Genomic DNA, 109,682 nt, shown 5'->3' with positions numbered 1-109,682 from the left:
GTGAGTATGCCCACGTCAGTTGTTCGACTGACCGGGCGCGCTTTCTGACCGCTCCGGAGGGAGCCCAGCGGAGCCGGTGTCGTCGGCCGGACGGGAGGCCCGGACCTCCTGCGGGGTCACCATGCTGACGGTCCTTCGGCCGCCCACCCCGATCGCGATCAGGCCGAGGCCGTCGAAGAGCAGCGCGAGCGAGAAGAAGACCCCGAGAACGTACAGGCTGCTGTGCGGCCGGTCGAACAGGACCAGCAGACCCAGCAGCAGCCGACGGGGTCCGGTTCCCCGTGCCGCTCGCGGGCGTCCTCGGGACGGCCCCTTCCTGACCGTACGTTCGGGTCCGCCGGATAGCATCCGGCCCATGGAGCCGCAGCTGAAGGCCAGCGTCACGGACGGGATCGCCACCGTCGTCATAGCCAACCCCGCCAAGCGCAACGCGATGAGCGCCGGCATGTGGCGCGCCCTGCCCGGCCTCCTCGACCGGCTCGCCGCCGACCCGGCCGTCCGGGTCCTGGTCCTGACCGGCGAGGGCGACACCTTCTGCGCCGGGGCGGACATCGCGGCGCTCCGGGAGCCCGGGGATGAGCAGCAGGCGCTCGCGGTACGTGCTGAGGAGGCGCTCGCCGCCTTTCCCCGGCCGACCCTGGCGGCCGTCCGGGGCTTCTGCGTCGGCGGCGGCAGCCAGCTCGCCGCCGCCTGCGACCTGCGCTTCGCCGAGGAGGGCGCCCGCTTCGGGATCACCCCGTCGAAGCTGGGGATCGTCTACCCGTCCTCGTCCACCCGCAGGCTCGCCGCCCTCGTGGGCCCGTCGACCGCCAAGTACCTGCTGTTCTCCGGTGAGCTGATCGACGCGGACCGGGCGCTGCGGACCCGGTTCGTGGACGAACTCCACCCGGCCGGCGAGCTGGACAAGCGGGTGGCCGAGTTCACGCGGGTGCTCGCCTCCCGCTCGCTGCTGACGCAGGCGGCGGCCAAGGAGTTCGCCGACGGGCGGCTCGACCGGGACGCCCACTGGGCCGAGCAGGCGCGCGGGAGCGGCGACACCGCGGAGGGCGTCGCCGCCTTCCTGGAGCGCCGCGCGCCCCGGTTCACGTACGGCGGCTGAGGGTCAGTCCCTCCCGGCCGCCTCGCCCCGCCAGTGCGCCACGATCGCGGCCGGGGCCTTCTCCGGCGAACCCGCGTCGTACGGCGGCTGGGGGTCGTACTCGGTGAGCAGCTGGATGGTCTGGGCGGTCTCGTCCCCGGCGATCCGGCCGAGCAGGTGCAGGGCCATGTCGATGCCGGAGGAGACGCCGGCGGCGGTGACGTACTTGCCGTCGAAGACGACCCGCTCGCCGGTGGGTTCGACGCCCAGCGCCCTGAGCTCCTCGTAGGCGAGCCAGTGGGTGGTGGCTCGGCGGCCGTCGAGCACTCCGGCGGCGGCCAGGATCAGCGCGCCGGTGCAGACCGAGGTGGTCCAGGTGCTGGTCTCGTCGGCGGTACGGAGCCAGGCCCGGATCTCCGGGTCGTCCATGGCCTCCCGCGCGTCGGGGCCGCCGGGGACGAGGACGATGTCGGGGCTCGGCACCTCGGCGAGGGTCCGGTCGGCGACCAGGGCCAGGCTGCCCTGGTCGTTGCGGACGGGGCCGGTCTCCTTGGCCACGAAGACGGTCTCGGCGCCGGGAAGGCGGGCGAGGAGCTCGTACGGGCCGACGGCGTCGAGCGTGGTGAAGCCCGGGTAGAGGAGGACGGCGATCTGCATGCTGATCCCTTTCGCTGCGATGGGCGTTCGTACGGCGGGGTGCGCGGATGTCCGACGGGGTGTGTACGTACGGCGGGGTGTGCGTTCAGGTGCCGGTGGCGTGGAAGCGGCGGCGGTACTCGGCCGGGGGAGTTCCCAGTGCCTTGGTGAAGGCGCGGCGCATCCCCTCCGGAGTGCCGTAGCCCGAGGCGCGGGCGACCTCCTCGACCCCGCGCGAGGTCTCCTCCAGGAGGCGCCGGGCGTGTTCGAGGCGTACCCGGTCGACGTACCGGCCGGGAGTCGCCCCGGTCTCCGCGTGGAAGGCACGCGCGAAGTGACGCGGCGAGAGACGGGCGCGGGCGGCGAGAGCCTCCACGGAGAGGTCCCCGTCGGGGTGCTCGGTGATCCAGTGCTGGAGGTCGCGCAGCGGCTCCCGGCGGGCGGTCTGGGCGGCGAGCTGGACACTGAACTGGGCCTGGTTGCCGGGGCGGCGCAGAAAGACGACCAGATGGCGCGCGACGGTGAGGGCCACGTCCCGGCCGAGGTCCTCCTCGACGAGGGCGAGCGCCAGGTCGATGCCGGCCGTGACCCCGGCGGAGGTGGCGAGGCGCCCGTCCCGTACGAAGATGGGGTCGGGGTCCACCTCGACCTCGGGGTAGTGGCGGGCGAGGTGGTCGCAGGCCGTCCAGTGGGTCGTCGCCCGGTGCCCGTCGAGGAGCCCGGCCTCGGCGAGGAGCAGCGCCCCGGTGCAGACCGAGACGAGACGGTGGGCGTCCGGGGCATGGGTGCGCAGCCACTCGATCAGGGCCGGGTCCGGTGCGCGGGTGCCCTCGCCGCCGGGGACGACGAGGGTGTGCGGGGCGCCGTCGGCGACCGCCTCAGCGAGCGTCGTGTCGGGGAGCAGCCGCAGCCCGCTGTGCGTACGGACCGGTCCGCCGTCCAGGGAGGCGGTGCGAATCGGGTACGCGGACGGGTCCCCGGCGGCCCGGGCGGCACCGGCGAACACCTCGAAGGGCCCGGTGACGTCGAGGCTCTGGACGCCGTCGAAGAGGACGACGAGGACGGGTCGCTGCGTCATGGCTCCATCCTCGGAGCGGGGCGGGGGTGGCCGCAATGACGCCGATCCCACCTTTTCTGCCATCCGTCTTTCCAGCCGTCCCTCTTTCCTGCCGTCCCCGATTCCTGCCGTCCTCCGGGTATGGCGGCCTCGGACGGTTCCCGTCGTACCGACCAGTCGGTAACCTTCGGGGGCATGACGACGACTGCCCTGCCGCCGCGCGCCGGACGCCGCTGCCACAACGCCCTCAACCCGCTCCACTCCACGCTCTACTTCTCGCCCGACCTGGACCGCGAGTTCGGTGCGCTCGGCTTCACCGACCGGAGCGCGATGCGGCTCGCCGCGCGCAGCGCCGCCCTCGGCGCGGTGGGCCCCGGAACCGTCGCCGCGACCTTCTACAACTACGACCACGCCTTCCTCGCCCGGCACCTCCCGGACGTCTGGGAGACCGCCTCCCCCGCCGAGGTGCTGGACGCCCGGCTGCGGACCGCCGACGCGACCCTGCGCCGGCTGCTCGGCGAGGAGACCGTCGCCTCCCCGGAGATGGCCGAGGCCGCCGGACTCGCCCTGCGCGCCACCGAGGCCTGCACCCGGCACGCCCGGCCGCTGTACTCGGCCAACGCCGACCTTCCCGTACCGGAGGAGCCCCACCTCGCGTACTGGCACGCCACCACCCTGCTGCGCGAGCACCGGGGCGACGGGCACCTCGCGGCCCTGCTGTCCGCCGGGCTCGACCCCGTCGAGGCGCTCGTCTCCCACACCGCCACCGGCAAGGGCATGTCCCCGCGCTGGGTGCTCGGCTCCCGGGGCTGGCGGCGCGCCGACTGGGAGGCGGCGACGGAGCGGCTGCGCGGGCGGGGACTCCTCGACGCCGAGGGCGAGCTGACGGATTCGGGGACCGCGCTGCGGGACGATCTCGAGGAGCACACCGACCGGCTGGACTCCGCCCCGTACGAGCACCTCGGCGCGGCCGGCGTCGAGCGGCTCACCGAGCTGGGGCGCGGCTTCCTGGTCACGGCGGCCGTCGCGGGCGCCTTCCCGGCGGATCTCGTCGGCAAGGAGTGACCCCCGGGCGCCGGAAAGGCGCCCGGGACGCGCGCGGGAAGGGTCGGTTACCGCGTACGGGTGACCGACCCGGCACAATGCACTCGCAAGCTTGAGGCACGAGAAGGCGAGTCGGGACACCGTGACGACGTCCATCGAAGCAAGGATCGCCGAGGAGCTCGGCGTACGCGAGCGACAGGTGAAGGCAGCCGTCGAGCTGCTCGACGGCGGTTCGACCGTGCCGTTCATCGCGCGCTACCGCAAGGAAGCGACCGAGATGCTCGACGACGCGCAGCTGCGCACCCTGGAGGAGCGGCTGCGTTATCTGCGCGAACTGGAGGACCGCCGGTCGGCGGTCCTCGACTCGGTACGCGAGCAGGGCAAGCTGACCGAGGAGCTGGAGGCCCGCATCCGGGCCGCCGACACCAAGGCCCGGCTGGAGGACATCTACCTGCCCTTCAAGCCCAAGCGCCGGACGAAGGCCCAGATCGCCCGCGAGGCCGGTCTCGAACCGCTGGCGGAGGGGCTGCTCGCCGATCCGTCGGTGGAGCCCGCGGCAGCCGCCGCGGCCTTCGTGGACGGCGACAAGGGCGTCGCGGACGCCGCCGCGGCCCTGGAGGGCGCACGGGCGATCCTCGCGGAGAAGTTCTCCGAGGACGCCGACCTCATCGGCGAGCTGCGCGAGCGCATGTGGGGCCGGGGCCGGCTGGTGGCGAAGGTGCGGGACGGCCAGGAGGAGGCGGGGTCGAAGTTCGCCGACTACTTCGACTTCACCGAGCCGTTCACGGCCCTCCCCTCGCACCGGGTGCTCGCCATGCTGCGCGGCGAGAAGGAGGACGTGCTCAGCCTGGACCTGGAGCCGGAGGAGCCCTCCGAGACCCCCGGGCCCTCCTCGTACGAGGGAATGGTCGCGGGCCGCTTCGGTGTGGCCGACCGGGGGCGCCCCGGTGACAAGTGGCTCCAGGACACGGTCCGTTGGGCCTGGCGGACCCGGATCCTCGTCCACCTGGGCATCGATCTGCGGCTGCGGCTGCGGACCGCCGCCGAGGACGAGGCGGTCCGGGTCTTCGCGGCGAACCTGCGCGATCTGCTGCTCGCCGCGCCGGCCGGCACCCGGGCGACGCTCGGCCTCGACCCCGGCTTCCGTACCGGCGTGAAGGTCGCCGTCGTCGACGCGACCGGCAAGGTCGTGGCCACCGACACGATCTACCCGCACGTGCCCGCCAACAAGTGGGACCAGGCCCTGGAGAGGCTGGCGCGGCTCGCGAAGGAGCACGCGGTCGAGCTGGTCGCGATCGGCAACGGCACCGCCTCCCGTGAGACCGACAAGCTGGCGGCCGAACTCCTCGCCAAGCACCCCGAGTTGAACCTGACCAAGGTGATGGTCTCGGAGGCGGGCGCCTCGGTCTACTCGGCCTCCGCCTTCGCCTCGCAGGAACTCCCCGGCATGGACGTGTCGTTGCGCGGGGCCGTCTCCATCGCCCGGCGGCTCCAGGACCCGCTGGCCGAGCTGGTGAAGATCGACCCGAAGTCCATCGGCGTGGGCCAGTACCAGCACGACCTGGCCGAGGTGAAGCTCTCGCGCTCCCTCGACGCGGTCGTGGAGGACTGTGTGAACGGCGTCGGCGTGGACGTCAACACCGCCTCCGCGCCGCTGCTTTCACGGGTCTCGGGGATCAGCGGCGGTCTCGCGGAGAACATCGTCGCGCACCGGGACGCCAACGGCCCCTTCCGCTCCCGGCGGGCCCTGAAGGACGTCGCCCGGCTCGGCCCGAAGGCGTACGAGCAGTGCGCGGGCTTCCTGCGCATCCGGGGCGGCGACGACCCGCTCGACTCCTCCTCGGTGCACCCGGAGGCGTACCCGGTGGTGCGCCGGATGGTGAAGGCGACGGGCGGCGAGGTCGCGTCGCTCATCGGTGACACGGGCCGGCTGCGCACGCTGCGGGCGGACGACTTCGTCGACGAGACCTTCGGTCTGCCGACGGTGACGGACATCCTGCGCGAGCTGGAGAAGCCGGGGCGCGACCCGCGCCCGGCGTTCAGGACGGCGACCTTCAAGGACGGCGTCGAGAAGATCGGCGACCTGGCGTCCGGGATGGTCCTCGAGGGCGTGGTCACCAACGTGGCCGCGTTCGGTGCCTTCGTGGACGTCGGCGTGCACCAGGACGGCCTGGTGCACGTGTCGGCGATGTCGAAGAACTTCGTCAAGGACCCGCGCGAGGTCGTGAAGCCCGGCGACGTGGTCAAGGTGAAGGTCCTGGACGTGGACATCCCGCGCAAGCGGATCTCGCTGACGCTGCGGCTCGACGACCAGGCGGGCGACGGGGCATCCGAGGGCGCGCCCCGTCGGGAGCGGGGCGAGCGCGGCGAGCGCTCCGGCCGGCCGCCGCAGCAGCGGCAGGGCGGGGGCGGAGCGGCCGGCGGCGGTGGCGGTGGCGGTGGCCGCCGGACCGAGCGCGGCGGGCAGAACGAGCGCGGTGGCCGGGGCGGCCAGGGCGGCCAGGGCGGCCAGGGCGAGCGTTCCGGACGCGGTGGGCAGGGCGGCCGGGACCGGTCCTCCGCGCCCGCGCCCGCGCCCGCGCCCGCGAACAGCGCGATGGCCGACGCTCTGCGCAAGGCGGGCCTCCTGGGCGAGGGCGGCGGCAAGCGCCGCTGACCGTCCGCCCCGCGCTCCCACACGCACGTGAAGAAGGCCACGGCCCATCGGGCCGTGGCCTTCTCGCGTGAGGCGCCGTTACGGAAGGAAGCGCAGAGCCCATTCGGCGCGGTTGGCGACGGCGAGGTCGTCGTCCTCCGCCAGGGGCCGCAGCAGGCTCCCGGCCGTCTTCGGGTCGGCCTGCACCAGGTCGACGATCTCGGCGGCCAGCCCGTCCTGGTCGTCGCCCAGGTCGACGGCCGAGGCGCGGATCAGCGCCGGAAGGGCCTCCGGTCCGCCGATGACGGCCAGGACACCGCCGAGGAGCTCACGGGCGTAGGCGTTCCGCTCGGTGAGCGCACGGTCCAGCTCCGCCTGGAGGCGCGGCAGGAGACCGGCGTCGCCCGAGGCCGCGACCTCGTCGGCGAGGTCGATCGTCTCGTCGACGTCCGCGTCCAGATCGTCCAGCATCTCGGTCAGCCGGGTCAGTAGGTCGGTCATGGTGCTGCCTCCTGGAATGCGCCGTCCACGAGGACCGGAACGGTCGTCGAGCTGTCGGTCTCGGCGGCCACGGCCACGTCCTGCGGAAAGCCGTACTCGTACAGTTCACGGCCCGAGTCGCAGCCGTGCAAGGCGGCGACCGGGTCCTCGGTCGCCGACCACAGCGTGGCCGCCGCGGTCGCCTCCGGGGTCGGGGTGTGCGGGCCCGCGAGGGCGGCGAGCACCGCTCCCGCGCCCAGCAGGTCTTCGAGCGCGGGGCGCAGCGAGCCGTCGGGCCACCGCTCGCCCGACGCGATGACCGCGAGCGGGCGGTCCGCCGTGCCGTAGCCCCGGTCGGTGAGCCAGCGGGCGACGGCCGTGCGGTTGCGCAGGGAGGCGGCGACGACCGCCGCGCCGCCCGAGGCGGACTCCGCCGCGATGGTGGAGCCGTTCGGGGACGGCAGGACCAGACGGGGCGGTCCCGGGGCTGCGCGCAGGGCGGCCGGGGAGAGCGTCCACGGGTGGGCCTGGGTGGCCTCGCTCCGGCCGACGGCGAGCAGGGCGTCGTTCTCCCGCGCGTACGCCGCGGCGGTGGCGTCCCGCCGGCGGTACGGAAGGACGGCGGTGCCGCCCTCGACGGCGACGCCCACGGAGGTGGTGAAGGACAGCACGTCGACGACGACCACACAGGCTGCCGCCGGGGCGAGGACCCGCGCCGCGACGGGCCCCCAGCCGAAGGAGACCGTCATCGCCGGCCCCGCCCGAAGGAGACCGTCATCGCGGACCCGATCCGCGCCGCAGCACCATCAGAGCTCGGTCACCTTGCCGTCGGCGACCTCGATGCGCCGGGTGGTACGGACGGCGTCGAGCATCCGCCGGTCGTGGGTGACGAGGAGGAGCGTGCCGGTGTACGAGTCGAGCGCGGACTCCAGCTGCTCGATGGCCGGCAGGTCCAGGTGGTTGGTCGGCTCGTCGAGGACGAGGAGGTTCACGCCCCGGCCCTGGAGCAGGGCCAGCGCGGCGCGGGTCCGCTCGCCCGGGGAGAGTGTGGTGGCGGGCCGCATCACATGGACGGCCTTGAGACCGAACTTGGCGAGCAGGGTACGGACCTCGGCGGGCTCGGTCTCCGGGACGGCCGCGCAGAACGCCTCGAGGAGCGTCTCCGTACCGTGGAAGAGCTTGCGGGCCTGGTCGACCTCGCCGACCACGACGCCCGAGCCGAGGACCGCGTCGCCGGAGTCCAGCGGCAGCCGGCCGAGCAGGGCGGCGAGCAGGGTGGACTTGCCCGCGCCGTTGGCGCCGGTGACGGCGATCCGGTCGGCCCAGTCGATCTGGAGGGTGACGGGGCCGAAGGAGAAGTCGCCCCGGCGCACCTCGGCCTCGCGCAGGGTCGCGACGACCGAGCCGGAGCGGGGCGCGGCGGCGATCTCCATCCGCAGCTCCCACTCCTTGCGGGGCTCGTCGACGACGTCGAGTCGTTCGATCATGCGCTGGGTCTGGCGGGCCTTCGCGGCCTGCTTCTCGCTGGCCTCGCTGCGCGCGTTGCGGCCGAGCTTGTCGCCGTCGGTGGCCTTGCGGCGGGCGTTCTTGACGCCCTTGTCCATCCAGGACCGCTGCATGTGGCCGCGCGCTTCGAGGGCGGCCTTCTTGCCGGCGTACTCCTCGAAGTCCTCGCGGGCGTGCCGCCTGGCGGTGTCCCGCTCCTCCAGGTAGGCCTCGTAGCCGCCGCCGTAGAGGGTGATCTGCTGCTGGGCGAGATCGAGTTCGAGGACCTTGGTGACGGTACGGGTGAGGAACTCGCGGTCGTGGCTGATGACGACCGTCCCCGCGCGCAGCCCCTTCACGAAGCCCTCCAGGCGCTCCAGACCGTCGAGGTCCAGGTCGTTGGTGGGCTCGTCGAGCAGGAAGACGTCGTAGCGGGAGAGCAGCAGGGAGGCGAGGCCGGCGCGGGCGGCCTGGCCGCCGGAGAGGGCGGTCATCGGCTGGTCGAGGCCGACGGTGAGGCCGAGGGAGTCCGCCACCTCCTCGGCGCGCTCGTCGAGGTCGGCGCCGCCGAGGTTCAGCCAGCGCTCCAGGGTGACGGAGTACGCGTCGTCGGCGCCGGGCGTGCCGTCGACGAGGCCCTGGGTGGCCTCGTCCATCGCGGTCTGGGCGGCGGCGACGCCGGTGCGCCGGGCGAGGAACTCGCGCACGGTCTCGCCCGGGCGCCGCTCGGGCTCCTGCGGGAGGTGGCCGACGGCGGCGGTGGGCGGGGAGAGCCTCAGCTCGCCCTCCTCCGGCGCGTCGATCCCGGCGAGCAGCCGCAGCAGGGTCGACTTGCCGGCGCCGTTGACGCCGACGAGGCCGATCACGTCGCCGGGGGCGACGACGAGGTCGAGCGAGGCGAAGAGGGTGCGTTCGCCGTGGCCGGCGGCGAGGTCCTTGGCGACGAGGGTTGCAGTCATCAGGGTATGAATCCTAGGCGACGGATCGACACGCCGAGGAGCCGAGGAGCCGCAGCAGTACGGAGCGGTAGGTGGCGCCGTGGAAGCGGTACGGGCCGACGCCCGGGTAGCCGTCGCGGACCGGGTCGACGGTGGGGCCGGTCTGCCAGGCGAAGTCGCGCCAGACGACGACGTCCCCGTCGCCCTCGCCTTCGCCGCTGTGACCTTCGCCGCTGTGGCCTTCGCCGCTGTCGTGTGCGCCGCCTCCGCGTTCGACGACGGCCGTGACGGCTCCGCAGCCGGGGTCGTCGCAGTCGGGGCAGGAGTAGATCACCTGGCGGCCGTCGGCGGAGGCGGGCACGGGGTCGAGGAGCCGGCGGAGGTGCTCGACGCGGAGGACCGGCGGGAGGTCGGACGCGAGGGGCGGGACCGCGTCGATGCCCTCGGCCTCGTCGAGCAGCCGGAGCAGCGGCCTGCCGTCGACCACGAGGTCCACGGGGTGGGGACGGGGGCCGGTGAAGCCACCGGCGGGGACACCGCCCGCGGGGGCGACGAGCGCGGGGGTGTGGTCGGTGTCGAGGTCGAGAGTCGTGTAAGCGCCGGGCATGCCTTCGAGTCTTCCGCGCTTCCGTGGCCGGGCCGTCCCGGAAATGTCCCGGTCCCGGAACGGTCCCCTCTGTGACGCGTGAGGTGATCGTCGCGGGCGGCGGAGTGCGGGGGCGGGGCCGTTTCGGTCCGCGAACGGCAGTGCGGGAGCGACTGCGGGACGGGAACGGCCGCGGGGCGGGTGCGGCCCTTTCGGACCGCACCCGCCCCGCGTACCCGTCCGGTTACTTCCAGAGCGGCGGCTTGCTGTTGTTGTCCGCGTCGGCGCACTGGCGGGCGCGCTTCTCCAGGGCCGCGGCCTTGGCGAGGGCCTTGCGGGCCTCCGTCGTGGCGCCGAGGCGCTTGAGCTGCGCGGCGCGGTCGCGCTCCTTGCGGGCGTCCGCCCGCAGCTTGTTGACGTCGCAGGTGATGACGCCGGCCGAGGCGGGCGCGGCGGTCACCGTCTGGCCGAGCAGCACGCCCCCGGCGAGCAGCGTCGTGGCGAGCAGAGCCGGCAGGAGCCGGCGTGCGGTCGTGGTGTGACTCATGGCGTGTCTCCAACTTCCAGGCCGTGGGGACCTGTTCGAGGTATGGTCAGTACCAGTTGGTAACTTTACCTCGGCAAACGTTGCAGTCACGTCAGGGAACGTCGAAGGCACCCGATCGTCAACACTCCTCCACAGGACTCCCACTGACGAGGTGATAGGTGGCGCGGCCGTCGAGCAGCAGGGGGACGAGCGCGCGCCGGGACTGCCGCAGCGGGACGAAGGCACTGGCGCCCTCGGTCCGTACGGTGACGCCGTGCAGGGCGAGTTCGTCGCCGACCTCCGCGTACTGCGCGGCGTCGAGCCGGTAGCCGCACGGCGGGTCGGCGAGGACCTCCGAGGGCTCCGGCGGGTCGTTGTCGGCGCCGCCGAGGTAGACCGGGCCCCGGTCGGCGAGTCCGGCGCGGCGGGCGGTCGCGGTGGCGATGGCCAGGGGGACGCGCCGCTCCTCCACGTAGGCGAAGGCGCCCTCCAGGGCGGCCAGATGGGTGGCGACGCGGCGCCGGTGGTGGCGCGCCGGGTCGTCCCGCTCGGCCTCGTCGAGCGCGTCCACCCGGGTCTCGACGAGCAGCCCGGCGGAGTTCTTGATGCCGACGGTGTTCCGCAGGATCCGCTCCTGCCCGTCTCCCGCGACCTGCTTGAGGGGCTTGCCGGTGAGGGGGTCGGTCCAGATGCCGTAGATGCCGCTGCTGTACCCGGCGGTCCCGGCGGCCGGCCGGACGTAGGACTCGGAGAGGGTCCGTGACTCGTCGTGCACATGCGGATCGGCGTCGAGGCTGCGCGGCCAGAGGGCGAGCAGGTCCTTGTCGTAGTAGCGGGGGGTGGCCCCGTACTCGTGCAGGTCGTAGACGAGTTCGGGTCGGCGGTCGCGGATGACGGCGGCGACCGCCCGTGCCTCGGCGGTCCGCAGGGCGATGTGGTCCCGGTTGACGTCGACCCCGTCACTGTTGCCCCGGGTGTCGGCCTCGCGTCCGTCGGGGTTCGCGGTCGGGACGACGAGGACGGTGGTACGGGCGAGGAGGCGGCGGGTCTCCGGGTCCCTGGCGAAGGCCAGGTCCCGGACGGTGCTCAGACACGCCTCACGGCCCGCCGGCTCGTCGCCGTGCTGGCTGCAGACCAGCAGGACGGTGGTGCGGCCCGTACCGAGGCCGACGAGGCGAAGCGGGCGGCCCTGCGCGGTGGTGCCGATCACCCGCGCCGACACCCGCTCGCCCCGGCGGGCGACGGCCGCGAGGAAGTCCCGCTCCTCGGTCTCGGTGGTCCACCGGGCGCCCCGGCTCTCCTCGAATCCGGTGCGCGGCAGCGGCTGCACGGACGCGCTGTCCGCCGCCTTCACGGGGACGGTGACGAGGGGCAGCGCGAGGGCGGCGGCCCCCGCCACCAGGGCGAGGGTGCGGCGCGAACTCCGTTGGGCGGTACGGAGGTTCATCGGGCGGCTCCGGTTCCGGGCAGGCGCGGGCCGGTGACGCCCGCCGGCGGCACGGCGCCGCTCAGGGACGGTACGGCGGCGGGCGGCGGCGTCACGGCCGGGTACGGTCCCGAGGTGGCACGGCCGAAGGCCTCGGCGCCGCCGACCAGCGGCACCTTCGCCCAGGTGCGGGCGAGGTCGAGCGTCAGGGTCGGGGTGGTCGACGGGGGGTCGAGCAGGTCCTTGTCCGTGCCGCCGACGATCAGGGCGAGCCGGTGGCCGGCCGGGACGACATGGTCGGTGGCGGCGAGGTCCAGGGTCATCGTGTACGCCCTGCCGGGGATCAGCGGGCGCTCCTTGCCCGGATCGGCCCAGGTCCCGAGGTCGGCCCAGCCCCGGCTGACGACGGTGTACCCGACGTCCGCCGTGCGGGCCTCGGTCTCCTTGAAGCAGGCGCTGTCACCGGGGGTGCTCGCACCCCAGCAGGTGCGGTCGGTGAGGGTGGTGATGCCCTCGCCGGGGGCGCCGTAGTCGCGGATCGTGTCGGGTCCGAGGTCGACGAGGACGGCGGAGAGGTGCGCCGTGGCGGTGGTCGGGGTGGCGGTGACCGCCACCTTCGAGGAGCCGGAGATCCGCAGGTCACGGGAGAGGGGACGGGTGACGAACCCGGCCTTCTCAGGGGTGGCGCGGTCGATCCCGGCGGCCCAGTCCAGCTCGCCGAGGCCGGGGTCGTCGGTGAAGGCCGCGGTGGAGCCGGGGGCGGCGGGCGCGCGGCCGAGGACGCCGGGGCCGGCCGCGGTGCCGGGGGCGGGGCGCAGGGTGGTGGTGCCGGTGGTGCGCGGCGGCCACTGCCGGTCGGTGGTCCAGCGGTCCGGGGCGCGCTCGATGTCGGCGACCGGTTCGCGGTCGATGCCGTTGTCGTAGCCGAGGAGGTAGTGGTCGAACCAGCGGTGCAGGGTGCGGACCCAGTCGGCGCGCCGGTAGTCGAAGGGGTCGACGTGGCCGGTCTGGGAGAGCCAGATCTTCCGTTCGACGCCGTGGGCCGCGAGCGCGTCCCACCACTGGCCGAACTGCTTGGCGCGCACGTTGAGGTCCTGCTGCCCGTGGACGACGAAGACGCTGGCCTTGACCTTGCCCGCGTTCCGCACGTGGTCGCGCTCGGCCCAGGCCGCGGTCCGGTCGCCGCTGTACGGGGTGCCGGCCGCGACCCGGTCCTGGACGGCGCCGCAACGGGCCTGCGCCTCGGGGCTGTTCACGTACTCGGAGAGCCAGCTCGGGTTGGCGTTGTAGAGCGGGGCGCCCTGGGAGTGGAAGTAGTCGTACCAGGAGGAGATCGCGCCGATCGGCACGATCGTCTTCAGCCCTTCGACGCCGGTGGCGGCGACGCCGTTGGCGATGGTGCCGTCCCAGCTCTTGCCGATCATGCCGACGTTCCCGGTGGACCAGGTGGTGGCGCGGGCCGCGGTCTCCCCCGTACGGGAGGTGTAGCCGCGGGCGCGGCCGTTCAGCCAGTCGACGACGGCCTTGGCCGACTGGACGTCGGAGCGTCCGCCGACGTCGTCGCAGCCGTCGGAGCGGCTGGTGCCCGCCAGGTCGACGGCGACGAAGGCGTAGCCGCGCGGGACGAAGAAGTTGTCGTAGAAGAGCGGGAACCGGACGGGGTTGCCCTCGGCGTCGTAGGTCTTCGTCTGCCCTTCGTTGCCGCGCCCGCAGCAGGCGTAGTACGGGCTGGCGTCCATGATGACCGGGACCTTCCGGCCGGCCGCGGCGGGCTCCCCGGGGCGGACGATGTCGACGGCGACCCGGTCGGTCCGGCCGTCGGCGTCGCCGTCGAGTCCGGTGTCGACCCAGACGGACTCGCGGATCGCGTCGGCGTACGAGTGGACGGGCCGGGACTCGCGCGGGGCGGGCCCCGGCCGCGCGTCGGCGGGGGTCACCAGGGTCGCGAGCAGGGCGGCGGTGGCCGCGACCACGAGGGTTCCGTACGGCAGTCGGGCTCCGCGGGTTCTCCGCTTTCGCATCGGCATGGGCGGGAACGTACCCCGGCCAACTCCCGCGCAAAAGAGGGCCGGAGAGACCCGTATGGCGACGGTGCCCCGTTCCCGCCGAGTCGCCGGCCACCGGATCCGGTACGGACGGCCGTGACGGAGGGTTCGTGTCGGCCGAATGGCGATCATGTGACAGGAGGTGCTCTGGACGTGACGGTGCGTCGAGGGGCTGAATAGTGTCCGCACCAAGGACCGACGACCACCCGCGCGTCTTACGTTTCTTATGACTTGGGGAGCACCTGTGCACCGCAGAATCATCGTTCCGAGCGCCCTCGCGGCCTCCCTGCTGCTGGCGATCCCGGCATCGGCGGCCGACTTCAGTCCTGGGGCCCCGGGCATCGGCGACTCCTACTACCCCACCAGCGGCAACGGCGGCTACGACGTCTCCCACTACGACCTGCGCCTGAAGTACCAGCCCGCCACGGACCTGCTGGAGGGCACGGCGACGATCCTCGCCACCACCACCCAGAACCTGTCCCGGTTCAACCTGGACATCGGCCTGGCCGTCAGCGAGGTACGGGTCAACGGCCGTCTCGCGAAGTTCGCCGCCTCGGGCGCCCACGAGCTGGAGGTCACCCCGGCGGCCCCGCTGGAGAAGAACAAGTCGGTCACGGTCGTCGTCCGCTACGCGGGCAAGCCCTCCGAGGTGAAGATCGACGGCTGGTCGGCCTGGGCCCGTACTCCGGACGGCGGTGTGGCGGCGCAGGAGCCGGATTCGGCCGTCTGGTGGTTCCCCTCCAACGACCACCCGCTGGACAAGGCCACCTTCGACGTCTCCGTCCAGGTGCCGGACGGCACCCAGGCCATCAGCAACGGTGTGCTCCAGTCGCAGTCCTCGTTCCTCGGCTGGACCCGCTTCAACTGGCGCTCCAACAAGCCGCAGGCGACCTATCTCGCCACTCTCGCCGTCGGGAAGTTCGACATCACGACGGACAGGACGGCGAACGGGCTGCCGGTCCTCAACGCGTACAGCAAGGACCTCGGTGACAACGGCGGCGCCGCGCGCGCCTCGATCGAGCGGACGACCGAGGTCGCGGAGTGGCTCGAAGGGATCTTCGGCCCGTACCCCTTCAACTCGCTCGGCGGTTACGTGCCCAATGTGACCAGCGGATTCGCCCTGGAGACGCAGACCCGCCCGTTCTACAGCCCGCGGCAGTTCGCCAACGGCGCGAACGTGTCGGTGGTCGTCCACGAGCTGGCGCACCAGTGGTACGGCGACAGCGTGTCCGTCCGCGGCTGGAAGGACATCTGGGTCAACGAGGGCTTCGCCCGCTACAGCCAGTGGCTGTGGTCGGAGAAGCAGGGCGAGGGCACGGCCCAGGAGCTGGCGGACTACGTGTACGCCACGCGGACGGCCGACGACCCGTTCTGGACGGTGAAGCCGGGTGACCCGGGTGCGGACAACCAGTTCCACATCGCCGTCTACGACCGGGGCGCGCTGGCCCTCCAGGCGCTGCGCAACGAGATCGGCGACGAGGACTTCTTCGCGATTCTGAAGGGCTGGCCGCAGCAGTTCGCCTACGGGAACGCGCGCGTGGCCGATTTCGTACGGTACGCGGAGCAGGTCTCCGGCAAGCCGCTGGCCGAGCTGTTCGACACCTGGCTGTACCAGCCCTCGAAGCCGTCCGCGTCGACGGCGGCGGCCGTCGGTCTGTCCGCCCCGGCGGCGGCGCCGGCGTCCGGTGGTCCGGCCGCGCGGACGACGGCCCCGAAGCCGGTGCAGCCGAAGTCCTGGAAGAAGATCGCGGCGACGAACACGGTCCACGAGACCGGGGAGCACGGCGGGCACTGAGCCGCCGCACCCGTGGGGCCGTCCGTCAGCGCCCGGCGCGACGGGCGGCCCCACGGGCCTTCCGGGCGAGCGGCAGATAGCGCAGCCGCTCCGGCAGGACGGGGACCACGGCGCGGACGACCCGGGCGAACCGGCGCAGCGCCCGTTCCTGGGCGTCCGTCCACTCCAGGCCGATGGCCGCCCGGGCGTCCGGCGGCATCAGGCCGACGGTGAGGAAGGCCCGCAGGCGCAGGAAGGGCCGGCGCAGCACGGGCCAGAGCAGCCGGAGGGCGAGCCGGATCGGCAGCGGGCCCCGGTCGGGGGCGGGCACCGGCTGGTCGGGGTCGAGCAGCTCCCGGACGACGACGGTCGCCTCCAGCTCCTCGGCGAGGACCTTGCGGTAGTACGGCCAGAACGCCTCGATCGTCTGCGGCATGTCCCGGTCGTGGATGCCGAGGATCCGGCCGACCTGGAGCCACTCGGCGTACAGCTGCCGCTCCTGCGCCGCGGTGAGGGGGCGGGCGAGGAGGCTGAGCCCCCAGGTGTAGACGGGGAAGCCGGTGGCGTGCACCCAGGAGTAGTAGGCGGGGGTGAGGGCGTGGTAGCGGCGTCCGTGGGCGTCGGTGCCCTGGATGGTCCGGTGCAGTTCCCGGAGGCGGCGCCCTTCCTCGGTGGCCTCCTCGCCGCCGTAGATCCACAGCTGGAGCGAGCTCAGGGAGCGCTCGCCGCGGCCCCAGGGGTCGGTACGGAAGACCGAGTGGGCGTCGACGCCGGCGCCGATCGCGGGGTGGGCGACCTGCATGGTGAGGGCGGCGGGCAGCATGAGCAGCGCGCGGACGTCACCCGCGACGCTCCACAGCACTCCGCCGACGGGCGGCGGCTCCGGGTCGCCCGCGCGGCCGTCCGTCGGGGCGCGGTCGGCGCGCTTCGCTCGTTCCACGGGGCTTCTCCTCATGTGTTCCAGGCTGCACCCATGACGAAGGGGCCGTCACCCGGGCGCTGCGGCCCCTGGTGACGGCCCCTTGCGGGCATGGCGGGTCAGGCGCGGTCGGCGCCGACCGGCTCGCCGACGATACGGGCGGCGAGGGCGTGCGCCCAGGCGTCGACGTCCGCGGTGAGCTCGCGCTCGGCGGCGGCGCGCTCGGCGGCGATCTTCGCGGCACCGGCGGCGAGGATGGTGTCGCGCTCGGCGTTGCCCTCGGCGCGGGCGGCGGCGATGGCCTCCGAGCCCTCCTCGACGGCCTTGGAGCGGATGCGGGCGGCCTCGTGGCGGGCCTCGGCCAGCTCGGCCTCGTACTGCTCACGGATCTGCGTGGCCTCGGAGCGCAGGTCGTCGGCGCGCTCGGTGCCGCCGTCGATGGCGTCTTCGCGCTCCTCAAGGGTGCGCTTGATCTTCGGCAGGATGCCCTTCGCCAGGACGAGGAAGGTGAATCCGAACACCACCAGGCCGAGGATGAGCTCTGCCCAGACAGGGTTGAGCGGACCGAGGTCCATCTTGAAGATCGTCGAGTTCGCGAGGGTCATGGGCGCATTCTACCTGGTTCAAAACAGTACAAATCAGACACTGGCGTGAGAGTTGGCGAGTTCGTGCGAGCGCGTCCAGATTCCCGGCACCCAAAGGCTACCGGAAGGTAACCACGGCTGATTGTATGTGCGACGCCAGCTCAACCCCCCACACCCTTATGGGAGTTCACGTGTCGTTCGCCGCGCTCCGCCGCGCCCCCGGCGCCGCTCTTTCCCTTGCGCTCGCCGCCGCCGCCCTGGCCGCGACCGCACCGGGCGCGACCGCAGCCTCCGCCACGACGGCCGCCGAGGCGCCGCGGCTGAAGGTGCTCACGTACAACACGTTCATTTTCAGCAAGACCCTCTACCCGAACTGGGGCCAGGACCACCGGGCAGCCGCGATCCCCGCCGCCCCCTTCTTCCAGGGCCAGGACGTCGTCGTGCTCCAGGAGGCCTTCGACAACTCCGCCTCGGACGCGCTCAAGGCGAACGCCGCCCCCCGGTACCCGTACCAGACCCCGGTCGTCGGCCGCAGCAAGAGCGGCTGGGACGCCACCGGCGGGTCCTACTCCGCCACCACCCCGGAGGACGGCGGGGTGACGATCCTCAGCAAGTGGCCGATCGTCCGCAAGGAGCAGTACGTCTACAAGGACGCCTGCGGCGCCGACTGGTGGTCGAACAAGGGCTTCGCGTACACCGTCCTCGATGTGAACGGCAGCCGCGTCCACGTCGTCGGCACCCACGCCCAGTCCACCGACCCGGGCTGCTCGGCCGGCGAGGCGGCGCAGATGCGCAGCCGCCAGTTCAAGACGATCGACGCCTTCCTCGACGCCAAGAACATCCCGGCGAACGAGCAGGTCATCGTCGCCGGTGACATGAACGTCGACTCGCACACCCCGGAGTACGACACCATGCTCGCCGACGCCGGTCTGGTGGGCGCGGACGCCCGCACCGGCCACCCGTACTCCTTCGACACCGAGCTGAACTCGATCGCCTCCGAGCGCTACCCGGACGACCCGCGCGAGGACCTCGACTACATCCTCTACCGCGCCGGGAACGCCCGCCCCGCCGGCTGGACCAACAACGTGGTGCTGGAGAAGAGCGCCCCGTGGACCGTATCCAGCTGGGGCACCCAGTACACGTACAGCAACCTCTCCGACCACTACCCGGTCACCGGGTTCTGATCCGGCCCGGCGGGCGGTACGCGGCGGGCGCGGCTCAGAACCCGGGGCCGTACCCGCCGAAGAGGCTGTAGAGCCACGCCCCCAGCACCCCGGCGACGCAGAGCAGCACGATCAGGGAACCCGGACCCGTGTGCCGCTCCTTACGGGGCCGGGCGGGCCGGGCGGCACGCGCCGCGCGACCCGGCTTCTCGCGCTTCGGCCTCTTCTCCCTGCCGGCCGTCCCGCCCGGGGCGGGTTCGGCAGCCGCGGCGACCTCGGCGAGCAGCCGCCGGCAGACCGCCGCCAGCTCCGCCGTCCCCGCCGTCAGGTCGACGACGATCTCGGTACGGGCCGGGGCCGTGGTCCCGCCGTCGAGGAGCCGGCCGGCGCGCAGCAGCGCCTGGTCCTTGCCCCCGGTCGGACCGAGACTGATCCAGCGGCCGACGTGCTCGCCCCGGATCACCACTCCACCGCCCCGCTCCCGGTAGACGGTGTGCTCCCGCCACAGGACTCCGGCCAATTCATGCGCCGTCTCCCTGAGTTGCGTGTACATGCGACTCCCCTGTTCCCGTTCCCCCAGTTCGAACAGGCGCCGACTCTAGCCCCCGGCACCGCGCACCCCCACCACCCCCCGCCCGAACACCCGTCCGCACCCCCGGGACCCGCCCGCTACGCGCCGAAGTCGTCCACGGTGACCGGTATCCCCCGGGTCGGCCAGGCGCCGACGCCGCTCGTGATGTCGTTCATGACGATCACGCTACGGGCCGCCTCTGACACTCCGTCCGTTCCGATCGGCTCGCGGGTTCGGCGCGCCTCTGGGGTGCGGGCGGGGGGCCGTGCAGGATCGGTGGTGGGGCGGTCCCGTGGCGGGTCGCCCGGAATCGCCCCACCCTGTGAAGAGGTCCGGCCATGAGCACGTTCGACGATGCCCCCGGGGACGTTCCGGGTGGCGGCCGGTACGGCGAGTCCGCCTTCCGGCCCGAGCAGGCGGGTGAGGGCAAGCGCATCGACTTCGGCGCCCTCGCCTACGACGACATCAGCTTCGCCCGGCTGACGGCGCTGGGCGCCGGGCCGGGGTGGGACTGCCTCGACGTGGGCGCCGGCACCGGCACCCTCTCCCGGCGCCTCCTCGAAGAGGCCGGGGTGGCGGGCGTCCTCGCCGTGGACCGCGACGTACGTTTCCTCGCCGCACGGCCCGTCCCCGGGCTCGGGCTGCTGGAGGCCGACATCACCGCCCCGGACTTCGCCCCCGGCCGGTTCCGGCTCGTCCACGCGCGTTTCGTCCTGATGCACCTGGCCGAGCGCGAGCGGCTGGTCGGCACCCTGGCCGGGCTCGTCGCGCCCGGCGGCGTGCTGGTCGTCAGCGACGCCGTCGACCTGACGAGCGACCGGACGCCCAGCACCCCGTACACCGTCGCCATGCGGGCCATGTGGCAGGGGCTGCGGGCCACCATCGGCACCGATGTCTCCGGGGTGGCCTCGTACCCGCGGCTGCTGCGGGCGGCCGGGCTCGCGCCCGTCGCCGCCGAGATCCACGTACCGCCGCTGGTGCCCGGGAGTCCCCTCAGCCTCTTCTGGGCGGACACCTGGGACCGCAGCCGCGAGGCGATGCGCGCCACCGGTCTGATCGACGACGCCGGAATCGACGCGGCGGTCCGCTACCTGGACTCCGACGCGTGCGCCGCGCTGTCCGCCGGCATGCTCACCGCCTGGGGACGGAAGCCCGACGGGGCGGCCCGCGCCTGAGCGGGCGGGGGGACCACCCCGTGTCTCAGGCCGCCCCCGGGCCGTAGACCTTGAACTCCCACAGCGAGTAGCCGTACGCCGTGGCCCGCCGGGTGCCGTACACCCGGACGTAGCGGGCCGTCCCGTTCACCGCGAGCTCGTCCGTGCCGCCGTCGCCGGCCGTCACCGAGGCGAGGTCCGTCCAGGTCGTCCCGTCGGTGGAACCCTGGATCCGGTACGCCGTGGCGTACGCGGCCTCCCAGTCGAGCCGGACCCGCGAGAGCGGGACGGGGGCGCCCAGGTCGACGCGGAGCCACTGCGGATCGACGCCCTCGGCGGAGGCCCAGCGGGTGCCGGTCTGTCCGTCCACCGCCTTTCCGGGTTCGTACCCCGCGGCCTCGGTGGAGGAGGCGGTGGCCGGCTTGCCCTGGGACAGCGGGACATCGGTTCCAGGGGTGCCGCCGGTGAGCTGGTACGCGCGCAGGTCGCGCAGCAGCAGATACGTGTCGCGCAGCGAGCCGGAGGTGTCGCCCAGGGAGCGGTAGATGCCCCACTTGGGCCGTACCCGGTCGGCGAGGAAGGTGTCGACGCCGGTCCTGGTCGCGTCGACGACCGTGGTGCCGCCGCTCTTCACGACCCAGCGCACGGAGCCGTCCGTCCCGTCGCCGATCCTGATCTCGTACTCGATGTCGATCCACTTGTTCTGCAGCGGCTCCAGGTTCGTCCGGCCGACCAGGACGTCCCCCTCGATGACCTTGTGCTCGATGGTCTGGACGCCGTTGACGCGGCGCAGCGAGGTGACGGTGATCGGTGAGGTGCCGGTGCCGGGCTGCTTGGTCTGCATGATGTGGGTGAAGCTCGTCGTGGCCATCAGCGAGCTGGGGATGTACATCGAGTACGTGACCCGCCAGGTCTCACCGAGCCGCCACTGGAGGTAGCCGGAGGGCGAGGTCCGGTTGCCGGTGACCTCCTGGCGCTGACGGTCGGTGGAGGTGTCCCGATCGACCATGTGCATGTCAAATCGATAGGCGTCCCCCGCGGCCTTGATGTGGGGCGCGCCCCCGGGATGCGAGTCGGCGCGGTCGTCCTCCACGGTCTCGAAGCCGCCGAGTCCGACGGCGGCGGGGTCGGGCGCCCAGCGGAGCGTCCACGTCGGAGCCGCCGCGGCGGAGCCGGAAGGGAGTGCGAGCCCGAGCACGGCCAGGACGAACGCGGCCAGCACGGCGGGAAAGGTGCGCCTGCGCTTCATGTGTCACCCCTGTCGGGAGGTTGCCAGGTGCGCATCATCGTGCCGGAGCCGGAACAGTAAGTAAAGGTTCCTAACCAACATGTCGGACGGTCCCCTTCCGACCTCTTCTACAGTACCGGTGAGACAGCAATACTGTTCAAGCGACCCGGACCGGCGGGTCGCCGGCACGGGAAGCGAGGCACCTCGGATGGGCGTCGGGACGGACCAGGAGGACGGGCCCAGCTACACCGTCGACGAGCTCGCCGCGCGGGCCGGGGTCACAGTGCGGACCGTACGGTTCTACGGGACCCGGGGGCTGCTCCCGCCGCCCGTCATCGGCGCCCGCAGGGTCGGCCACTACGGACAGGGCCACCTCTCCCGGCTCGCGCTGATCGAGGAGCTCCAGCGGCAGGGGATGACGCTGGCCGCGATCGAGCGGTACCTGGAGCAGCTGCCGGCCGACCTCAGCGCGCAGGACCTGGCGATCCACCGGGCGCTGGTCGCCTCCTGGGCGCCCGAGTCCGCGGAGACCATCACCCGGCGCGAGCTGGAGCGGCGCGCCGGGCGGGCGCTGACCGAGGAGGACGTGGACCGGCTGGCCGCGATGGGGGTGCTGGACCGGACCGCCGAGGACGACACCTTCCGGCTGGACGGCTCGCTGCTGCGGCTGGGCGTCGAGCTGCTCGACGTGCCGATCGAGCACGAGACGATCCTCGCCTCCCGCACCGTACTCCTGGAGCACGCGCGCGCCGCCGCCCAGGAGCTCTCCCGGCTGTTCCGGGACGAGGTGTGGAGCCCGTACCGGGAGAGCGGGGAGGACCCCGACCACCTGAGCGCGATGAAGTCGCTCTCGGCGCACATGCAGCCGATGGTGGTCCAGGCCCTTCTCACCGCGTTCCAGCGCTCACTGAGCGAGGAGCTGAGCACGGCTTTCAGGCGTCGGTGAAGACCTCGCCCCGCTCCGCCTTCTCGACCAGGAGGGCCGGCGGGGTGAACCGCTCGCCGTACGTCTCCGCCAGCTCGCGCGCGCGGGCCACGAAGCCGGCGACGCCGCCCTCGTAGCCGTTGACGTACTGGAGCACGCCGCCGGTCCAGGCCGGGAAGCCGATGCCCATGATGGAGCCGATGTTGGCGTCCGCGACCGAGGTCAGGACGCCCTCCTCAAGGAGCCGGACGGTGTCCAGGGCCTCCGAGAAGAGCATCCGCTCCTGCATGTCGCGGAAGGGGATCTCGTACCCGGGCCTGGTGAAGTGCTCGCGCAGGCCGGGCCAGAGGCGACCGCGCTTGCCGTCCTCGCCGTACTCGTAGAACCCCGCTCCGCCGCTCCGGCCGGGCCGCCCGAACTCGTCGACCATCCGGTCGATCACGGCCTCGCCCGGGTGGGTCGTCCAGGTGCCACCGGCCTCCTCGATCGCCCGCTTCGTCTCGTTGCGGATCTTGCGGGGCAGCGTCAGGGTCAGCTCGTCCATCAGGGAGAGGACCTTGGCCGGGTAGCCGGCCTGCGCGGCGGCCTGCTCGACGGAGGCGGGCTCGATGCCCTCGCCGACCATGGCGACACCCTCGTTGATGAAGTGGCCGATCACCCGGGAGGTGAAGAAGCCGCGCGAGTCGTTGACGACGATCGGCGTCTTGTTGATCTGCCGGACCAGGTCGAAGGCGCGGGCGAGCGCCTCGTCGCCGGTCCGCTCGCCCTTGATGATCTCGACCAGCGGCATCTTGTCGACGGGCGAGAAGAAGTGCAGGCCGATGAAGTCGGCCTGGCGCTCGACGCCCTCCGCGAGCTCGGAGATCGGCAGGGTCGAGGTGTTGGAGCAGAGCAGCGCGTCGGGCTCGACGACGGACTGGATCTCCTGGAAGACCTTGTGCTTGAGCGCCGTGTCCTCGAAGACCGCCTCGATCACGGCGTCGCAGCCCGCCAGGTCCCGGGCCTCGGCGGTCGGGGTGATCCGGGCGAGGAGGGCGTCCGCCTTCTCCTGGGTGGTGCGGCCACGGCTCACGGCCTTGGCGCAGAGCGCCTCCGAGTAGGCCTTGCCCTTGGCGGCGGACTCGGCGGAGACGTCCTTGAGGACGACCTCGATGCCGGCGCGGGCGCAGGAGTACGCGATGCCGGCGCCCATCATCCCGGCGCCGAGGACGGCGACCTTGCGGACCTGCCGCTTCTCCACGCCCTTCGGCCGGCTGGCGCCCGAGTTGACGGCCTGGAGGTCGAAGAAGAACGCCTGGATCATGTTCTTCGCCGTCTGGCCGACGACCAGCTCGGTGAAGTAGCGGCTCTCGATGGTCATCGCGGTCTCGAAGTCGACCTGGGAGCCCTCGACGGCGGCGGCCATGATCGCGGCGGGCGCCGGGTAGGGCGCGCCGGCCGTCTGCTTGCGCAGGTTCGCCGGGAAGGCGGGCAGGTTGGCGGCGAACTTCGGGTTCGACGGGGTGCCGCCGGGGATGCGGTACCCGGGGACGTCCCAGGGCTGGTGGGACTCGGGGTGCGCGTCGATGAAGGCGATGGCCTTGGCCATCATCTCCTCGGCGTCGGCCGCCACCTCGTGGACCAGACCGTTGTCGAGGGCGCGCTTCGGGGCGTACTGGGTGCCCTGGAGCAGCACCTTGAGCAGGGCGTCGGTGATGCCCATGAGGCGTACGGTACGGGCGACGCCGCCGCCGCCCGGCAGCAGACCGAGGGTGACCTCGGGCAGGCCGATCTTGGAGCCGGGGGCGTCGAGCGCGACGCGGTGGTGCGAGGCGAGGGCGATCTCGTAGCCGCCGCCGAGCGCGGCGCCGTTGATCGCGGCGACCACGGGCTTGCCGAGGGTCTCGATCCGGCGCAGCGCGTTCTTGATCTCGATGGCGGTGTCGAAGATGTCCTGGGCGTGCTCGGGGCCCGCCTGGACCATGTCCTTGAGATCGCCGCCGGCGAAGAAGGTCTTCTTCGCGGAGGTGTAGATGATGCCGCGGATGGAGTCCTTCTCGGCCTCGACCCGGTCGGCGGTCGCCTTGATGGAGGCCCGGAAGGCCTGGTTCATGGTGTTGGCGGACTGGTCGGGGTCGTCGAGGACGAGGGTGACGATCCCGGTCTCGTCCTGCTCCCAGCGGATGGTGGTGCTCTCGCTCATGACTCTGCTTCTCCGTTTGAGGGGTGCGGACGGGACGGTCAGACGCGCTCGACGACGGTGGCGATGCCCATGCCGCCGCCCACGCAGAGGGTGGCCAGGCCGTAGCGCTTGTCCTGCCGCTCCAGCTCGTCGACGAGGGTGCCGAGGATCATCGCGCCGGTGGCTCCGAGCGGGTGGCCGAGGGCGATGGCGCCACCGTTGACGTTGACCTTGTCCAGGGAGAGGCCCATGTCCTTGACGAAGCGCAGGACGACGGCCGCGAAGGCCTCGTTGATCTCGACGAGGTCGATGTCGTCGATGGTGAGGCCGGCCTTGGCGAGTGCCTTGCGGGTGGCCGGGGCGGGGCCGGTGAGCATGATGGTCGGCTCGGAGCCGGAGACGGCCGCGGACACGATCCGGGCGCGCGGGGTCAGGCCGTTGCGCTCGCCCGCCTCCTTGGAGCCGATGGCGACGAGGGAGGCGCCGTCGACGATGCCGGAGGAGTTGCCCGCGTGGTGGACGTGGTCGATCGCCTCGACCCAGTGGTACTTCTGCAGCGCGACCGCGTCGAAGCCGCCGAGTTCGCCGATGTCCGCGAAGGAGGGCTTGAGGCGGGCCAGGGAGTCGGCGGTGGTGCCGGGGCGCAGGAACTCGTCGTGGTCGAGGACGGTGAGTCCGGCGCGGTCCCTGACGGGGACGACCGAGCGGGCGAAGCGGCCGTCCTTGACGGCGGCGGCGGCGCGCTCCTGCGAGAGCGCGGCGTACTCGTCGACGTCGCGGCGGGTGAAGCCCTCGATGGTGGCGATGAGGTCGGCGCCGATGCCCTGGGGGACGAAGTTGGTCTCCAGGTTGGTCATCGGGTCGGAGAACCAGGCGCCGCCGTCGGAGGCCATCGGCACCCGGGACATGGACTCGACGCCGCCGGCGAGGACGAGGTCCTCCCAGCCGGAGCGGACCTTCATGGCGGCCATGTTGACCGCTTCGAGGCCGGAGGCACAAAAGCGGTTCTCCTGGACGCCGGCGACGGTGTCGGGGAGACCGGCCGCGATGGCGGCGATCCGGGCGATGTCGGAGCCCTGGTCACCGACGGGGCCGACGACGCCGAGGACGATGTCGTCGATCGTCGCGGGGTCGAGACCCGGGTTGCGGGTCTGGATCTCCCGGATGAGGCCGACGACCAGGTCGATGGGCTTGGTGCCGTGCAGGGAGCCGTTGGCCTTGCCGCGTCCGCGCGGGGTGCGGATCGCGTCGTACACGTACGCTTCGGTGCTCACGGAAAGCCTTTCGCGATGAGGGTGTGAGAAGTCGGGCGGCGGGAGGTCAGCCGAGGAGGGAACGGCCGATGATCTCCTTCATGATCTCGGTGGTGCCGCCGTAGATGGTCTGGATCCGGCCGTCGGTGTAGGCGCGGGCGACCGGGAATTCGCTCATGTAGCCGTATCCGCCGTGCAGTTGCAGACAGCGGTCGGCGACCCGCTTCTGGAGTTCGGTGGCCCACCACTTGGCCATGGAGGCGTGCACGGCGTCCAGCGTCCCCGCGGCGTGTTCCTCGATGCAGCGGTCCAGGAAGGACCGGGTGACGGCGCACTCGGTGGCCATCTCCGCGATCTCGAAGCGGATGTGCTGGAGCCGGGAGAGCGGGCGCCCGAAGGCCTCGCGCTCCTTGACGTACGTGGTGGTGATCTCCAGGAGGTGTTCGGCCGCGGCGATGCCGGCGACGGCGATGGCCATCCGCTCCTGGGCGAGGTTGGTCATCAGGTGGACGAAGGCGCCGTTCAGCTCGCCGAGCAGGTTCTCCTTGGGGACGCGGACGTCGTGGAAGAACAGTTCGGCGGTGTCCTGGGACTTCTGCCCGATCTTGTCGAGGTTCCGGCCGCGCTCGAAGCCCTCGGCTCCGCGCTCGACGACCAGCAGGGAGAGGCCGTGCGCGCCGCCCTCCGGGGTGGTACGGGCGACGACGACCACCAGGTCCGCGAGGATGCCGTTGGAGATGAAGGTCTTGGAGCCGTTGAGGATCCAGTGGTCCCCGTGGTCCTCGGCGGTGGTACGGATGCCCTGGAGGTCCGAGCCCGCGCCGGGTTCCGTCATGGCGATGGCGGTGATCGTCTCGCCGGAGCAGAAACCCGGCAGCCAGCGCCGCTTCTGCTCCTCGGTGCCGAGCGAGGTCAGATACGGGCCGATGATGTCGTTGTGCAGGCCGATGGCGAGCCCGGGGGCGCCGGCCCGGGTGAACTCCTCGGCCAGGACGGAGGCGTAGCGGAAGTCGGGGTTGCCGCCGCCGCCGTACTCCTCGTCGACGGCGATGCCGAGGAGGCCCTTCCGTCCGGCGGCGAGCCAGACCTCGCGGGAGACGATGCCGTCCTTCTCCCACTGCTCGTAGTGGGGCAGCACCTCCTTCTCCAGGAAGGTGCGGACGACTCCGCGGAAGGCCTCGTGGTCCTCGGTGTAGAGCTGGCGCTTCATGCTTCGGTCTCCTGGGTCCGGGCGGGGCTGGTTCCGGCAGGGCTGGCTCCGGCGGGGCTGGCTCCGGCGGGGCTGGTTCCGGTTCCGGCGGGGCTTTCGAGGGCGGGTACGGCCCAGTCGCGGGCGACGTCCGCCGTGTCGGCACCGGGCAGGGCGGGGCCCTTTCGGAGGGTGCCGGGGGTGGCGGAGAAGCGGGGCGCGGGGGCCGGCTGCGCGATGCCGTCCCGCTCGGTGAAGGTGCCCCGGGCGGCGAGGTGGGGGTGGGACGGCGCCTCGCGCAGGGAGAGGACGGGGGCGACACAGGCGTCGCTGCCGTCGAAGACGGCGGTCCACTCCTCGCGGGTACGGCTCCGGAAGCGCTCGGCGACGGCCTCGCGCAGTTCGGGCCAGCGCCCGAAGTCGCGGCGCGCGGGGGCGATCTCCTCGATGTCGAGCAGGCGGACGAACTCCGCGTAGAACTGCTCCTCCAGGGCCCCGACCGCCATGTGGCCGCCGTCGGAGGTCTCGTAGACGCCGTAGAAGGGGCAGCCGCCGTCGAGGAGGTTGACGCCCCGGCGGTCCTGCCAGCCGCCGGTCGCGAGCATGCCGTGGATCATGGTGGTGAGGTGGGCGGTGCCGTCGACGATGGCCGCGTCGACGACCTGGCCCTCGCCGTGCGCGCGGGCGTGCTGAAGGGCGGCGAGGACGCCGATGACGAGGTAGAGGGAGCCGCCCGCGTAGTCGCCGACGAGGTTGGCGGGGATGACGGGCGGGCCGTCGGGGTCGGGGCCGACCATGCCGAGCGCGCCGGTGATCGCGATGTAGCCGATGTCGTGTCCGGCGGTCGCGGCGAGCGGCCCGTCCTGGCCCCAGCCGGTCATCCGTCCGTAGACGAGTCGCGGGTTGCGGGCCAGGCAGGCGTCGGGGCCGACGCCGAGGCGCTCGGCGACTCCCGGCCGGTAGCCCTCGATGAGGACGTCGGCGCGTTCGACCAGGTCGAGGACGGTGGCGGGGCCGCTCTCCGCCTTGAGGTCGACGACCACGGAGCGCTTGTTGCGGTTGGTGAGGTCGCGGGCCGGGTCGATCCCGAGACCGGCGCCGCCGGGGCGGTCGACGCGGACGACGTCGGCGCCGAGGTCGGCGAGGAGCATCGCGGCGAAGGGACCGGGGCCGATGCCGGCGAGTTCGACCACCCGCACCCCGGTGAGCGGGCCGTTCCCGGCGGTGTGCGTCGTCCTCATCGAGCCCCCAGGCATGTGTGACACCAATGATGTAACACCGGAGATGCTAGGAACGTGTTCCACTCGGCACAAGCCCCCCGGCCGAGCAAGCGCTTGGAAATTGCCGCGCCGGGGGCGGTCGGAGTCGGGTCGGGGGTCCGCTATCCTCCGCCGACGAGCATCGCGCCGGGCGGCGCGGCACGGCCGAGACGAGGGGCTGGATGGACACAGGGGCGGGCGTGGACATGGGACGCGGGGCCGGAGCGAGGCCGTACGACGTGGTCCTCTTCGGGGCGACCGGATTCGTCGGCGAGCTCACCGCGGAGTACCTGGCCGGCCACGCCCCGGCGGAGTGCCGCTGGGCGCTGGCCGGGCGCAGCCTTGGCAAGCTGGAGGCCCTGCGGGACCGGCTCGCCGCGGGCCGGCCGCACCTCGCGGAGCTGCCGCTGCTCGTCGCGGACTCCGCCGACCCCGGCTCGCTGCGCGAACTCGCCGAGTCCACGCGGGTGGTGGCCACCACCGTCGGACCGTACGTCTGGTACGGCGACGGGCTCGTCGCCGCCTGCGCGGAGGCCGGCACGGACTGCGTGGACCTCACCGGCGAGGCCGAGTTCGTCGATCAGACGTACGTACGGCACGACGCCCGCGCCCGGGAGACCGGCGCCCGCATCGTGCACGCCTGCGGTTTCGACTCCGTCCCGCACGACCTGGGCGTCTACTTCACCGTGCGGCAGCTCCCGCAGGACGTACCGCTCCGCGTGGACGGCTTCGTCCGGGCCGGGGCCACCTTCTCCGGCGGCACCTTCGCCTCCGCCCTCACCGCGTTCGGCCGGGGCCGGGAGATCCTGCGGGCCGCGCGCGAACGGCACCTGCACGAACCGCGCCTGGTCGGGCGCCGGGCCCGTGCGCCGATCGGCGGGCCGCGCTTCAGCCGGGAGACCGGCACCTGGGCGCTGCCGCTGCCGACGCTCGACCCGCAGGTCGTGGCCCGCTCGGCCAGGGCCATCGACCGCTACGGACCGGACTTCCGCTACCGGCACTACGCCTCCGTGAAGACGCTCCCGGTCGCCATCGGAGGCTCCGCGGCCATCGGCACGGGCGTCCTCGCCGCCCAACTCCCGCCCGTACGCGAGTGGCTGATGAACCGTTACCAGGCGGGTCAGGGGCCGTCCGCCGAGCGTCGCGCGCGCAGCTGGTTCACCGTCCGGTTCGTCGGCGAGGGCGGCGGACGGCGGGTCTTCACCGAGGTCTCGGGCGGCGACCCGGGCTACGACGAGACGGCGAAGATGCTCGCCGAGTCGGCCCTCTGCCTGGCCTTCGACCCGCTGCCGAAGACGGCGGGCCAGGTGACCACGGCGGTCGCGATGGGCGACGCGCTGATCGACCGGCTCCGCGCGGCGGGCATCCGCTTCCGGGTGGCCCACCGGGGCTGACAGGCCGGCGGACGAGGGCGGCACGCGGGCGCGGCGGGGGGCCGCGCGGGCGGAGACGTACGCCCGCCGAGACCGGAGCCGCACGGGCGGAGACGTACGCCCGCCGAGGCCCGCGCCGTACGTCCGCCCATGCCTGCGCCCCCGAGGTCAGAGCCCTACCAGGCGGAAGGGGTGGCCCGCCGGGTCCGCGTAGACGCGTCGGGCCGGGTCGCCGCCCCCGCCGTCGAGCGGGACCGCCCCGAGCGCGAGGACGGACTCGTGGGCGGCGCCCAGGTCGTCGACCAGCACATCGAGGAGGAACTGCTGCTCGGGCGCGCCCCAGACGGGCGGCCGGTGATCGGCCACGCTCTGGAAGGCGAGTACCGGCCCGCCCTCGCCGCGCAGCACGACGGAGCCCTCGCCGACGGCCCACCGGGGATCGGGGCGGTCGATCCGGCCGCCGACCAACTGCCCGTAGAACCAGGCCAGTTCCTCGGCGTCTGGGCAGTCGAGCACGAGGCACCGAAGGCGCCCGATCACGCCGCGGCCCAGGCGAAGAGCACGTACACCATGGCGCAGGCCCACGCCGTGGCGACGAGGACCGCACCGGCGAGGACCAGGTTCAGGCCGCGCCCGACGGAACGCGGCGGAGCGGGAAGGGAAGTCGTCATGGCCCCCACTCTGCCGGGATCGGGTCACGGGCCGGTATCCGTACAGGTACTCAGTCGTACCAAGCGTTCCGCGCGATCGATCCCGCCAGGCGCCCGGAACCAGGCCCTCAAACCTCCCCGATCGCCTCTTTCAGGGCGCGGCGGCAGAGGGAGTCGGCGTGACGGGTGGTCTCCGGGATGCGGTAGCGCGGGGTGAGGTGGAGGGTGTGGGCGCAGGCGTTGGCGAGGGAGATCCGGTGGCCGACGGAGACGAACACGGGCTTCACGCCCGCCTGGCTGCGCAGGGCCCTGCCGACCTCCTCGCCGTCGGCCAGGAGCGGGGCGAACTCACCGCGCTCGGGGCCGGGTTGCTCGTACGTGAAGGTGAAGGGGTTCTTCGCGACACCGAGGGACGGCAGTCCGGTGAGCACCCCGAGGTGGCTGGCGAGACCGAAGCGGCGGGGGTGGGCGAGGCCGTAGCCGTCGCAGACGAGGAGGCCCGGGTCGGCCGCCAGCCGGTCGAGCGCGGCGAGCACGGTCGGGATCTCCCGGAAGGCGAGCAGCCCGGGGACGTAGGGAAAGGAGACCCGGCCGACGGCCGTGACCTCCTCGACGACCTCCAGGGTCCGCGCGTCGAGCACGACGGCCGCGGCGGCGACGAGGTCCCGCTCGTCGTCGTAGGCCACGTCGAGGCCGGTGACGTGGCCCTCGCCGACCGCGGGCCCCTCTTCCTCGCGCACGAGGCGCCCGCGCAGTTCCCGCTGGACGGCTCGGGCGGAGGTCTCGTCTGCGGGCCAGCCGGCCGGAATGTCGATGATCGTCATGGTGCGGGCCACCCTATGCCGGGGGCGCGCCCGGAGGGACTCCGAGGCGAGTCCGAGGGCTGGTACGGCCCGCTTCCGCGCCTACCGGGCCCGGTAGCCTGGCGCTCATGTTCGTACTGGAATTGACCTACACCGCGCCCGTCGAGCGGGTCGACGCGCTGCTCGACGCGCACATCGAGTGGCTCGACGAGCAGTACGCCGCAGGCCTGTTCATCGCGTCCGGGCGGAAGAATCCGCGCGACGGCGGGGTGATCCTGGCCGCCGGGGTCGACCGCGCGCAGATCGAGAAGATCGCGGCGGCCGACCCGTTCAGCGCCGAGGGCGTGTGCGCGTACCGCATCACGGAGTTCTACGCGACGAAGACGGCGGACGGGCTGGCGGCCTTCCGGGAACAGCTGCCTTCGTAGTTCCCGGAACAGCTGCCCGCGCAGTTCCGGGACGGCCGCCTTCGCAGTTCCGGGAACGGCCGCCTTCGTGGCGGAGTACAGGAAGCCCCGGCCGCGTACTAGCCCAGCGGCCCGCCCGGTCGGCCGGGGGTGAGCCGGGCGATGCGGCCCTTCTCGCCGGAGGCCCAGCACGTCCCGTCGCGCGTGCAGTCCACCGTGTCGTACGAGCCGGTGTCGACCGTGTGCCAGGTGCGGCCGCCGTCGGTCGTCAGGTCCGTGCCCGTCGGGCCGACGGCCAGCGCCGCCGACCTGCTGTGCGGGAGCCAGGCGACACCGGAGCGGTACGCGGGCGGAGGCGTGGCCGAGGCTCGCCAGGTGCGGCCGCCGTCCCCGGTCACCGCCGCGGCCTGCGGGGACGGCTGGTCCTTGCGGTAGTCGCCGCCGACGGCGATGCCGTGCGCGCGGTCGCGGAAGGCGAGCCCGAAGACTCCCCTGGCCGGGTCGCCCGCCGGGATCGGGGAGGCGGTGGCCCGCCAGGTCACCCCCCGGTCGGCGGAGTGCAGGACGCGCCCGGTGGCCCCGCCGCCCGTCGCGAGCCATACGTCCTCGGGGCCGGCCGAGACCAGGCACTGGCCGCTCGCCGCGAAGCCCGCCTCGCCGGGGAGCGCGTCCGGCATGCCGGCGCTCGGCAGCACCTGCCAGGAACGGCCGCCGTCGCGGGTGGAGAGGATGCGGTACTTCCCGTCGACAGGGTCGCTCATGGCGAGTCCGTGACGGGGGTCGAAGAAGGTCATGCAGTCGTAGAAGGCGCGTGGGTCGGTGTTGCGGAAGGACTCGGTCCAGGTCGTGCCGCCGTCCTCGGTGCGCAGGACGCGCGAGGCCTCGCCCTCGCCGATGGCCAGGACGACGGCCCTGCGGGCGTCGAAGGCCTCCACGTCACGGAACTCCAGCTCGCCCGCGCCCGGCGGCGAGACGTCTCGCCAGCTCCGGCCGCCGTCGGTGGTCCGCAGCACCGTGCCCTTGGAACCGGCGGCCCAGGCGGTCGCCCGGTCGACGGCCGCGAGGCCCCGGAAGCGGGCGTCGGTGCCGGTCGGCGTGAGCTGCCAGCCGGGCGCGGTGGCGCCGGCGCCGAAGCCGGCTCCGGGGCCGGGGGCACTCGCTCGCCCGTCGGCCGTGGCCGTGTCCGCACTCGCCCGGCTGTCGGCCGTGTCGGTGGCGGTCGCCGCCGTGGGGGTCTCCCCGGCCCGCGCCGGGCCCGCCAGGGTCAGCGCGAGCGCCGCCCCGGTCAGTCCCACCGACATCATTCGTCTCGTCTTCCCCATGGACGTCATGGCGCCGGAAGCTAGCGCCCCCGGCCGCTCCCCGTCCAGGGTGCGTCCCCCGCCGGGCGTTCCCGGGGCCTGTCGTCACACTCCCGTCGTCGCCCGAAGGGCGGCCGTGGGGCGTCCGGTGCGTGCTCTCGGCGCGCCGGGCGCCGTGGGGCAGGCGGGAGTGTGACGACAGGTCCTAGGCTGGGTGCCATGACCGACCGCACGAGCGAGCGCCCGCCCGACGAGCAGCCGAAGCTCAAGGAGTACGAGGGCGAGGGCATCACCGTCACGTTCGAGCCGCGCCGCTGTCTGCACGCGGCCGAATGCGTCCACGGGCTGCCCGAGGTCTTCGACCTCTCCCGGCGCCCCTGGGTGCTGCCCGACGCCGCCGAACCCGCCCTCGTCGCCGAGGTCGTCCGCCGCTGCCCCTCCGGAGCGCTCCAGTACCACCCGGCCGAGGGCCCCGCCGAGCACCCCGACTCCCCCACCACCGTGCACCGCACCCCCTCCGGCCAGCTCGTCGTGCGCGGCGACCTCCTCGTGAGCGGCACGACCGGCGAGCGGCACGAGACGCGGGTGATGCTGTGCGGCTGCGGGGCCTCGGGAAACCAGCCGTACTGCGACCACTCCGGACCCTGCGCCGAACCGGACGACGACGTCCCCGAGCAGCGCTGACCCTCCCCGGTGACGCAGCTCACGTGCGTCCGGAGTGCACGTTCCGGCCGTTCCGCTCGTCCTTTCTGGTGTCAGGTGCCCTGGTGTCGGGGAGACGCACAGGATCCGAAGCCCGTGTGAGAGGAGCCGGTCTTGTCCGCCGTCATCGAGCAGGCCGTCCAGGCCCGACTGGTCGCATCCGCTCCGCGCATGGAGACCGTCCCCGCCACGCTGCGGTACGACCGCGGTGATCCGTACGCCGTGAGCATGGCGTTCCCGCCCCCGGCGACCCTGGAGGGCGTCGAGGTGTCGTGGGCGTTCGCGCGTGAACTCCTGGTGCAGGGCGTCGAGCGCCCGGCCGGGGACGGGGACGTACGGCTGCGCCCGTACGGGTACGACCGCACGGTGGTCGAGTTCCACGCCCCCGAGGGGGTCGCGATGGTCCACGTGCGGACCTCGGAGCTGCGCCGCTTCCTGGAGCGCTCACAGCATCTGGTGCCGGAGGGGCGCGAGCACCAGTACCTGGACTGGGACCAGGATCTGGCGGAGCTGCTGCGCGAGCGCCCTTAGCGGGTGGCCGGGGGTCCCCCGCCGCTCGGGGACCGTAATTCATTTGCGGCTCTCCCGTGCCCCGGCGTACCGTCTTCCATGTCCTAGTCGTCACCTGATCGGAGAAGGACGTTGCTCGTCTGAGGTTGCGAGACACCGTGCCGCGCGTGCCCCCTGTGCCGCGTGTGCCGTTCTCGACCTCGGCGTACGAGCCGTTCTTTCGACAGCCCGCGCCCCGGTGTCTCCACGCGTCGCATCACATCACGCTCGCGCTCACGCACCCGGGAGACCCCTATGGCGCATCACCCCACGTTCATCACCTGTAACTCGCTCTCCTTCTCCTGGCCCGACGGCACCACGGTCCTCGACGACTTCCGGCTCGCGGTCGGACCCGGCCGCACCGGTCTCGTCGGACTGAACGGCTCCGGCAAGTCCACGCTCCTCAAGCTGATCGCCGGTGAGCTGGCCCCGGCCTCCGGCACCGTCCAGGTCACGGGCGAACTCGGCTACCTCCCGCAGAACCTCGTGCTCGACACGACTCGGCGGGTCGACGAGATCCTCGGCATCGACGCGAAGCGGGCCGCCCTGCACGCCATCGAGTCGGGCGACCCCGCGGAGGAGCACTTCACCGTGCTCGGCGACGACTGGGACGTGGAGGAGCGGGCCCGCGCCACCCTCGACCAGCTCGGGCTGGGGGCCGTCGGTCTCGACCGGACCGTCGGCGAGGTCTCGGGCGGCGAGTCCGTACTCCTCCGCCTGGCCGCGCTGCTGCTCGCCCGCCCCGACGTCCTGCTGCTCGACGAGCCGACGAACAACCTGGACCGACAGGCCCGGGCCCGGCTGTACGAGGCCGTGGAGAACTGGTCCGGCGTCCTGGTCGTGGTCAGTCACGACCGTGAGCTCCTGGAGCGCGTCGACCAGATCGCCGATCTGCGCGACGGAACCGTCGCCTGGTACGGCGGCGCCTGGTCCGACTACGAGGCGGCGCTCGCCGCCGAGCAGGACGCGGCGGAGCGGATGGTGCGGGTCGCCGAGGCCGACGTACAGCGCCAGAAGCGGGAACTCTCCGACGCCCAGATGAAGCTGGCCCGCCGGAAGCGCTTCGGGCAGAAGAGCTACGAGAACAACGTCGTCCCGAAGATCGTGGCGAACAACCGCAGGAGCGAGGCCCAGGTCTCGGCGGGCAAGCACCGCGCCCTGCACACGGAGCGTCTCTCCGAGGCGCGGGAGCGGCTCGACGCCGCGGTGGAGCTGGTGCGGGACGACGACGAGATCCGCGTCGAGCTGCCCCGCACCTCGGTGCCGCCGGGCCGTGAGGTGCTGCGCCTCAAGGACCTGGAGCTGCGGTACGGAGCCCGGGTGGACGGGGAGTTCGAGCTGCGCGGTCCGGAGCGGATCGCGTTGGTCGGCCGTAACGGCGCGGGGAAGACGACGCTGCTGCGGACGATCGCCGGGGAGCTCGAACCGGTGGCGGGCGAGACGGACGCACGGGTGCCGTTGCGCTTCCTGCCGCAGCGGCTCGACGTCCTCGACGACGGGCTGAGCATCGTGGAGAACGTGGCCCGGTTCGCGCCCACCGCGACGGGGAACACGATCCGGGCCCGGCTGGCGCGCTTCCTGTTCCGGGGTGCGCGGGCCGATCAGCCCGTGGGCACCCTGTCGGGCGGGGAGCGGTTCCGGGCGACGCTCGCGGCGCTGCTGCTCGCCGAGCCGGCTCCGCAGTTGCTGATGCTGGACGAGCCGACGAACAACCTGGACATGGCGTCGGTACGGAAGCTCACGGCGGCGCTCGACGCCTACGAGGGGGCGCTGATCGTGGCGAGCCACGACGTGACGTTCCTGGAGTCGCTCGGAATCACCCGCTGGCTGCTGCTCGACGGAGCACTGCGGCCGACGACGGCGGAGGAGGTCAGGGAGACGGCCCCGGCTCCCCGTCGTGGACCGGCCCTAACGGTGGAGTAAGGCCCAGGACTTGGTGCCGCCGCCCGGAGTGAGGACGGGGGCGAGTCCCCAGTCCCCTCCGTCCTCGTCGACCGCCGCGGCCAGCAGCCACATGCTGCTGCTGCGGCGGTCGCGGCACTCCTCGGCCGCGGCGGGTGTGCCGTGCGCCGGATGCTGGTCGTAGAGGACGATCCGCAGCGCCTCGAACTGCCATCGCACGCGCAGGATCATCTCGCGGTCGGGGGTGAACCGGTAGGCGGCGGAGACCAGTTCGGAGGCGGCGAGGGCGGCGGTGTCACAGAGTTCGGAGAGGCCGTGTCTGTCCAGGAGCGATTCGATCGACTGCCGGGCGAGTCCGGCGCAGTAGGCCCCTCCGGGAAGGAGCATCGAGTAGCTGAGGTTCTCCGTGGCGGGGGGTATGGGCCCGGCCGCGACAGCGGACGGGAGGCAACGCAGTGCGCCCTTCATCAGGTAGCTCACATTTCCTGTGCTGGGGGGGTTAGCTCCACACGGTCGGTAGCCCCGTGTGAGACTTGCGCTACCGACCGTAGCGCACCGCCGGAGCACAGTGCTACTACTTGCGGTCACTTATACCGTTCCGCCCACATCGGCGAAGGGGAGACCGAGCGTGCCACCCAGGAGCAGTCCGACCGCACGTCAACAGCGGCTCGGGAGCGAACTGCGCAAACTGCGCGAGCAGTCGGGGATGTCGGCCCAGCAGGCCGCCGCCCTGCTGGGCGTCGACCGCACCCGCATCCCGAACGTCGAGTCCGGCCGGTTCGGAATCAGCGCCGAGCGCGTCCGGACCCTCGCCTTCAACTACGGCTGCCCGGACGCCGTGCTCGTCGACCTGCTCGCCGCGATGGCCCAGGAACGGGACCGGGGATGGTGGGAGGAGCACCGCGGACTACTGCCGCCCGCACTGCTCGACATCGCCGAACTGGAGTACCACGCGGCGGAGTTGCAAACCGCTGTCACCACCCACATCCCCGGCCTGCTACAGACCGAGAAGCACGCGCGGGCCGTCTTCGACACCGCCGTCCCGCCGCTGCCCGGACCCGATCTGGAGGCCCGGCTCTCCCTGCGCCTGCGCCGCCAGCAGGTACTGGAACGCGAACGGCCGGTCCACTACGAGGCCGTGATCCACGAGGCGGCGCTGCGCATGCAGTTCGGCGGACCGAAGGTCGCCCGGGAACAACTGGAGGACATACTCGCCCAGTCGGAGCGGGAGACCGTCTCCGTGCGCGTCATCCCCTTCGCCGCGGGGGGTTTCCCCGGGGCGGGCCAGTCGTTCACCTGTGTGGGCGCGCCCGTTCCGCAGCTCGACACCGTGCAGCTCGACTCCTCCCACGGGTCACTCCTCCTCGACACCCCTATGCAACTCCGTCGATACCGTGGCCTGTTGGACCGTCTGCGCGGACTCTCGTTGCCCGCGGACGAATCGCGCGCGTTCATCCGCACCATCGCCCAGGATCTGTGAAGGACCCCGACCATGAACGTCATCACCGACACCCCCAGCGTCACCGACTCCCTCACCGCCATCACCGACTCCCTCACCGTCATCGCCCCGGCCGGTCGCCCGGCCGTCGAGATCGACTGGAGCGAGGCCTTCTGCAGCGAGGGCGCCAACTGCTTCCGCTTCGGCCTCGACGACACCGGCCGGGCCTACATCGGCTCGACGCTCACCCCCGGCGCGTATGTCAGCGACTCGGCGGAAGCGCTGCGGGCGCTGATCTGCGCGGTGAAGGCCGGCGCGGCCGACCATCTGCTCTGAGCCGCCGGGCGCCTGCGCTGTGTAGTCGTCCACTGGTCCGTCCGACGCCGACCTGGACGTGACCTGCATCTCCGGCAGCGCAGCTGAGCAGCACACATAACGGAACGTAACCGGACATCGCCGGGACGGGCTTGGCTGACACCTTATGGAGCCTTAACCTACGGTCTCGTAACCTACGAATCCGTAGGTACGCCCGTTTGCCCTTCTCCGTCCCCAGGAGTCTCCGTGACGCTCACCTCTCCCCACCTCGGCAGCTCTGCGGAGTGGACCGACGCGCGCCTGCTCTACGCGCTGGAAGAGGTCGTGGAGAAGGAGCTCAACCGGCACCTCAAGGTCACCAAGGACTGGATGCCGCACGAGTACGTGCCGTGGTCCGACGGCCGGAACTTCCCCGGCTTCTTCGAGGACGGGGAGGCCTGGGAGGCCTCGCAGTCCAAGGTCACGGAGATCGGCAAGATCGCTCTCGTGGTCAACCTGCTCACCGAGGACAACCTCCCGAGCTACCACCACGAGATCGCCGCCCTCTTCGGCCGCGACGGCGCCTGGGGCACCTGGGTGCACCGCTGGACCGCCGAGGAGGGCCGTCACGGCATCGTGATGCGCGACTACCTGCTCGCCTCGCGGGCCGTCGACCCGGACAAGCTGGAGCAGTTCCGGATGGCGCACATGAGCGAGGGCTTCGAGTCCGACAACCGGCACTCGATGCTGCACTCCGTGGCGTACGTCGCCTTCCAGGAGCTCGCGACCCGCATCTCGCACCGCAACACCGGCCACCAGTCCGGTGACCCGGTCTGCGACCGGATGCTCTCGCGCATCGCCACCGACGAGAACCTGCACATGGTCTTCTACCGCAACCTGCTGGGCGCGGCCTTCGAGATCGCCCCCGACCTGACGATGCAGGCCGTGCGGGACGTCGTGGTCAACTTCCGGATGCCCGGACACGGCATGCCGGGCTTCGAGCGGGCGGCGGCGCAGATGGCGATCGGCGAGATCTACAACATGCGCATCCACCACGACGACGTACTCCAGCCCGTCCTCCGCTTCCTCAAGGTCCTCCAGATCGACGGCCTCGGCCCGGAGGGGCTGCGCGCCCAGGAGGAGCTGGGCCTGTACATGAACGGTCTGGACTCCGAGGCGAGCAAGTTCGACGAGAAGCTCGCGGCCCGCAAGGCCCGGATGGCCGCGCGCGCGGCCGGCTGAGCAGGCGCCCCGGGGGCGGCTCAGCGGCTCTGCCGCTTGAGCCGCCCCCGCTCCTTCTCCGAGAGCCCGCCCCACACACCGAACCTCTCGTCGTGCGTCAGCGCGTACTCCAGGCACGCGAGGCGCCCCTCGCACGCCCCGCAGAGCTGCTTCGCCTCGCGCGTCGAGGAACCCGGCGCGGGAAAGAAGAACTCCGGCCCGGCCTGGGCGCACAGAGCGGTCTCCTGCCAGGACATGTCGGGCTCCGGCGCGGTCAGTACGGTCGTGTAGGTCTGCATGCGGTACACGCTGCCTGAGGGTCGTAAACGAGCCATCAACGTTCGATCAATGCGGCGCGCCGAAAGGTTTGTCACGCCGTTGGAGATCGGCGGGCGTCACCGCTCGACGACCACGGGCCGCAGACCGCGGACCGAGTGCGCCGACCCCGGCCTCAGCGGCTGACGCCCAGCGCCGGCAGGACCGTTTCCGCCACTCGGTAGGCCTCCTCCAGGAGGGGGTTGCCGGAGAGGATGAAGGTGTCCACGCCCAGGTCCTGGTACTCCTCGAGTCGTTCCACCACCTGGGCCGTGGAGCCGACGACCGCCGTTCCCGGGCCGGGGCGGAACAGGCTCATGCCGGGCCACAGGTTCGGGTGGGTCTCCAGTTCGCGGGCCCTGGCCGGCACCTTTCCGCCGTGCTGGCGGAACTGGCGCTGCCAGCCCACCCCGTCCTCGCCGTCGCGCCCGCCGAGCTGCCGGGCGTACGTCGCCTCGCTGGTGACGTCCAGGAGGCGGTCGGCGGCGGCCCAGGCCTCGTCCTCGGTGTCACGGACGATGAGGTGCAGGCGCAGACCGATGCGGAGGGTGCGGCCGTGCGCGGCGGCCCGCGCCCGTACGTGGTCGAGCTTCTCCTTCAGTAGTTCCGGGGGCTCGCCCCAGGTGAGGTACACGTCGACGTGCTCGGCGGCCATCTCGATGCCCGGCGCCGAGGAACCCCCGAACCAGAGCGGTACGTGCGGTTCCTGGACCGGCCGCAGATCGCGGAACGACGCGCCCGCGTCCTTGAGTTCGTAGAAGCGCCCCTTGTGGTCGAAGACCTCACCGGCCGTGAGCCGCTTCACGATCGACCAGTACTCGGCGCTCAGTTCGTACCGCTCGTCGTGCTCGACGTGCAGCCCGTACTCCCGCAGCGCCGTGGTGGATCCGTTGACCACGTTGAAGCGGAGCCTCCCCCCGAAGAGGTTGTCGAAGCTCAGCGCCATCTTCGCCAGCAGGGTCGGTGCGATCAGGCCCGGGTGCACGGCGAGCAGCGGCTTGAAGCGGGTGCTGGTGGAGGCGGCGAGCGCCGAGCCGAGCGGCCACACGTCGTACAGGTCGGTGGCGAGCAACGCACCGGTGTAGCCGAGGCGTTCGACCGTTCCGGCGAGCTGGGACAGATAGCCGAGGTCGACCGGGCGGCGTCCGGCCGGCTCCCACGGGTAGGCGCCTTCGCGCGGGATGATGTACCAGAGGACTTCGGGTGGCGTGGAGGCCATGGGGATCAGGCCTTCCGGGGCAGGGCGTCGGCGACGGTCACCGCGCGGTCGATGAATCCGGTGCGGTGGAAGATGTCGGCCGCCTCCTGCTGCTCGGCGACGAACTCCTCGGTCACCGCCTCGATCGTCCACGGCAGCGCGCGCAGCGCGGTCTCCCAGTCGTCGACCGTCCCGCCCTGGTCGGCGGCGGCGATCTCGGCCGCCTCGCGCGGATGCGCGGCGGCCCAGTCGTCGGCCCGCCGCAGCGCCCGGGTGAGCGCCTCGACCACCTCGGGCCGCTGCTCGGCCAGGTCGCGGCGGGTGAAGAAGACGGACCGGTCGGTGATGACCTCCCCGGTACGGACCAGGGTGCGCAGCCCGCCGGCGCGACGGGCGGCGGAGAGCTCGGCGCCCTGCGCGACCCAGGCGGTGATCGCCCCGGAGCGGAGCTTCTCCTCGCTGTCGGCGTCGGCGCGTACGGGGGTGATGTCCGTGGCGTACGAGAGGCCCGCCTCGTCCAGGGCCTTGGCGACGAGATGGGTCTGCCAGGAGCCGACGGCGAGGTGCACGGTGCCGCCCTTGAGGTCGGCGACGGTGCGGACCGGGCTGTCCTCGGGGACGAGCAGGGCGCCGTGGTCGGGGCGGGGCGCCGAGACGGCGGTGTAGACGATGTCGTGGCCGGCGGCCTGCGCGGTGACCGGCGGAGTGGAGCCGGTGCCGCCGAAGTCGATGGTCCCGTCGGCGAGATGGGCACCGGTGCGGACACCGTCGGTGTACGGGTGCCAGGTCACGGTCTCGCCGAGCGCTGCGAGCTCCTCCTCCGCGTAGCCGAGGCGGGAGAGGTGGTAGAGGGAGGGGTTGCTGCGGTGGACACCGATGACGACGGTCATGCGGACACTCCTTCGAGGGGGAGGGATACGGGGGTGAGGGTGGGGGTGCTCGTGGGTGCCTCTTCGGGCGTGTGGACCCCGAGGTCGGCGAGGAGTCGGCGACGCAGCGACACGAAGGCCGGGTCGCCGGGGTCGCGGGGGCGGGGCACGGTGACGGGTTCGTCGGTGACGAGCCGGCCGTCGCGCAGTACGGCCACCCGGTCGGCAAGGCGTACCGCCTCGTCGACGTCGTGGGTGACCAGCAGGACGGCGGGCCGGTGGATCCGGCGCAGCTCGCCCACCAGGTCCTGCATACGGAGCCGGGTCAGCGCGTCGAGTGCGGCGAACGGCTCGTCCAGGAGCAGGAGTTCGGGCTCCCTGACCAGCGCCCGGGCCAGCGCCACGCGCTGCGCCTCACCTCCGGAGAGGGTGGCGGGCCAGGCGTCGGCGTGACGTTCGAGTCCGACCTCGGCGAGGGCCCGCAGGCCCGTCTCCTTGGTGGCGGCGCCGCGCGGCAGCCCGACCGTCACATTGGCGAGGACCTTCTTGGAAGGGATGAGACGGGGTTCCTGGAAGACGATCGTGCGGGCGGCGGGGACGAGGGCCTCTCCCCCGTCGGCGCCGTCGAGCGCGCCGAGGATACGGAGAAGGGTGGTCTTGCCGCTGCCGCTCGCGCCGAGGAGGGCGAGGAACTCGCCGCGCGCGAGGGTGAGGTCCAGGCCGTCGAGCACGGGTCGGGCGCCGAAGACCCGGCGCAGGCCGCGTACGCGTACGGCGGTGGAGGGCGTCGAGGGTGTGGAGGCCGGGGACTCGGTGGTCGCGTTGGACTCGGTGGTGGTCGCGGTCATCGGGGTCCTCCCCCGGGGCCGGCCGTGCGCCAGGGCATGAGGACCCGTTCCAGGCCACGGACGAGGATGTCGGCGGTGAGGCCGAGCAGACCGTAGACGAGGATGCAGACGGCGAGGATGTCGGTGCGGGCGTAGCTCTGGGCCTGGGACATCAGGTAGCCGATGCCCTCGGTGGCGTTGATCTCCTCGGCGGCGATGAGCGCGATGACACTCAGCGTCGTGGAGAGCCGGAGACCGGCCAGGAGCGAGGGCAGCGCGCCGGGCAGGACGACCTGGCGGACGATGGCGATCCTGCCGAGACCGAAGCTGCGCATGGCCTCGACCAGCTTGCGGTCGGTGTTCCGGACGCCGCCGGTGGTGGAGACGTACATCGGGAAGGTGGTGGCGACCGCGATGAGCAGGATCTTCGCGGTCTCGTTGATCCCGAACCAGACCATGAAGAGGGGGACGAGGGAGAGGAAGGGGATGGTGCGGAGGGTCTGGAGCGAGGAGTCGAGGAGTTCGTCGCCGAGCCGGGTGAAGCCGGTGGTGATGCCGAGGGCGAGACCGGCGGCGAGGCCGATGACGAGCCCGGTCCCGGAACGGGCCAGGGAGGTGGCGAGCGCGTCGGGCAGCTGACCGTTCCCCCACAACTCCCCTACCGCATCGATTACTTGATTGGGTGATGCGAGTACGTCGGGGGTGAGGAGGCCGGTGGCGGAGGAGCCCCACCAGAGCGCGAGGAGGGCGACGGGTCCGAGCGTCCGGACGGTGAGCGCGAACGCGCGGGGGCGGGGGCGGCTGACCTGGGGGCGCGGCCTGACAAGTCCGGCGGTGCCGTCCTCGGCCGGTGTCTCCTTCGAGGGTGCGGCGGATGCGGCGGCGGTGGTCGTCGTCGTCGTCATGACAGCTTCTCGATGTCGAGGAGGTGGCCGGCGATGTCGACCTTGTTCGGCGTGACCTTCTGGTCGGCGTAGAACCGGGCGACGGTCTCGAAGCGCCTGATGTCCTCGGGGCCGATCGGGTCGACGGTGCCGCCCTTGCCGGTGAAGGAGATCTGTACCTCCTTCGCCTTGCCGTTGACGGCGGTGGGTCCCGCGTCGGTGAAGACGTTGAGGTAGGCGGCCGGGTCCTTCTTCTCCTTGGCGCTGTTGTCGTGGAGATAGGCGTAGAGCGCCTTGACGATCTCCGGGTGGTCCTTCGCGAAGCCCGAACGGACGGCGTTCAGGCTGTAGTTGTCCGATCCGATCGCGGCTCCGTCCGCGACGAAGTGGGCCTTGCCCGCGCCGATCTCGGCGACGGCGTAGGTCGACCAGACGGCCCAGGCGTCGACCTGCCCGGCGTTGAACACGGCGGCCGTCTGGTCGGGCCGCAGATAGACCCGCTCGACCTTGTCGGCCGGGACGTCGGCCTTGGCGAGAGCCTTCAGAAGGAGGTACTCGCCGGTGCCGCCCTTGTTGACGGCGACCTTGCGGCCGACGAGGTCCCGGACGGAGGCGATGTCCGAGCCCTCGCGGACGAGGATGCCCTCGCCGACGGGGTCGGGGTCCGTGGCGGTGAAGAACGCGAAGCCGGGGCTCTGGGAGAGGGAGGTGATGCCGGAGGTGATCGAGCCGGTGGCGATGTCGAGCTGGTCGGCGTTCATCGCCTGGGCGGCGGGCGCGAAGGGACCGGCGCTGCCGGTCCACGCCACCTTGGCGCCGACGGCGGCGAGCGCCTTGTCGAGGCTGCCGTCCTTCTTGCCACGCGCGAGGACTCCGGCGTTGCCGGGGTCGGGGATGCGGATGGTGACCGTTCCCTTGCCGCCGTTCGCCCCGCCGCCGCCCTGAGCGGCGGCCGGGCCGCCTCCGCAGGCGGTGAGGGTGGACAGAGCGACGAGAGCCGCGAGGGCCGCCGGGGCGGCGAGCGGGGTGGTGGGGCGCATGACGGGTGTCCTTCGGGGCGGTGGGGCGGGCGAGGTGGCGGGGCGGGCCGGCGGGTGGGCGCGCGGGAGGGGCGGGCTTGCACGCGGGTGCGGTGGGAGCGGCGGGTGGGGCTGGGTCCGCTGGTCTGCGGCCCGGCCGGCGGGGCTGGGTTCGCGGCGCGGGCCGGAGTGCCAGGTGCGGCCGGGTTCACGGCGCGGGCCGGAGTGCCAGGTGCGGCCGGGTTCGCGGCGCGGGCCGGAGTGCCAGGTGCGGCCGGGTTTCGTTCGCGGTTACGGGACCGGCGTCGGCGTCGGCTCTCGCTGGACGGTGGACGCCAGTCGGCGGGCCTGTCGGAGCGGGTCCGGGGCGGCCCAGGCGCGTACGTCCACCGCCTCGGGCAGGAAGCCGTGCGCGCGCAGGGCGGCCTCCTGCCGGGCGAGCAGGTCGAGCCGGGTGTCCGACAGGTCCGGGTGCAGGGTGCGGTGCGTACCGGGCCCGTAGGCACCGGCGACCCCCTCGGCCCCGGCGCCGGTCTCCGCACCGAGGATCCTGGCGACCTCGGCCGGCTCACCGGCCGCCCAGTCGGCGGCGCGCAGCAGTACGGCGAGGAAGCGGGCGACCAGCTCGGGGTGCTCGTCCAGGAGGTCCTGGTGGACCGTGAGGGGGCGCGGGGTCCCGTTGTTGACGCGGTGCGCGGGGTCGGGGAGTTCGTCGAGCTCCACCGCCACTTCCGCCCCCGCGCGCCGGGCCGCCTCGACGGCCAGGGCGCCCTTCACGTACACCGCGTCGACCTCGCCCCGGCGCAGCGCGTCCAGTTCCGCGGCCCACTGTCCCTGGTGACCGTCGGCGGGTACGTCGACGAGGTCGGCGTCGTCGAGCCCGTACCCCGCCGAGGCGAGGACGCCCTCGAAGCCTCGCAGGGCCATGGCCCGCCAGAAGTCGATGGCCACGGAGTGCCGGGGCAGGGCGAGCCGGAGACCCCGCAGGGCGGCGGCGCCGCGCATCGGGGAGCCGGGAGCGACGAGCACGACCTGTCGCTCCTCGATCCAGGTGAGGCCGACGAGCCGGGTGCGCTCGCCGCGCGAACGGGCCCACAGGGCGGGCACGTTGCCTCCCTCCCGGAACAGCCCCGGGAGTGCGTGGGTGAAGTGGGTGGCGCGGTCGGCGCCGGGCTCGGCGTCCTGGAGCGAGCGGACGGCGATGCCGTCGGGCGCGAACTCCCCGGCCAGCCAGCCACGGTCGGCGGCGACGCCGGTCGCGGTGGGGACGGGGCAACGGGTGAACCAGAGCGTGTCGGGAACGCGGGCATGCGTCATGGAGGACTTCCCGGGGTGGGGTGGCGAGAGGGGGATGGGTCGGGATGGCGGCTGGAGACGGACGCGACCGGAACACGGGAGAGTCGGGCGTCGGGCGCAGGAAAGATCCCCGAGGCCGCTCGGTATGAACAGCCCTGACGTGCAACGGAGTCGGCCGACATCGAAGAGAGAGCGGCGGCGTGAAGGCACCGATGGCAGGTGCACCACGGCAGAACCGCGTCGATCACGAACGGCGTCAGTGCCCTGCGCCGTCAGTGCCCTGCGCCGTCAGCGACGTGCGACCTCAGTGGAGACCGAAGGCGGCAACCCCCGGCGTCCTGCCGCGTCAGCGACAGCCGGCGCCCGCGACCCGCGCCAGGTCGATGTGGCGGCGCCGGGTGAGCCAGAGCGGAGCGGGAGTGGCGGTGGGCGTACAGCGTGCGGTGTGTCGTCCGTTCATGGCTGGCCCTGCTCCCTCCGGCTCGGTGTCGCTGTGGCGGCTTGGCCGGAACCCTGCCATGGAAGGTCCGCCGCCGACAACTCGACTCCCACGATGTGGGATTGCGTATGAACGGAGTGTTTCCGACCTCGCCGGACCCCCGATTCGGCTCCCGCCATATGGGAGCGTGGGAACCCGATCACCCACGGGGAGCGAACCCTATGACGACCGAGGCCGGAATCGCCCGACCCCCGGCGGGCGCCCAGGCGGTCCGCCGCGCACTCGACGTACTGCACTGTTTCCACGACAACGGGCCCGACCTGAGCGCCTCCGACCTCGCGCGCCGGCTGGGGCTCTCCACGTCCACCGCGCACCGGCTCGCCCGGACCCTGCTGGGCGCGGGCTTCCTGGAGCAGGACGGCCGGACGGCCCGCTACCGGCTGGGCCCGGCGATGACGGAGCTGGGCCGCCTCTCGTACCACCAGCGGGGGCTGCACCTGGCCGCTCCCGAGCTGTCCGATCTGGCCGAACGGACCGGCGCCACCGCCGACTTGGCACTACGCAGCGGCCCGCACGTGGTCATCGTGGCGGGCGGTTCGGTGACCCCGAAGGTGGGCCTGCGCCGCCCGTTGCACTCGACGGCACTCGGGAAGGTGCTGCTCGCATGGCCCAGGGCGGGCGAGGCCGGACCGCGCTCGCTGCCCCCGCTGTACGCGTTCACCGAGCGCACGATCGTCGAACCCCCGGCCCTGGCGGCCGAGTTGGCACGCGTACGGGAGGCGGGGTACGCGCTCAACGACGGCGAGTCGGCCCTCGGGGTGCGGACGGTGGCCGTGCCCGTACTGGAGCGGACGGGGCACACGCGGTTCGCGCTCGCGGTTCGCGCGACCCCCGAGCTGATCACCGACGCGCGGCTCGACTGGTACCTGGCTCAGGCGCGGGCCTGCGCCCGCGCCCTTGAGGTCCTGCTGCTCGCCCCGGCGGAGCGGCGGGATCCGGGCGAACGGACGGGGTAGGTACGGGCGCCGGACGAGGCCCGGACCACCACCAGACAGCGCACGACCAGCCGACACGGCGCGCGCCCGGAGATTTCCGCACGGTCGTGCGTTCAGTACCATGGACGGATGAGCGGCAGCACCGGAAGCGGCACCGGGACCAAGACGGACGGGCGGGTGGAGCGCGGGAACCAGACCCGGCGCCTCGTGCTCGGCCGGACCATGGACATCGCCTCCGTCGAGGGCCTCGAAGGGCTGTCCCTGGGACGGATCGCGACCGAACTCCAGCTGAGCAAGAGCGGCGTCTTCGCCCTCTTCGGCTCGAAGGAGGAACTCCAGCTCGCGACGATCCGGGCGGCCGTCGCCGTCTTCGCGGACCGTGTCGTCACCCCCCTGAAGGACGTGCCGCCGGGCGCGCGACGGGTGCGCGAGCTGTGCCGGAACTGGCTCGCCTACTCCTCGGAGCGGGTCTTCTCGGGCGGTTGCTTCTTCTACGCCGTCTCCGCGGAGTTCGACGCACGCACGGGGCCCGTCCACGACGCCGTCGCCCAGACGCGACGCGACTGGACCGCCTATATGGAGGGCGCCCTGAGCGAGGCGCGGGCCGTGGGCGACCTCGCCGGGGACCTGGACGTGGAGCAGGTGGCCTTCGAGGTGATCGCCCTGATGGAGGCGGCCAACGCGCAGTCCGTCCTGTTCGGCGACCCCGGGGTGTACGCCCGCGCCGAGCGCGGAATCACGGCCCGTCTTCACAGCGCGGCCACGGACCGGGGCCGGGTCGCACTCGACGCCCTCGACGCCCTCGACAACCCCGACGCCCCCGCCCCCGCCCCTCAGCAGTAGGACCCCTTCAGCCCGCCGCCACGCCCTCCCCCGCGCGTTCGTCGACCGGTGCCGTCAGGAACTCCACCGCCTCGGCCACGACCTCCGTGTCCGTCAGGATGCGCCGGTGGCCGAGCGACTTCGTGACGACGAGCCGGGCCCGGTCGCCGTGGGCCCGCGCCAGCCTCCGCGCCTGGGCGAGGGGCACCATGTCGTCACCCTCGTCGTGGAACAGCAGGACGGGCGCGCCGAGCGCGCCGGGGTCGCGGTCCGCGTCGAAGCGGTCCCAGATGCCGGGTTCACCGGGCGCGAGCCGCCCTTCGACGTACGCCCGCATGCACCGGATCACCCGCTCGTCCAGCCCGAATCCGGCCCGGAAGCCCTCGACGAGCATCTCGAAGGAGCCGACTCCGCCGAGTCCGACGAAGCGGCTCGTACGGATGCCGTCGCGGAGGGCGAAGAGGGCGGCGAGGACGCCGAAGCTGTGGGCGACGACGGCCTCGAAGTCACCGTGTCGCGCGTGCAACTCCCGGATGATCTCCCGGTATTCGAGGATGTTGCTGGCCCGCCCCGGAGACTCTCCGTGTCCGGGCGCGTCGAAGGCGACGACGCTGTGGCCGCGCGCGAGCAGGGCCTCGGCGAAGGCGGTGAGCCGCGAGGCGCGCGAAGACCAGCCGTGGACGAGGAGGACGGGGCGAGGGCCGTCTCCCCAGGCGTAGGTGACGACGTCCTTACCCCGGACGCGGAGGTGTCCGGTGCGCGCGGCGGCGAGGAGCGCCTGCTCCCCCGGCTTCACCTTCGCCCGGCCGAGGGGACGGACGAAGAGGTGGAAGGCCGGCCGGCCGGCCGCTGCGGGGGCGACGCGGGCGGCGGTGTTCAGGGCGGGGCGGATGAGCGGAGCCATCGGGTACATGCCGGAATCTCCTCGGTCGTCCTGGGATGGAAAAATGCTAGCACGACCGTTCGTGTTGTTTTAGAGTGGAGAAAGAGGCGGGCCGGCGCCCACCCGGGGACACCGGCCCGCCCCCTCACCATGGCCAACGGATCAAGCGATCAGCCGCTCACTCGGCCTCGTCCGCCGCTTCCTTCTTCGCCCTGCTCGGCTGCACCCGCTTCGGCTCGCCCGGCATCTTCGGGTACTCCGGCGGATACGGCAGGTCCCCGAGGTCGTGTTCCGCCTCGTCCCGCCGGGCCAGCTCCAGCAGGGACTCCAGCCCGAAGCGCTCGTCGTCCATGTCGGCGTGGACGTCCCCGACCTCGGCGTACCGGACCGGCATCGTCCTGATGTCGAAGTCCCGCGGCACGGCGTCGTCGATCTCCTCCCACCGCAGCGGGGCCGACACCGGCGCGTGCGGGCGGGGGCGCACGGAGTAGGCGGAGGCGATCGTGCGGTCCCGGGCCGTCTGGTTGTAGTCGACGAAGATCCGCTCGCCGCGCTCCTCCTTCCACCACTTGATGGTGACCCGCTCCGGCATCCGCCGCTCCAGCTCCCGGCCGCAGGCGATGGCCGCCCGCCTGACCTGCGTGAAGGTCCAGTCGGGCGTGATCGGCACGAAGACGTGGAGCCCCCGTCCGCCGGAGGTCTTCGGCCAGCCGCGCAGCCCGTGCTCATCGAGGACGGCGCGTAGTTCGTGGGCGGCGCGGACCGCGTCGGAGTAGTCGGTGCCGGGCTGCGGGTCAAGGTCGATGCGCAGCTCGTCGGGGTGGTCGGTGTCGTCCCGTCGTACCGGCCAGGGATGGAAGGTGACGGCGCCGAGGTTGGCGGCCCAGAGCACGGCCGCGGGTTCGGTCGGGCACATCTCGTCGGCCGACCGGCCGCTGGGGAAGGTGATGTGGGCGGTCGGGATCCAGTCGGGCAGGTACTTGGGGGCCCGCTTCTGGAAGAAGGACTCGCCGGTCACCCCGTCGGGGTAACGCTCCAGGGTGGTGGGGCGGTTCCGCAGGGCGCGGGTGATCCCGTCCCCCACGGCCAGGTAGTAGCTGACCATGTCGAGCTTGGTGTAGCCGGGTTCGGGGAAGTACACCTTGTCCGGGTTGGACACGCGTACGGTCCGGTCGCCGACTTCCAGTTCCACCGCTGCCGCCTTGCCTGCCATGCGGGTCAGCCTAGGGCTCGCCGACAACTCCCGCATACCGGACAATCGCCTCATGGATCTGCCGGTGATGCCGCCCGTGAAACCGATGCTCGCCAAGTCCGTGAAACGCATCCCGCCCGGCATGCAGTACGAGGCGAAGTGGGACGGCTTCCGCGCGATCGTGCACCGGGACGGACCCGAGCTGGTCATCGGCAGCCGTACCGGCAAGCCCCTGACCCGCTACTTCCCCGAACTGGTCGAGGCGCTCGCGGCCCGGCTGCCGGAGCGCTGCGTGGTCGACGGCGAGATCGTCATCGAGCACGGCGGCCATCTCGACTTCGACCGGCTCAGCGAGCGGATCCACCCGGCCGACTCCCGGGTCCGGATGCTGGCCGAGACCACCCCGGCCCGGTTCATCGCCTTCGACCTGCTGGCGCTCGGCGACGCGTCACTCCTCGACACCCCGCTGAGCGAACGCCGGGAGGCCCTGGAGGCGATGCTCGCCGGGGTCGACGCGCCCGTGCACCTCGCCCCCGCGACCCGCGACGCCGAACTCGCCGCCCGCTGGTTCGAGCAGTACGAGGGAGCGGGGCTCGACGGCGTGATCGCCAAGCCGCTCGACCTGCCGTACCGGCCCGACGCCCGGCTGATGTACAAGATCAAGCACGAGCGGACGGCCGATGTCGTCGTGGCCGGCTACCGCTTCCACAAGAGCGGCCCCGTGGTCGGCTCGCTCCTCCTCGGCCTGTACGACGATGGCGGCGCCCTCCAGCACGTCGGCGTGTGCGCGGCCTTCACGGCCGTCCGGCGCGCCGAGCTGATCGAGGAGCTGGAGCCCCTGCGGATGGACCCGCCGGACGGACACCCGTGGGCGGCGTGGGCGAACGAGGCCGCGCACGAGGGGGCACGGCTCCCGGGAGCGCCGAGCCGCTGGTCGGGCAAGAAGGACCTGTCGTGGGTGGCACTGCGGCCCGAGCGGGTCTGCGAGGTCGGATACGACCACATGGAGGGCGACCGCTTCCGGCACACCGCCCAGTTCAAGCGCTGGCGCCCGGACCGTACGCCGGAGTCCTGCGGGTACGGGCAGCTGGACGAGCCGGTGTCGTACGACCTGTCGGAGATCCTGACGTGAGTCCGGGCCGCAGGCCGTGACGCCGGCCCGACCGTGACGCCGACGGTGACGCCGGCCCGACCGTGACGCCGACGATGACGCCGGCCCGACCGTGACGCCGATTCCGACCGCGGCTCCGACCGCGATTCCGACCGCGGCTCCACACTGGCCACCCGAACCACACCAGCCCCGCTATCCACACCGGCCGCCCGGTTCGCTCCGGCCCCTCCGGCCACCCCAGCCGTCCCCACCCCCATCGATCCGCCGAGTGAGATGCTTCACATTCTTCGGTCGAACCGTTTGCCCCAACCAGCCCAAACCGACAGCCCGTTCGACGAACGTACGGTCGATATGCAGGTGCGGTGCGCAAGTCCGTCGCGGCCACCCGCCCCCGTACCTGCGAGAACGTTCCCGGCCGGCCGGGGCACCCGGACCAGCCCTCCGTGCCAGGACCCCAAAATCCCCGCCCGAGGGGCGTCCCGTCGTTGCCCCACCGGGACATCGCCGTGCCGGAACCCGTACGGCGATCCGGTACGTATGGAGTGGAGACCCTTCCGTACCCTCCCCGGACCGACTAGGACTGACCCGTGATCACCTCGCCCTCGCGCCTCGTTCCCGTCCCGATCCCCGACCACGTGGCCGCGCTGATCGGCTCCTGCCTGCCGCTGCACGTCCTCCAGGCGGAGGTCGACGCGGACTGCGCGGCCCGCGAGGTCTACCGCTTCCGGGGCCCGCTCTGCGCGGAGGACCGCGCGGACCGCGAGCACGCCCTCGCCGCGCTCGCCCGCGCCAACAAGATCCTCGCGAAGCACCACCCCCAGCTGCCGGTCATGCCCTGACCGGCCCCACCCGCGCGGCCCCGGGCGCATCCTGACGGGTCCTCTCCCCGCGCTCCGGGCGCCCCCGGAGGACCGCCCGTTCGGATCCGCCCGTTCGGCCGTCCCCCGCATGCACGCGGACGGGGCCGGTGTGACGCTGCGAGAGTGACCACGACCAGCGACGCAGCGCCCGCGCCCTCGGCCGCCACCGAACCACCCGTGCTCGACAGCCGCCGCCGCAACATCGTCTTCGGCACGATCATGCTGGGTGTCCTCCTCGCCGCCCTGGACCAGACGATCGTCGGCACCGCCCTGCCCACGATCGTCTCGGACCTCGGCGGCGCCGCCCACATGTCGTGGGTGGTCACCGCGTACCTGCTCGCCGAGACGGTCGCGACCGTCCTCGTCGGCAAGTTCGGCGACCTCTTCGGCCGCAAGGTGATCTTCCAGATCTCGGCGATCGTCTTCATCACGGGCTCGTTCCTCTGCGGACTCGCCACGAACATGACGCTGCTGATCGCCTGGCGCGGCCTCCAGGGCATCGGCGCCGGCGGTCTCATGGTCACCTCGATGGCGCTCATCGCCGATGTGATCCCGCTGCGCGAACGCGGCAAGTACCAGGGTGCGATCGGCGCCGTGTTCGGCGTCTCGACGGTCATCGGCCCCCTCCTCGGCGGGCTGTTCACCGACCACCTCACCTGGCGCTGGGCGTTCTACGTCAACGTGCCCATCGCGATCCTGGTCGTCATCGCCGCCGCCCGCACGATCCCCTCGGTACGCTCGGCGAGCCGCCCCGTCATCGACTACGCCGGCATCGCGCTCGTCGCCGCCGGCGCCAGCGCCCTGATCCTGGCCACCAGTTGGGGCGGCAACGAGTACGCCTGGACCTCCGGTGTTATCCTCGGTCTCTTCGCCCTCGGGATCATCTCCCTCGCCCTGTTCTGCTGGGTGGAGACCCGCGCGGCGGAACCCATGCTGCCGATGCGGCTGTTCGGCAACCCGGTCTTCACCGTCTGCTCCGTGCTGAGCTTCGTCGTGGGCTTCGCCATGCTCGGCGCGATGACCTTCCTGCCGACGTACCTCCAGTACGTCGACGGGGACTCGGCGACCGTCTCCGGCATCCGTACCCTGCCCATGGTCGTCGGTCTGCTGATCGCCTCCATCTTCAGCGGCAACGTCGTCAGCAAGACCGGGCACTACCGGACCTTCCCGATCGTCGGCTGTCTCGTCATGGGCCTCGGGCTCTACCTGCTCTCTCTCATGAACCCGGACACCAGCACCTGGCTGGCGTCGCTGTACATGTTCGTGCTGGGCGTCGGCATCGGCCTGTGCATGCAGGTCCTCACCATCGCCGTGCAGAACACCGTCGACTACGCCGACCTCGGCACCGCCACCTCCGGGGTCACGTTCTTCCGTACGCTCGGCAGCTCCTTCGGCACCGCCGTCTTCGGCACGATCTACGCCAACTCCCTCAAGCCCAACCTGACGGCCGGGGTCGGCGAGGCCACGGCCGTCGCCGAGAGCCTCGGCGTGGACCCGACCGGCATCGCGCAGGCCGCGCAGAGCCCGGCCGGCGTCCACGGGCTGCCCGAGCAGATCGCGCGGCCGATCGTCGACGCCTACGCCGACACCCTCCACACCGTCTTCCTCTGGACGGTGCCGGTCGCCGCCGTCGGCTTCGTGGTCGCGCTCTTCCTGAAGCAGGTGACGCTCCATGACTCCGCGCGTGCCTCCGCACCCGACATGGGCGAGGGCTTCGCCTCCCCCACCAGCTCCGGCGACTCGGCGAAGTTCCTCGAACTGTCCGTCGGCCGCCTCCTGCGCGGTATCGACGTCGACACGGCCCGGCGGATCGTCGCCGCTTCCGACACCCGGCTGGACACGGCCGGGGCCTGGGCGGTGATGCAGGTCGAGCTGTTCACACGGACCGTCGGGCACGCGAGCCTCGGCCTGATCTCGGCGGGGCGGCGGGTACCGCCGGAGGTGCTCCTGCCGGTCTTCGACCGGATGGTCGACGAGGGATACCTGACCCGCGACGGCAATCTGCTCTCCCACACCCCGGCGGGCGTGCGGGAGGCCAACGTGATCACACGGGCGTGGGGCGACTGGCTGTCCGAGCGGGTCGAGCAGGAACAGGGCCGGCCCAGCGGGCCCGAACTGCGGGTGGCGACGGACGCCATCGCCAAGAAGGTCGTCGCCGAGGACCTCGCGACCGGCATCCCGGCCGGCCGGACGACGGTCTCGGCGGGGGTCCGCTGATCCAGCCCCGGCGCCCCCGCTACTCGCCGATCTCGCCGTCCACGTACACCCAGGCGCCCTCGTGGCGCGCGAAGCGGCTCCGTTCGTTCAGCGCGCCCGGTTCGCCGCCGTGGACGTACCGCGCCGTGAAGGTGACGGTGCCGTGCCGGTGGAAGGCCGTGCCCTCGGTGGCGCCCTCGATCTCCAGACCGGTCCAGTGGAGCCCCGGGTCGAAGTCGACCTCCCCCGGGCGGGTCGCCGGAGCCCAGGTCCGGAGCAGATACGCCTCGTCGCGGACCACGAAGGCGCTGTATCGGGAGCGCATCAGCAGTTCTGCCGTGGGCGCCGTGCCGCCCGTCCCCGTGTGGAAACGGCCGCAGCAGGCGCCGTAGGCGGCGTCGAGCCCGCAGGGGCAGGGCGAGTCCGCGGTCACGGTGGGCGCGGTGCGGCTCACGGCCGCGCCGGCGGAGGAGGTACGGGGGCGGGTCTTGCGTCGGGACATGCCGTCATTCTCCCCCACCGGTGGCGCGCGCCGACGCCCGGCATGTGGACGGTCCCGTGGACGCCGGGCCGTCGTCCCGCTGCCCGGAGGGTGCTCCCGAGTAGCGTACGAGCATGAAACTGACGATTCTCGGAGGCGGCGGATTCCGGGTGCCGCTGGTGTACGGCGCCCTCCTCGGGGACCACGCCGAGGGGCGGGTCACCCGGGTCACCCTGTACGACCTCGACGCGGGGCGGCTCTCGGCCATCGCCAGGGTCCTCGCCGAGCAGGGCGAGGGCGTGCCGGACGCGCCGGAGGTCACGGCGACCACGGATCTCGACGAGGCCCTGCGCGGGGCCGACTTCGTGTTCTCGGCGATCCGGGTGGGCGGTCTGGAGGGCAGGGCGGCCGACGAGCGGATCGCCCTCGACGAGGGTGTGCTCGGCCAGGAGACCGTGGGGGCGGGCGGCATCGCGTACGGGCTGCGGACGGTCCCCGTCGCGGTCCACATCGCCCGCAGGGTCGCCGCCCTCGCCCCGGACGCCTGGGTCATCAACTTCACCAACCCCGCCGGCCTGGTGACGGAGGCGATGTCCCGGATCCTGGGCGACCGGGTCGTCGGCATCTGCGACTCCCCCGTGGGTCTCGGCCGCCGGGTCGCCCGCGTGCTCGGCGCCGACCCGGACGAGGCCTGGATCGACTACGTGGGTCTCAACCACCTGGGCTGGCTGCGGGGGTTGAAGGTCGGCGGCCGGGACGTACTGCCCCGGCTGCTCGCCGACGAGGAGGCGCTCGGCTCCTTCGAGGAGGGCCGGCTCTTCGGCCCCGAGTGGCTTCGCTCCCTCGGCGCGATCCCCAACGAGTACCTGCACTACTACTACTTCAACCGGGAGGCCGTACGGGCCTACCGGACCGCGGAGCGCACGCGAGGCGCCTACCTCCGCGATCAACAGGCAGGTTTCTACGAGGAGATGGGCAGGCCCGACACCCCGGCGCTGGCCGCCTGGCACCGCACGCTCGCCGACCGGGAGGCCACCTACATGGCGGCGAACCGGGAGTCCGCCGGGATCGGGGAGCGCGACGAGGAGGACCTGGAGTCCGGCGGCTACGAGAAGGTGGCGCTCGCCCTCATGCGGGCGATCGCCCGGGGCGAGCGGGCCACCCTGATCCTGAACGTCCGCAACGGCACCACGCTCGCGGCGCTCGACGCGGACGCGGTGATCGAAGTGCCCTGCTTCGTCGACGCGAACGGCGCCCACCCGGTGTCGGTGTCCCCGCTGCCGTTCCACGCGGTCGGTCTGGTGACGGCGGTGAAGGCGGTGGAGCGGGAGGTCCTCGCGGCGGCGGAGAGCGGCTCGCGGGCGACCGCGGTGAAGGCCTTCGCGCTCCATCCGCTGGTCGACTCGGTGGCGGTGGCCCGCCGCCTCCTGGAAGGGTACGCGGCGGAGCACGCGGGTCTGGCGTACCTACGACACTGAGGCGTCGCCCGGCCGCACGTCCGACGAACATCTTTACGGGGCCGGGGGCGCGTCCTAGGCTCGCGCCCCATGACCTCACAGCGCAGTGGAGTTCGACGAGAGGTGGCCCGCGTCATCGCGGTCTGCCTGCTGGCCGCCGGTCTGGTGGGAACCGTACCGGCGGCTGCCGAGACACCCACGGGTGACGGCCCGGTCGTCGTCCCCGTTCAGACCACCGGCCCGGCCGACCGGCGGTTCAACCTGGTTTTCCTGGGCGACGGTTACACCGCCGCCGAGATGCCGGCCTTCCGGGCCGATCTGGAACGGCACCTGAACACGCTGTGGAGCATCGAGCCCTTCGCCTCCTACCGTTCGTACGTCAACGTCTGGGCGGTGGAGTCCCCTTCGGCCGAGTCCGGGGTGGACTGCGACCCGGGGCTCGACGCCCCCGCCCGCGACACCGCGCTCGACATGGGCTTCTGGGGCGGATGCAATCCGGGCAGTGTGCAACGACTGCTGACCGTCGACGGCCGGAAGGCCGCCGCGCTCGCCGATCTCGTCCCCGGCACCAAAGGCGCCAACCGGCAGATCGTCGCCCTCGCGCACAGCTCCACCTACGGTGGCGCGGGCGGCGGTTACGCCACCGCGTCCGGCGGGAACGCACTGTCCTCCCTCATCACCCCACACGAGATAGGCCATTCGCTCGGCGGCCTCCAGGACGAGTACGACTACTACGGGCGGGGCGTGCCGGGCGAGACGTACTCCGGCCCCGAGCCCTCCTCCGCCCACCACACGCTCCTGACGGAGCGGCAGATGCTGGACGAGCGGGCCAAGTGGTGGCGCTGGCTGGGCGAGCGGAGTGAGGCCGGCGGGGTGATCGGCCGCTTCGAGGGCGGTCTGTACAACACGAAGGGCGTCTGGCGCCCGAGCCGCCACTCCCTCATGAAGACCCTCGGCTACGCCTTCGACCAGGTGGAGCGCGAGGTGATGGTCCGGGCGATCTCCGCGAAGGTGAACCTGGTCCAGGACCACACCCCGAACGAGGCACCGGTCGGGGCGGACCGAACGGTGTGGGTCGACACCCTGCACCCGGTCGGCGGCGCGCTCTCCGTGACCTGGCGGCTGGACGGCCGGACGCTTCCCACGGGCGGGGCCCGCACGGTCGACCTGCGGAGGCTGCGGCTCGCGCCCGGCCCGCACACGCTGACGGCCACGGTCACCGACCCGACGCCGTTCGTCCGTGACCAGGCGGTCCGCGCCTCCCCCGCGCTCACCCGGACCGTGGGCTGGACGGTGGACCCGTCGCTCACCACCGCCCGGGACGGCACCCCGGCCGGGTTCACCGGCCACACCCCCACCGGCTCCCCGGTCGGCGCCCGGACCGTCGTCCACGCGGACACCACCCACCCGGTGGACCGCACCCCCGTCGTCCACTGGCGCCTCGACGGCCGCCCTGTCGCCACCGGCGCCAACGACCGTGATCTGGACCTGCGTTCGCTCCGGATGGCTCCGGGCACCCACACCCTGACGGCTCGTCTCCCCGGCACCGCCGAGACGTTGACCTGGACGGTGGACGCCCGTCCGGCCACCGCCGCGTACGAACTGTCGGAGCCGCTGCGTACGGTACGACGCCCCGGGCGTCCCGTGGAGTACGTGTACGACGGCCCCTTCACGATGCGGCTGACCGCACGGGACGACCAGGAGGGCGCGGTGGTCAGCCAGTTCCGGGTGGACGGCGACGGCTGGTACACGTACTACGGCTGGCCGACGGACGCGGACGCACCGTTCCGCTTCACCCCGGGCGGCACGGTGATCGACGACCTCGTGTACGGGAAGCTCGGCCGGAGCAGGGCCGTGCCGTGGGACGACGCGACGCCGGACTACGGCACGCACACCGTCGAGTACCGCACGGTCGACGCGGCCGGCAATGTGAGCGGGGCGCGGGGTTTCCTGGTGACCCTGAACCCGCCGGGCCGCTGACGGACGGCGGGGCGGGCGCACGAGAAGGCCCGTGGACCGTCCGGTCCACGGGCCTTCGTCCGCGCTGTTCCTGGCGGTCAGAGCTTGCGGGCCACCCCGGCCCACCCCGGGATGGGGTCGTCGCCCTGGACCGGGACGGGCTCGCCCAGCTCCGGGTGCCACTCGGCGGTGAGCGCCACGCCCGGCTCGACGAACTCCATGCCGTCGAAGAACGCGGCCAGTTCGTCCCGCGAGCGGGGCCGCAGGGTCAGCCCGCGCGCCTTGTACATGGCGGTGGCCTGCGCCGCGCCCTCGGGGTTGAAGTCCCCGGTGACATGGGAGAGGACCAGGTAGCTGCCCGGTGCGAGCTGGTCCACGAGCTTGCGGACCAGTTCGTACGCGCCGTCCTCGTCCCCGACGAAGTGCAGCAGGGCGAGCATCGACAGCGCGATGGGCTGATCGAAGTCAAGGACCTTTCCGGCCCTTTCGAGGATGACCTCGGGGTCACGGGCGTCCGCCTGGATGTACTCGGTGGCCCCCTGCGGGGTCGAGCGCAGCAGGGCGGCCGCGTGCGCGAGCACGATCGGGTCGTTGTCGCAGTAGACGATGCGGGAGTCCGACGCGGCCTGCTGCGCGATCTGGTGCAGGTTGGGCTCGGTCGGGATGCCCGTGCCGACGTCCAGGTACTGGCGGACGCCATGGGCGCTGAGCCAGCGGATGGCCCGGTGCATGAAGGCCCGGTTGACGCGGGCCATGTCCCGGCCACGGGCGTCGACGGTCAGCAGCTGGCGCGCCATCGCCTCGTCGACGGGGTAGTTGTCCTTGCCGCCCAGGAACCAGTCGTACATACGCGCCGGATGAGGCGTGCTGGTGTCGATGTGAATTCCGCCGTGTGGGGCTGCGGGGTCCTGGGTCATCGGCTCTCCTGGTCGGGATGAACGGGTGGCGCTACAACAAGAGTTACGCGACGCTACGGGCGGGGCGGAAGGGGTCAGGTGAGGAGAAAGTCAGCCTGACCGGATTTGGCCCCCTGGATGAAAGCGGCGATCTCCCCGTGGGTGTAGATGAGCGCGGGTCCTTCAGGGTCTGCGGACTGTCGCACGGCGACCCTGCCGTCGGCCAGCTTCATGGCCTCCACGCAGTTGCCCCCGTTCCCGCCGCTCCAGGGCTTGTGCCAGCCCTCGGCACCTAGCTCAGCGGCGGGCATGCCGTTGTATACGCGATCCATTCACAGCTCCTTGCGGAGACTCCGGAGAATCTCCTTCGTGCGTTGTGCAGTCGCGGCCTGAGCCGCCATGCGGTCCATGACCTCCAGGTGGGACGCCACCTCGGGGCGCGCGTCGAGATAGACGGCGCCGGTCAGGTACTCGCTGTAGACCATGTCCGGCAGTTCGGGCATGGCGAAGCGGAAGAGGACGAACGGTCCGTACGTCCCCGGGTGGTGGCCGGAGGCGAACTCCGCGATCTGCAGGGTGACGTTCGGCAGCTCGGCCGCTTCGAGCAGCCGGTCGAGCTGGTCGCGCATCACTTCGGGCCCGGCACCGACCGGTCGGCGGAACACCGTCTCGTCCATGATCACCCAGAACTTGGGGGCGTCCTCCCTGGTCAGCAGGGACTGACGCTCCATCCGTAGGGCTACATGGCGTTCGGTGTCCTCGTCCTTGTCGGCATCGCTGCCGCCACCGACCGCCCCGCTGCGCAGAATGGCACGGGCGTACTCATCGGTCTGGAGCAGACCGGGGATGAACTGCGGTTCGTAGGCGCGGATGAGGCTGGCGGCCCCTTCCAGGCTCACGTACATGGAGAACCAGCCGGGCAGCACGTCGTGGAACCGCTGCCACCAGCCGGGGAGGTTGGCCTCCTCCGTGAGGGCGACGAAGCCCTCCGCCTCGGAGTCGGTGATCCCGTACTCCTTCAACAGGAGCTGCACATACGGGACCTTCAGGGCGACCTCGGCGGTCTCCATGCGCCGGACGGTGGCCGGGGCCACCCGGAGGACCTTCGCGGCCTCTTCCCTCTTCAGGCCGGCACGCTCCCGCAGATCCTGCAGGCGCCTGCCGAGAACGACCTGTCCCACCGTGGGGGCGGACCGCGGCTCGCTCACTCTCAGACCTCCCCGACGCACTGTTTCGACGAGTGTGCCACGAAGCCGGGCCAGTGAGAACACGGCACTCTGCAATTTTCAGAGTGCCACTTGCCAAGTGTCCGAGTCAGGAGGACAGTGTTCCGGTGAACCAGTACACGCTGCCGCCGTGCGCCACCGCGCCACGGTGACAGCGCCGTACGGCAGTCCTGCCCACTGTTGTGAGGAACCGGTCGTGGCTTCTGGTAACGCGCAGCCCTCAGGTCTCATGAGCCCTCGAGCCCCTCGGGTCATGGCCCAGCGCCCACAGCAGCACACCGATCCCGTCCGCCGCTTCGCCTTCGAGCTGCCGGCCCTCACCGCGTCGGTGGCGCGGGCCCGCAGACTCGCGGAGGAGCGGCTGATCCTCTGGGGCTGCGGCCCCGACATACGGGACACCGTCGCCCTGGTCGTCTCCGAACTCGTCACCAACGCCGTGGTGCACACCGCCAGCGGCCGGGTCATATGCGAGATCCGCGAGGGCGAGGAGACGCTGCGCATAGCCGTACGCGACGAGGGCGGACCCGCGGGACCGCGGATACGCGACTGCGGCGAGGACGAGCGGGGCCGCGGCCTCCTCATCGTCGACGCACTCTGCACCGCCTGGGGCGCCGACCGCACCGGACACGGCACCGCACAGGTCGTCTGGGCGGAACTGGCCCATGGCATGGGGGAACCGTGCTGAGGTCGATGGCCACCCGCATGATCCCGCTGCTCCCCGGAGCCCGCAAGGCGCACGGCGCACGTGTGCCGGAGCAGTCCCGCCGCTCCCCCGGACTCACCGGCGGCCAAGCCCGCCCCCGTGACCTGGGCGCCACCCGCCTCGCCGTCCCCGTCGGCCTGCACACCGGCCTCGGCTGCGACGCCGTCGGCGTCCCGGCCCGCTTCGGCTTCAAGATCCTCTCCCGCCTCCCCGCCAAGGGCTGCGTCTACGCCGACTCCGACTGGTGGTGGTGGCTGGTCCCGGCCGGCTCCGACCTGGACCTCGCCTGGCCGCTGCCCGCCTGCTACGCGCCCGGCGCGGAGATCCCGGACCGCCGCCCCCGGCTCATCCACCACCCCGACGGCACCTCCCCCTACACGCCGCCGATCCCGCTGTACCTGCTGGTCTGCCAGCTGACGGGGATCGCGCCGTCCTGGGCGGCGCCCCCGGTGCGCAGCACGCTCTGACGCGTACGTCCCGTGACGGCATAGGGTCGGGGACATGTTCACCCCGCAGGGTCCGACCCTCCGCGAACTGACCGTCCAGGCGCTCTCCTCGGTCGAGCGCGGCTACGACCTGCTCGCGGAGAAGTTCGACGCGACCCCGTTCCGCACCTCCGACCGGCTCCTGACCTCGGTCACCGAGTCCCTGGAGGCCCTCGGCCCCTTCGGGTCGGGGCTCGACGTCTGCTGCGGCACGGGAGCCGGGCTCGGCGTCCTCCGCTCGGTCTGCGCGGGCCGGATCACCGGAGTCGACTTCAGTACGGGAATGCTGGACCGGGCCCGCCTCGCCCACCCGGGCGCCACCCTGGTCCGCGCCGACGCGCTGGCGCTGCCCTTCGGCCCGGTCTTCGACCTGGCGGTCAGCTTCGGCGCCTTCGGCCACTTCCTTCCGGACGCCCAGCGCGCCCTGTTCGCACAGGTCCACGCCTCCCTGCGGCCCGGCGGCACCTTCGCGTTCCCGCTGCCGGCCCCGCCGCCGGTGGGCTCGCGCCTCTACTGGGCGCTGTGGGGCTTCGACGCCACGATGCGCGTCCGCAACGCCGTCCTGCGCCCGCCGTTCGTCATGTACTACCGGACCTTCCGCCTCGCGGACGTCCGCACCCGCCTGACGGACGCGGGTTTCGAGGTCACCCTCACGCCGCTGGAATCGCTGGGCCGCAGGGAGGACCGCAGCCCGCGCTGCCGGCTGGTGGTGGCACGCAAGGCGTGAGCGGGCCCCGCGGGGCTCAGGCCTTCTTGACCACGCTGGACTTGAGCTGCATGGCGCCGAAGCCGTCGATCCTGCAGTCGATGTCGTGACCGTCGACCCCGTCGACCAGGCGGATGTTGCGCACCTTCGTGCCCGCCTTGATGCCGGACGGGTTGCCCTTCACCTTGAGGGCCTTGACGACGGTCACGGTGTCGCCGTCGCTCAGCACGTTGCCGACGGCGTCCTTGATCACCCGCTCCCCGTCGGCCTCGGCCGCGGGCTCGGCGCCCGGCACCCACTCGTGGCCGCACTCGGGGCACACGACCAGGTTGTTCATCTCGTAGGTGTACTCGCTGGAGCACTGGGGGCAGGGAGGAAGGTTCTCGATCACGGTTCCAGGATAAGTGCTGGCCACGGGCCCGGCTCCGGCCGATCGCCCGGTGCGGAGAAACGAGAAGTGCCGGTCGATTCGAGATCGACCGGCACTCTTCCCGCGGTGTCCGAGGGGGGACTTGAACCCCCACGCCCGATAAAGGGCACTAGCACCTCAAGCTAGCGCGTCTGCCATTCCGCCACCCGGACCAGGTGTCTGTCGTTTCGGGGTTTCCCCCGCGGCGACAGATGTAACTCTACCAGGGGTTTGAGGTGCCCTTCACCAGCATTTCCCGTGGTCAGTGCGGCGCGGCGGCCTCGTGGGCCTTGATCCACTCGCCGGGACCCGGCGTATGCACCGAGTGTCATCGGACGGGTGCGCCGGGCGCCGCGGGGGTGGTGGGAGCCAGGCGCCCCCCGACGCCGGCTCCGTGGGAGCCACCCTGGCGAGGACCTCGCGGTCCGGGCCAATCCGCCGGCCTGAGTCCGTCAGGTCAGCGGACCTCGGTCAGGCGGGCGGAGACCACGACGTTGCCCTCGTAGCCGTTCCGCTCGGTGAACGTGCCGCCGCAGGTGATCAGGCGCAGCTCGGGGGCGCCCGCGTCCCCGTAGAGCCGTTCGGCCGGGAAGGCGTCCTTGGGGACGACCTCGACGCCGTACACCGTGAACACGGCGGTCCGGCCGTCGCGGCGGGCGATCTCCACCCGGTGTCCCTTGCCGACGGATCCGAGGTCGTAGAAGACGGCGCGGCCGTTCGGGGTGTCGACATGGCCGACGACCACGGCGGTGCCGCGTTCCCCGGGGGTGACCGCTCCGTCGAACCAGCCCGCGAGCCGGTCGTCCTCGGGCGGTGGCGCCTCGATCCAGCCCTCGGCGTCGAGGCCGACCACGGTGACGGGTGCGTCGATCCGGACGGCCGGGACGCGGACCCGGACCGGTGTCGACGCGGGCAGCGGACCGGGGGCGGAGACGGGGAGGCTCGTCGCCGCGGCCCTGGCGCCGTCCGGCGCCGCCGCGGCGAGGGGCTGCGGGGGGCCCTCGGCCCGGATCTCCTCCGTACCGCCGCGTACGAGGTGGACGCCGATCAGCAGGACGACCGCGATGACGCCCCAGGCGCCGCGCCGGGACATACCGTCCGGCCGGCCCGCGCCGCTCGGCGCGGCCGTGTGTTTCGGCCCGGCCGCACCGTCGTCCGACCGCCCCACGTCCGCCACCCTCCTCGTCGTCCTGCCCGCTGCCCGCGCCGCCGCCCGGTACGCGTGTGGCGCCCCTCCGTCCCGGACCTCGTCACACCGGGGCGGAGGGGCCGTTTCGGGTTCCTCTGGTGCGAGCCGTCAGGGACGGCCGTCGGCGGCCCGGCGGCGGGTCAGTACGACGGCGGCGCCGAGCGCCCCGGCGATGAGCAGCACACCGGTGGCGACCTCGGTGGCTCCCAGGCCCTCGGAGGCCGCTCCGGAGGCCGCGGCGGTGCCGTAGCCGGCCTTCACGCCCTTGTGCGCGCCGGGGGGCATGCCGTTGTCGTGTTCGGGCCGGTTCCCGCCCTGGTCGCCCTGGGCGATGGTGAGTTTGGTGGTGCCGCGCTCACCTTTGCAGTCGAAGGTGATCTCGTACTGGGTTCCCGCCTTGGCGTCGAAGTCGACGGTGGCGGTGCCCGCGCGGCCCTCGTTGAGGGTGACGGTGTCGAAGACCCCGGAGGTGACCGTCACCGAAGGGACCTCGCAGCCGTCCGAGGTGAGGGTGACGGTGCCTCCGGGGGCGACCGTCGCGGGGGTGACGGAGAACCCGAACGACGTGACGTCGTGGTTGCCCTCGTCCGCCAGGGCCGTCGGCGCGACCGCGACCACGGCGGCGGCGCCCAGCAGGGCGGCGGAAGCGGCACGTATGGCGCGCATGGCGGTCCTCCAGATCACGCGAGGGCTCGGCCGCGGAGCGATTCCGGGGCCGGAAGGCGATGACCCTCACCGCGATCGAAGCTAGGTCCGCCCCCGGCGCGCCGCCACCGGGCTCCGCCGAACGGGGCACGCCCGCCCCGGCTACGGAACGCGGACGACCTGCCCCGCGTACGAGAGGTTCCCGCCGAAGCCGAAGAGCAGGACCGGCGCTCCGGTGGGGAGTTCGCCGCGCTCGACGAGCTTGGCCAGGGCGAGCGGGATGGAGGCGGCCGAGGTGTTGCCGGAGTCGACGACATCGCGGGCGACGATCGCGTTCACGGCGCCGATCTTCGCGGCGAGCGGCTCGATGATCCGCAGGTTGGCCTGGTGCAGGACCACCCCCGCGAGTTCCTCGGGGGCGATGCCGGAGCGCTCGCAGGCCTTACGGGCGAGGGCCGGCAGCTGCTGGGTGGCCCAGCGGTAGACGCTCTGGCCCTCCTGGGCGAAGCGGGGCGGGGTGCCCTCGATACGGACGGCGTTGCCCATCTCCGGGACCGAGCCCCACAGCACCGGACCGATGCCGGGCACGCTCTGCTCCTCGTCCACGGCCTCGACGATCGCGGCGCCCGCGCCGTCGCCGACGAGGACGCAGGTGGTGCGGTCCGTCCAGTCGGCCACGTCGGACATCTTGTCGGCGCCGATCACCAGGACGCGGCGCGCGCCGCCCGCCCGTACCGCGTGGTCGGCGGTGGCCAGGGCGTGGGTGAAACCGGCGCAGACCACGTTGAGGTCCATGGTCGCGGGCGAGGTCATCCCGAGGCGGGCGGCGACCCGGGCGGCCGTGTTGGGCGAGCGGTCGATGGCGGTGGAGGTGGCCACGAGGACGAGGTCGATGTCGTCCGGGGCGAGCCCCGCGGTGGCCAGGGCCTTGCCCGCCGCGTGGGCGGCGAGCTCGTCGACGGGTTCGTCGGGCCCGGCGATGTGCCGGGTGCGGATGCCGACCCGGCTCGTGATCCACGCGTCGTCGGTGTCGACCAACTCCGTGAGGTCGTGGTTGGTCAGCACCTTGGCGGGCTGGTAGTGCCCGAGCGCGGCAATGCGAGTGCCCGTCATACCCGGGACCCCCTAGGTGGTTCGATCGTCCGGCAGGATCCCCCAGTCTTGCCAGCGACTCATGGGTAACCGGTGACGTAAACCACCAAGATTCCCCCGTACAGCTTGGCCGACCGTGACAAGGACCCCCGTGGGGCACGGTCCCCGCGGCCCCTGGCCGGTCCCGTGACGGGGTCAGTTCTTCGGCGGGTCGATCATCTGGAGCGCGAGGGCGGCCGGGGGCGGGGCGAGGCCGGGGCCGCCGGCCCCGGTCCAGGCGAGGATGTCGTCGAGGGCGTCCTCGTCGAGGGTGAAGGCGATCCAGGCGGCCTTTCCGCCGCGCCGCCGGCCCTCGGTGGAGGGCTGGACGACGACGATGTTCGCCTGCGCGCAGGGGCCGAGGCAGTCGCTGGTACGGACGGCGAGCCGGCCACCGGAGGCCGCGGCGGCGGCCCGGAGGCGGGCGAGCTGGCCGGTGTGGTCGGTGCCGGGGTTCTTGCGGGCGTCGCCGCAGCAGCAGCCGCGGCAGACGACCAGGGAGCAGGGGCGGGCCCCGTACCGTATCGGGACCGGGGTCACTCGGGGCCGTCCAGGGTGATCTCGGAGGCCGGGGCGACCGTGCCGAGGCGGGGGAAGTCGAGGCCGACGGAGGCGTGGTGCTCCTCGGCGGTGAGCGCGCTCATGGCGTCCTCGGCGAAGACCAGGTCGTAGCCGAGGTCGCAGGCGGCGCGGGCGGTGGACTCGACGCCGAGGTTGGTGGCGATGCCGCCGAGGACGAGGGTCGTGGCGCCGAACCCGGACAGCAGTTCATGGAGTCCGGTGCCGTGGAAGCCGCCGATGGTGCCCTTCACCACGACGGGTTCGCCGTCGCGGACGAGGTCCGGGACCAGCTCGCTGCCGGGCGGCTGGGCCTCGACGTTCGGCCGCTCGACGCGGATGTGGACGACGGGCGCGCCGGCCGCCCGGAAGGTGTCGGCGAGCCGGGCGGCTGCGGTGAGGACGTCGGTGCCGGGGCGGGGCGCGAGGGGCAGCGCGACGATGCGTTCCATGAGGTCGACGAGGACGAGCGCGGTGCGACCGGGATCGAGTGCGGGCATGGGAGCACCGTAGCGGCCCCGTTGATCATCTCGGGGCGGCCGTGGGTGTGATCCGGCCTACGGGGGCCGGGGCGGGCGCGGGCGCGGGCTCCGCACGCTCCGGCGGGGTCTCCCCCCGTTCCGGCGGGGTCTCCCCCGGCTCCGGGTCGCGCGCGCGGCGCTTCGCGATGACCGCGCAGACCATCAGCTGCATCTGGTGGAAGAGCATCAGCGGGAGTACGGCGAGGGCGGCCTCGGGGCCGAAGAGGACGCTGGCCATCGGCAGTCCGGCCGCCAGGCTCTTCTTCGAGCCGGCGAACTGGATCGCGATCCGGTCGGCCCGTCCGAAGCCGAGGCGGCCGGCCCCGTACCAGGTCAGGGCCAGCATCGCGGCGAGCAGCACGGCCTCGACGGCGAGCAGCGGACCGAGCCGGGCCGGGGTGACGAGGTGCCAGACGCCGGCGACCATGCCCTGGCTGAAGGCCGTGTAGACGACGAGGAGGATCGATCCCCGGTCGACGTACCCCAGGACCTTCTTGTGGCGGACGAGGAAGCCGCCGACCCAGCGGCGCAGGAACTGTCCGGCGAGGAACGGTACGAGCAGCTGGAGCACGATCTTGAGCAGCGCGTCGGCGGAGAGGCCGCCGGCGCCGCTGCCGAGGAGCAGGGCCGCGAGCAGCGGGGTGAGGAGGATGCCGGCGAGCGAGGAGAAGGAGCCGGCGCAGATCGCGGCGGGCACGTTGCCGCGCGCGATCGAGGTGAAGGCGATGGACGACTGGATGGTGGACGGCACCAGACAGAGGAAGAGGAGACCACCGTAGAGCTGCGGCGTGAGGACGGTGGGGACGAGGCCGCGCGCGGCGAGGCCGAGGAGCGGGAAGAGCAGGAAGGTGCTGCCGAGGACGGTGAGGTGGAGCCGCCAGTGCTTGAGGCCGTCGAGGGCTTCGCGGGTGGAGAGCCGGGCGCCGTAGAGGAAGAAGAGGAGGGCGACGGCTCCGGTGGTCGTGCCTTCCGCGACGTCGGCGGCGGCGCCCGAGGCGGGCAGCAGCGCGGCGAGGCCGACCGTTCCGAGCAGGGCGAGGACATAACCGTCGACGGGCAGCCGGGACGGCAGACGGAGGACACGGCGTGGGGTGCCGGCGGGCGTACGGACGGTCATGGGCTCCACGGCTTCGTGCACTACGGGGGGCTGGTCGCGCCTTCCCCATCCTGCTCCACGGGCCGGTGATCGGGAATCCCGTACAGCGCTCTGACTGTCATCACGAACCGCGATGAAGGGGGTACGGTCGTCCCGTGTACGAGCCCACCCAGTTGCGCACCTTCCTCGCCGTCGCCCAGACACTGAGCTTCACCCGGGCCGCCGACCGGCTCGGGCTGCGGCAGTCGACCGTCAGCCAGCACGTGCGGCGCCTTGAGGAGGCCACCGGCCGGCCGCTCTTCACCCGGGACACCCACCGGGTGGCGCTGACCGAGGACGGCGAGGCCATGCTCGGATTCGCGCGCACGATCCTCCAGGCGCACGAGCGGGCGGCGGCGTTCTTCGGCGGGACCCGGCTGCGCGGGCGGCTGCGGTTCGGGGCGTCGGAGGACTTCGTGACGACCCGGCTGCCGGAGATCCTGGAGTCGTTCCGGCGCGAGCACCCCGAGGTCGACCTCGAACTGACGGTCGAACTGTCCGGAACGCTCCAGGCCCGGCTGGCCGCGGGGCGGCTCGATCTGATCCTGGCGAAACGGCGCGGCACGGAGAGCGAGGGCCGGCTCGTGTGGGAGGACACGCTGATCTGGATCGGCGCGCCGGGGCTGCGGCTCGAAGCGGACCGTCCGGTCCCGCTGATCCTGTACCCGCCGCCGGGGATCACCCGGGCGCGGGCGCTTGAGGCCCTGGAGGCGCAGGGCCGGGCCTGGCGGATCGCGTGTACGAGTTCCAGCCTGAGCGCGAACGTGGCGGCGGCCCGCGCGGGGCTCGGGGTGATGGCGCACACCCGGGGCATGGTGCCGCCGGGTCTCGTGCCGCTGCCGGCCCGTGCGGGGCTTCCGGAGCTGGGCGACGTGGGCTTCGTGCTGCGTGCGGGGCGGCGGGGCGGGGCGGTGCAGGAGGCGGCGGACGCGTTGGCGGAGGCGATCCTGGCGGGCGGGGACCGGCTGCACCGGCCGGGCTGAGGGGTACGGGGCCGGGCGGACGGCGCCAGGGCCGGGCGGACGGCCGTTGGGCGGACGCGGGCCTGCGGCGCGCGTCCCCACCGGTCGGACGCCCCTCATCTACCGCACAGTCCCGGCCCCACGGCGCTCCGGTGAGCGGTCCGTACAGATTCCGTGGAGATTCGACCCCGGTGGGCGTACCGCGCGGTCGGTAACGGCCCCGCCGGACCCGCGACTTGGCTCCCCCACCCATCCTGACCTGTGCGAACACGGAATGTCCCGGCTTGGTGAAGGCCCTCCCGCCAGGCAGTCGGGTGGGATACGGTCACCCCGCCGTACGGAGCGCGACAACGGGCTTTTCCAGCCACCGAGCCGTCGAGGAGCAGGTCAGTGCGCGAGTTCACCGTGCCGCCCGTCGAGGCGGCGCCTCAGGTCGGCGGTCTGGCGGACGCCGTGTTCGACCGCGCCCTGGCCGAGCCGGACCGGGTGTCCTTCGGCCGGAAGGGTCCGGACGGGGAGTGGCGTGAGGTCTCGGCGGCGCGGTTCAGGGACGAGGTCCTCGGCCTCGCGAAGGGCCTGATCGCGGAGGGCGTGCGGTTCGGCGACCGGGTCGCGATCATGGCCCGTACCCGCTACGAGTGGACGCTGTTCGACTTCGCGCTGTGGACGGTGGGCGCGCAGCCCGTGCCCGTGTACCCGACCTCCTCCGCCGAGCAGGTCTTCTGGATGCTGTACGACTCCGAGGTCACGGCGTGCGTGGTGGAGCACGAGGACCACGCGATGACGATCGGCTCGGTGATCGACCGGCTGCCCCGGCTCCAGCGGCTGTGGCAGCTGGACGCGGGCGCCGTGGACGAGCTGACGGCGGCGGGGGCCGACATCGACGAGGACGTCGTGCACCGGCACCGCAGGGCGGTGACCCCGGAGACGGTGGCGACGGTCATCTACACCTCGGGGACGACCGGCCGCCCGAAGGGCTGTGTGATCACCCACGCCAACTTCATGTTCGAGACGGACATGCTGGTGGGCCGCTGGGAGCCGGTGTTCCGTTCCCGGCCGGGCGAGCAGGCCTCGACGCTGCTGTTCCTGCCGCTCGCGCACGTCTTCGGGCGGATGGTGGAGGTCGCGGCGGTCCGCGGCGGGGTGAAGCTGGGGCACCAGCCGGTGATGGCGGCGGGCGAGCTGCTGCCGGACCTCGCGGCGTTCCGGCCGAGCTTCGTCCTGGCGGTGCCGTACGTCTTCGAGAAGGTCTTCCACGCGGCCCGCCGCAAGGCGGAGCGGGACGGGAAGGCGGGCCCGTTCGACAAGGCCGTCGAGGTGGCGGTCGCGTACGCGGAGGCGCTGGAGCAGAAGGCGTTCGGAACCGGCCCCGGGCCCTCGGCGGCGCTGCGCGTGCAGCACCAGTTCTTCGAGAAGACGGTGTACGTGAAGGTCCGCGCCGCCCTGGGCGGGCGGCTGCGGCACGCGATGTCGGGCGGTTCGGCGATGGACCGCCGGCAGGGACTGTTCTTCGCGGGCGCGGGGATCACGGTGTACGAGGGGTACGGGCTGACGGAGTCGTCGGCCGCCGCCACCGCGAACCCGCCGGAGCGGACGAAGTACGGCACGGTCGGGCAGCCGGTGCCGGGGACGACGGTGCACATCGCGGAGGACGGCGAGGTCTGGCTGTACGGCGGCCAGGTCTTCTCCGGCTACCTCAACGCCCCCGAGGCGACGGCCGCCGTGCTCAACGACGGCTGGCTCGCCACCGGGGACCTGGGCGCCCTCGACGAGGACGGCTATCTGACGATCACCGGGCGCAAGAAGGAGATCCTGGTGACCTCGGGCGGCAAGAGCGTCGCGCCGACGGCTCTGGAGGAGCGGGTCCGGGCGCATCCGCTGATATCCCAGTGCATCGTCGTCGGCAACGACCGGCCGTACGTCGCCGCGCTGGTGACGCTCGACCAGGAGGCGGTGGAGCACTGGCTCGCGATGCAGGGGCGCCCGCCGCTCGCGCCGTCGGAGCTGGTGCGCGACCCGTCCCTGGAGACCGAGATCCGGCGGGGGGTGGTGGCGGCGAACACGCTCGTCTCGCAGGCCGAGTCGATCCGCACCTTCCGCATCCTGGCGCATCCGTTCAGCGAGGAGCACGGGCTGCTCACCCCGTCGCTGAAACTCAAGCGGAAGGCGATCGAGCGGGCGTACGCGGCGGAGGTCGCGGCGCTGTACGGCTGAGAGGGCGCGTCACGCCGGGGCAGGGCGGGTCGGGCCGGGTCACGCCGGGTCGGGCGAGGGGCGGGGCGCGGAATGCGGGAGGCCCCGTGATCGTTGACGCTGGGAGTGCCCCCGTACGAGCTGGAGCGGGTGCGCGATCGTCACGAACCGCGACAAGGTAAGGACCCCTCCCACGTGAGCACGGACAGCAAGGTTCCCTCCGTCACCCTGAACAACGGCGTCCGGATGCCGCAGCTGGGCTTCGGTGTCTGGCAGGTGCCGGACGACGAGGCCGCGGACGCCGTGGCGACGGCTCTGGAGGCCGGCTACCGCTCGATCGACACCGCCGCGATCTACGGGAACGAGGAGGGCACCGGCCGTGCCCTCGCCGCCTCCGGGATCGCCCGCGACGACCTCTTCGTCACCACCAAGCTGTGGAACAGCGAGCAGGGCTACGACTCGACGCTCAAGGCTTTCGACGACTCTCTCGACAAGCTCGGCCTCGACCACGTCGACCTGTACCTGATCCACTGGCCGGTGCCGGCCAAGGACGCGTACGTCGACACCTACCGGGCGTTCGAGAAGATCTACGCGGACGGGCGCGCCAAGGCGATCGGCGTCTCGAACTTCCTCCCGGAGCACCTGGAGCGGCTGATCGGCGAGACCTCGGTCGTGCCCGCCGTGAACCAGATCGAGCTGCACCCGCAGCTCACCCAGGCGGCCTCGCGCGAGGTGCACGCCCGGCACGGGATCGCGACCGAGGCCTGGTCGCCGCTCGGCTCCGGCAAGGGCCTCCTGGACGTCCCGGCGATCGTCGCGATCGGCCGCAAGCACGGACGCACCCCGGCCCAGGTCGTGCTGCGCTGGCACCTCCAGCTGGGGAACGTGGTCATCCCGAAGTCCGTCACCCCCTCCCGCATCCGGGAGAACATCGAGGTCTTCGACTTCGAGCTGGACGCCGAGGACCTGGCCGCCATCGCCGCGCTCGACGAGAGCCGCCGTCTCGGCCCGGACCCGGCGGAGTTCAACGTCGGCGCCTGAAGGCGCGGAACCCTCCGGCGCCGCGCCGTCTCGGCGGTGCGGCGCCGGCTGCGCGCCCGGCCTCAGTAGCCGTACACGCCGAGTTCGGTGACGGAAGCGAAGAGGTGCTCCCAGACCCCGGCGCCGGGCGCCCCCTCGGCCAGCGCTCCGGCGTCGACGGCGTCCATCGCGCGGAGGAAGGCCGACACGCCCGCCTCCCCCGGATACGGGTCCCAGCAGGCGCCCATGTGTCGGCGTACGCCCTCCAGGAGGCGGACGAAGGCGTCCAGGTCGCGGGCGAGCGGGAAGACGGCGTCGCCGCCCGGGCCGTGGCTGCCGTCGGGCTGCCGCATGCCGACCGCTCCCGTCGTCGGATCGACGAACACCTCGCCCGGGTCGCAGTACCCGAGATCGAAGGCGCCCACGCGCATCAGGCCCTCGGGGCCGGGGCCCAGCGGCTGCGCGTCGACGGCGAAGGACGTCACGCCGGCCGCCCAGCGGCGGGGCAGTCCGGCCCCGGCGAGCAGGGCCCGGGTCGGCTCGTGGGTGAGGGCGGCGGGGAGGTCGGCGGCCGGCACGCGGACGACCCGGGAGGGGCCGAAGATCCGGTCGAGGCGGGCGGCGGTGAGCGGTTCGCCGGCCTCGGTGTTCCTCGTCCCGGGCCGGAACCAGGGGCCGCCGTCCGGCGGCGTCGGACCGGAGGCGCCGGCGCCGCCGCTCGGCCAGTCGGCGAGCGCCTTGTCGTTCTGCTCGACGACGGCGACCCCGCGCGCGTCCTGGAAGACATAGCGCCCGCCGTCGAGCGGGACGGGTTCCTCCCAGGCGTCCGGGACGTGCAGCGCCCAGGACTCGTCGTCCGTGTCGAAGAGCCAGGGGCCGTCCGGCTCCGTCTCCTCGTACGGCACGGCCGCGCCCGGGTCCGGGGCGTCCCGCAGGACGCCGGTGGCCAGGTCGAACCAGGTGTCCTCGCACCACAGCGCCGACACTCTGAGAAGGGGCCCGGCGTCGGTCCCGTACACCCCGGCGTAGCCGTCGCCGCTGAGGTTCGGCTCCGCTTGGTACGCGCCGACCGGCCGCCACCAGGCCCACACCGTCCGCCACGGGAGGCCCGGTTCGGCGGCCGCCACCTCCTCGGCGTACTCCCGGTGGCCGAGGACCGTCGCGGCGAAGTGCAGCCAGGACGCGAACTCGGCCGTCGTCACGGGGTCGGTCCCGAAGACGGCCTCGGCCTGGGTGAAGACCTCCCGCCCCACTCCGCCGTGGTGGCCGGGCAGGGCGGCGAGGCGGGCGCGGAGTTCGGCGCGGTCGTGGCGCAGGACGCGGGCGGGGTCGTCGAACAGGGCGGCGTCGTCGCGCGGGGCGGGGAGGGTGGGTTCGTGTGCGGTCACCGGGTCATGGTGACAGGCGCCTCCGACATCGGCCGGGCGGTTGTCGGCGGGTGGGCGGCGGCTGTGGGCAGCGCCTTCGCCGTACCCGCCGTTGTCGTACCCGGGACATAGTGTCGGGTCCAACAGCGGTGCGTGACGAAGGAGTCGATACGTGAGTGGTTCTCCGGTGCCCGTCGAGGAGGGCCTCTACCGGGTGCGGAACGTGGCCAGCGGGCTGCTCCTGGAGGTGTACGAAGGGTCGGGCCGCAGCGGTGCCAACGTGCAGCAGGGCGCCGAGCGCGGAACTCCCGGGCAGCACTGGCACATCAGCTCCGTGCCCAACGGCGGCGGGCTCCACCACCTGGTCAACGCGGCCAGCGGCAAACGGCTCGACGTCGCGGGCGCGTCCACGGAGAACGGCGCCAACATCCAGCAGTGGAAGGCGAACAACTTCGGCGCGCAGGAGTGGATCATCGAGCAGGACCTGCAGTCGCCGGGGACGGTCGCGCTGGTGAGCTTCGTCAGCGGCCTGTTCCTGGAGGTCGCCGACGGTTCGAAGGACGACGGAGGCAACGTACGGCAGTGGGAGGACACCGACTCCCCGTTCCAGTGGTGGCGGCTGGAGCCGGTGTCCTGACGGGTCCGGTGCGGTCCGTCAGCCCTTGCGGGCGGTGTGGACCGTGCGGGCCGTGAGGTAGTACAGGTCCGTGCGGTGGTGCAGGGACAGCTCGTCGGACGGGTCCAGGAGCCGGTCGAGGGTCGCCACGTCGTCCGCGTCGAGACGGCCGCCCCAGCCCTCCTGGAGCCGGGTGTAGTGGGAGATGACCAGCTCCCGCACCAGCGGGGACACCGGCGCGGGGAGGTCGGTGAGGAAGGTCCTGGTGCCGGCCGGGGTGAGTCCGGCGGAGGCGAGGAGCGCCCGCCAGTCGTCCGGCTCGTCCTTGGAGCCGGGGAGTTCGGCGCGCATCTCGCCGAACCAGTCGGCGTGGGCGGCGTCGAGGCGGGCCTCGAAGCCGGGCCGGCCGATGCCGATGTGCCAGGGCAGATGACGGGTGGGCAGCCCGCCCTCGACGAGGGCCATCACACCGCCGGGGTTCAGCAGCCCGGCGAACTCGACGAGCGCGGCCCGCTGGTCGCCCATGTGGTGCATCGAGTTGCCGGCCCAGATCAGGTCGGCCGGGCCCAGGACCGCGATGCCCTCGGGGAGTTCGGCGTGCAGGGTGGAGACGCGGGCGCCGAGGCCTCGCGCCCGCGCACGGGCCTCCGCGCGGACGAGGAGTTCGGGGGTGCCGTCGACGGCGACCGTCTCGGCGGCCGGGAAGGCCTCCGCGAGCAGACCGGTGATGACACCGGGACCGCTGCCGATGTCGAGGACCCGGCGGACGCCCGGCACCGGGGCGAGCGTGCCGAGCCAGGCGGCGGCGTCCGCGTAGGCGGGGCCCGCGACCTCGGCCTGCCGCTCCAGGAGCGGAGCGATCTCGTTCCAGTCGAGATGGGTGCTGTCGTGACCGTGCTTGTGACCGTGGCCGTGCTTGTGGCCCGGGGCTGCCGCGTGGCCGGCGGAGTGCTGGTGGCCGTGGCCCTCGCCGTGGGCGTGTCCGTCGTGGGACGCGATCTGCTGAGTCATGGTCCCAGCCTGCGGGGAGTCGACCGGGAGAGCGAGAAAAGTTGCCGGTCCGGCAAGGAATCCGTGCCGGTCGCCGCGCTCCCCTGCGGCGACCGTACGCGTCACGCCCCCGTGCGGTGTTCCTGCGGGCTGACGCCCCTGACCCGCTTGAACGCGGCGCTCAGGGCGAAGGCCCCGCTGTAGCCGACCTGCCGGGCGACGGACTCGACGGTGGCGTCCGTCTCGCGCAGCAGGTCGGCGGCGAGCGCGAGCCGCCAGTCGGTGAGGTACGCCATCGGGGGCTCGCCGACGAGTTCGGTGAAGCGGCGGGCGAGCGAGGCGCGCGACACCCCGGTCTTCGCGGCGAGCGACGCGACGGTCCAGGGATGGGCGGGGTCGTCCTGGAGCAGCCGGAGCGCCCGGCCGACGACCGGGTCGCCCATGGCCCGGTACCAGGCGGGCGCCTCGGCGCCGGGCCGGGAGAACCAGGCACGGACGGCGGCGATGAGCAGCAGGTCGAGTACCCGGTCGAGGACGACGCTCTGGCCGGGTTCGTCGCGGGCGATCTCCTCGTCGAGGAAGGGCATGAGGGGGCAGTTCCACACGTCCGCGGGCAGGTGCAGCAGGTCCGGCAGGGCGTCGAGCAGTCGGCGGCCGACCTCGCCGTCCATCAGATAGGTGCCGATGAGCACCGTGGTTCCGCCGTCCGGGGCGTTGCCCCAGGTGCGGACGCCGAGCCGCATGGTCTGGGCGAGCGGCTCCCCGGAGAGGGTGGAGCAGGTGCCGTCGGGTCCGATACGGGCACGGGGCGGCGCATCGGGGGCGTCGGCGACGGTGTACGGCTCCGGGCCCCGGGCGATGGCGATGTCACCGGGCCGCAGCAGGACGGGGTCGCCGGTGCCGGGGACGATCCAGGCCTCGCCCGAGGTGACGCACATCAGACAGATCGGCGCACCGTCCTCGATGCGTACGGACCACGGCGGTTCCATGATCATGCGGAGCAGGAAGGCGCCCCTGGCGCGGGGGCCGTCGAGGAGTCCGGCGAGTACGTCCATGGGGCCCAAGGGTAGGCGGCCGGGTGAGACGCAGACGCAGGCACGTGAGACTGCGGAGCATGGGCACGGGGGTCCGTGGGCGGGAGTCTTGACCCATGACGAACCAGACGAACAACTCTCAGGACACTCACACCACTCAGAACACCCAGAACGCCCAGGGCACTCAGGACGGCGGAGCCGCGCCGACGGTTCTCGTCACGAGCGCCACCGGCAAGACCGGGCAGCGCGTCGCCGAGCGGCTCGCGGCGCGCGGGGCGACGGTCCGCGCCGGGTCCCGTACCGGCGCGACCCCCTTCGACTGGGAGGCCCCGGACACCTGGGCCCCCGCGCTGCGCGGCGCCGACTCCGCGTACGTGGCCTACTACCCGGACCTCGCCGCCCCCGGCGCGGTCGAGGCGATGCGGACCTTCGGCCGGCTGGCCGTGGAGGCCGGGGTGGGGCGGCTCACCCTGCTGTCCGGGCGCGGGGAGCCGGAGGCGGTCGCGGCGGAGGAGGCCCTGCGGGAGGCGGCCGACGGGGTGGAACTGACCGTCGTACGAGCCTCGTTCTTCGCGCAGAACTTCTCCGAGGGGCTGCTCGCCGAGGGCGTCGCGGCCGGCTCGGTCGTCTTCCCGGCGGGTGACACCGCGGAGCCGTTCATCGACGCCGGCGACCTCGCGGACGTGGTCGTGGAGACCCTGACGGACGACCGCCACGCGGGCCGGACGCACGAGCTGACGGGGCCCCGGCCGCTGGGCTTCGCGGAGGTGGCGGCGGAGATCTCCCGCGCCTCGGGCCGTCCGGTGGTCTACGAGCCGGTGTCCGAGGCCGACTACGCCGGATTCCTCGCGGGCTTCGGGCTCCCGGCCCCGGAGGCCGAATGGGTGGCGAATCTCTTCGCGACGCTCCTCGACGGCCACAACGCCTCGGTGACGGACGGGGTGAAGCAGGTGCTGGGCCGCGACCCGCGCCCGTTCGCCGACTTCGCGACGGAGGCGTGGGACGGTCGGACGTCCGCGTCCTGAGAGCGGCTCCGGGCGGGGCGCGAACGGCACCGGCGTACCGCCCGGCCGGGTACCCGGCGGACGCGCTGTCGTCGGGAACGACGGGGGTGGCCGCGTGACGCGTGGTGGCTTCGGCCTCCTCGACGGACGGAAGGCCGGGACGGACAGATGAGGACGTTCAGCCGCGCCTGGCGAAGCACGCCAGCCGGTAGCGGGGGTCGTCGCGGGGGCGGTCCTGGTCCGGCAGGGCCGCCAGGGCGGCGGCGAGTTCATCGGTCGTGGCCGGGTCGTCGCCGGTGAACCAGGAGGCGAAGTACCCGGCCCGCAGCCTCCGTACGGTGTCTCGCGGGGTGGCGCCCTGGCCGTGCCCCCTGAAATGGGTGCCGGGGGCGGGTACGAGGCCGTGGGCCTCCGCGTGAAGAGTGATCAGATCGGCGCGGTCGGAGGCGGCGGCCGAGCGGTGGGGCCGCAGGATCGCGTCGATGTCGCTGCCGACGTCATGGGCGGTGTCCTTGTCGACGGTGGCGACCAGGACACCGCCGGGGCGCAGGACGCGGGCCGCCTCGGCGACCACGTCCGGCGCGAACGGCACGAGGTGCAGCAGCCAGACGGCGCTGACCGCGTCCACGGCGGCTGCGGGGAGCGGCAGCCGCCGGGCGTCGGCGCGTACGACCCGGCCCGGTGCGCGTCCGGCCGCGACCCGCAGCATGGCGTGGGCGGCGTCGGCACCGTGGACGCGCAGTCCTGGCCTGACGAGCCGCTCGGTGACGAGACCGGTGCCGCAGGCCAGGTCGAGCAGGGTGCGGGCGCCGGGCGGGACGAGCCGGAGGACGGCTTCGGCCGCCGGGCGGGACGAGCCGGAGGACGGCTTCGGCCGCCGCCTCGGCCCGGGGCACCCCGCCCCGGGTCCGGTCGTAGTGCGCTGCCTCGGTCTCGTAGTCGAGCACGGTCTCCCCCATGCCCCTGATCCTACGAGGGGTGCGGTGACCGGTGCGGGTCAGCGGGCGCCGTGGCCGGGCGCGATCCCTTCGACGCGCTCGGCGAGTTCGAAGTCCTTTCCGGTGACGGCGCCGCCCGCGGAGTGGGTGTTCACGGACAGGGAGACGGTGTCGTATCCCAGGGTCAGGTCGGAGTGGTGGCCCAGCTCCTGCTGGATCCGGGCCACATGGACCACGAGCGCGGTGGCGGCGAAGTGGTCGTCGAGCCGGTAGGCGCGGGTGAGGCGGTCCTCTGCGACCGACCAGCCGGGAAGCTCCCGCAGTCGGTCCTCGATCTCCTTCTGCGACAGCGGCTGTGTGGGCACGGCGGTGCTCCCTCCGGACGGGTGGCGCGGGTGACGGACAGGCGTCCCCGGGGAAACGTACCCGGGTCCACCTCTGGGATACCGTCTGGCCATGACGACTGTCGTGAGCGACACGGGGGTGGGGCCGCTGCTGCGCGGCTGGCGCGAGCAGCGGCGGCTGAGCCAGCTGGAGCTGGCGCTGCGCGCCGACTCCTCGGCGCGGCACATCTCGTTCGTGGAGACGGGGCGGTCGCGGCCGAGCGAGGAGATGGTGCTGAGGCTCGCCGAGCACCTGGAGGTGCCGGTCCGCGAGCGGAACGCGCTGCTGCTCGCCGCCGGGTACGCGCCCCGGTACACGGAGTCGCCGCTCGACGCCCCGCGTCTGGAGACGCTCCGGGAGGGCATCGAGCGGCTGCTCCAGGGGTACGAGCCGTATCCGGCGCTCGTGGTGGACGGCTCGTACACGGTGGTGGCGGCCAACCGGGGCATCGGGCTGCTGCTCGAAGGGCTGCCGGAGCATCTGCTGACCCCGCCGCTGAACACGATGCGGATCACCCTGCACCCGGAGGGCCTCGCGCCCCGGATCCGGAACCTGCGGGAGTGGCGGGGGCATCTGCTGGCGCAGATGGAGCGTCAGATCGGTCTGGCGCGCTCGGAGTCGCTGCGCGCGCTGTACGCGGAGGTGGCGGCGTACCCGCTGCCGCCGGGCGCGGACACCGACGCCGCCGGTGGCAGTGCCGGTGCGTCGGACGAGGAGCCGTACCCGTACTTCGCGCTGCCGCTGCGGATCGAGCACGACGGGCGGGTGCTGTCGTTCGTGTCGTCGATCTCGACGTTCAACACGCCGCTGGACGTGACCGTCGCCGAGCTGGCCATCGAGACGTTCCTCCCGGCCGACCCGGAGACGGTCGCGTACCTGCGGTCACTGCCGCCGGTCAGCGGCTAGCGGCGACGGCCCGCAGGGCCGCCCACTGGAGTGCGGCGAAGCCGGCGACGGTGGCCGCCTGCATCGGGGTCCACACCAGGCCGGCGGTGGTCGGCTCCAGCCAGGCGATCAGGGCGACGACGCTCAGCACGGCCCAGAGGACGTTGGCGTCGACGACGAGCTTCACGGCGAGCGCCGGGGGCTGCGGGCGGCTCGCGAGCCAGCCGACCCCGGCGGCGAACAGGGTGAGGAAGACGCCGAGTTCGAGCAGGAGGCCGGAGTCGACGCCGAGGAACTCACCGAGCGGTCCCGAGGCGGCGGCGTAGGCGATGCCGTTGGCGCCGGTGACGACGGCGTCGAGGGCCAGGAAACGGCGCACCGCGGCCTGGGGCCGGGTGGTGCGGGCGAGACCGGACAGCAGGGCCTGGGACATGGCGGATCACCCTCCAAGGGGGACGTTCAAGGGGCGTTCAGGGGACGTTCGTCCGGGCGGTGGGCCGGAGCCCGAGCGGAGTGCGCCGCCCGGGTTCCGGTGGTCCTGAGCATGCCGGGCGGAGCGGAGGGGGTCGATTACGTCCGAGGTAATGCGGTGCGCCCGGGGTGGCCGGCGGGTCGCGCCCGCCCGTGTTCCGGACGTCGTGTCGTCGTGCCCCGGGCGTGGGTATCGTTCGCGCCGGGGTGGCCGGTACCGGTCCCCCGAAGGGGGAGACAGAGATGGTGTGGAACAGGGAACGGGCCCGGATGGTGGCCACCGCGGACGATCACCGGGTGACGCCCGCGGAGCTCTTCTTCGACCTGGTGTTCGTGTACGCGATCACGCAGGTCACCGCGCTGATGGCGGCGGCGCCCTCGCCGTTCCGGGTGGTCGGCGCGATGGTCGTGCTGGCGCTGCTCTGGTGGTGCTGGTGCAGCTTCGCCTGGCTGGGCAATGTCGTACGGGCCGACTCCGGCGCCTTGTTCGGCGTCCTCGTCACCGTGATGGCCGTCGTCCTGATCGTGTCGCTGGCCGTGCCGGAGGTGTTCTCGCACGCGCCCGGCGGACTGCCGGCGCCGCTGCTGTTCGTGCTCTGCTACGGCGCGGTGCGCGTCCTCCACCTGGCCTCGTACTGGATCTCCAGCCCCGGGGACGCCGCCCTGCGCGCCACCCTTCGGCGTACGGCGCTGATGTCCGTCCTGCCGCCGCTGGCCCTCCTCCTGATCGGCAGCGCTCACAGCGGGCGGGTCCAACTCCTTTTGTGGCTGGGAGCGGTGGTCGTCGACTACGGCGGCATCTATGTCAACGGCTCGTCCGGCTGGCGGGTCAACTCACCCGGGCACTTCGCCGAGCGGCACGGCCTGATCGTGATCATCGCGCTCGGCGAGTCGATCGTCGCGATGGGCGTCGGCGTCTCCGGATTCCCGCTCACCGTCGCCGTGCTCGGCGCCTCGGCCGCCGGACTGCTGCTGTCGGCGGGGCTGTGGCGGCTGTACTTCCGGCAGCTCGGCGAGGCTGCGGAGCACCGGCTCACCGGGCTCGACGGCGACGAACGCACCCGGTTCGCCAGCGATGTGTACACCTTCCTGCACCTTCCGCTGGTCGCGGGCGTCGTGCTCTGCGCGCTCGGCATGAAGAAGGTCCTCCAGCAGGTCGCCGACACCGGCCACTACGGCCTCGCCGAGCCCCTGCACGGGGTGGTGGCCTGGTCGTTGACCGGTGGCGTCGGTGTGTACCTGCTCGGTGCGGCGGCGATCGTACGGCGCACCTCGGGCCGCCGGCCGACCGCCCTGGCCACGGGCGGCGTCTGCTGCCTGGCGGCGGGCCCGCTCGTCGGCCTGGTCCCGGCCCTGGTCGCGCTCGCGGTCCTCGCGACGGTGACGGCGGGCCTGGTGCGGCTGCACGGCCGGCGGAACGAGCGAGCGGAACGCCTGGAGCAGGCGGGGCCCTCGGAGGGGGCGGTGGGGGTTCAGCCGACGGCGGAGACCGCCTGAGCGGTGCGGAGCGGAGCGGGAGGAGTACGTCCTCGGCCCTACCACTAGAAGGGGCCCTGAGGGAGCACGCGTTCACGGTGCTGCCCCGGGGGCCGGAGGGGGCGGGCGAGGCCCTGACGGGCAGTGGGGGCCGGTGGCGCCTCGAAGGGCCGACGGGCGCGGGGCTGCCCTGAGGGGCGCTCGGGGTCGGGCGTTCAGTACGCCGCCGGGCGGTGGCCGATGAAGGCGCGCAGGCGGGTTGTGTCGGCCGCGGTCCAGCCCGGTGGCGGGAGGACCGCCGCCCAGCCGTCGACCGCCCCTGCCCCGTACCGGTGGCCGTGCGGCGCGTCGACCCCGTACGACACCGCCATGTCCACCGAGGTCTGCCAGAAGGCGACGAACGGGAACCAGGTGATCTCGGGCGTGATGTCGGGGCCGAGGGGTTCGTCGAGCCACGCGGGGCGGCTCAGGAGGAGGTCGGGCGACCACCAGACGACGGGGTCGGAGGCGTTCTGCAGATAGACCGCGCGCGGGTGCTCCCACGCGGCGGCCGGGCGCGCGAGGTCGGTCTCGGGGAACTGGGCGAAGCGGATGTGGGCGCCGCCCCGGTACTGCGGGCGCCAGACCGGGCTGCCCGGGTCGCGGTCGCGGCGGATCTCGCGGGAGACCGGTGAGAAGTTCGGGGCGCCCATGAGGAGGGCGCCGTCGGTGGAGGCGAGGAGGTCGTCGGCACCCTCGAAGGAGGCCTCGACGGCGTAGGCGCCCAGGCTCTCGCCGGTGACGACGAGCCGGGGCCGCCGGTCGGCGGGGAGGGCGTCGAGCCGTTCGCGTACGGCGTCGAGGAGGGCGCGGGTGGCCTGCCCGGCCTTCTCCTTGTCGACGAGGAAGGACACCCAGCTGGGCAGGTAGGAGTACTGGACGGCGACGATCGCGGTGTCGCCGCCGTACATGTACTCCAGGGCCTCGGCGACGTTCGGGTCGACCCAGCCGGTCCCCGTGGTGCCCGCCACGGCGAGGACCGCGCGGTCGAAGGCGCCGGTGCGGTCGAGCTCGCGGACGGCGAGCCGGGCCTGCGCGGCGAACGGCGGGTCGTCCGCGAAGGCGGCGGGCAGCGCGGACGGCACGTACACGCGGACCGGGTCACGGGCGGGCCTGCCGCTCCAGGCGGTGAGGGCGTCGCGGGTCGGCGTGGAACCGGCGAAGTTGCGCCCCTGGAAGCCGAGGCCCTCCCAGGGGACGAGCGATCCGGGCCCGCCGGAGACCAGGCGGGAGGCGGGGCGCTCGATGCCGTCCTTGGTGCCTCCGTTGGTGGCCTCGGCGATGCGGTCGGCGATGTCGACGATTCCCCGGTCGAAGACCACGTCGCGGACGCCGACGAGGACCACGAGGGCGGAGAGGACCGCGCCGACGCCGAACGCGACGGGCCGGGGCAGGAGCCTGCCGAGCAGCCGTATCAGGGTGACGGAGCCGAGCCGTACGGCGCGGGCGACGAAGAGCGCCACGAGCAGCAGGCCGAGCGCGATCAGCGCGATCATCGGCGTGTGCCAGGTCAGGGAGGGCGGCAGCTCCTGGAGGGCCCTCAGCTGACGTGCATCCGGGCGCTCTCGGAGATGCACCACACGGCGAGGACCGGGCTGAGCAGCCAGTACGCCTGCCAGCAGCGGGTCCGGAACCACTCGGGGGGCCGCCGGCGCACCAGGGTCCGGACGATCCAGGCGAGGCCGGAGCCGAGGGCGTACCCGATGGTGGCGGTGATCCCGCCGACGAGGCCCTGGAGGTACCAGGGGCGCGGCACGAGGGAGGGCGTCAGGCTCGACCAGAAGAAGACGGTGGCGAAGCAGAGCGCGACGAGGTCGGGCCACCGGCGGATGCGGTACGAGGGGTCCCGGCGGTCCAGGTAGGGGCGGCGAGCGAAGGCGAGGAGCCGCCGGGCGGCACGGCGCGGGAGCGTGGGGCGGGGGCCGGGGGCGGGGCTTGAGCTGGGGTCCGAGCCGTCGCTCGTACGCGTACCCGGGCTGCCGGGTGGGCCCTTCGCCGTGCCGGACGCGGGTCCGGCGGACCGATCGGGTCTGGTGTTCCGGTCGGTCGAGGTCATCGGGACAGCCTCGTACGTCCGTCCACCGGTACGCAAATCGGATTTCGCCGTGGCCCGCGTCGGGGCGTCACGAAGGGTCAGCGCACCCTGCCCTCACGGCGCGTGGGCGGCGCGGGCGAGGCGTGCACCGGGCTCGGCTCGGACGTCGGGGCCTGGACCGGGGCGGCGGCGGGGGCGGAGGCCCGGTCAGGGGTGGCGGGCTCCGACACCGGGCGTTCGGGGCGCTGGGCGCGGGAGGCCTCGGCGCGCAGCAGGGCCTGGAGGACGGCGAACGGGTCGACGGGCATGGCGAAGCTCCTCGTGGTGCGTGGGGGGGTGTGATGTCGGGACTGCTGCGAGGCGGGGCCTCTCAGCAGCGCATCACCACGCACCGGAGCACGTCACCGCGCGGAGCGGGCACGGAAGCGGGGGCGGGGGCGTCGCGATGGCCGGGGCCCCCGTGGTGGAGGCGCGGGGGCCGGACCGGGCGGAGGCCCGTCCGGTGCCGTCGCGCGCGGCCGGGCAGTCCGGCCTCGGTGGCGGCCGTGTCGTGCGTCTCGCCGCCCGGGTCGGACGCCGGGGAGGCGGCCGCGGGGCGGAGTTCGGCGCCGCCGGTGGCCGTGGCGGCTCCGCTGCCGAACAGCGCGGCGAGGACGAGGAACAGCGCGATCCAGCGGTGCCGGCGCCGTTCCGGGCGCGGTGGACGCCCCGCCGGGGCGGCGGGCGCGAGGGTCGGCACGGGCGCGGGGCTCACGGAGATCCGTACTGCCCCGTCGGGGTCGTGGGCCGACGCCCCGGAGGGGAGATCCGCCCGGGCGGCCTACGGTCGGGGCCGTTCTTTCACTGACCCGGCGGTGGCGGCGACGGGTGGCCGGGCGCCGCCTCCCCCGCCGCCGCTCGTCGGCGGCGGGCCGACATCCACGCGAAGACGAGCACTCCCGCGAAGAGGAACAGGACGCCCTGGTAGACGGCGGCGTAGCCGGAGCCCGCGACCAGCCAGAGGGAGAAGCCGAAGGCGGCGAGGGCGAGGACGGTGTCGCGGACCAGGCGGGGGCGGTGGACCCGGTCGGACTGTCCGGAGAGCAGGAAGTACAGCTGCGCGGCGGAGGAGAGCAGGTAGGGGACGGTGGCGGTGAAGGTGGTGACGAGTACGAGGGTCTCGAAGACGCGCTGGGTGCCGGATGTGTAGTTGTAGACGGTCAGCAGCGAGGCGAGGACGACGGTCACGACGACGCCGACCGTGGGGACCCCGCGCCGCTTGCGGGCGAAGGCCTTGGGGAAGAGCCCGTCGCGCGCCGCCGCGTAGGGGGTCTGGGCGCTGAGCAGGGTCCAGCCGTTGAGCGCGCCGACCATCGAGACGAGCGCCATGCAGGCGACGGCGGTGCCGCCCCAGGAGCCGCCGAACATGAGGTCGACGGCGTCCGTGAAGGGGGCGTCGGAGGCGACGAGCCGCTCGTGCGGGACGGTGCCGAAGACGGAGAGGGTGGTGAGGAGGTAGAGGAGGGCGGCGGCGAGGGTGCCGAGGACGGTGGCGCGCCCGACGTTGCGGCGCGGGTCGCGGACCTCGCCCGCGCTGACGGCGGCCGACTCGACGCCGAGGTAGCTGAAGAGCAGGATCGCGGCGGAGGCCGAGACGGCTCCGAGGGAGCTCTCGCCGCCGGCGCGGAAGGGGCCGAGGTTGGCGCTGTCGAAGAAGAAGAGCCCGCTGACGGCGACGAGCAGCAGTGGCAGGAACTTGAGCACGGTGGCGACGAGCTGCACGGCGCCCACGTAGCGGGTGCCGGCGAGGTTGGCGAGGGCCGGGAGCCACTGGAGGAGGAGCGCGGCGCCGAGGGTGGCGGCCGTCGACCCGTGGAGCGGGACCAGCACGTCGAGGTAGCCGACGGCGGCGACGGCGAGGGCCGCGTTGGAGACCCAGGTGGTGGCCCAGTAGGACCAGGCCGTGAGGAATCCGGCGAAGTCGCCGAAGGCCTCGCGGGCGTAGACGTACGGTCCGCCGGTCGCCGGGTGGCGGTGGGCGAGGCGGCCGAAGACGAGGGCGAGGGCGATCGCGCCGAGGGTGAGGACGCCGAAGGCGACGAGGCTGATGGTGCCGTAGGGGGCGACGGAGGCGGGCAGCAGGAAGATTCCGCCGCCGATGATGTTGCCCATGACCAGGGCGGTCGCGACGGGGAGCCCGAAGCGGCGGGCGTGCTTGCCGTCCGCGCCCTTGCCGGTGTCGCCGGTGTTCCCGGCGGCCCCGGTGACGGGCCCGCTCTGTGGAGTTGTGGTGGCCGTGCTCATGGGGTGGGGCGCCTTCCGTCGTACAAATCCGGACCATCGTCCGGTAACGGCGAACAGGCATCCAAATCAGTGACTTTTGTCCGGTGCGACCGGCCCTTCGACCGGAAGAACTGATTCCGTTTCGTGTATGGACGGGGAAATCTCCAGTGGACCCAGTGGACCCACCTGCCCCAGCGGCACCTGCGGCCCCGAGGACTCCCCCAGCCAGCGCCGCAGCACCCGGTGCACCTGCTCCGCGCCGACCAGCTCCTCCCCCGCCCCGACGGGCGGCGAGAGTTCCGGCGGCGACAGCAGGAAGGGGTGCGACTGCTCGCCGCCGAGCCCTCCGTGCGAGCCGATCTGCGCCTCGAAGGCGTGCACGGCGCCGCTCGCCGGGTCGTACATCGAGTTGACCATGATGTCCGCGACGTGCGGGAAGCCGTCGGTACGCCGTACCGCGCGCGCCGCCCCCGGCCCGAAGACGGCCAGTGGCCCCGCGTCGTCGAGCTCGGCGACCGGCACCTCCGCGCCGTCCCCGGCGAGCACCACCGAACCGTGCTCGGCGCTCGCCACCAGCACGAAACCGATCCCCGGATGGTGCGCGAGGGTACGCAGCAGTGCCGGGTGGCGCCGCTCGATCTCCTCCCGGGTCATCCGGTGCGGCACGTCCGGGAAGGAGATCAGGCCGAGGTTCCCGGAGGCGAGGACGACCGGTTCGGAGGGCCGGGCGGGCAGCTCCCGCGCCGACTCGCCGGTCTCGTCCACGGGCCGGTGCAGCGCGAGGCGCACCGCGTCCCTGGCCGCGTCCCGCGCCTCCGAACCTCCCCCGGACTCCGTCTGGGGGTGCCCCCGGCGGGTCCGCCGCACCCGACGCGGCACGGGCAGCCCGCACCCGGCCCTGACGAGTTCCTTGAGCGTCAGCCCGTACGCCCCCTCGAAGGTCTCGCCGGGGCTCTGCCCGTGGTCGGAGAGGAGCACGATCCGGTACGGGCGGGGCGCGTGCTCGGCGACGGTCGCGATGAGCGCGATCGAGCGGTCGAGGCGGCGCAGCACCTGGTCGGTGTCCCGGCCGTGCGGGCCCGAGTGGTGTGCCACCTCGTCGTAGGCGACCAGGTCGGCGTAGACGGCGGTCCGCCCGGCGAGCATGTCCCCCATCACGGCGGAGACCACGACGTCCCGCTCCAGGACGGTCGCGAAGGCCCGGACGAAGGGGTACATGCCGCCGCGCGAGACCCGCGGGGTCTCGCGGCGCAGCAGCGCGCGCGTGGACTGGCTCATCTCGCGGAAGCACTCGGCGACGAACGAGCCCGCGGTGCGGACGGCGTTGGCGGGGTCGGAGAAGTACGCGAAGTAGCCGGCGCGCGAGCGGTTGCGGGGGCCCCGCCGGGCGGCCATCGACAGGACCAGCGCGAGCTGGTCGGCGCCGCCGCTGAACAGATTGCCCCGGGAGGCGCCGTCGAAGGTGAGGAGCCCGCCGTCCCCGGTGCGGCGCACGGCCCGGCGCTGGAGTTCCACGGCGCTCGCCGGGCGGTTCGACACCATGATCCGGCCGGTGTCCTTCTCGTACCAGCGGAAGGCGGGCACGTCCTCGTTGGAGCCGTGCAGGATGCCGAGCTGGCTCGCGCCGGTCTGGCTGGACCAGTCCGTACGCCAGGGGGTGAGCCGGTGGCCGGCGTCGAGGAGGCCCGCGACGGTCGGCATCAGACCGTCGGCGACGGCGCCGCGCAGCACGTGGTGGCCGACGCCGTCGAGCTGGAGGAAGACCGTGCCGGGCGCCTGCTCGGGCGCCTCGCCCGAGCCCGGAGACCCCGACTCGCGGGGCCTGGTGCGACCGGTCAGCCGGTAGAGGCGGCGCCGGTAGGCGTCGTCGTCGCGGACGGCGAGGGCGGTGGAGGTGGCGGAGGCGACGGCGGACATGACCGCGGCGACGACCACGGCGGTCTGGGGGTCGGCGGCGCCGCGCCCGTCGGGGATCAGCCAGAGCGCGACGAGCAGCAGGGAGCCGTTGAGGAAGAACACGAGCAGGCCGAGCACCAGCGCCGGGACGAGCAGCAGCGCGCGGACGATCAGCGGCCACACGAGCGCGCCGAGCAGGCCGAACGCGCCCGCCGCCGCGGCGGCGGTCAGCGCGGTCCGCGTGAAGCTGTCACCGTCGGCCGACTGGAGCTGGAAGTCCGGGAGCAGCCCGGCGAGCACGAGCATGGTGAGCGTCGACACCGCCCAGACCACGATCACCCGTGCCAGCGTCCTGCCGGCGGACCGCCAGCGTTCGGCGCCACCCCATCGCCCGTCACCCACGCCCGCTTCACCTTTCGCCCGTTTCCTGCCTCAAGCGTGGCACAACGCCCGTGAACGGAGTAGAAAACGGGCGACGGGGAGGGGCCCGGGTGTGTCAGGTCGGTCGTGGAACCGCGTACCGGAGGGGGCCGGTCTCGACGGTCGGCGCCAAGCGGCGTCGGGGGTCGAGCGCCGTCAGGCGTCGAGCGCCGTCGGGGGTCAAGCCCTGCCGGGCGTCAAGCCCCGTCGTATCCGGCCGTCGGCATGGAGAGCCGTCGGTGGACCCCCGCCTTCGCCGCCGCGTCGTACGCCGGTTCGTCGACCGCGGCGGTCTCCACCCGCACCCCCCGCCGCTCGCATTCGGCCCGGAATCCGGGCACGGAGGTCACCGCGCGCGCGAGCACCCGCTCGTTGGCGGCGACGAAGAGGTCGACCGCCCCCGCCTCCACGTCGACCCACAGTGCCGCGTGGTCGGGCCGGATGCCGTAGAACAGCAGCTGGCGGGCGACCACGTATCCCTTGTCCTCGGCCCAGCGGGCACAGACCGCGTGCTGGCCACGCGTGTCGACAAGAAAGGGCTCGCTGTCCAGCTCTTCGAGCGGGGTGAGGCTGGCGATCGCCGCCACCCGAACGTCGTCCATGGGCCGACCCTACTGCGGTACGGCACGGCCGAACATCCTCCGGCACCCGCCCGGGACATTTACCCTCGTTACGGAGTTACGGAACGGCCCCGGACATCACGAACGGCGGCCGTCACCCCGGAGAACGGAAGGCGGCATGCCGGTGGAGGTCACCTGGTGGGGTCACGCGACCTGCACGGTCGAGGACTCCGGGGTCCGCTTCCTCACCGATCCGCTGTTCGCGCGGCGGCTCGCGCATCTGCGGCGGCGGCGCGGCGCCCCGCCGCCGGCCGAGGCCACGGTGGCCGAGGCGGTCCTCGTCTCGCACCTGCACTCCGATCATCTGCACCTGCCCTCGCTCGCCCGGCTCGCGCCCGGGACGCTCGTCGTGGTGCCGCGCGGCGCCCCGGCCGCCGTACCGGGTCTGCGCAGGCTCGACGGGAACGGGCTGCGGCTGACCGAGGTGGAGGCGGGTGACACGGTGACGGTGGAGGGCGTGACGGTACGGGCCGTGCCGGCGCTCCACGACGGCCGGCGACTGCCGGTCGGTCCGCACCGCGCGCCCGCGCTCGGGTACGTCGTCGAGGGCGAGGCGCGGACGTACTTCGCCGGGGACACCGGGCTCTTCGACGGGATGGCGGAGGCGGTGGGCCCGGTGGACGTGGCGCTGCTGCCGGTCGGCGGCTGGGGCCCGTACCTCGGGCACGGCCATCTCGACGCGGGCCGGGCCGCGCAGGCGCTCGCCGCGCTGTCGCCGGCCGCGGCGGTCCCGGTGCACTACGGCACGTACTGGCCGATCGGGCTCGACGGGGTGCGGCCGCACGAGTTCCACTCGCCGGGCGACGAGTTCGTACGGCACGCGGCACGGCTCGCGCCGAAGGTGGCGGTCCACCTGCTCGGCCACGGCGAACGGGTCCGGCCGGAGGTCGCCCGGTGATCGACGGGTTCACCCGGATCGTGACGGCCGTGCGCGAGCTCCCGCCGGAGTCGACGCAGCAGGCCGTCGGATACCCCTCGCTGTTCCTGCTCGTGGCGCTCGGCGCGCTGGTGCCGGTCGTGCCGACGGGCGCGATCGTCAGTTCGGCGGCGGTGGTCGCCTTCCACCAGACCTCGCCGCTCTCGCTGCTCTATGTCTTCCTGGTGGCGGCCTTCGCCGCGTTCCTCGGCGACACGGCCCTGTACTGGCTCGGGCAGCGCGGGGTCCGGTCCCGCAACGGTTCGCGGTGGCTCGCCGCGCTGCGCGGCCGGGTGACGCCGGAGCGGCTGGCCCAGGCGCAGGAGCGGCTCGACACCCATCAGGTGTCCGTGCTCGTCCTGTCCCGGCTCGTGCCGGCGGGGCGCATCCCGGTGATGCTGGCGTGCCTGCTCTCGGAGATGCCGCTGCGCCGCTTCGCACGCGGGGACATCGCGGCCTGTCTGGCGTGGGCGGCGACGTACCAGCTGATCGGCATCCTGGGCGGTTCGCTCTTCCCGGAGCCGTGGCAGGGGGTCGTCGCGGCGGTGGGCCTGACCCTGCTGATCAGCGCGGTGCCCGCGCTGTGGCGGCGGGTCCGCGCGCCGAAGGCGGACGGGGTGTCAGGGCACCAGCACCCGTGAACCGCCGACCGGCAGGTCCCACAGGTCCTCGCGGGGCAGCCCGGCCCGCTCCCAGGCGGCCCTGACCCGGGCGAGCGGTTCGAGGACGGGCTCGGAGGACAGCACGAAGGTGGCCCAGTGCATCGGCGCCATCCGCCGGGCTCCCAGGTCCTGGTGGGCGCGGACGGCTTCCTCCGGGTCGGTGTGGACGTCGCTGAGCCACCAGCGGGGGTCGTAGGCCCCGATGGGCAGGAGCGCGAGGTCGATGCCGGGGTACCGGCGGCCGATCTCCGCGAACCAGTGGCCGTATCCGGTGTCCCCGGCGAAGTGGACACGGCGCCCCGAGCGGTCGGTGAGCACCCAACCGCCCCAGAGCGACCGGCAGGTGTCCAGGAGGGTGCGCTTGGACCAGTGGTGCGCGGGGACGAAGTCGAAGCGCACGCCGTCGAGTTCGGCCGCCTCCCACCAGTCCAGCTCGGTCACCCGGCTGAACCGGCGGCGGGCGAACCAGCGGCCGAGGCCCGCCGGGACGAAGACCGGTGTGTCCCGGGGCAGCCGTTTCAGGGTGGGCGCGTCGAGGTGGTCGAAGTGGTTGTGGCTGATGACGACGGCGTCGACGGCCGGCAGGTCCTCCCAGCGGACACCGACCGGGGTGAGCCGGGCGGGGGTCCCGAAGATGCGGCGGGACCAGACCGGGTCGGTGAGGACGGTGAGCCCCCCGACACGCAGCACCCAACTCGCGTGCCCCGCCCAGGTGATGGCGAGCGTGTCCGGCCCGGCGACGGGCATCGGCCCCGGCTCGAAGGGAAGCAGCGGGATGTCACGGAGCCCCTCGGGGCGGGGGCGTACGGCTCCCTCCCGGGCGAGGCGGGCCAGGGCCCGGACACCGGGGAGGGGCGCGGTGAGCCGGTCGGCGAAGCTCCGGGGCCAGTCCCACCGCAGCCGCCCGACGGGCTGGAGGAGGGGGGCGGGAGCGGGCGCGGGAGCGGGCGCGCCGGGGGCGGTGGGTGGCCCGGCGAGGGGGTGGTCCGGGGTCTGTGGTGCCCGCGCGGGGTGCGTCGTACGTTCGGTCATCTGCGAGCTCCGTTCTGCGCGGCTCGTGCGGGTCGGACGGTCGGCGCGGGGCGCGCACGGCGAGGGGCGGGGGGTGCTCGGTGGAAGGCCGGGCGCGCACCCCGGAGCGCGGGGCGCGCGCAGCGAGGCGCGGGGCGCGCTCGGTGAAGGGCGGGGCACATGCGGGAGGGGGCCGGGACCGCCGGAAGTCGCCTCCTGTGCACACTACGGCGCGCGCTACGCCGATCTCTCTCAACCGCCCCCACCCTCACCGGAGTTCCTCCAAAGCTCCGCCGAACTCCGCCAACCTCTTCGCCACATGCGGGAGTTCCACGGGATCGGCCGCCGCGAGCACCTCCGCCCGTTCCTCCCCCGTGGCGCCCAGGAACATGCCGGTGCCGAACCGGACTCGGAGCGCGCCGAGTTCGTCGCCGAGCCGGTGACCGCCGACCGCCGGGGCCCCGAGCCGTGCGGTGAGGTGGCTCTCCAGTTCCAGGGAGTCGGTGACGCCCCTGGCGGCGAGTCCGGCCCGCAGTGGGCCGAGGTCGGCGTAGAGGTGGCGGCCCGCCTTCGGGGGCCGGGCGAGCGCCCCCGCGGCCAGGACCGCGCGGTACGCGGCGGCGGCGAGGCGGCCGTGGACGGCGGCGGCGCGCCGGGCCCGTACGGTGACGTCCTCGGGTTCGTCGAGTGCGTGGGCGGCGGCGGGCGCCACCGGTCCGGCGACGACGGCGCCGAGGGCGGTGAGCACGTCGAGGACGCGGGCCCTGCGATCGGTCCAGCGATCGGCGCGGGACGGGTCGGTCGGCGGGAAGCGGGCGACGGCGCAGGGCCAGGCGGCGGGCGTGAGGGCGCCGCCGAGGTCGCTGAGGACGGTGACGTCGTCCGGGCACATCTCGGCGGGGCTCAGGAACACCGCGTCCTCCGGGTGGTGGAGGGTGTCGCGCCAGGTCTCGTCGCTGATGACGTGCAGCCCTTCGGCGACGGCGGCCTCGCAGGCCTCGCGGACGATCTCGGGCGGGGCGACGGTGGCCGTCGGGTCGTCGGCGACGGACAGCAGCAGGACGCGCGGGGTGCCGCCCTCGGCGCGGATCCGCCGGACGGTCTCCAGGAGGGCGTACGGGTCGGGGACGCCGCCGCACTCGGCGGGGGTCGGCACGTGGTAGGCGGGGCGGCCGAGGAGGCGGGCCTGCGGGGTCCACCAGGCGGGGCAGGGCCGGGGCAGCAGGAGGTCGCCGCCGTGGGCGGCGAGCAGGGCGAGCAGCAGGGCGGGGGCGCCGGGGGCGGCCACCACGTCCTCGGGATGGGTGCGCAGGCCGCGGCGCCACCAGTAGCCGGCGGCGGCCTCGCGCAGGACGGGGCCTCCGCCGGGCGGCTCGGGGGCGGTCCGTCCGGCGGCCGCGGCGAGCAGGCCCGCGAGTCCGGGGAGGACGGGCAGCCCGGTGTCGGGGGCGGGAGGGCCGTAGCGTACCGGGCCGCGGCCTTCCGGAGCCGTCTGCCGCATGTCGCGTACCTCCTGAGCGCACAGGGGCGCCGGGCGGGCACCCCCGTGCCCTTTATACGAAGGTTCGGGCGGTTCCGCCCCTTCAGACGACGGTGACCGGGTGACGTACGACCGCGTTGAAGAGGTACCCCTGGGTGTTGTGGACGGCCCGCTCGGGCTGGGTGTTACCGGCGGTGTCGGTGGTACGGGAGAGCAGGGTGACCGGGCCGGTGGCGTGCGGGCGCCACGGCACGGACCAGCGGACCCAGCCGTCCCGCCGGGGCGTGTCGAGGAGCCGGGCCTGCCGCCAGTGCGCGCCGCCGTCGGTGGAGACCTCGACCGACCGCACGGGGGCCAGGGCGGACCAGGCGCGGCCGGTGAGCCGGTGGACCCGGCCGGCCTCCAGGGTGGCGCCGAAGGGCAGTTGATAGGCGGACTTGATGGTCTGGCGGCTGATCGGCTCGCTGCCGCCGGCGGGGTGGGCGTCGCCGAAGAGCCGGTACCAGTCGGTGGACCAGGGCGAGCCGAGCGGACGGGTGGACACCTCGATGTCGCCGAGCCACTTGATCGAGGCGATCCCGACCCAGGAGGGCACGACGAGCCTGACCGGGTACCCGTGGTCGTACGGGAGGGGCTCGCCGTTCATCTCGTACGCGAGGATCACGTCGTCGAAGGCCTTGGCGACCGGCAGCGGGCGGCGCACCCGGCCGTAGTCGACGCCGCCGGAGACGTACGGGTCGTCCAGGCCGCGCGGCTGGAGGGCGACGGCGTCACGGGCGATCCCGGCGCGCCCGAGCACGTCGGAGAGCCGTACGCCGCGCCAGCGGGCGGCCCCGACGGCGCCGAGGGTCCAGGGGGTGCCCGCGACCGGCTCGCCCTGCTGGCTCGCGTAGAGGCTGCGGCCGTTTCCGGCGCACTCGATCAGGGCCGTACGGGTGACGGAGGGCAGATCGCGGAGCTGCCCGTACGTGAAGTGGACCGGGTCGCGGCCGTGGAGCCCGTCGCCCCAGAGCGTCAGACGCCAGTCGGCGGCGTCGAGGACGGGGGTGGCGGTGTGGTTGCGGACGAAGAAGCGGTCGTTGGGGGTGAGGAGCCCGGTGTCGGCGAAGGAGTCGAAGCGGGCCTCGGCGTTGGTGCCCCGGACGGTGAAGTACTCGGCGGGGAGCGCTTTGACGATGCCGGGGGCGGCGGGTGCGGCTTGCGCGGGGGCCGCGTGCGCGGGTGCGGCGGCGGCGATCCCGCCGAGGGCGGAGGCCGCGGGGCTCGCCGCGAGCAGCTTGAGCAGGGCGCGGCGGGCGGGCGCGGGCGAGTTCGGCACGGGACTCCTCGGCAGGGGAGAGACGAACCGCCGGGCGGCGGCGGGCCCGATCCTAGGGGCGCGGGGGCGGCTGGGGCGGGCTGTTCATGGTGCTGTCACAGGAGGGTTCGTCAGGTCGGTGGGGAGGGACGGGCGCGGGGCGGGGGCCTCGTAGGGGCTACGGAATTACGGAGGCGCCCGGAGCGCCCCGGGCCCGAGAATGCGGCATGCAGCAACCGACACCGCCCCGGACGCCGACGCCCGCACCGATTTCCTCGCCCCCGTCGATACGTGAGGCGCTGCCCGAGGACGCGGCGGGCGTCGCCGCCGTGCACGTCCTGTCCTGGCGGGCCGCCTACCGCGATCTGCTTCCCGGCCCGTACCTGACCGCACTGGACGTGGAGGAGCGTGCCGCGATCTGGCGGGACCGCCTCACGGCGCCGGACCGTCCACAGGTGCTGGTGGCGACCGGCGAAGGCGGGCGGGTGCTCGCCTTCTCGTGCTTCCGCGCCTGGCGGGGCGAGGAGTTCCCACCCGGGACCGTGGCGGAGCTGGCGGCGCTGTACGCCCTGCCGGAGGCATGGGGCCGGGGCGTCGGGCGGGCCCTGCTCGCGGCGTCCACGGAGGCGCTGGCGGAGGAGGGGTTCCGCAGGGCGGCGCTGTGGGTGCTGGCGGGGAACGCGCGCGGGCGCCGCTTCTACGAGGCGGCGGGCTGGCGGCCGGACGGCGCGGTCGCGACGGAGGAGACGGGAGGCGTGATGCTCGACGAAATCCGCTACCAGCGAAGGCTGTTCGACCAGGGCACTTCTCCCGCTCCGTCCACATGACAAGACGCGTATCTCATTATTCGGCATCCGTCGGTACGGTGATGGCACGCACCCGCATCGAGGGAGACGCTTCCATGACGCACGCTTCCCACCCTTCCGCACACCCCTCGGCCCACGAGACCGCCGTGTACACCCACGGCCACCACGAGTCGGTCCTGCGCTCGCACAGCTGGCGCACCGCCGCCAACTCCGCCGCGTATCTGCTGCCTTCACTGCACGCGGGACTGGACGTCCTGGACGTGGGCTGCGGCCCCGGCACCATCACCGCCGATCTGGCCGCGCTGGTCGCGCCGGGCCGGGTGACGGGGGTCGACGCGGCCGAGGACGTCCTGACGAAGGCGCGCGCCGTGGCGTCGGAACGCGGCCTGGACAAAGTCGGGTTCAGGGTCGCCGATGTCCACGCACTGGACTTCCCCGACGACTCCTTCGACGTCGTCCACGCCCACCAGGTGCTCCAGCACGTGGGCGACCCGGTGCGGGCGCTGCGCGAGATGCGGCGGGTGTGCCGGCCCGGTGGCATCGTCGCGGCGCGCGACAGCGACTACGGGGCCTTCGCGTGGTTCCCCGAACTGCCCGCCCTGGACGGCTGGCTGGACCTGTACCACCGGGTGGCACGCGCGAACGGCGGTGAACCCGACGCCGGACGGCGCCTGTTCGCATGGGCCAGAGAGGCCGGATTCACCGACATCACGACGACGGCGGGCACCTGGGTCTTCGCCACTCCCGAGGAGCGGGCGTGGTGGAGCGGCCTGTGGGCGGACCGTACGACCGACTCCGGCTACGCGGACCTGGCCGTGACCGGCGGCCACGCCACGAAGGACGAACTGGCGTCCGTGGCGGCGGCCTGGCGCGCATGGGGTGCCCATGAGGACGCCTGGTTCATGACCCCGCACGGCGAGATCGTGTGCCGGGTGCACTGACCGGCACCGACACCCGCGGGCCCGGGCGCCCAAGGGGTCGGGGTGCCACCCCACCGGTCAGCCCCCCGACCCGTCGGCAGCGGGTTCTCGAAACAGCGGTGTCGTCCACCCGGTAGAGACCGTCGAACAGCGGCATCTCCGCGTCGTCGCCCGGGCCGCCGTCTCCGGACCCCCGTCCCTCGCGGACTCCCAGGGCAGCGGCCGGGCCCCCGAGGGGACCCGGCCGCGGCCTCGGCTCGCGGACGTCCGCGTGCCGGCCCGCGCGTCAGCTGGGGCGCATCCTGAACTCATAGGCGTCCGGCAGTGGTTCATCGGTGATCCGCGCCCACAGCTCATCCAGGATCTCGGCGCCTTCGCGCAGGTCCGCCACCTCGAAGCCCTCGTAGAAGACCGCGCGCGCCGCCTCCGGCCTGCCCTCGGCGAGCAGGATCCGGATCTCCAGGAGCCGGAACGCCCCGCTCCCCCGGACCTCTTCCGGCAGCCCCGACCAGAGCTTCCGGGCCCTGTCCGCCCGGCCGTTGGCGAGCAGCGCCGCCACGGCCTCGCGCCCGAGGGCCGCACCGACGGCGGCGGCGCGCGTCTCGCTCCCGGGTCCTTCACCGAAGCCCGTACGCCCGCCGAACTCCGCACGATCCGCATGGCCCGCACGCTCCGCGTAGTCCTCGAAGGCCTCCACGAACCTGTCGGCCGCCCGCTCCGGGTGCCCGTCCTCCTCGTCGGCCACGGCCAGGCAGTGGAGCAGCGGCCAGCGCTCCTTCGCCTGCTTCAGGCCCCGCTCCCAGCTGCGTACCGCCTGGGCCCGGTCACCGGCGTGCCACTGGGCGATGCCGAGGTGGTACTCCGTGGACGGATCCGCCGGGGCGGTCTCCAGCATGTCCCGCCAGGGCCCCGCGACCAGCGGTGCGCCCGGCGCCGCACCCGGTGACGGCGGCGGCAGGACGCCGGTCCGGAGCAGTTCGCGCCACGGCCGCTGCTCCGGCCCGAGGGTCGACTCGGGGAACGGCGTTCCGGGCAGCTCCAGTTCCCCGCGCAGGACTTCGAGGGCTCCCCAGCCGGAGCCGACCGCGAGCACCTCCACCGGCGCGGTGTCGGCCGCACCCTCGCGCCAGGCCGCGTAGGCGGCGTCGACCGCCGCCCCTGGCAGCGCGCCGGCCAGTCGCTGTTCCACGTCGGCGCGGGCCGCCGTCCAGTCGTCGCCGAGTGCCGTGGCGGGGTCGGCGGCGAGCGGTCCGTACGCCTCCAGCCAGCTGAACTCCTCGCCGCCCGCGAGCTCCAGGTGTTCCAGCTGGGTCCGGGCGAGCCCGGCCTGGATCTCGGCGTATCCGGGCGTGCCGGGTTCCGTCAGCCACTCCTGCCAGCGCCGGCCGCCCCGCCCGGTCCCCCATACGAAGAGCTTGCGTCCGCGCAGCGGGCCCGTGGAGGTCTGGACGAGTCCCGAGCCGTCCGGGTCGAGCGCGGCGATCCAGCGGCGCCGCTCCTCGGGCAGGTCGTAGAACCAGTCGGCGGCGTGGCGACTGTTCAGCGGGTACGTGCGGTCGACGCCGTCCTCGGTGGACGGTACGGAAACCCGGTGCAGCCCTCCGTCGTAGCCGTGATGCCAGGCCGCCTCGGCGGGCGCGAGGACCCTGCGGTCCTCGGGGACGGCCGTGTTGGACCACCAGTAGACCGGGGCGACGCGCTCGTGGGGGTTGCGGATCCGGACCCCGACGTACAGGAAGTCGGAGCCCTCCGGAAGCCACAGGTCGACCTGGAAGGGCAGGTCGCGCAGCCGCTCCCACTCCCAGAGGCGGAGCATCGGCCCGCCGTCGGGCGCGCGGACGGTCGCCGCGTGGAGCGGCGAGCAGGACAGGGTGGTGTGGCCGGTGGCGCCGATGTTCCACTCGATGCCGCCGGAGAACCAGGCGCCGTTGAGCGCGAAGGCGGCGGGCTGGAACACCGGGTTGCGGTAGAGGAGTTCACGTCCGGTGGGCTTGTGCAGGAGGGAGTGGATCCGGCCGCCGAGACCCGGGAGCACGGTCACCCGGAGGCGGTCGTTCTCGATCACGATCGTGTCGATGTCCGCGGGGGTGCGCTCACGGCCGTAGCCGTCGCGCACGGGGGCGGGCAGCAGACTGCGCAGGGGCGCCCGTCCGATGCCCCGGGCCATGTCGCGCGGGAGTCCCGCGAGGGTCCGCGCGTCGACCGCGTGGGCCCCGGCACCGGCGGGGGCCCGCAGTGCGGGAAGGGGGTTGTCCGGGCCCAACGGGGCCGCGGGCAGCGTCAGTACGGCACGTCGTACGGTCGTCATTGATCCATGGAACACGCCGGGGCCCGTCCTGACCAGGGGTTCTCCACGTCAGGCTTCGGCAAAGGCGCGGGGCGGGGGCGGGGGACGGAAATCCCCGGGCGTCGCGGGGAGGAGGCACCTAGGGTGGAGGGTCGGCGCGCCGCCCGGCCGCCGGGGAACCATGGCACTGGGAGTACGAGGAATGGGCACGCAGCACACCTACCGGGTCATCGTGCGCGGCACGTTCGACGGTCTTTCGGAGGAGAGCCGCTCCCGGCTGCTCGCCGAGGTGGACCGGCACGGGCTGACCGCGATGCAGTTCACGGAGGAGGGTTCGCTCGCCTACGACCGTACGCTGAAGCACTTCTCGTACCGCCTGGTCGTCGTCTCCGACGCCGCCGACGGCGACGAGATGGCGGGCGCGCTCGCGGAGGACCGGGTGGAGACGGCGCTCGGGGAGCTGGGACACGGGTACAAGGGGCTGCGCTCGACCGTGACCGACCTCGACACGATGAAGATCAACTACAAGCGCTGAGCGGCGGGACCCGCACCACTGTGCCGTGGATCACGATGGCCTCCCGGAGCCGTACTCCCTAGGATGATTGAGCAATACATCTTTCCTGGTGTACGCGTCTACGCCCCCTGTTCGAGGAGACCGATCCCGTGACCACCGGCATCGTCGCGCGCGAGAGCTACTACGAGCGGACCGGCGAGAACCGCCACAAGCCCACGGCCCACGCCGGCGGCGCGTGGAGCGCCGACGAACAGCACTTCAGCCCCCTCGCCGGGCTCGTCGCGCACGAGATCGACCGGTACCTCGCGCGGCGGCCCGGGAACCTGGCGCTCGCCAGGATCAGCTACGACATCCTCGGCCGTATCGCCCTCGACGAGTGCGAGATCACCGTCGAGACGGTACGCCCCGGCCGGACCATCGAACTCCTCGAAGCCGTCGTGCTCATCGACGGCCGCCCGGTCGTCCGCGCCCGCGCCTGGCTGCTGGCCTCGCTCGACACCTCCTCCGTCGCGGACAGCCCCGTCGAGCCGCTCCCGGCCCCCGACACGCTCGAACCGTGGGCGATGGGTGCGGCATGGGGCGGCGGTTACGTGTCCTCCATCGACGTCCGTCGTACGCCCCCGGCCCGCAGGGGCCGCACGACGGCCTGGGTGTCCTCGTCCCTGGACCTGGTCGCGGGCGAACCGAGCAGCCCCCTCGCCTCGTACATCGCGCTCGTGGACACGGCGAACGGCATCGCCGTGCAGCAGGACCCGACCGCGTGGATGTTCCCGAACCTCGACCTGACGATCCATCTGCACCGGCAGCCGCGCGGCCCGTGGACCGGTCTGGACACCACCGCCACGTTCGGCCCGACGGGGCAGGGGCTGACGAGCAGCGTCCTGCACGATGTCGACGGCCCCGTCGGGCGCGCCGAGCAGATCCTCACGGTCCGGCCGCAGCCGCGGGGCTGAGCGGCGGGAGTCGCCGTACGCCGGACGGCCGGACGTCTGCGGCCACTCCCCGGCCGCCGCCCCCTCAGCGCCGGGCCGTCCGTACCCGTGCCGGGCAGGTCTCGCCCTTGCGGACGACTCCGATCATCACCGTGGTCCGCCGGTCCAGGCCCGTGCCCGCCGCCGGGTACTGCGTGCACACCTGCCACCTCGGCGGCCAGAGCACCCGCCGGTCCCGCCCGCTCACATCGTGGACGTCGAGCCGGGTACGGCGGTCCAGCCGGGTGAAGACCCGCCACAGGCCCCGACCGAGGAAGTCCGGCATCGGGCGGGTCCCGGCCTCGCCGTCCGGCGCGGCGGCCTCCTCCGCCGAGCTGACGGCCACGGCGGCCAGCGCGAGGACGGCTCCCGCGCCCACGACGGCGCGCCGCCTCACTTCCGCCTCCGTGCGGCGACGTAGTACCCGCAGACGCCGCCGAGCAGCGCGGTCGCCAGCAGGGCCACGTAGAGCGGCATCGACACCTGGGGGATCAGGAGCCGGATCCTGACCTCACCGGTGTTCTCGAAGATGAAGACGAGAGTGAGGATCGCGACGACGATCATCGCGATCCGGCCCGGCGTCAAGGATTCGGCGAGCCCGGACCTGCCTCCGCCCGATGTCCGTGACGTGCCCTTGGGACTCATGCGCGGCCCTCTCCTCCGTCGTGGCATCGGTCGTACCCGGCCACCGCCGTGGGACCAGAATGATGCGGGTGGGACCTCCCCGTGACGGCATGAGCCGCCGTACGGGTGACTTGTCAGACAACGCGGGCCGACTACCGTGGTGCCGGACACCGGCGGAACCGAGCGCCGGAACCGAGCACCGGCATCGAGACGAGGAGCGGCCGTGGCGGTCAGCGGACACCGGCGGCGACCGGTAGTGGCCCTCTACGAGCGGATCGCGGACGCCGTGCACGACGGCACCTACCCGCCGGGGTCGACGCTCCCCTCCGAACCGAAGCTCGCGGCGGAGCTGGGCGTCAGCCGGCCGGCCCTGCGCGAGGCGCTGCTGCTGCTCCAGGAGGACGGGCTGCTGAGCGTACGGCGCGGGGTGGGCCGGACCGTCAACGACCGGCCGCCCCGGCGCGGGTTCGAGCAGGTCCAGCCACTGGAGGAGCTGATCGGGGCGGGGACGCCGCTGCGGGTACGGGCGCTGGTGCGGACGGTCGAGGAGCCGACCGACTTCACCACCCAGCACCTGCTGGCCCCGGCCCGCGCCGAGCTCAGGTTCTGGGAGTCGGTCCTCACCGGGGAGGGCGCGGCGGCGGCGGCGCTGAGCCACGAGTGGGCGGCACCCGACGAGCTGCTCGACCGGGTGCACCCGGAGTTCGCGCGGGCGCTGCGGGCGGTGGAGAAGGAGTCGCGCACGGGCGCGGCCAGGGGCAATGGCACCGGCACGGACGGCGGGACGGGCAAGCACGGTTCCGCTGCGGTCTCGATGCTCTCGGTGCTGCTCGGGGCCTCGCGCGAGACCGCGCTCGGCGCCCACAGCGGGATCACGGCGACGCTGCTGGGGCGGCGGCGGGGGGAGCAGCTGCGGCGCCCGGCGGACACTCCCGCCGTGCTGGTCACGCAGGTCGTACGGGTCGGGGACACCCCGGTCATGGCCGCGAAGCACATGCTGCCGACGGGCGCGCCGGCGCTGCCCGTACTCCAGTCCCACTGAGCCGAGCCCGCCTCGCAGAGCGCGCCCCGCGGTCCCGCCTCACCGCCGCGCTGCCCCCATCCACCACCGATCCCCGTCGGCCGGCCTCCCCCTCCTTCACCCCCGCCCCCCTCGACCCCCGCCCCCCTGTCGGGCCCGTCACAGCACCCCGTTCCCCCTTCGCGTACACTTCCCCGCCATGCACTTGTCTGACAACCCTGCCACGCCCGCCGCCACCACCGTCTCCGAGTGGATCCGCCGGGCCCCCAAGGCCGTCCTCCACGACCACCTCGACGGTGGCCTGCGCCCGGCGACCATCGTCGAGCTGGCGCGTGAGTGCGGCTACACCGCGCTGCCGACCGAGGATCCGGCCGCGCTCGCGGTCTGGTTCCGGGACGCCGCCGACTCCGGTTCGCTGGAGCGCTACCTGGAGACCTTCGCCCACACCTGCGCGGTGATGCAGACCCGCGAGGCGCTCACGCGCATCGCGGCCGAGTGCGCCGAGGACCTGGCGGCGGACGGTGTCGTCTACGCGGAGATCCGCTACGCCCCCGAGCAGCACCTCGAAGGCGGGCTCACGCTCGACGAGGTCGTGGAGGCGGTGAACGAGGGCTTCCGCGAGGGCGAGCGCCGGTCCGGCGGCCGGATCACCGTCCGTACGCTACTGACCGGGATGCGCCACACGGACCGGTCCCTGGAGATCGCGCGGCTCACGGTCGCGCACCGGGACAAGGGAGTGGCCGGCTTCGACATCGCGGGCGGTGAGATCGGCAACCCTCCGGCCCGCCACCTCGCCGCCTTCCAGCACCTGAAGCGGGAGAACTGCCACTTCACGATCCACGCGGGCGAGGCCGTCGGCGCGGAGTCGATCCACGAGGCCGTGCAGGTCTGCGGCACGGAGCGGATCGGCCACGGCGTGCGGATCACGGACGACATCGCCGAGGACGGCACGCTGGGCCGGCTGGCCTCGTACGTCCGTGACAACCGCATCGCCCTGGAGGTCTGCCCGACCTCGAACCTCCAGACGGGCGCGTCGAAGGACTACGCCTCGCACCCGATCGACGAGCTGCGCCGCCTCGGTTTCCGGATCACGCTCAACACGGACAACCGGCTGGTCTCCGGCACCACCATGAGCGAGGAGTTCCAGCACATGGTGGACGCGTTCGGCTACGGCGCGGAGGTCTTCGAGGAGTTCACCGTCGCCGCTCTGGACGCCGCCTTCCTCCCCCTCCCGGAGCGCCGCCGCCTCATAGACGAGGTCGTCCGTCCGGGCTACGCGGCTCTCTAGACCGCCCAGGAGGTACGGGGGGCAGGAGCGCAACGCCCTCCTGCCCCCCGTACCCCTCACGAGCGCATCGACTCCAGGTCCTCGCCCCGGCAGGGCTGCCGAGTGGTCATCGCACGACTCTCATCCCACCTTCCCCCGGACCAGGGGGAGTTCGAGCATTCCGGTGTCTTCGGGGGCGTTGACGACCGTGACCGGCTTGACGCCCCGGTTGCCGGCGTACGCCGTGTCGCTTGCCGCGATCACCAGTTCCAGACGGTGGCCGGTCTCGTAGCGGTGGACCACGGCGGGCAGTTCGACCGTGAAGGGGCGTGTCACGTCCGGTACCCGAACCGGTGCGACCAGGCGGTTGACCAGGGTCTTGGTGCCGTCGGGGGCGACGTCGTAGAGCTTGGCGAAGAGCACCAGCTTGTCGGCGGCGTCACCGGAGCCCTGGACCCGCTCGGTCGCCGGTGACACGACCTTCAGGGTGGCCTTCGGGGCGCCGACCAGGTCGACGGGCTCGGTGAGCGGGGCGCTGCTCCAGCCGAGGTACGTCCCCGGGGTGTCGTACGGGCGCGGGTCGGGCAGCCCGATCATTCCGGCGAGCGAGGATTCCGAATGGCTCGTCGCGATCAGCCAGTTGCCGTACGAGCGGGAGCCCCGCGCCACCTTCGTACGGTTGTCGACGAGCTTGCCGTCGCCGGAGAGGTACAGCCGCTGGCTGAGCGCCGGAACCCCGGCCGCCGTGCCGTAGCCGCTCTCCCAGTCGCGGTACCAGGCGAACGCGGGCCCGGTGTCCGCCGTCGTGTTCTTCCGCAGATGGCGGTCGAACCAGGCCAGCACCCGCTGCCCGACGTAGCTGGTCTCCAGGTTCCCCTGCCCCAGGTCCAGTTCACCCGGCTTCTGGCCGCCGCTGTGGCCCCAGGACTGCCAGATCATCCGGGTGTCGACACCGCGCTTCCGCAGCCGGTCGTAGGTGGCCCGTGCCTCGTTGAGGTTGAAGAGGCTGTCGGACTGGCCCTGGACGATCAGCGTGGGGGCCGTGATCCTGTCCAGGTACGACACCGGGGAGACGCTGCGGGCGTACGTCAGCATCCGCTCGGTCTCGGCCGCCGGGTAGCGCCCGGAGTTGAGGAGGCCCACGGTGTCGCAGGCGTCGGTGACGAAGTGCAGACAGCCGAGTGAGTTGATCCTGCTCGGGTCGAGGGACGGGACGAGCAGCGGCTGCCCCTCCCCCATCAGGTAGAACCCGTTGGCCCACTGCCATTTGAAGACGCCCGGGGTGGCGCGGTCGGCGGCGTTGGGGGCCAGGGAGTAGGCGAGGTCGTTCCAGGTGATGAGGGGGACGAGGGCGTCGATGCGGTCGTCGACGGAGGCGGCGGCGAGCTGCACGGCGCCGCCGTAGGAGCCGCCGATCATGCCGACACGCGGGTCACCGGCGCCGCCGCCGTCCCTGGTGACGAAGTCGACGCGGGTGCCGTCGTCGGCGGCCCCCACCCCGCCGAGGAAGTCCACGAGCCTCGCGGCGGCGCGGCCGTCGATCTCCGGGTCGTCGAGGGAGACCAGACAGCCCGTCTTCCCGAAGCCGAGGCCCGAGTAGACCAGGCCGACATAGCCGCGTTCGGCGAAGGCCCTGCCGATGGCGTCGGTGGAACCGTCGCTCTTGCTGCCGCCGAAGCCGTTCGTCGCGAGGACGGCGGGCGCGGGGTGAGCCGCGTCCACTCCCGCCGGCCGGTAGAGGTCGGCGTCGATCGCGCAACTCCGGCCGCCCGCCTCGACGGTGAAGCGGAGCGGAGTCACGGTGTACGAGCCCCCGGCGGTGCTCTCCGCACCGCTCGCGGGCGCCGCGAGGGTGAGGGGCGCGGCGAGCGCGGCCGCTCCGGCCACGAGCGCGAGGGCCTTGCGGGATCGGGGCACGGCACGGGACACAGAGACCTCCACGCTGAGGACGACGCCGAGAGACCCACCGCACCTACCGACTGGTAGGTACCTGGGCAACGCCCATGCTGTGACACGTGTCAGGCCTCGTCAACGCATCCGACCGAGGTTGTTGACGGAGATTCAGTGAAGGCGGCGCACCCGGGGGTCATACCCCGGCCGCACCCCGGCGCCTCGGGTCTCCCCCCGTCCCCGTGCCGCCTCGGCCGCGCGTCGGCCTCGGCGTCGGCGTCGGCGTCGGCGTCGGCGTCGGCGTCGGCGTCGGCGTCGGCGTCGGCGTCGGCGTCGGCGTCGGCGTCGTACGAGCGCTCAGCGCAGGGCCGGTACGTCCAGCGTGAGCGTGCCCTCGTCCGCGTCGAGTACGGCGGGCACGCCGAACGGCAGGGTCAGCGCCGTCTCACTGTGCCCGAAGCCCATCTCCTCGACGACCGGCACCCCGAGTCCGCCGAGCCGGTCGGCCAGCACTGCCCGCACCTCCTCGTACGGGCCGCACTCCGCCCAGGACCCGAGGCCGACGCCCGCGACCCCGTCCAGCCATCCGGAGCGCAGCAGCTGGGTGAGGACCCGGTCGAGCCGGTACGGCTCCTCGCCCACGTCCTCCAGGAGCAGCAGCCCGCCGCGCGCCGAGGGCCGCCCGTACGGGGTGCCGAGGTCGGCGGCGAGGAGGCTGACGCAGCCGCCGAGCGTGACGCCCCGGGCCCGGCCCGGCACCAGGGTCCGCGCCGTGTCCAGACCGAGCGTCCGCACCGACTCCGGTTCGAACAGCGTGGCCCGCAGCGACTCCTGGGTGCGCGGGTCCGACAGGAAGGTGCCGGCGGCGACCATCGGCCCGTGCAGGGTGGCGTATCCCGCGCGTCCGGCGAACGCCTCGTGCAAGGCGGTGACGTCGCTGTAGCCGACGAAGGCCTTGGGCCCGGCCGCCCGGACCGCCGTCCAGTCCACCAGGTCCACCATGCGCTGGACCCCGAACCCGCCCCGGGCGCAGATCACCGCGTCCACCGAGGGGTCGCACCAGACCTCGGTCAGATCGCGCGCCCGGTCCCGGTCGGCGCCCGCGAGGTACCCGAGGGTGGGATGGGTGTCCAGGACGTGCGGGGCGACCACCGGGTCCAGGTCCCAGCCTCGCAGGACGGCGAGGCCCGCCCGCAGCCGCTCCTCGGGGACGGGTCCGCTGGGGGCGACGACCGCGACCCGCGACCCGGGGCGCAGCCGCTCGGCCCTGGCCAGGGCTTCGACGGCGACGAGCGGGGCTTCGGCGGTCACGTCCGGTACTCCAGGTCGGGCACGTCCGACCGGCTGATGCCGAAGGTCCGTACGTACAGCGACAGTTCGGCCTCCAGAGCGCGCACCATCGTGTCCGCCCTGCGGAAGCCGTGGCCCTCGCCCTCGAAGGCGAGGTAGGCGTGCGGGACACCCCGGCCCGCCGTGCGGGCGAGAAAGCGATCGGCCTGCGCGGGCGGGCAGATGACGTCGTCGAGGCCCTGGAGCAGCAGGAACGGCGCGGTGATCCGGTCGACGTGCTCGATCGGTGAGCGCTCCTTGTAGCGGGCGGGCACCTCGTCGAGCGAACCCACCAGCCCTTCGAGGTACTGGGACTCGAAGTCGTGGGTCTCGTCGGTGGCCCAGCCCCGCAGGTCGAGGATGGGGTAGATGATCGTGCCGCAGGCGTACACGTCGGTGGAGACGAGGGACGCGGCCGTCGTCCAGCCGCCGGCGCTGCCGCCGCGCACGGCGAGCCGCGCCGGGTCGGCGGTGCCCTCGGCGGCGAGCGCCGCCGCGACGGCCGCGCAGTCCTCGACGTCGACGACGCCCCACTGTTCGCGCAGCCGCTCCCGGTACTCCCGGCCGTAGCCGGTCGAGCCGCCGTAGTCGACCTCGGCGACGCCGATGCCCCGCGAGGTGAAGTAGGCGATCTCCAGGTCCAGGACGAGCGGCGCGCGCCCGGTGGGGCCGCCGTGCGCCCAGATCACATAGGGCGGCAGCTCCCCCTCGGGTCCGGTGAACCCGGGGTGGTGCGGCGGGTACACCTGGGCGTGGATCTCCCGCCCGCCGGGGCCGGTGAAGGTGCGGACGCGGGGCTCGGGGAGGTACGCGGGGTCGACGGCGTCGGTGTGCGCGGAGCCGACCACGCGGCTGCGGCCGGTGCGGGTGTCGAGCTCGACGAGCTCGGCGGAGCGGTGCGGTCCGGCGGCGACGCCGACCACCCGGGTGCCGTGGGCGGCGAGGGCGGACGCCCACTCGCCGCGGGGTCCGCCGGCGTCGACGAGGGCGCCGCGCTCGGGGTCGAGTATTCCGAGGGTGGTGGTCCCCTTGCCGTGGACGACGGCGATCAGCCCGTTCTCCAGGGGCGCGAACCAGCGGAGGCCGATCTGCCAGAGCGGTCCGCCGAACTCCTCGGCGCGGGGGCAGAGCGCGACCGGTTCGGTGAGGCCGCCGTCGGCGTCGACCTCCGCGCGGTAGAGGTTCCACCAGCCGGTGCGGTCGCTGACGAGGAGGAGCCGTCCGGCCGCGTCCCAGTCGACCTGCGGGATCGACTCGGAGGTCCCGCCGGCGACGGTCCTCGCGTCCAGGAAGGTGCCGTCGGGGCCGACCTCGGCGAGCTGGACCTCGGTGCCGTCCCAGGGCATCCGGGGGTGGTCCCAGGCGATCCACACCACCCGCTGCCCGTCCGGGGAGCGCCGGGGTCCGGTCACGAACCGGTGCCTCCCGTCGGAGAGTTCCCGTACGGCGGTGCGGTCCTCGGCGGCCGATCCGTCGAGCGGGACGGCGGCGAGGACACGGCGCACATCGGTGGGCCCGGGTCCGGTGAACTCCTCCAGGACGCACCACACCTCGTCCCGCTCCGGGTGGATCACGGGGTCCACCCAGCGCAGTCCGCCGCCGACCCCGGAGACGGGGGTGAGGGGGCGCGGCTCGGCACCGGGGGCGGCGTCGGGTTCGTAGGCGTAGAGCCGCTGGTCGGGGAAGTGGCAGAAGACGGCGAGCGGTCCGCCCGCCGGGCGCTCGACGGCCGCCCAGGGCCGGCCGCCGTACTCGATCACCCGGCTGCGGACGTTCCACGGCGCGGGCAGCAGGCTCTCCTCGGTGCCGTCGGCGCGCCGTCGGACGAGGGCGCGCCGGCCGCCCTCGACCGGGCGGGGCGCGGTCCACCACAGCTCGTCGCCGACGGCGCCGAGGTACTCGGGCCGCCCGTCGTGCGCGGCGGCGAGCGCGGCGCCGACGGGTGACGGCCAGCTGCCGTATCCGGCCGTGGTCATGGCCATCCCAACTCCCCCTGTCACGGTCCTACGCGGTCTTCAGATAGTGGTCGAGCACCCGGACGCCGAAGTGCAGGGCGTCCACCGGGATCCGTTCGTCGACGCCGTGGAACAGCGCCGCGTAGTCGAGGCCCGGGGGCAGCCGGAGCGGCGAGAAGCCGTAGCCGGTGATGCCGAGGCGGGAGAACTGCTTGGCGTCGGTGCCGCCGGACATGGTGAAGGGCACCACGCGTCCGGCCGGGTCGAAGCGCTCGACGGCGGCCCGCAGCTTCGCGAAGGTGGGCGAGTCGACGGGCGCTTCGAGGGCCACCTCGCGGTGGTGGAACTCCCAGTGCACGTCGGGTCCGGTGAGCCGGTCCATGGTCGCGGCGAACTCGTCCTCGGTGCCCGGCAGGGTCCGTCCGTCGATGTACGCGACGGCCTGGCCGGGGATGACGTTGACCTTGTATCCGGCTTCCAGCATCGTCGGATTGGTGCTGTTGCGGACGGTCGGCGCCACGAGCGCGGCGGCGGGTCCGAGCTTGTCGAGGAGGAGGTCGACGTCGAGGTCGGGGGCTTCGGTGTCGATGTCGATCCCGTACAGCGCGGCGAGTTCGGTGAGGGCCGCGCGGACGGTGGCGGTGAGGCGCACCGGCCAGGTGTGCGCGCCGATCCGGGCGACGGCGTCGGCGAGACGGGTCACGGCGTTGGCCGTGTTCACCTTGGAGCCGTGGCCGGCCCGGCCGTGGGCGGTCAGCTTGAGCCAGGCGGTGCCCCGCTCCCCGGCCGCGATCGGGTAGAGGGTGGTGCCGGGCTGCGGGTGGAAGCTGAACGCCCCGGACTCGCTGATGCCCTCGGTGCAGCCCTCGAAGAGCGCGGCGTGCCGGTCGGCGAGGAAACCGGAGCCGTCGTCGGCGCTGGCCTCCTCGTCTGCGGTGTAGGCGAGGACGATGTCGCGGCGCGGCCGGACGCCCTGCCGGGCCCAGGAGCGGGCGACGGCCAGGACCATCGCGTCCATGTTCTTCATGTCGACGGCCCCGCGCCCCCACACGAGCCCGTCGCGGACCTCCCCGGAGAAGGGGTGGACGGTCCACTCCGCAGGGTCGGCGGGCACCACGTCGAGATGCCCGTGGACGAGGAGGGCGTCGGCCGTGGGGTCGGTGCCGGGAATGCGCGCCACCACGTTGGTGCGGCCGGGGGTCCGCTCCAGCAGGGTGGGTTCGATGCCGGCGGCGGCCAGCCGCTCGGCGACGTACTCGGCGGCGGGCCGCTCGCGGCAGTCGCCGCCGCCCCGGTTGGTGGTGTCGATGCGGATGAGCTCGGAGGTGAAGGTGACCACCTCGTCGAGCGCCGTCGTGTCCGGTACCCGGACCTCCTCAGCCATACTGTTCCTCCACCGCGGCCGAGACGATGGTCGTGACCGCCTTGAACGTACGAATTGCCTCGTACATCGTCCCGCTCGTGTACGAGACGCGCCGCTCGCCGCTCCGCGCCACGCCGGGAACCACCGTGGCGGCGGCGCCCAGGTGCTCGGCGTCGAACTCCAGCTCCACGGTGAAGGGCCCGCCCCTGACCGGTTCGTGGCGCACTGCGAGCGCCGCGCCGGCCTTGGCGGCCTCCCGGATGTCGGCGGCGGTTCTGGCCGGGGTGCGGCACACCGCCGCGTACCGCGAGACGTAGTCCTTGACAGCGACCTTGGGTGCCCCGGGGGCGTATCCGAGGGCGTCGTCGCAGGTGAGGTCGTCCCCGGTGACGAGGACGACGGGGACCCCGTACTCCGCGACCACGTGGGCGTTGAGCAGGCCCTCGCTCGCGCGCTCGCCGTTGAGCCAGACGCCGGTGATGGAGTTGGCGAGATAGGTGTGCGCGAGGACGCCCTCGGCTCCGGCGCCGGTGTGGTAGCCGACGAACGCGATGCCGTCGACGTCCCCGTGCTGGACGCCCTCGACCATGGAGAGCGACTTGTGCCGTCCGGTGAGCATCTCGGCCCGGTCGTCGAGCCGCTCCAGGAGCAGGTTCCGCATGGACCAGTGCGCTTCGTTGATGAGGACCTCGTCGGCACCGCCGTCGAAGAAGCCGAGCACGGCGGCGTTCACGTCGGAGGTGAACATCGCGCGGCACCGCTCCCACTGGGGGGTGCCGGGCAGCACGTCGGCGGGCCAGGTCACACCGGTCGCGCCCTCCATGTCGGCGCTGATGAGGATCTTCATGTCTGGCACCGTACGCGCCGCCCGGCGCCCCCACCACCCCTGTGGATAACCACCGTTGGAGTGGACCAATGACGGTCACCGGGTCGGCGGTACGGGTCACCCGGCCAGTTCCGGATACGTCCGGGGGTCCCCTTTCGCCAGCCGCCGCAGGACGGCCGCCGCCTGCTCCTCGGGCGGTCTTCCGTCGTCCGGGAGGCGCCAGAGGAACTGCTGGGGCTCGCCCCGAGCCGCGTTCCGGCCGGGCTCGCCCCGCGCCGTCTCCAGGCCCGGGGCCCCGAGCGGCGGCCCGGTGAAGGTGACCACGGTGGTGTCCCGTTCCCGGAAGTCGGTGCTGATCCAGCCCTGCCGGAGGCCCCAGCGGGTGAGGAGGTCCGGTCGGTCGCGGAGCCCGGCGGTGATCAGCCGGGAGGTGCGCCGGGCAGGCCAGGTCCAGCCGTGGTCCTGCTCGGCGCGCGCGACCTCGGCGTCGTACGCGGCGGCGTCGAAGCGGTAAGCGGGGAGGTCCGGCCGCCCGTCCGGTCCGCCCGGCCGCCGCCAGTCGCTCCACACGACGTGCCCGCCCTCCCGGCGCACGGTCACGTACAGCGCGCCGCAGCAGCCCTCGGTGCAGTACGCCTCGGCGAGCCGTACCTCCCGGGGTTCGGGCCCTGCCCGCAGCGCGCCGCTGTCGAGGAGCCGCTCGGGGGACTCCCCCGGCCCCGGGCCGAAGGCCTCCGGCACGAGGGGGCGCCCGTCGATCAGGAAGCG

108 protein-coding genes, 1 tRNA gene and 2 pseudogenes (1 of these 111 only partly in view) are annotated in these 109,682 nt (G+C 73.3%); 40 read left to right on the top strand and 71 right to left on the bottom strand.

From position 1 onward, the window contains the following. Positions 1-15: 15 nt before the first annotated feature. A pseudogene (locus V4Y03_RS29025) lies at positions 16-261 on the bottom strand (hypothetical protein); the annotation flags it as partial. Positions 262-355: 94 nt separating this feature from the next. Between V4Y03_RS29025 and V4Y03_RS29020 the strand changes: the two are divergent. Further along, positions 356-1,099 carry an enoyl-CoA hydratase/isomerase family protein gene (locus tag V4Y03_RS29020; RefSeq protein ID WP_317876864.1) on the top strand — a complete coding sequence of 248 codons (744 nt, stop codon included), beginning with the start codon at positions 356-358 and terminating at the stop codon, positions 1,097-1,099. A gap of 3 nt (positions 1,100-1,102) precedes the next feature. Here V4Y03_RS29020 and V4Y03_RS29015 read toward each other — a convergent pair whose 3' ends face one another. Together V4Y03_RS29015 and V4Y03_RS29010 are read right to left on the bottom strand one after the other, a co-directional pair. Continuing rightward, positions 1,103-1,735, bottom strand: coding sequence for a DJ-1/PfpI family protein (locus tag V4Y03_RS29015; protein WP_332436838.1), 633 nt, complete (start codon positions 1,733-1,735; stop codon positions 1,103-1,105). 85 nt (positions 1,736-1,820) lie between these two features. Next, on the bottom strand, positions 1,821-2,792 hold the full coding sequence (locus tag V4Y03_RS29010; RefSeq protein ID WP_332436837.1) for a GlxA family transcriptional regulator: 972 nt from the start codon (positions 2,790-2,792) through the stop codon (positions 1,821-1,823). 174 nt (positions 2,793-2,966) lie between these two features. Here V4Y03_RS29010 and V4Y03_RS29005 point away from each other — a divergent pair, with 174 nt between their 5' ends. Beyond that, the gene (locus V4Y03_RS29005; protein WP_317876867.1) at positions 2,967-3,836 is read left to right on the top strand and encodes an SCO6745 family protein; all 870 of its coding nucleotides are present in this window, start codon (positions 2,967-2,969) and stop codon (positions 3,834-3,836) included. 121 nt (positions 3,837-3,957) lie between these two features. Next, positions 3,958-6,471 (top strand): Tex family protein, encoded by a 2,514-nt coding sequence (locus V4Y03_RS29000; RefSeq protein WP_332436836.1) that lies wholly within the window; start codon positions 3,958-3,960, stop codon positions 6,469-6,471. Positions 6,472-6,549: 78 nt separating this feature from the next. On the opposite strand, the gene V4Y03_RS28995 is transcribed toward V4Y03_RS29000, so the two are convergent. The 7 genes from V4Y03_RS28995 to V4Y03_RS28965 form a co-directional block, all read right to left on the bottom strand. Further along, positions 6,550-6,951 carry a hypothetical protein gene (locus V4Y03_RS28995; RefSeq protein WP_332436835.1) on the bottom strand — a complete coding sequence of 134 codons (402 nt, stop codon included), beginning with the start codon at positions 6,949-6,951 and terminating at the stop codon, positions 6,550-6,552. Beyond that, on the bottom strand, positions 6,948-7,679 hold the full coding sequence (locus tag V4Y03_RS28990) for a 2-phosphosulfolactate phosphatase (protein ID WP_332436834.1): 732 nt from the start codon (positions 7,677-7,679) through the stop codon (positions 6,948-6,950). The genes V4Y03_RS28995 and V4Y03_RS28990 overlap by 4 nt, the downstream gene beginning before the upstream one ends. Before the next feature lie 57 nt (positions 7,680-7,736). Continuing rightward, on the bottom strand, positions 7,737-9,374 hold the full coding sequence (locus V4Y03_RS28985) for an ABC-F family ATP-binding cassette domain-containing protein (protein WP_332436833.1): 1,638 nt from the start codon (positions 9,372-9,374) through the stop codon (positions 7,737-7,739). A gap of 13 nt (positions 9,375-9,387) precedes the next feature. After that, on the bottom strand, positions 9,388-9,960 hold the full coding sequence (locus tag V4Y03_RS28980) for a hypothetical protein (protein ID WP_332436832.1): 573 nt from the start codon (positions 9,958-9,960) through the stop codon (positions 9,388-9,390). A gap of 223 nt (positions 9,961-10,183) precedes the next feature. Beyond that, a complete protein-coding gene (locus V4Y03_RS28975) occupies positions 10,184-10,486 on the bottom strand; it encodes a hypothetical protein (RefSeq protein WP_317877059.1) in 303 nt (100 codons plus the stop codon). Positions 10,487-10,604: 118 nt separating this feature from the next. Then, positions 10,605-11,912: a M14 family metallopeptidase gene (locus V4Y03_RS28970; RefSeq protein WP_332436831.1), complete on the bottom strand. Its 1,308-nt coding sequence runs from the start codon at positions 11,910-11,912 to the stop codon at positions 10,605-10,607. Beyond that, positions 11,909-13,918, bottom strand: a complete 2,010-nt coding sequence (locus V4Y03_RS28965) for a Xaa-Pro dipeptidyl-peptidase (protein ID WP_443079840.1) — start codon at positions 13,916-13,918, stop codon at positions 11,909-11,911. The genes V4Y03_RS28970 and V4Y03_RS28965 overlap by 4 nt, the downstream gene beginning before the upstream one ends. Positions 13,919-14,180: 262 nt before the next feature. Here V4Y03_RS28965 and V4Y03_RS28960 point away from each other — a divergent pair, with 262 nt between their 5' ends. Next, entirely contained in the window at positions 14,181-15,731 is a 1,551-nt protein-coding gene (locus V4Y03_RS28960) for a M1 family metallopeptidase (protein WP_332436830.1), read from the top strand. 25 nt (positions 15,732-15,756) lie between these two features. Here the strand turns inward: V4Y03_RS28960 and V4Y03_RS28955 are convergent, their stop codons facing one another. Both V4Y03_RS28955 and V4Y03_RS28950 read right to left on the bottom strand, forming a co-directional pair. Continuing rightward, the gene (locus tag V4Y03_RS28955) at positions 15,757-16,665 is read right to left on the bottom strand and encodes an oxygenase MpaB family protein (RefSeq protein WP_443079839.1); all 909 of its coding nucleotides are present in this window, start codon (positions 16,663-16,665) and stop codon (positions 15,757-15,759) included. A gap of 83 nt (positions 16,666-16,748) precedes the next feature. Next, positions 16,749-17,234 (bottom strand): F0F1 ATP synthase subunit B family protein, encoded by a 486-nt coding sequence (locus tag V4Y03_RS28950; protein ID WP_332436828.1) that lies wholly within the window; start codon positions 17,232-17,234, stop codon positions 16,749-16,751. A 158-nt stretch (positions 17,235-17,392) separates the two neighbouring features. On the opposite strand from V4Y03_RS28950, the gene sph reads away from it, so the two are divergent. Beyond that, positions 17,393-18,397 (top strand): sphingomyelin phosphodiesterase, encoded by a 1,005-nt coding sequence (sph, locus tag V4Y03_RS28945; protein WP_332436827.1) that lies wholly within the window; start codon positions 17,393-17,395, stop codon positions 18,395-18,397. A gap of 34 nt (positions 18,398-18,431) precedes the next feature. On the opposite strand, the gene V4Y03_RS28940 is transcribed toward sph, so the two are convergent. Beyond that, positions 18,432-18,929, bottom strand: coding sequence for a hypothetical protein (locus tag V4Y03_RS28940; RefSeq protein WP_332436826.1), 498 nt, complete (start codon positions 18,927-18,929; stop codon positions 18,432-18,434). Between the two features lie 356 nt (positions 18,930-19,285). On the opposite strand from V4Y03_RS28940, the gene V4Y03_RS28935 reads away from it, so the two are divergent. Next, positions 19,286-20,122, top strand: coding sequence for a methyltransferase domain-containing protein (locus tag V4Y03_RS28935; RefSeq protein ID WP_332436825.1), 837 nt, complete (start codon positions 19,286-19,288; stop codon positions 20,120-20,122). Positions 20,123-20,147: 25 nt separating this feature from the next. On the opposite strand, the gene V4Y03_RS28930 is transcribed toward V4Y03_RS28935, so the two are convergent. Continuing rightward, on the bottom strand, positions 20,148-20,537 hold the full coding sequence (locus V4Y03_RS28930) for a discoidin domain-containing protein (RefSeq protein WP_317875585.1): 390 nt from the start codon (positions 20,535-20,537) through the stop codon (positions 20,148-20,150). 30 nt (positions 20,538-20,567) lie between these two features. Beyond that, a pseudogene (locus V4Y03_RS28925) lies at positions 20,568-21,350 on the bottom strand (Tat pathway signal sequence domain protein); the annotation flags it as partial. Between the two features lie 187 nt (positions 21,351-21,537). Between V4Y03_RS28925 and V4Y03_RS28920 the strand changes: the two are divergent. Continuing rightward, positions 21,538-22,275, top strand: coding sequence for a MerR family transcriptional regulator (locus V4Y03_RS28920; protein ID WP_332436824.1), 738 nt, complete (start codon positions 21,538-21,540; stop codon positions 22,273-22,275). On the opposite strand, the gene V4Y03_RS28915 is transcribed toward V4Y03_RS28920, so the two are convergent. The 4 genes from V4Y03_RS28915 to V4Y03_RS28900 are packed head-to-tail and all read right to left on the bottom strand — an operon-like array spanning position 22,262 to position 28,098. Next, positions 22,262-24,436 (bottom strand): 3-hydroxyacyl-CoA dehydrogenase NAD-binding domain-containing protein, encoded by a 2,175-nt coding sequence (locus V4Y03_RS28915; protein WP_332436823.1) that lies wholly within the window; start codon positions 24,434-24,436, stop codon positions 22,262-22,264. The two genes, V4Y03_RS28920 and V4Y03_RS28915, sit on opposite strands and share 14 nt — an antisense overlap. Positions 24,437-24,474: 38 nt before the next feature. Then, positions 24,475-25,689, bottom strand: a complete 1,215-nt coding sequence (locus V4Y03_RS28910; RefSeq protein WP_317875577.1) for an acetyl-CoA C-acetyltransferase — start codon at positions 25,687-25,689, stop codon at positions 24,475-24,477. 46 nt (positions 25,690-25,735) lie between these two features. Next, positions 25,736-26,878: an acyl-CoA dehydrogenase family protein gene (locus V4Y03_RS28905; RefSeq protein ID WP_332436822.1), complete on the bottom strand. Its 1,143-nt coding sequence runs from the start codon at positions 26,876-26,878 to the stop codon at positions 25,736-25,738. Continuing rightward, positions 26,875-28,098: a CaiB/BaiF CoA transferase family protein gene (locus V4Y03_RS28900; protein ID WP_332436820.1), complete on the bottom strand. Its 1,224-nt coding sequence runs from the start codon at positions 28,096-28,098 to the stop codon at positions 26,875-26,877. Before V4Y03_RS28900 ends, V4Y03_RS28905 begins: the two co-directional genes overlap by 4 nt. A gap of 224 nt (positions 28,099-28,322) precedes the next feature. On the opposite strand from V4Y03_RS28900, the gene V4Y03_RS28895 reads away from it, so the two are divergent. After that, a complete protein-coding gene (locus V4Y03_RS28895) occupies positions 28,323-29,510 on the top strand; it encodes a saccharopine dehydrogenase family protein (protein WP_332437281.1) in 1,188 nt (395 codons plus the stop codon). Between the two features lie 147 nt (positions 29,511-29,657). Here V4Y03_RS28895 and V4Y03_RS28890 read toward each other — a convergent pair whose 3' ends face one another. The 3 genes from V4Y03_RS28890 to V4Y03_RS28880 all read right to left on the bottom strand — a co-directional run bounded on the left by V4Y03_RS28890 (position 29,658) and on the right by V4Y03_RS28880 (position 30,963). Next, positions 29,658-30,029, bottom strand: coding sequence for a VOC family protein (locus V4Y03_RS28890; RefSeq protein ID WP_317875574.1), 372 nt, complete (start codon positions 30,027-30,029; stop codon positions 29,658-29,660). Beyond that, positions 30,026-30,160, bottom strand: coding sequence for a morphogenic membrane protein MmpA (mmpA, locus tag V4Y03_RS28885; RefSeq protein WP_317875573.1), 135 nt, complete (start codon positions 30,158-30,160; stop codon positions 30,026-30,028). The genes V4Y03_RS28890 and mmpA overlap by 4 nt, the downstream gene beginning before the upstream one ends. Before the next feature lie 107 nt (positions 30,161-30,267). Further along, positions 30,268-30,963 carry an endonuclease V gene (locus V4Y03_RS28880; protein ID WP_332436819.1) on the bottom strand — a complete coding sequence of 232 codons (696 nt, stop codon included), beginning with the start codon at positions 30,961-30,963 and terminating at the stop codon, positions 30,268-30,270. Positions 30,964-31,070: 107 nt separating this feature from the next. Between V4Y03_RS28880 and V4Y03_RS28875 the strand changes: the two genes are divergently transcribed. Continuing rightward, positions 31,071-31,370, top strand: a complete 300-nt coding sequence (locus V4Y03_RS28875; protein ID WP_332436818.1) for a YciI family protein — start codon at positions 31,071-31,073, stop codon at positions 31,368-31,370. A gap of 98 nt (positions 31,371-31,468) precedes the next feature. Here V4Y03_RS28875 and V4Y03_RS28870 read toward each other — a convergent pair whose 3' ends face one another. Beyond that, complete coding sequence (locus tag V4Y03_RS28870; RefSeq protein ID WP_332436817.1) at positions 31,469-32,680, bottom strand: WD40/YVTN/BNR-like repeat-containing protein; 1,212 nt, start codon at positions 32,678-32,680, stop codon at positions 31,469-31,471. A 189-nt stretch (positions 32,681-32,869) separates the two neighbouring features. On the opposite strand from V4Y03_RS28870, the gene V4Y03_RS28865 reads away from it, so the two are divergent. From V4Y03_RS28865 to V4Y03_RS28855, 3 genes are all read left to right on the top strand, one after another. Beyond that, the gene (locus V4Y03_RS28865; RefSeq protein WP_332436816.1) at positions 32,870-33,334 is read left to right on the top strand and encodes a (4Fe-4S)-binding protein; all 465 of its coding nucleotides are present in this window, start codon (positions 32,870-32,872) and stop codon (positions 33,332-33,334) included. 132 nt (positions 33,335-33,466) lie between these two features. Beyond that, positions 33,467-33,883, top strand: coding sequence for an SsgA family sporulation/cell division regulator (locus V4Y03_RS28860; protein ID WP_317876637.1), 417 nt, complete (start codon positions 33,467-33,469; stop codon positions 33,881-33,883). Positions 33,884-34,156: 273 nt separating this feature from the next. Next, on the top strand, positions 34,157-35,824 hold the full coding sequence (locus V4Y03_RS28855) for an ABC-F family ATP-binding cassette domain-containing protein (protein ID WP_332436815.1): 1,668 nt from the start codon (positions 34,157-34,159) through the stop codon (positions 35,822-35,824). Here V4Y03_RS28855 and V4Y03_RS28850 read toward each other — a convergent pair. Beyond that, positions 35,810-36,283, bottom strand: a complete 474-nt coding sequence (locus V4Y03_RS28850; protein ID WP_332436814.1) for an ATP-binding protein — start codon at positions 36,281-36,283, stop codon at positions 35,810-35,812. The two genes, V4Y03_RS28855 and V4Y03_RS28850, sit on opposite strands and share 15 nt — an antisense overlap. A 148-nt stretch (positions 36,284-36,431) precedes the next feature. Between V4Y03_RS28850 and V4Y03_RS28845 the strand changes: the two genes are divergently transcribed. From V4Y03_RS28845 to V4Y03_RS28835, 3 genes are all read left to right on the top strand, one after another. Next, a complete protein-coding gene (locus V4Y03_RS28845) occupies positions 36,432-37,283 on the top strand; it encodes a helix-turn-helix domain-containing protein (RefSeq protein ID WP_332436813.1) in 852 nt (283 codons plus the stop codon). Between the two features lie 12 nt (positions 37,284-37,295). Further along, entirely contained in the window at positions 37,296-37,577 is a 282-nt protein-coding gene (locus V4Y03_RS28840) for a hypothetical protein (protein ID WP_443079838.1), read from the top strand. 225 nt (positions 37,578-37,802) lie between these two features. After that, entirely contained in the window at positions 37,803-38,777 is a 975-nt protein-coding gene (locus V4Y03_RS28835; protein WP_317876633.1) for an acyl-ACP desaturase, read from the top strand. Positions 38,778-38,797: 20 nt separating this feature from the next. On the opposite strand, the gene V4Y03_RS28830 is transcribed toward V4Y03_RS28835, so the two are convergent. From V4Y03_RS28830 to V4Y03_RS28795, 8 genes are all read right to left on the bottom strand, one after another. Next, on the bottom strand, positions 38,798-39,055 hold the full coding sequence (locus V4Y03_RS28830) for a WhiB family transcriptional regulator (protein ID WP_317876632.1): 258 nt from the start codon (positions 39,053-39,055) through the stop codon (positions 38,798-38,800). Between the two features lie 152 nt (positions 39,056-39,207). Beyond that, on the bottom strand, positions 39,208-40,290 hold the full coding sequence (locus V4Y03_RS28825) for an LLM class flavin-dependent oxidoreductase (protein WP_332436812.1): 1,083 nt from the start codon (positions 40,288-40,290) through the stop codon (positions 39,208-39,210). A 5-nt stretch (positions 40,291-40,295) separates the two neighbouring features. After that, entirely contained in the window at positions 40,296-41,159 is an 864-nt protein-coding gene (locus V4Y03_RS28820) for an ABC transporter substrate-binding protein (protein WP_332436811.1), read from the bottom strand. Beyond that, positions 41,156-41,986 (bottom strand): ABC transporter ATP-binding protein, encoded by an 831-nt coding sequence (locus tag V4Y03_RS28815; RefSeq protein WP_332436810.1) that lies wholly within the window; start codon positions 41,984-41,986, stop codon positions 41,156-41,158. The genes V4Y03_RS28820 and V4Y03_RS28815 overlap by 4 nt, the downstream gene beginning before the upstream one ends. Further along, the gene (locus tag V4Y03_RS28810; protein ID WP_332436809.1) at positions 41,983-42,870 is read right to left on the bottom strand and encodes an ABC transporter permease; all 888 of its coding nucleotides are present in this window, start codon (positions 42,868-42,870) and stop codon (positions 41,983-41,985) included. The genes V4Y03_RS28815 and V4Y03_RS28810 overlap by 4 nt, the downstream gene beginning before the upstream one ends. Continuing rightward, positions 42,867-43,889: an ABC transporter substrate-binding protein gene (locus V4Y03_RS28805; protein ID WP_332436808.1), complete on the bottom strand. Its 1,023-nt coding sequence runs from the start codon at positions 43,887-43,889 to the stop codon at positions 42,867-42,869. Before V4Y03_RS28805 ends, V4Y03_RS28810 begins: the two co-directional genes overlap by 4 nt. A 270-nt stretch (positions 43,890-44,159) precedes the next feature. Continuing rightward, positions 44,160-45,185 carry an ABC transporter substrate-binding protein gene (locus V4Y03_RS28800; protein WP_332436807.1) on the bottom strand — a complete coding sequence of 342 codons (1,026 nt, stop codon included), beginning with the start codon at positions 45,183-45,185 and terminating at the stop codon, positions 44,160-44,162. A gap of 325 nt (positions 45,186-45,510) precedes the next feature. Then, entirely contained in the window at positions 45,511-45,624 is a 114-nt protein-coding gene (locus tag V4Y03_RS28795) for a putative leader peptide (protein WP_332436806.1), read from the bottom strand. A 200-nt stretch (positions 45,625-45,824) separates the two neighbouring features. On the opposite strand from V4Y03_RS28795, the gene V4Y03_RS28790 reads away from it, so the two are divergent. Together V4Y03_RS28790 and V4Y03_RS28785 are read left to right on the top strand one after the other, a co-directional pair. Then, positions 45,825-46,619, top strand: a complete 795-nt coding sequence (locus V4Y03_RS28790; RefSeq protein WP_332436805.1) for an IclR family transcriptional regulator — start codon at positions 45,825-45,827, stop codon at positions 46,617-46,619. A gap of 108 nt (positions 46,620-46,727) precedes the next feature. Then, the gene (locus V4Y03_RS28785; RefSeq protein WP_332436804.1) at positions 46,728-47,441 is read left to right on the top strand and encodes a TetR/AcrR family transcriptional regulator; all 714 of its coding nucleotides are present in this window, start codon (positions 46,728-46,730) and stop codon (positions 47,439-47,441) included. Positions 47,442-47,448: 7 nt separating this feature from the next. Here V4Y03_RS28785 and V4Y03_RS28780 read toward each other — a convergent pair whose 3' ends face one another. Then, the gene (locus tag V4Y03_RS28780; protein ID WP_332436803.1) at positions 47,449-48,333 is read right to left on the bottom strand and encodes an alpha/beta fold hydrolase; all 885 of its coding nucleotides are present in this window, start codon (positions 48,331-48,333) and stop codon (positions 47,449-47,451) included. 148 nt (positions 48,334-48,481) lie between these two features. Beyond that, complete coding sequence (gene ligD, locus V4Y03_RS28775) at positions 48,482-49,516, bottom strand: non-homologous end-joining DNA ligase (RefSeq protein WP_332436802.1); 1,035 nt, start codon at positions 49,514-49,516, stop codon at positions 48,482-48,484. A gap of 52 nt (positions 49,517-49,568) precedes the next feature. Here ligD and V4Y03_RS28770 point away from each other — a divergent pair, with 52 nt between their 5' ends. From V4Y03_RS28770 to V4Y03_RS28760, 3 genes are all read left to right on the top strand, one after another. Further along, positions 49,569-50,627, top strand: a complete 1,059-nt coding sequence (locus tag V4Y03_RS28770; protein ID WP_332436801.1) for an ATP-dependent DNA ligase — start codon at positions 49,569-49,571, stop codon at positions 50,625-50,627. Between the two features lie 566 nt (positions 50,628-51,193). Further along, a complete protein-coding gene (locus tag V4Y03_RS28765) occupies positions 51,194-51,445 on the top strand; it encodes a hypothetical protein (RefSeq protein ID WP_442809622.1) in 252 nt (83 codons plus the stop codon). Between the two features lie 144 nt (positions 51,446-51,589). Further along, positions 51,590-53,683: an MDR family MFS transporter gene (locus tag V4Y03_RS28760; RefSeq protein ID WP_332436800.1), complete on the top strand. Its 2,094-nt coding sequence runs from the start codon at positions 51,590-51,592 to the stop codon at positions 53,681-53,683. A 19-nt stretch (positions 53,684-53,702) separates the two neighbouring features. Here V4Y03_RS28760 and V4Y03_RS28755 read toward each other — a convergent pair whose 3' ends face one another. Next, entirely contained in the window at positions 53,703-54,164 is a 462-nt protein-coding gene (locus tag V4Y03_RS28755; protein WP_317875015.1) for a YchJ family protein, read from the bottom strand. Between the two features lie 113 nt (positions 54,165-54,277). On the opposite strand from V4Y03_RS28755, the gene V4Y03_RS28750 reads away from it, so the two are divergent. Both V4Y03_RS28750 and V4Y03_RS28745 read left to right on the top strand, forming a co-directional pair. Then, positions 54,278-55,621, top strand: coding sequence for a 6-phospho-beta-glucosidase (locus V4Y03_RS28750; protein WP_332436799.1), 1,344 nt, complete (start codon positions 54,278-54,280; stop codon positions 55,619-55,621). 102 nt (positions 55,622-55,723) lie between these two features. After that, on the top strand, positions 55,724-57,580 hold the full coding sequence (locus V4Y03_RS28745; RefSeq protein ID WP_332436798.1) for a M64 family metallopeptidase: 1,857 nt from the start codon (positions 55,724-55,726) through the stop codon (positions 57,578-57,580). 77 nt (positions 57,581-57,657) lie between these two features. On the opposite strand, the gene V4Y03_RS28740 is transcribed toward V4Y03_RS28745, so the two are convergent. The 3 genes from V4Y03_RS28740 to V4Y03_RS28730 form a co-directional block, all read right to left on the bottom strand. Continuing rightward, complete coding sequence (locus tag V4Y03_RS28740) at positions 57,658-58,476, bottom strand: SAM-dependent methyltransferase (protein ID WP_317875018.1); 819 nt, start codon at positions 58,474-58,476, stop codon at positions 57,658-57,660. 74 nt (positions 58,477-58,550) lie between these two features. Next, complete coding sequence (locus V4Y03_RS28735) at positions 58,551-58,787, bottom strand: DUF397 domain-containing protein (protein ID WP_317875019.1); 237 nt, start codon at positions 58,785-58,787, stop codon at positions 58,551-58,553. Then, positions 58,788-59,663, bottom strand: a complete 876-nt coding sequence (locus V4Y03_RS28730; RefSeq protein ID WP_317875020.1) for a helix-turn-helix domain-containing protein — start codon at positions 59,661-59,663, stop codon at positions 58,788-58,790. Between the two features lie 271 nt (positions 59,664-59,934). On the opposite strand from V4Y03_RS28730, the gene V4Y03_RS28725 reads away from it, so the two are divergent. The 3 genes from V4Y03_RS28725 to V4Y03_RS28715 are packed head-to-tail and all read left to right on the top strand — an operon-like array spanning position 59,935 to position 61,596. After that, entirely contained in the window at positions 59,935-60,366 is a 432-nt protein-coding gene (locus V4Y03_RS28725; RefSeq protein WP_317875021.1) for an ATP-binding protein, read from the top strand. Next, positions 60,360-60,851 (top strand): hypothetical protein, encoded by a 492-nt coding sequence (locus V4Y03_RS28720; RefSeq protein WP_442809625.1) that lies wholly within the window; start codon positions 60,360-60,362, stop codon positions 60,849-60,851. Before V4Y03_RS28725 ends, V4Y03_RS28720 begins: the two co-directional genes overlap by 7 nt. Before the next feature lie 34 nt (positions 60,852-60,885). After that, positions 60,886-61,596 (top strand): class I SAM-dependent methyltransferase, encoded by a 711-nt coding sequence (locus tag V4Y03_RS28715; RefSeq protein WP_332436797.1) that lies wholly within the window; start codon positions 60,886-60,888, stop codon positions 61,594-61,596. Positions 61,597-61,612: 16 nt separating this feature from the next. Here the strand turns inward: V4Y03_RS28715 and V4Y03_RS28710 are convergent, their stop codons facing one another. The 8 genes from V4Y03_RS28710 to V4Y03_RS28675 all read right to left on the bottom strand — a co-directional run bounded on the left by V4Y03_RS28710 (position 61,613) and on the right by V4Y03_RS28675 (position 67,145). After that, positions 61,613-61,966, bottom strand: a complete 354-nt coding sequence (locus V4Y03_RS28710) for a zinc ribbon domain-containing protein YjdM (protein ID WP_317875024.1) — start codon at positions 61,964-61,966, stop codon at positions 61,613-61,615. Positions 61,967-62,072: 106 nt separating this feature from the next. Beyond that, positions 62,073-62,157, bottom strand: a tRNA-Leu gene (locus V4Y03_RS28705). A 284-nt stretch (positions 62,158-62,441) separates the two neighbouring features. Next, positions 62,442-63,152, bottom strand: a complete 711-nt coding sequence (locus tag V4Y03_RS28700; RefSeq protein ID WP_443079837.1) for a class F sortase — start codon at positions 63,150-63,152, stop codon at positions 62,442-62,444. A gap of 129 nt (positions 63,153-63,281) precedes the next feature. Beyond that, a complete protein-coding gene (locus tag V4Y03_RS28695) occupies positions 63,282-63,839 on the bottom strand; it encodes a hypothetical protein (protein WP_317878287.1) in 558 nt (185 codons plus the stop codon). 141 nt (positions 63,840-63,980) lie between these two features. Continuing rightward, the gene (locus V4Y03_RS28690; protein ID WP_317878286.1) at positions 63,981-64,931 is read right to left on the bottom strand and encodes a beta-ketoacyl-ACP synthase III; all 951 of its coding nucleotides are present in this window, start codon (positions 64,929-64,931) and stop codon (positions 63,981-63,983) included. 174 nt (positions 64,932-65,105) lie between these two features. Further along, positions 65,106-65,489, bottom strand: a complete 384-nt coding sequence (locus V4Y03_RS28685) for a (2Fe-2S) ferredoxin domain-containing protein (protein WP_317878285.1) — start codon at positions 65,487-65,489, stop codon at positions 65,106-65,108. Next, a complete protein-coding gene (locus V4Y03_RS28680) occupies positions 65,486-66,007 on the bottom strand; it encodes an isochorismatase family protein (protein ID WP_332436796.1) in 522 nt (173 codons plus the stop codon). Before V4Y03_RS28680 ends, V4Y03_RS28685 begins: the two co-directional genes overlap by 4 nt. A gap of 25 nt (positions 66,008-66,032) precedes the next feature. Continuing rightward, positions 66,033-67,145, bottom strand: a complete 1,113-nt coding sequence (locus V4Y03_RS28675; protein WP_332436795.1) for a bile acid:sodium symporter family protein — start codon at positions 67,143-67,145, stop codon at positions 66,033-66,035. 134 nt (positions 67,146-67,279) lie between these two features. Here V4Y03_RS28675 and V4Y03_RS28670 point away from each other — a divergent pair, with 134 nt between their 5' ends. The 3 genes from V4Y03_RS28670 to V4Y03_RS28660 all read left to right on the top strand — a co-directional run bounded on the left by V4Y03_RS28670 (position 67,280) and on the right by V4Y03_RS28660 (position 71,359). Further along, positions 67,280-68,146: a LysR substrate-binding domain-containing protein gene (locus tag V4Y03_RS28670; RefSeq protein ID WP_332436794.1), complete on the top strand. Its 867-nt coding sequence runs from the start codon at positions 67,280-67,282 to the stop codon at positions 68,144-68,146. A gap of 369 nt (positions 68,147-68,515) precedes the next feature. Next, a complete protein-coding gene (locus V4Y03_RS28665) occupies positions 68,516-70,339 on the top strand; it encodes an AMP-dependent synthetase/ligase (protein ID WP_332436793.1) in 1,824 nt (607 codons plus the stop codon). Between the two features lie 225 nt (positions 70,340-70,564). Beyond that, positions 70,565-71,359, top strand: a complete 795-nt coding sequence (locus V4Y03_RS28660; protein ID WP_317877282.1) for an aldo/keto reductase — start codon at positions 70,565-70,567, stop codon at positions 71,357-71,359. Positions 71,360-71,421: 62 nt separating this feature from the next. Here V4Y03_RS28660 and V4Y03_RS28655 read toward each other — a convergent pair whose 3' ends face one another. Then, on the bottom strand, positions 71,422-72,726 hold the full coding sequence (locus tag V4Y03_RS28655; RefSeq protein WP_332436792.1) for an SUKH-4 family immunity protein: 1,305 nt from the start codon (positions 72,724-72,726) through the stop codon (positions 71,422-71,424). A gap of 151 nt (positions 72,727-72,877) precedes the next feature. Between V4Y03_RS28655 and V4Y03_RS28650 the strand changes: the two genes are divergently transcribed. Beyond that, a complete protein-coding gene (locus V4Y03_RS28650; RefSeq protein ID WP_317877279.1) occupies positions 72,878-73,342 on the top strand; it encodes an RICIN domain-containing protein in 465 nt (154 codons plus the stop codon). An 18-nt stretch (positions 73,343-73,360) separates the two neighbouring features. Here V4Y03_RS28650 and V4Y03_RS28645 read toward each other — a convergent pair whose 3' ends face one another. Then, a complete protein-coding gene (locus tag V4Y03_RS28645; RefSeq protein ID WP_332436791.1) occupies positions 73,361-74,332 on the bottom strand; it encodes a class I SAM-dependent methyltransferase in 972 nt (323 codons plus the stop codon). A gap of 101 nt (positions 74,333-74,433) precedes the next feature. Further along, the gene (locus tag V4Y03_RS28640) at positions 74,434-75,366 is read right to left on the bottom strand and encodes an AraC family transcriptional regulator (RefSeq protein ID WP_317877277.1); all 933 of its coding nucleotides are present in this window, start codon (positions 75,364-75,366) and stop codon (positions 74,434-74,436) included. A gap of 95 nt (positions 75,367-75,461) precedes the next feature. Here V4Y03_RS28640 and V4Y03_RS28635 point away from each other — a divergent pair, with 95 nt between their 5' ends. Next, the gene (locus V4Y03_RS28635; protein ID WP_332436790.1) at positions 75,462-76,370 is read left to right on the top strand and encodes an NmrA family NAD(P)-binding protein; all 909 of its coding nucleotides are present in this window, start codon (positions 75,462-75,464) and stop codon (positions 76,368-76,370) included. Between the two features lie 157 nt (positions 76,371-76,527). On the opposite strand, the gene V4Y03_RS28630 is transcribed toward V4Y03_RS28635, so the two are convergent. Together V4Y03_RS28630 and V4Y03_RS28625 are read right to left on the bottom strand one after the other, a co-directional pair. Beyond that, entirely contained in the window at positions 76,528-77,139 is a 612-nt protein-coding gene (locus V4Y03_RS28630) for a class I SAM-dependent methyltransferase (protein ID WP_443079894.1), read from the bottom strand. Between the two features lie 207 nt (positions 77,140-77,346). Then, complete coding sequence (locus tag V4Y03_RS28625; protein WP_317878053.1) at positions 77,347-77,652, bottom strand: 4a-hydroxytetrahydrobiopterin dehydratase; 306 nt, start codon at positions 77,650-77,652, stop codon at positions 77,347-77,349. A gap of 91 nt (positions 77,653-77,743) precedes the next feature. On the opposite strand from V4Y03_RS28625, the gene V4Y03_RS28620 reads away from it, so the two are divergent. Beyond that, positions 77,744-78,577, top strand: a complete 834-nt coding sequence (locus V4Y03_RS28620; RefSeq protein ID WP_317878052.1) for a helix-turn-helix domain-containing protein — start codon at positions 77,744-77,746, stop codon at positions 78,575-78,577. On the opposite strand, the gene V4Y03_RS28615 is transcribed toward V4Y03_RS28620, so the two are convergent. After that, positions 78,567-78,989, bottom strand: coding sequence for a hypothetical protein (locus V4Y03_RS28615; protein WP_317878051.1), 423 nt, complete (start codon positions 78,987-78,989; stop codon positions 78,567-78,569). The two genes, V4Y03_RS28620 and V4Y03_RS28615, sit on opposite strands and share 11 nt — an antisense overlap. A 281-nt stretch (positions 78,990-79,270) precedes the next feature. Between V4Y03_RS28615 and V4Y03_RS28610 the strand changes: the two genes are divergently transcribed. Next, positions 79,271-80,524 (top strand): low temperature requirement protein A, encoded by a 1,254-nt coding sequence (locus V4Y03_RS28610; protein ID WP_332436789.1) that lies wholly within the window; start codon positions 79,271-79,273, stop codon positions 80,522-80,524. A 194-nt stretch (positions 80,525-80,718) separates the two neighbouring features. On the opposite strand, the gene V4Y03_RS28605 is transcribed toward V4Y03_RS28610, so the two are convergent. The 7 genes from V4Y03_RS28605 to V4Y03_RS28580 all read right to left on the bottom strand — a co-directional run bounded on the left by V4Y03_RS28605 (position 80,719) and on the right by V4Y03_RS28580 (position 87,757). Continuing rightward, a complete protein-coding gene (locus V4Y03_RS28605) occupies positions 80,719-82,122 on the bottom strand; it encodes an alpha/beta-hydrolase family protein (RefSeq protein ID WP_443079836.1) in 1,404 nt (467 codons plus the stop codon). Continuing rightward, positions 82,083-82,598: an alpha/beta-hydrolase N-terminal domain-containing protein gene (locus tag V4Y03_RS33955; RefSeq protein ID WP_443079835.1), complete on the bottom strand. Its 516-nt coding sequence runs from the start codon at positions 82,596-82,598 to the stop codon at positions 82,083-82,085. Before V4Y03_RS33955 ends, V4Y03_RS28605 begins: the two co-directional genes overlap by 40 nt. Positions 82,599-82,675: 77 nt before the next feature. Beyond that, the gene (locus V4Y03_RS28600) at positions 82,676-82,885 is read right to left on the bottom strand and encodes a hypothetical protein (RefSeq protein WP_332436788.1); all 210 of its coding nucleotides are present in this window, start codon (positions 82,883-82,885) and stop codon (positions 82,676-82,678) included. A 62-nt stretch (positions 82,886-82,947) separates the two neighbouring features. Continuing rightward, positions 82,948-83,331: a hypothetical protein gene (locus V4Y03_RS28595; RefSeq protein ID WP_332436787.1), complete on the bottom strand. Its 384-nt coding sequence runs from the start codon at positions 83,329-83,331 to the stop codon at positions 82,948-82,950. An 86-nt stretch (positions 83,332-83,417) separates the two neighbouring features. Further along, complete coding sequence (locus V4Y03_RS28590) at positions 83,418-84,860, bottom strand: amino acid permease (RefSeq protein WP_332436786.1); 1,443 nt, start codon at positions 84,858-84,860, stop codon at positions 83,418-83,420. Positions 84,861-84,926: 66 nt separating this feature from the next. Beyond that, positions 84,927-87,137, bottom strand: a complete 2,211-nt coding sequence (locus tag V4Y03_RS28585) for a phage holin family protein (protein ID WP_332436785.1) — start codon at positions 87,135-87,137, stop codon at positions 84,927-84,929. A 215-nt stretch (positions 87,138-87,352) separates the two neighbouring features. Further along, positions 87,353-87,757 carry a hypothetical protein gene (locus V4Y03_RS28580; RefSeq protein ID WP_317877346.1) on the bottom strand — a complete coding sequence of 135 codons (405 nt, stop codon included), beginning with the start codon at positions 87,755-87,757 and terminating at the stop codon, positions 87,353-87,355. 136 nt (positions 87,758-87,893) lie between these two features. On the opposite strand from V4Y03_RS28580, the gene V4Y03_RS28575 reads away from it, so the two are divergent. Both V4Y03_RS28575 and V4Y03_RS28570 read left to right on the top strand, forming a co-directional pair. Next, complete coding sequence (locus V4Y03_RS28575) at positions 87,894-88,673, top strand: MBL fold metallo-hydrolase (RefSeq protein ID WP_332436783.1); 780 nt, start codon at positions 87,894-87,896, stop codon at positions 88,671-88,673. Beyond that, positions 88,670-89,332 (top strand): DedA family protein, encoded by a 663-nt coding sequence (locus V4Y03_RS28570; protein WP_317878944.1) that lies wholly within the window; start codon positions 88,670-88,672, stop codon positions 89,330-89,332. The genes V4Y03_RS28575 and V4Y03_RS28570 overlap by 4 nt, the downstream gene beginning before the upstream one ends. Here V4Y03_RS28570 and V4Y03_RS28565 read toward each other — a convergent pair. From V4Y03_RS28565 to V4Y03_RS28555, 3 genes are all read right to left on the bottom strand, one after another. After that, positions 89,312-90,385: an MBL fold metallo-hydrolase gene (locus tag V4Y03_RS28565; RefSeq protein WP_332436782.1), complete on the bottom strand. Its 1,074-nt coding sequence runs from the start codon at positions 90,383-90,385 to the stop codon at positions 89,312-89,314. The two genes, V4Y03_RS28570 and V4Y03_RS28565, sit on opposite strands and share 21 nt — an antisense overlap. 247 nt (positions 90,386-90,632) lie before the next feature. Beyond that, the gene (locus V4Y03_RS28560) at positions 90,633-91,865 is read right to left on the bottom strand and encodes an aminotransferase class I/II-fold pyridoxal phosphate-dependent enzyme (protein WP_332436781.1); all 1,233 of its coding nucleotides are present in this window, start codon (positions 91,863-91,865) and stop codon (positions 90,633-90,635) included. A gap of 82 nt (positions 91,866-91,947) precedes the next feature. Next, a complete protein-coding gene (locus tag V4Y03_RS28555) occupies positions 91,948-93,162 on the bottom strand; it encodes a sulfite oxidase (RefSeq protein ID WP_332436780.1) in 1,215 nt (404 codons plus the stop codon). A 206-nt stretch (positions 93,163-93,368) separates the two neighbouring features. Here V4Y03_RS28555 and V4Y03_RS28550 point away from each other — a divergent pair, with 206 nt between their 5' ends. Then, entirely contained in the window at positions 93,369-93,968 is a 600-nt protein-coding gene (locus V4Y03_RS28550; RefSeq protein ID WP_332436779.1) for a GNAT family N-acetyltransferase, read from the top strand. A gap of 74 nt (positions 93,969-94,042) precedes the next feature. Continuing rightward, positions 94,043-94,888, top strand: a complete 846-nt coding sequence (locus V4Y03_RS28545) for a methyltransferase domain-containing protein (RefSeq protein WP_332436778.1) — start codon at positions 94,043-94,045, stop codon at positions 94,886-94,888. Between the two features lie 265 nt (positions 94,889-95,153). On the opposite strand, the gene V4Y03_RS28540 is transcribed toward V4Y03_RS28545, so the two are convergent. After that, entirely contained in the window at positions 95,154-97,175 is a 2,022-nt protein-coding gene (locus tag V4Y03_RS28540) for a DUF5107 domain-containing protein (protein WP_332436777.1), read from the bottom strand. 181 nt (positions 97,176-97,356) lie between these two features. Between V4Y03_RS28540 and V4Y03_RS28535 the strand changes: the two genes are divergently transcribed. Next, on the top strand, positions 97,357-97,689 hold the full coding sequence (locus tag V4Y03_RS28535) for a DUF6204 family protein (RefSeq protein ID WP_317876580.1): 333 nt from the start codon (positions 97,357-97,359) through the stop codon (positions 97,687-97,689). A gap of 128 nt (positions 97,690-97,817) precedes the next feature. Beyond that, a complete protein-coding gene (locus V4Y03_RS28530; RefSeq protein WP_332436776.1) occupies positions 97,818-98,621 on the top strand; it encodes a thioesterase family protein in 804 nt (267 codons plus the stop codon). Between the two features lie 64 nt (positions 98,622-98,685). Here the strand turns inward: V4Y03_RS28530 and V4Y03_RS28525 are convergent, their stop codons facing one another. Together V4Y03_RS28525 and V4Y03_RS28520 are read right to left on the bottom strand one after the other, a co-directional pair. After that, positions 98,686-99,036, bottom strand: coding sequence for a hypothetical protein (locus tag V4Y03_RS28525; RefSeq protein WP_317876578.1), 351 nt, complete (start codon positions 99,034-99,036; stop codon positions 98,686-98,688). Beyond that, entirely contained in the window at positions 99,033-99,284 is a 252-nt protein-coding gene (locus tag V4Y03_RS28520) for a LapA family protein (RefSeq protein WP_317876577.1), read from the bottom strand. The genes V4Y03_RS28525 and V4Y03_RS28520 overlap by 4 nt, the downstream gene beginning before the upstream one ends. Before the next feature lie 202 nt (positions 99,285-99,486). On the opposite strand from V4Y03_RS28520, the gene V4Y03_RS28515 reads away from it, so the two are divergent. After that, positions 99,487-100,305, top strand: coding sequence for a GntR family transcriptional regulator (locus tag V4Y03_RS28515; RefSeq protein ID WP_332436775.1), 819 nt, complete (start codon positions 99,487-99,489; stop codon positions 100,303-100,305). A gap of 178 nt (positions 100,306-100,483) precedes the next feature. Further along, a complete protein-coding gene (locus V4Y03_RS28510) occupies positions 100,484-101,572 on the top strand; it encodes an adenosine deaminase (RefSeq protein ID WP_332436774.1) in 1,089 nt (362 codons plus the stop codon). Between the two features lie 120 nt (positions 101,573-101,692). Here V4Y03_RS28510 and V4Y03_RS28505 read toward each other — a convergent pair whose 3' ends face one another. From V4Y03_RS28505 to V4Y03_RS28480, 6 genes are all read right to left on the bottom strand, one after another. Further along, positions 101,693-103,480 carry a CocE/NonD family hydrolase gene (locus V4Y03_RS28505; protein ID WP_442809765.1) on the bottom strand — a complete coding sequence of 596 codons (1,788 nt, stop codon included), beginning with the start codon at positions 103,478-103,480 and terminating at the stop codon, positions 101,693-101,695. 318 nt (positions 103,481-103,798) lie between these two features. Continuing rightward, positions 103,799-104,752 carry a S66 peptidase family protein gene (locus V4Y03_RS28500; RefSeq protein WP_317876573.1) on the bottom strand — a complete coding sequence of 318 codons (954 nt, stop codon included), beginning with the start codon at positions 104,750-104,752 and terminating at the stop codon, positions 103,799-103,801. Then, the gene (locus tag V4Y03_RS28495; RefSeq protein ID WP_332436773.1) at positions 104,749-106,752 is read right to left on the bottom strand and encodes a S9 family peptidase; all 2,004 of its coding nucleotides are present in this window, start codon (positions 106,750-106,752) and stop codon (positions 104,749-104,751) included. The genes V4Y03_RS28500 and V4Y03_RS28495 overlap by 4 nt, the downstream gene beginning before the upstream one ends. Before the next feature lie 22 nt (positions 106,753-106,774). Further along, positions 106,775-108,109, bottom strand: coding sequence for a M20/M25/M40 family metallo-hydrolase (locus V4Y03_RS28490; RefSeq protein ID WP_317874089.1), 1,335 nt, complete (start codon positions 108,107-108,109; stop codon positions 106,775-106,777). Beyond that, positions 108,102-108,935, bottom strand: coding sequence for a M55 family metallopeptidase (locus V4Y03_RS28485; RefSeq protein ID WP_317874090.1), 834 nt, complete (start codon positions 108,933-108,935; stop codon positions 108,102-108,104). Before V4Y03_RS28485 ends, V4Y03_RS28490 begins: the two co-directional genes overlap by 8 nt. A gap of 96 nt (positions 108,936-109,031) precedes the next feature. Further along, positions 109,032-109,682: the 3' portion of a hypothetical protein gene (locus V4Y03_RS28480; protein ID WP_332436772.1), read on the bottom strand. It continues 42 nt past the right edge of the window; 651 of the gene's 693 nt are visible here — the last part of the coding sequence; its start codon lies off the right edge, out of view; its stop codon occupies positions 109,032-109,034.

It is taken from the genome of Streptomyces sp. P9-A4 (genome assembly GCF_036634195.1).
Classification (GTDB): domain Bacteria; phylum Actinomycetota; class Actinomycetes; order Streptomycetales; family Streptomycetaceae; genus Streptomyces.
Note: the sequence above shows the minus strand (reverse complement) of the source record. Positions and strands in the feature narration are given on the sequence as shown.

What these genes read in the sequence shown, in the direction of transcription:
- V4Y03_RS28875 (WP_332436818.1), top strand. Translation starts at nt 31,071, where the DNA reads ATGTTCGTACTGGAATTGACCTACACCGCGCCCGTCGAGCGGGTCGAC.
- V4Y03_RS28590 (WP_332436786.1), bottom strand. Translation starts at nt 84,860, where the DNA reads ATGAGCACGGCCACCACAACTCCACAGAGCGGGCCCGTCACCGGGGCC.
- V4Y03_RS28940 (WP_332436826.1), bottom strand. Translation starts at nt 18,929, where the DNA reads ATGTACACGCAACTCAGGGAGACGGCGCATGAATTGGCCGGAGTCCTG.
- V4Y03_RS28795 (WP_332436806.1), bottom strand. Translation starts at nt 45,624, where the DNA reads ATGAACGGACGACACACCGCACGCTGTACGCCCACCGCCACTCCCGCT.
- V4Y03_RS28750 (WP_332436799.1), top strand. Translation starts at nt 54,278, where the DNA reads ATGAAACTGACGATTCTCGGAGGCGGCGGATTCCGGGTGCCGCTGGTG.
- V4Y03_RS28920 (WP_332436824.1), top strand. Translation starts at nt 21,538, where the DNA reads ATGGGCGTCGGGACGGACCAGGAGGACGGGCCCAGCTACACCGTCGAC.
- V4Y03_RS28660 (WP_317877282.1), top strand. Translation starts at nt 70,565, where the DNA reads ATGCCGCAGCTGGGCTTCGGTGTCTGGCAGGTGCCGGACGACGAGGCC.
- V4Y03_RS29010 (WP_332436837.1), bottom strand. Translation starts at nt 2,792, where the DNA reads ATGACGCAGCGACCCGTCCTCGTCGTCCTCTTCGACGGCGTCCAGAGC.
- V4Y03_RS28820 (WP_332436811.1), bottom strand. Translation starts at nt 41,159, where the DNA reads ATGACCGTCGTCATCGGTGTCCACCGCAGCAACCCCTCCCTCTACCAC.
- V4Y03_RS28970 (WP_332436831.1), bottom strand. Translation starts at nt 11,912, where the DNA reads ATGAACCTCCGTACCGCCCAACGGAGTTCGCGCCGCACCCTCGCCCTG.
- V4Y03_RS28770 (WP_332436801.1), top strand. Translation starts at nt 49,569, where the DNA reads ATGGATCTGCCGGTGATGCCGCCCGTGAAACCGATGCTCGCCAAGTCC.
- V4Y03_RS28785 (WP_332436804.1), top strand. Translation starts at nt 46,728, where the DNA reads ATGAGCGGCAGCACCGGAAGCGGCACCGGGACCAAGACGGACGGGCGG.
- V4Y03_RS28825 (WP_332436812.1), bottom strand. Translation starts at nt 40,290, where the DNA reads ATGGCCTCCACGCCACCCGAAGTCCTCTGGTACATCATCCCGCGCGAA.
- V4Y03_RS28600 (WP_332436788.1), bottom strand. Translation starts at nt 82,885, where the DNA reads ATGCCCGTCGACCCGTTCGCCGTCCTCCAGGCCCTGCTGCGCGCCGAG.
- V4Y03_RS28865 (WP_332436816.1), top strand. Translation starts at nt 32,870, where the DNA reads ATGACCGACCGCACGAGCGAGCGCCCGCCCGACGAGCAGCCGAAGCTC.
- V4Y03_RS28905 (WP_332436822.1), bottom strand. Translation starts at nt 26,878, where the DNA reads ATGAAGCGCCAGCTCTACACCGAGGACCACGAGGCCTTCCGCGGAGTC.
- sph (WP_332436827.1), top strand. Translation starts at nt 17,393, where the DNA reads ATGGGAGTTCACGTGTCGTTCGCCGCGCTCCGCCGCGCCCCCGGCGCC.
- V4Y03_RS28975 (WP_317877059.1), bottom strand. Translation starts at nt 10,486, where the DNA reads ATGAGTCACACCACGACCGCACGCCGGCTCCTGCCGGCTCTGCTCGCC.
- V4Y03_RS28680 (WP_332436796.1), bottom strand. Translation starts at nt 66,007, where the DNA reads ATGCCCGCACTCGATCCCGGTCGCACCGCGCTCGTCCTCGTCGACCTC.
- V4Y03_RS28755 (WP_317875015.1), bottom strand. Translation starts at nt 54,164, where the DNA reads ATGTCCCGACGCAAGACCCGCCCCCGTACCTCCTCCGCCGGCGCGGCC.
- V4Y03_RS28800 (WP_332436807.1), bottom strand. Translation starts at nt 45,185, where the DNA reads ATGACGCATGCCCGCGTTCCCGACACGCTCTGGTTCACCCGTTGCCCC.
- V4Y03_RS28715 (WP_332436797.1), top strand. Translation starts at nt 60,886, where the DNA reads ATGTTCACCCCGCAGGGTCCGACCCTCCGCGAACTGACCGTCCAGGCG.
- V4Y03_RS29005 (WP_317876867.1), top strand. Translation starts at nt 2,967, where the DNA reads ATGACGACGACTGCCCTGCCGCCGCGCGCCGGACGCCGCTGCCACAAC.
- V4Y03_RS28735 (WP_317875019.1), bottom strand. Translation starts at nt 58,787, where the DNA reads ATGGATCGCGTATACAACGGCATGCCCGCCGCTGAGCTAGGTGCCGAG.
- V4Y03_RS28950 (WP_332436828.1), bottom strand. Translation starts at nt 17,234, where the DNA reads ATGACCCTCGCGAACTCGACGATCTTCAAGATGGACCTCGGTCCGCTC.
- V4Y03_RS28805 (WP_332436808.1), bottom strand. Translation starts at nt 43,889, where the DNA reads ATGCGCCCCACCACCCCGCTCGCCGCCCCGGCGGCCCTCGCGGCTCTC.
- V4Y03_RS28810 (WP_332436809.1), bottom strand. Translation starts at nt 42,870, where the DNA reads ATGACGACGACGACGACCACCGCCGCCGCATCCGCCGCACCCTCGAAG.
- V4Y03_RS28610 (WP_332436789.1), top strand. Translation starts at nt 79,271, where the DNA reads ATGGTGTGGAACAGGGAACGGGCCCGGATGGTGGCCACCGCGGACGAT.
- V4Y03_RS28695 (WP_317878287.1), bottom strand. Translation starts at nt 63,839, where the DNA reads ATGCGCGCCATACGTGCCGCTTCCGCCGCCCTGCTGGGCGCCGCCGCC.
- V4Y03_RS28740 (WP_317875018.1), bottom strand. Translation starts at nt 58,476, where the DNA reads ATGACCCAGGACCCCGCAGCCCCACACGGCGGAATTCACATCGACACC.
- V4Y03_RS28895 (WP_332437281.1), top strand. Translation starts at nt 28,323, where the DNA reads ATGGGACGCGGGGCCGGAGCGAGGCCGTACGACGTGGTCCTCTTCGGG.
- V4Y03_RS28540 (WP_332436777.1), bottom strand. Translation starts at nt 97,175, where the DNA reads ATGACGACCGTACGACGTGCCGTACTGACGCTGCCCGCGGCCCCGTTG.
- V4Y03_RS28725 (WP_317875021.1), top strand. Translation starts at nt 59,935, where the DNA reads ATGGCCCAGCGCCCACAGCAGCACACCGATCCCGTCCGCCGCTTCGCC.
- V4Y03_RS28580 (WP_317877346.1), bottom strand. Translation starts at nt 87,757, where the DNA reads ATGGACGACGTTCGGGTGGCGGCGATCGCCAGCCTCACCCCGCTCGAA.
- V4Y03_RS28485 (WP_317874090.1), bottom strand. Translation starts at nt 108,935, where the DNA reads ATGAAGATCCTCATCAGCGCCGACATGGAGGGCGCGACCGGTGTGACC.
- V4Y03_RS28550 (WP_332436779.1), top strand. Translation starts at nt 93,369, where the DNA reads ATGCAGCAACCGACACCGCCCCGGACGCCGACGCCCGCACCGATTTCC.
- V4Y03_RS28690 (WP_317878286.1), bottom strand. Translation starts at nt 64,931, where the DNA reads ATGACGGGCACTCGCATTGCCGCGCTCGGGCACTACCAGCCCGCCAAG.
- V4Y03_RS28495 (WP_332436773.1), bottom strand. Translation starts at nt 106,752, where the DNA reads ATGGCCATGACCACGGCCGGATACGGCAGCTGGCCGTCACCCGTCGGC.
- V4Y03_RS28855 (WP_332436815.1), top strand. Translation starts at nt 34,157, where the DNA reads ATGGCGCATCACCCCACGTTCATCACCTGTAACTCGCTCTCCTTCTCC.
- V4Y03_RS28535 (WP_317876580.1), top strand. Translation starts at nt 97,357, where the DNA reads ATGGGCACGCAGCACACCTACCGGGTCATCGTGCGCGGCACGTTCGAC.
- V4Y03_RS28640 (WP_317877277.1), bottom strand. Translation starts at nt 75,366, where the DNA reads ATGGACGTACTCGCCGGACTCCTCGACGGCCCCCGCGCCAGGGGCGCC.
- V4Y03_RS28870 (WP_332436817.1), bottom strand. Translation starts at nt 32,680, where the DNA reads ATGACGTCCATGGGGAAGACGAGACGAATGATGTCGGTGGGACTGACC.
- V4Y03_RS28815 (WP_332436810.1), bottom strand. Translation starts at nt 41,986, where the DNA reads ATGACCGCGACCACCACCGAGTCCAACGCGACCACCGAGTCCCCGGCC.
- V4Y03_RS28990 (WP_332436834.1), bottom strand. Translation starts at nt 7,679, where the DNA reads ATGACGGTCTCCTTCGGCTGGGGGCCCGTCGCGGCGCGGGTCCTCGCC.
- ligD (WP_332436802.1), bottom strand. Translation starts at nt 49,516, where the DNA reads ATGGCAGGCAAGGCGGCAGCGGTGGAACTGGAAGTCGGCGACCGGACC.
- V4Y03_RS28840 (WP_443079838.1), top strand. Translation starts at nt 37,296, where the DNA reads ATGAACGTCATCACCGACACCCCCAGCGTCACCGACTCCCTCACCGCC.
- V4Y03_RS28955 (WP_443079839.1), bottom strand. Translation starts at nt 16,665, where the DNA reads ATGAGGAGAAGCCCCGTGGAACGAGCGAAGCGCGCCGACCGCGCCCCG.
- V4Y03_RS28995 (WP_332436835.1), bottom strand. Translation starts at nt 6,951, where the DNA reads ATGACCGACCTACTGACCCGGCTGACCGAGATGCTGGACGATCTGGAC.
- V4Y03_RS28965 (WP_443079840.1), bottom strand. Translation starts at nt 13,918, where the DNA reads ATGCCGATGCGAAAGCGGAGAACCCGCGGAGCCCGACTGCCGTACGGA.
- V4Y03_RS28545 (WP_332436778.1), top strand. Translation starts at nt 94,043, where the DNA reads ATGACGCACGCTTCCCACCCTTCCGCACACCCCTCGGCCCACGAGACC.
- V4Y03_RS28900 (WP_332436820.1), bottom strand. Translation starts at nt 28,098, where the DNA reads ATGAGGACGACGCACACCGCCGGGAACGGCCCGCTCACCGGGGTGCGG.
- V4Y03_RS28520 (WP_317876577.1), bottom strand. Translation starts at nt 99,284, where the DNA reads ATGAGTCCCAAGGGCACGTCACGGACATCGGGCGGAGGCAGGTCCGGG.
- V4Y03_RS28780 (WP_332436803.1), bottom strand. Translation starts at nt 48,333, where the DNA reads ATGTACCCGATGGCTCCGCTCATCCGCCCCGCCCTGAACACCGCCGCC.
- V4Y03_RS28560 (WP_332436781.1), bottom strand. Translation starts at nt 91,865, where the DNA reads ATGCGGCAGACGGCTCCGGAAGGCCGCGGCCCGGTACGCTACGGCCCT.
- V4Y03_RS28575 (WP_332436783.1), top strand. Translation starts at nt 87,894, where the DNA reads ATGCCGGTGGAGGTCACCTGGTGGGGTCACGCGACCTGCACGGTCGAG.
- V4Y03_RS28675 (WP_332436795.1), bottom strand. Translation starts at nt 67,145, where the DNA reads ATGACCGTCCGTACGCCCGCCGGCACCCCACGCCGTGTCCTCCGTCTG.
- mmpA (WP_317875573.1), bottom strand. Translation starts at nt 30,160, where the DNA reads ATGACGACTTCCCTTCCCGCTCCGCCGCGTTCCGTCGGGCGCGGCCTG.
- V4Y03_RS28790 (WP_332436805.1), top strand. Translation starts at nt 45,825, where the DNA reads ATGACGACCGAGGCCGGAATCGCCCGACCCCCGGCGGGCGCCCAGGCG.
- V4Y03_RS28565 (WP_332436782.1), bottom strand. Translation starts at nt 90,385, where the DNA reads ATGACCGAACGTACGACGCACCCCGCGCGGGCACCACAGACCCCGGAC.
- V4Y03_RS33955 (WP_443079835.1), bottom strand. Translation starts at nt 82,598, where the DNA reads ATGACCTCGACCGACCGGAACACCAGACCCGATCGGTCCGCCGGACCC.
- V4Y03_RS28645 (WP_332436791.1), bottom strand. Translation starts at nt 74,332, where the DNA reads ATGACTCAGCAGATCGCGTCCCACGACGGACACGCCCACGGCGAGGGC.
- V4Y03_RS28915 (WP_332436823.1), bottom strand. Translation starts at nt 24,436, where the DNA reads ATGAGCGAGAGCACCACCATCCGCTGGGAGCAGGACGAGACCGGGATC.
- V4Y03_RS29015 (WP_332436838.1), bottom strand. Translation starts at nt 1,735, where the DNA reads ATGCAGATCGCCGTCCTCCTCTACCCGGGCTTCACCACGCTCGACGCC.
- V4Y03_RS28935 (WP_332436825.1), top strand. Translation starts at nt 19,286, where the DNA reads ATGAGCACGTTCGACGATGCCCCCGGGGACGTTCCGGGTGGCGGCCGG.
- V4Y03_RS28830 (WP_317876632.1), bottom strand. Translation starts at nt 39,055, where the DNA reads ATGCAGACCTACACGACCGTACTGACCGCGCCGGAGCCCGACATGTCC.
- V4Y03_RS28635 (WP_332436790.1), top strand. Translation starts at nt 75,462, where the DNA reads ATGACGAACCAGACGAACAACTCTCAGGACACTCACACCACTCAGAAC.
- V4Y03_RS28985 (WP_332436833.1), bottom strand. Translation starts at nt 9,374, where the DNA reads ATGACTGCAACCCTCGTCGCCAAGGACCTCGCCGCCGGCCACGGCGAA.
- V4Y03_RS28980 (WP_332436832.1), bottom strand. Translation starts at nt 9,960, where the DNA reads ATGCCCGGCGCTTACACGACTCTCGACCTCGACACCGACCACACCCCC.
- V4Y03_RS28510 (WP_332436774.1), top strand. Translation starts at nt 100,484, where the DNA reads ATGCACTTGTCTGACAACCCTGCCACGCCCGCCGCCACCACCGTCTCC.
- V4Y03_RS28490 (WP_317874089.1), bottom strand. Translation starts at nt 108,109, where the DNA reads ATGGCTGAGGAGGTCCGGGTACCGGACACGACGGCGCTCGACGAGGTG.
- V4Y03_RS28620 (WP_317878052.1), top strand. Translation starts at nt 77,744, where the DNA reads ATGACGACTGTCGTGAGCGACACGGGGGTGGGGCCGCTGCTGCGCGGC.
- V4Y03_RS29020 (WP_317876864.1), top strand. Translation starts at nt 356, where the DNA reads ATGGAGCCGCAGCTGAAGGCCAGCGTCACGGACGGGATCGCCACCGTC.
- V4Y03_RS28880 (WP_332436819.1), bottom strand. Translation starts at nt 30,963, where the DNA reads ATGACGATCATCGACATTCCGGCCGGCTGGCCCGCAGACGAGACCTCC.
- V4Y03_RS28615 (WP_317878051.1), bottom strand. Translation starts at nt 78,989, where the DNA reads ATGTCCCAGGCCCTGCTGTCCGGTCTCGCCCGCACCACCCGGCCCCAG.